Raw genomic sequence first — 115,343 nt, forward strand, 5'->3', positions numbered from 1 at the left:
TCCTTACCAACAACAGAAAGGTTGTCTACGCTAAGCGATAGGTTAGGAAAGCTGCGGAAGAGGGAGAGACTTACATCATCCGTTTCGTAGATCACCTGCGCATTTATATTCTTGGCGATCTCTTTGTCGAGGGCTTGTTTAATTTTATCTTTGAAAAGAACCGGAACCAGTGCTGCCGCGGCAAACAGCAGTGCCAGAAAGATAAAAAAGCCTATTGCTACTTTTTTCATTCGTTAGGGTAGTAGGATATTTAATGATAACAGCTTATAGAAGCTAAACTATATATTTTATAGCTAAAATCGTGCAGAATATTATTAGCTTCTTATTCGATACTCCAGTAAATATAGTTTTACGGATTTGATAAGGATGTTTAACAAGGAATTCAGGAGCCTGTACTACTGCTTTATCCTGTGCTTATGCAGTTTTTCGGCAGGGGCACAGGATGCTCACTTTACACAACAGTATGCCAACAAACTCTACCTGAATCCTGCATTTGCTGGCTTAGACCATACCTGGAGCGTATCGCTGGCACACCGGAACCAGTGGCCTGCCCTGAACGGCTCTTTTATTACAAACCAACTTACCGCCGACTATAAACTAGGAGACACAAAAAGCGCTGTCAGTTTTTTACTGCAACAGGACCGCGCCGGTATTGGAGGATTACAAAAAATACAGGCTACTGCCGGATATGCTTATCACACACGTGTAACTGACACCTGGGCCATGGCGGCCGGCTTGCAGGCAACCTTTGGGCGTTTACAGGTAAATTATGATAACCTTGTTTTCGGGGACCAACTTTCTGATAATGGGCAGGTTGCTGTCACCTCGGCAGAGGCAAACAACTTTGAGCCCAGCAGCTACCTGAGTTTTGCGGTAGGGGGCCTTATTTACTCAGGGCAGTTTTGGGCAGGTTTAAAAGTCGATCATTTAAATAAACCAAATTCCGGGTTTGAAAATGAAACAAAATTACCCTTAACTTACGTTGCTAATGCTGGTTACAAGTTCTATGCAAGATCTTATCAGGAACAGGGTCGCTTATTTGAGTTAAGCTTTACACCATCAGTAACTTATATTCATCAACAAAATTTTAAAAGGCTTGACCTGGGCTTACACACTATATACACACCTCTTACGTTAGGTATTATATATAAAGGCATACCTGCAGTTGCTGAAACCAACCAGGACCAAGTGTTGGCCGTAATAGCAGCTTTACAAATTGAGGCCTTTAAAATAGGCTTCAGCCACGATGTAGGCTTAAGCGGAATAAGCAGTCAGGCAGGCGGTGCTAACGAAATTTCTGTTGTTTTTGAACAACTTGAGATAAATAAACTGTTCAGAGGCCGAAGAGAACGGAAAATTAACAATTCCATTCCTTGTCCGGCATTCTGATTTTAGTTATAATTGCATGTTAATTTACGATACAAGAACCTTATCTAAACTGGGTACTATTTTATGAAGTTTGCAAAGTATCTAACGGTTGTGGCTATGGGGGGGCTCCTCCTGTCATCCTGTTCTAAAGGAAAACAACCAACAAGCAGAGACCCTGGAAATTACAGTTCCGCCACTGGTATAGAATATGGCGAGGACGAAAAGTCCTTTGCGGTGAATGATTATGCTGATATCCAGGGAGGACCGGGTCTTATCTTTATAGAAGGTGGACGTACTGTTTTGGGTTCTATGGAAGAAGATGTAGCTATGACGCGCGATAATATTGAGCGTACTGTTACTGTAGCTTCTTTTTATATGGATGAAACAGAGGTGGCCAACATTCACTGGTTGGAATACCTGCACTACCTGAAGCAGGATTCATTACCGGAAGTATACACTGCTGCCTTGCCAGACACTACAGTTTGGTCGCAGCAACTTTCTTTCAATGACCCTTATGTCACTTATTATCTTCGCTACCCAGGTTTCCGCTTCTTCCCGGTTGTGGGTGTAAGCTGGTTACAGGCAAATGATTATTGCGTTTGGCGTACAGCTAAGGTAAACGAAAATCTGGCTGGCCAAGCTAGCGGAGGAGGCAAGAGAGGCTTGTTCGGCCGTAGAGGTGGCAACGAATCTGCAGAATCTACAAAACCATCTATCGAGTCTGGCTATGTGCTTCCGAATTACCGTCTGCCAACTGAGGCTGAATGGGAATATGCGGCACAAGCTATGATAGGCACGCAGTACTCTGAAGATGAAAACCAAAATAACCGTCGCCTTTATCCTTGGGATGGCCACCAGGTACGTAACCCGTATGGTCGTAAGGAGATGGGTAAGTTCCTGGCTAACTTCAAGCGCGGCCGCGGTGACTACGCCGGTATTGCAGGTGCTCTGAACGATGGTGCCATGATTACTGATTACATCTACAGCTACCCGCCAAACGATTTTGGTCTGTATAACATGGCCGGCAACGTGAACGAGTGGGTACAAGATGTGTATCGTCCGCTTTCTTACGAGGATGTGGAAGACTTAAACCCATTCCGTAGAGACGGTTACCTGGATGAAGCTGAGAACTATGACTCAAGCGTAGGATTCCACTCACTTATTAACGATGAGGTTCGCGTTTATAAAGGTGGTTCCTGGAAAGATGTTGCTTATTGGTTATCTCCTGGTACACGCCGTTTCATGGCTCAGGATTCATCAACAGCAACTATCGGATTCCGTTGCGCCATGATCAACGCTGGCTCTAACAGATAAGAAGTTTAAATACCGAAATATAAAGCAAAAGCCCGGAAGTGATTCCGGGCTTTTGCTTTATATACTATCGTGGCAGGACCCGCTCATCAACTATAAGTATAAATTAAAAGTCTTATTGATTTGCCGCTTGTATCTTTTTTGAAGAAACTATATTTTAAGGCTACTCTATTAAACCTATAAACCCATGAGACCATATATCCTGGCCGAAAGCAACTGGAAACAAATAAAAGAACAGGAAGTAGCCTTAGCTATACTTCCGTGGGGAGCCACAGAAGCTCATAATTTTCATCTGCCTTATGCCACAGATGTAATAGAGGCCGATCATATAGCAGCCGAAGCTGCGAGAATTGCATGGGAGAAAGGGGCAAAGGTAATGGTACTGCCAACAATTCCATTCGGTGTTAACACAGGGCAGGCCGATATTAAACTAGACATTAATTTAAACCCCAGCACACAATTAGCTATACTCCGCGATATTGTAGAGGTGCTGCACCGCCAGAACATTCACAAACTTCTAATTGTAAACAGCCACGGTGGAAATGACTTTAAGCCGATCCTGCGCGAACTGGGGCTGCGCTTCCCGGAGATGTTGTTAGTGAGCAGCAACTGGTTTCAACTGCCTGATAAAAAAGAATACTTCGATGAAAAAGGGGATCACGCCGATGAGATGGAAACAAGCCTTTTACTTTACCTCCGACCTGAGTTGGTTTTACCTTTAGAAGAAGCAGGCGAAGGAACAGAACGGAAATCTAAAATAGCAGGTATCAGAGAAGGATGGGCCTGGTCAGAAAGGCAATGGTCTATGGTTACTGCTGATACTGGAATAGGAAATCCGAAAGCAGCGACCAAAGAAAAAGGAGAGAAATTCTTTAGAGCTGTCACCGGAAAAATGGCAGAACTTTACATCCAGCTGGTAAACGTGGATATACAGGATCGTTATGAGTAAAGGCTACTGCTTTAGCCCTAATTCTTTAAACTCCGCATCAATACGTTGATTCCAACGCTGCTGTGCCACCTGGTCAATGCCATGGCGCGTTTCATTATCATACTGATCCTGCAGGCGGTTCATTTCCCGAAATGACTCAATGTACTGGTATTGGATAATGCTGTTATAATCTGCCAAGTCAAGACTATCTGGCTGTATTTTCTGTTTAAAACGTTCTGCCACCAGTTTTACAATATCAAAGTGCCGCTGCTCGTGGTTCAGGCTATAAGCATCGCGGGCAGCACCCTTTACCCAGGAAGCGCTTTTAACAACAAATACCTTCATCAGCAGCTTCAGGTCAATCACGCCGTCTACCACTTCGCTTTGTCCTTCATAGGAAAAGCCCGGAAACACCGCAGCAGCATATTTACTGGAAGCGTTTGGCGCTCCGGTAAAATCAGCCCAGTTCAGTAAGCGCCTTGCCCCATAAAAGACAGTATCACCTGCCTCATGCGGAATATAATCCTGAAAACTAACTTTTATCGCCTTCGCAAATAATTCATTCCTGTTGGCTTCCTGGTCGATCCAGGTATTAAAATATTGTAATCCGGCTACAAGCGATTGCCTGAGCGTTGGCTCTACCACATCGTGCTGACTGGCTGGCCTGCTGTATCTTGCCCCGCCTCTGAACTCAATTAAAGGAATTTGCTCGCTTTCACGTTGCATCAAGTCGAAGGCCATATGCACTGCCACTGTACCATTCACACGACCTTTAGCTCCCGCAGATTCCTTTAATTGCACTTCTTTCAGGCGTACAACTATAGGTCGTAGTTTAGTATCCTGCTTTAAGCTTTTGTTTACATACTGCCTGATCGCCGTTAATCCGCCTCCTTGTAAATCAACGGGTAGGGTAGAAGTAGCCGGAGAGGCTGTAGTTGGCAGGGGCAAAAGATATGCTACAGCCTCTCTATTGCTTCGCTCATCTACTATTTCAGCAATATAAAATTCTTTAGGAGTAAAAGGCATTGGTTCGGTACGCAGTACCAAAGGTTCTATGTTGCCTTTTGGCTGTCCTGCCCCCCATAGTAAAATTACAACTAAAGCAAGCACTGCCCATAAAGCTAGTTTATAGCTGAAGTGAATGGCAGCGATACTATTCCTGTAATTAATCATTGATCTACTACGACTTTTCATTATGCTTTGACGCGAGAAGAGTGTCTAATATCAGCTGTAACAACAATTTGCTGTACTTCAGTTCTTTCTGATACTAACGCTTTTACCTTTGATTTTATGCGGCTGCTATGGCTACTACGCTCACTTCCTGAGCACCGGCTGCCAGTAAAGCCACCGCACATGCTTCGAGAGTAGCCCCTGTTGTCATCACATCATCTACTAAAAGAATGCGCTTGCCGTGTAACATTTGCCCCTGACTTACCTGGAACACTTCCTCTACGTTTTGCCATCTATCCAGTCGATTTTTTCGGGTTTGAGTTCCTGTATCTATTGTCCTTCTTATGGCATGTGCCTGTAGTGGAAGAGCCATACTTCCTGACAAGCCTCGGGCAAAGCATTCGGACTGGTTATACCCTCTACGCCTAAGTTTATCTTTGTGCAGGGGCACAGGCACGATCAGGTCAAAGTGCGCTGCATAATGATGATCAAACAGGAGGGAGCCATACCGCTGCCCCAGGTGTTCACCTAGTTCCTGCGCCCCCTTGTACTTTAGCTTATGTAGCAGGCGCTGTACACGGCCCTTTGGCATAAAGTGCAGGTAAGAAAAAGCGAATCGCACCGGTACCTTGCCCCAGAACCTCCTTTGAAATGGGTTCAGCTCCGTTGCCCCATGCACATGACTATCTGTGTAAGGCAGCTTTATACTGCAGTTCGTACAGATGTATTTCTCCCCGCGTGCCATTGCTCCATCACAAGCATAGCAGCTTTCCGGGAACAAAAGCGAAATCAGGTCTTCAAACATTGGCAGGGAGCACTGGTTTAAGGTATTATGGTTAATTTCTTGTAACTTTATAGTTAAACTTTTTAAAGCTAATTAACCGATAAGCACACATAACAATGAGTTTAGTAGAAGAATTCAATGACTACCGCACGCGCATGAATGAGCGCATCATGTCTTATGACAATAAAGTAATTAAGCGTTTCTTTAACCTGGACACAAATACTTACATGGACGGTGCCCTGGAGGTAAAGACCAAAGAAATGCTGGGGTTGGTTGCCTCTATGGTACTACGCTGCGACGACTGCATTAAATATCACGTTGGCAAATGCTACGAAGAAGGTGTTACCGATGAGCAGATCATGGAGATTTTCTCTATTGCAAACCTGGTGGGAGGATCCATCGTGATACCACATTTCCGCCGCGCCGTAGAATACTGGGAAGAGTTAAAAGAACGCGGAAGTGCCGAATAAACAGTAGCAACAATTAGTAAACCATACGTAGCAGCAAGTAAGATGAAGTTAGATCTTGAATCTGATAATTTAGAACATAACTGGACCCAGCTACGAGCCGCTTTAATGAAACAGTTCGGCAAGAAACCAGATATGAATGCTATCCTGTTTCTAATCGGCATTCAGGAGCTTGGTTTGGGTATCCGGGAGTTTACCAAAGAAGAAAAACAAGACCTGATGCACATTGCCACCTGCAAAGTGTTTAGCCTGTCAGGTTTTTATGAGTATACTGGCCTGGACGAAGAGGGCTGGCCCCACTATAAAGCCGTGAAATCTATTCCGTTTGCCAACCTGAGGGAGCAGGAAAATATGCTGAAATGGCATGTAATTGAGTATTTCAGACAATCTGAAGAAGCTTAGATTTTTAAGAATTCCGTATCACGTATTTTTAAGGCTGCCTATTTTTTCCTACCCGTATCCTTAGTTAGGAATAGGAGTGATGATAGGAGCAGGAGGTTGAGGACTTTATATTTCATTAGTTTGTATTTATTGTTTTAGTACCTGATACGAAATACGTGCTGCGCGCTACCAATTTCACCCATGAAAATAATTACGTATAATGTTAATGGCATTCGTGCCGCTCTTACCAAAGGTTTCGACCAGTGGTTACAGGCCGCTAACCCTGATGTGCTCTGCTTGCAGGAGATCAAAGCCGACGAATCAAAATTTGACAAAGCTATATTTGAGGATCTGGGCTACCATGTTTACATACACCCGGCAGTAAAAAAAGGCTACAGTGGTGTGGCAATTCTTTCTAAAGAGAAACCACAACATGTGGAAGTAGGTTGCGGTATGGAATGCTACGATGTAGAAGGACGCGTTTTACGTGCTGATTACGGCGATGTATCTGTCATGAGCGTATACATGCCTTCAGGATCAAGCGGAGAAGATCGTCAGAATTTCAAATTTCAATGGATGGATGATTTCTATGGCTATATAGGTGATCTTAAAAATACCTTACCAGGTTTGGTAGTAAGTGGGGATTACAACATATGCCATCAAGCTATCGACATCCACAATCCGAAGTCAAATGCGAATAGCTCTGGCTTTTTGCCCGAAGAGCGAAGCTGGATGAGCAAGTTCATAGACAGTGGCTTTATCGACTCTTTCAGGCACTTTAATACGGAGCCACATAACTATACTTGGTGGAGTTACAGAGCAGGTGCACGCAACAAAAATCTTGGTTGGCGTATTGATTATAATATGGCCACCGAAAATCTGCGAGGACGGTTAACGCGCTCTGCCATACTTACAGAGGCTAAGCACTCTGATCATTGTCCAGTTTTACTGGAAATAGATTAAAATCTATTGAGTATAGTTATACTTAGAATACTATTCCAAAGATCTTTTCGTATTATATTACAGCACGTTAAGCATCTTTAGTTAATTTACAACTATAGCAGCAATAGAAATTAAAATGTAGCATTTAGAGCATGAAACAAAACGATGCACTGGATCAGCTGCTGCATCAGCTGCAGGAGTTCAAAAAGAAATTCTACCTGAACATGTTGCTTAGGGGTAGTATTTTCGCGCTTGGACTCCTGCTTTCTATTTACATTGTTTATAGTCTGCTAGAATATCTATTCTATTTCCCGGCTTATGTTCGGGCTTTTCTGCTTTTCTCTTTTATCGCCCTTGCTGTTTATGTTTTTGTTCGCTGGATAGCCCTACCCATTTCGGCTCTTGCTAATCTAAGGAAAATACTGACCGATGAACAGGCAGCGCTGCAAGTGGGTACACATTATCCTGAGATCAGCGATAAGTTGCTTAATGCCATCCAGTTAAAGCATTTTGACAGAACAAATGCCCTTATTGCCGCTAGCATAGAGCAACGCAGCAGCCAACTACTCCACTTCAGATTTAAAGAAGCTGTTACTTATAAGGAGAACAGGCCGCTTTTGAAATATGTGGCCCTGCCTGCTGTAGTCGCGCTGCTGATCGTGCTGTTATACCCTACCATTTTTGTGCAGGGAACCGAGCGCATCATCAACTATAAAAGGTATTATGCTCCTCTTGCTCCATTTAGGTTTGCTGTTAAAAATGATAAATTAGAAACGTATAGGGGAGAAGATTTTGATTTAAAGGTTACCATTGAAGGCGAAGCCATACCTGACGAAATATTTGTTAACTATAGCGGCAGACGTCAGAAACTTAATCAAAAAGCTGATGGCAGTTATACTTATACATTCAAGCAACCTCAAAAATCAATTGACTTTGAGTTAGAAGGTTCTGGCTTTACTTCTGATACCTATCACCTGGAATTGCTTTCACGTCCTAATTTAAAGGACTTCTACCTGGAGATTGAGTACCCGGATTACCTGAAGCGAAAGCCAGAACTCATTCAGAACACCGGCAATGCCACTATACCAGAAGGCAGTACTGTTAACTGGCACTTTAAGGCAACCGATACTGAAAGCATCAAGCTTGCCTTCGAAGAACCTGCACAAGCTCTGAGTACGAGCAAGGAGGGTGAAAACTTTAACGCAAGTAAAAAATTCAGCAGGAGCCAGGCGTATAGCATAAAGCTCCAGAATGAGCACAGCGCAAACAAAGACCCTATCTCATACCAGATCACTACCATACCTGATCGCTTACCACAGATCAGTCTGGAGCAATACCAAGATACTTCCCTTTATACATTTTTAGTTCTTGGAGGCGATGTATCAGATGATTATGGCCTGACACGCCTTGCACTAAACTACCGCATCAGCAGCAACAATTCTCCTCAGGCAAAGTATAAAAGTATAGCACTGCCTCTCAATAAACAGCAGCTCAACCAAACCTATTATTACCAATGGAACACTGCTACGCTTAATTTACAACCTGGTGATAAAGTAGAATACTATGTACAGGTATGGGATAACGATGCCATAAATGGTCCTAAAAGCGCCCGTACCCGTAGTTTTCAACTCAAAGTACCTGATAAACGCGAACTTCAGAAAGAATTAAATAATAACTCCCAATCTGTAGCCAGCCAGATGAGCAAAACCCTTGAAAAGGCAACTCAGCTGCAAAAAGAGCTCTCCAGATCGGAGGAAAAGATGAAAATGAAGCGCGACCTGAACTGGCAGGATAAAAAGCAGATAGAGGACCTGATGGAGAAGAAAAAGCAGCTGGAGCAGGACATCTCTTCTATGAAGGAGCTTTTTAAGGAGCTGAACAAAAAACAGAACATGCTGAGTGAGCAGGACAAGCAGCTAGCAGAGAAAGCACAGCAACTGCAAAAACTAATGGATGAACTGCTCGACCCTGAGACGAAGAAACTCTATGAGGAATTGGATAAGCTGTTACAGCAGCAGCAACCGAACAATGAAGAGCTACAGAAACTTTTGAGCAAACTTGATAACAAGGAACGTAACCTGGAAAAGGAAATTGAGCGTGCCCTGGAGTTATTTAAACAGCTACAGTTTGAGCAAAAGTTAGATAACCTGACAGATAAACTGCAGGAAATGGCGAAAGACCAGAAGCAGCTCTCGGACAAAACCGAACAAAAGCAGGAGGACAATAACCAGTTACAAGAGCAGCAAAAGGATCTACAGCAGCAGTTTGAAGATGTGAAGGAGCAGATGAAAGAGCTGAAAGACCTGAACGATAAACTGGACAGCCCTAACTCGCTTGATGAGCAACAACAGCAGAAGGATCAGGAGGGGGTAGAGCAGGACATGCAGCAAAGCCAGGAACAGCTTCAGAAAAAGCAGAATAAGAAGGCTAGCGACTCACAGCAGAAGGCTGGACAAAAAATGGAGAAAATGGCCCAGCAGATGGAAGACATGAAAAGCTCTATGGGCATGTCCGGTATGCAGCAGAACCTGGATGACCTGCGTGATATACTCGAGAACCTTATTAAGCTTTCTTTTGATCAGGAAGGTTTGATGAAGGAGTTCCGGGAAGTAAACCAAAGTGATCCACGTTTTATAGCATTGTCACAACAACAGCTAAATTTGCGTGATAATGCCCAGGTTGTAGAAGATAGCTTGTTCTCGCTGGCTAAAAAGGTATTTCAGATTCAATCGTTCGTAACCAGAGAGGTTGCAGCCATGAACGAAAGCATGGATAATAGCATGCACGAGCTTCAGGAACGGAACATTGGTCGTGCAACTGCTCAGCAACAATTAGCCATGACCAGCATGAACAATCTGGCATTGATGCTGAATGATGCACTTAAGCAAATGCAACAGGCCATGCAGCAAATGAAAGGCGGAATGGCTGGAAAACAGAAAGGAAACAAACCAATGCCTGGCAATATGGGGAAATTGCAGCAGCAGTTGAATAAAAAAATAGAAGATTTGAAAAAAGGTGGCAAGTCAGGTAAGGCACTTTCTGAAGAATTAGCTAAATTGGCTGCTGAGCAGGAGGCTATCCGAAATGCCTTGAAAGAATTAGAGAAACAAGGTAAAAAACCTGGCGAAAATGGCAAGAATGGCCAACTGGGAAATATCAGTAAGATGATGGAACAAAGCGAGACTGATCTCGTTAATAAACGTTTGACTGAACAGACCATTATGCGCCAGCGTGAGATATTAACAAGGCTACTAGAAGCTGAGAAGTCAGTGAAAGAGCGTGAAATTGATAACAAACGGGAAGCAAAAACTGCACAGGAGATAGCACGTAAAGTTCCTCCTTCGTTTGAGAAATATTTAAGAGCAAAAGAAAAACAGACTGAGTTACTCAAGACAATACCGCCTGCCTTAACACCGTATTACAAGCAGAAGGTTAATGAGTATTTTCAGAATATTAGCAAATAACAAGCACCTATTTTACACTTAACGATTAATATGAATCAGGTAAAAATTCAGATTCCGTCGCTAATCGAGAACATCCGAGTTATTGAAAGTTTTATTGATAATTCTAAAGATGAATTCGAGTTTGAAGATGATATCTATGGTAACATCATGGTTGCTGTTACGGAGTCTGTGAACAATGCCATCCGTCACGGAAATAAGTTTGATAAGGATAAAAACGTATACCTCACCCTTCAGGTAGAACAGAATCAGTTGTCTTTCGAGATCGAAGATGAAGGTCCGGGATTCGATTATGAGAATCTGCCAGACCCAACTGCTCCTGAAAACCTTGAGAATCCTGGTGGTCGTGGCATATTCCTTATGCGTAACCTCTGCGATGAAGTTAATTTTTTAAACGAAGGCAAACGAGTACAATTAATCTTTAACATCACACCATCTCATAATGGAACATCCCATTGAGTTCTTTAGTGAAGACATAGAGTTTGAGCTAAAGAACCCGGACCTGGTTTCTGAATGGATTGAAACTGTAATCAACCAACACGGACAAGAATTAACTAATCTTACTTACATCTTCTGTTCCGACGATTACCTTCACGAGATCAACGTTGAGTATCTAGACCACGACACGCTCACAGATATCATCACCTTCAATAATGCCGACGAAGAAGGCACTGTTGAAGGTGATATTTTTATAAGCATAGATCGAATTCGTGATAATGCTCACGATCATGGCACTGCTTTTGAAGATGAACTCCATCGGGTTATCATTCATGGCGTGCTTCACCTACTTGGTTTTAAAGACAAAACCAAAGAGGAAGAGGTGCTTATGCGTAAACAAGAAGATTCTTCCTTATCTTTGCGAAAGTTTTAATTGCAAAAAGGAATTACCAACCCCCAGACGATGTTTCACGTGAAACGTCTCTAAATCCAGAAATACATGTTTCCAGAATACGATGTAATAGTAGTTGGAGCCGGTCATGCAGGTTGCGAAGCAGCGGCTGCAGCGGCTAAAATGGGCTCGAAGGTGTTATTGGCCACCATGAACATGAATACAATTGCACAAATGTCTTGCAACCCAGCAATGGGAGGTGTAGCAAAAGGACAGATTGTGCGCGAAGTAGATGCATTAGGCGGAATGAGTGGTATCATTACTGATAAAACAATGATACAGTTCCGGATGCTGAACAAGTCAAAAGGTCCTGCCATGTGGAGCCCAAGAGCTCAAAGCGATCGTATGCGTTTTGCAGAAGCCTGGAGACTGACTTTGGAAGAAACAGCGAATGTGGATTTCTGGCAAGAGATGGTAACTGGCATCGTAGTAGAGAATGGAAAGGCTTCAGGAGTACGCACTAGCCTGGGGATAACTATACGTGGAAAGGCTGTTGTTTTAACGAACGGCACCTTTTTGAATGGAATTATCCACATCGGAGAGAAGCAACTTGGTGGTGGAAGAGCAGCAGAAAAATCAGCAAAAGGTATAACAGAACAACTGATAGAGCTCGGGTTTGAAGCAGGCCGTATGAAAACCGGAACGCCACCTCGTGTGGACGGCAGAAGCCTGGACTATTCAAAAATGGAGGAGCAGTTTGGAGATGAGAAACCATCGAAGTTTTCTTATACAGATACAGAGCCCCTCGCATCGCAACGTAGCTGCTATATAACCTATACAAATCCGGAGGTACATGAGATACTGAAAACCGGATTCGAAAAATCGCCAATGTTTCAAGGCCGTATCCAGGGACTTGGACCTCGCTATTGTCCATCAATAGAGGATAAGATTAACCGGTTTGCCGACAGAGACAGACACCAGATCTTTGTAGAACCGGAAGGTTGGAACACGGTAGAAGTATACGTGAATGGATTCTCTAGTTCATTACCTGAAGATGTACAGTTAAAAGCTTTGCAAAAAATAGAAGGCTTTGAGAATGCTAAAATGTTCAGACCAGGATATGCTATAGAGTATGACTTCTTCCCACCAACACAGCTAAACCTCACACTGGAGACAAAGCTTGTTAGTAACCTTTACTTTGCCGGTCAAATAAACGGAACGACAGGATATGAGGAAGCAGCCTGTCAGGGATTAATGGCTGGTATAAATGCCCACAACAAAATCAATAACAAAGAGCCATTCGTATTAAAACGATCAGAAGCTTATATCGGAGTTCTGATTGACGACCTGGTAAACAAAGGCACTGAAGAACCTTACCGTATGTTTACTTCACGTGCTGAACATCGCATTTTACTACGCCAGGATAATGCGGATATCCGTTTAACAAGGATGGGTTATGAGCTTGGCCTAGCAGATGAAAGCCGTCTGAAAGCTGTGGATAAGAAGATAGAAGAAACAGGAGAAATCATCGCATACTTAAATAATAAGCCGATTGAGCCTGAAGATATCAACAGCATGCTGGAGGCCTTAGGATCCGCACCAATCACTGAAAAGCAACGTGCCGGGCAATTGATCAAACGACCTAACGTTGAGATAGAAAATATAGCTGCTGCTGTGCCAGCAGTAGCAGAATATCTGAGTAAGTTTAAACCAGATAGCGTAGAGCAGGCAGGTATAGCTGTAAAGTATGAGAGCTATATTGAAAAAGAATACGCCATGGCCAGCAAGATGAGCGAGTTGGAAAACTACCTGATCAAAGACAAAATCAATTATCGGAACATACCTGCCTTGTCGGCAGAGGCAAAAGAAAAACTACTGAAAGTACAGCCTGAAACAATTGGCCAGGCTTCTAGAATTAGTGGAGTAACGCCAGCCGACATTTCAGTGTTAATGGTATACCTGGGAAAATAAATGAGCTACGAAAGACTGGAACAATGCCCGATCTGTGGTAAGGAAGAGTTCAAAAATTTTTTAGTAGTTACTGATAATACTGTCTCAAAGGAAAGCTTTGTAATAGTGGAGTGTGAGAATTGTTCTTTTAAATTCACTAATCCCAGGCCTGACAATGAGAGTATAGGAAGCTATTATGAATCAGAAGACTATATCTCGCACAGCAACACAAAAACAGGGATTATCAACAGAGCGTACCATGTGGTTCGGTCAATAACCACGAAACAAAAAGTGGAGCTTATTAACAAATATGCTCCCGCAAAAGGGGCTGTACTAGACTATGGTTGTGGTACAGGAGTTTTCCTGCAGGCTTGTAAAAAAGACGGATGGCAGATACGCGGAGTGGAGCCAAGTGAAAAAGCAAGGGAGATAGCATCAAAGGAAACAGAACAACAGATCGCAGCAGATCTTACAGAACTTGAAGGTGAGAAGTTTGAAGTTATCACCATGTGGCATGTGCTGGAACATATCCATTCGTTGAATGAAACCATGAGCCAATTAGTGGACAAACTTCAGGACGATGGAACAATTGTAATAGCTGTGCCTAACGCTGACTCTCATGATGCGCAACTTTATAAAGAGAATTGGGCAGCCTATGATGTGCCCCGCCATCTTTACCATTTTACTCAGACAACAATGAAACGTTTTCTGAAAAAGCATAAGCTGATACTGGAGGAAGTGCACCCAATGAAATTCGATGCTTATTATGTAAGTATGTTAAGCGAGAAGCATAAAGAGGGTAAGACGAAAATGATCAATAGTATGATGAACGGTTTTAAATCGAATAGTTATGCAGAGAAAAATGGCAAGGATTATTCGAGCTTAATTTTTATAGCAAAGAAAAAATAGATATCAACTAAAAACAGTGTAAAAGGCAAGCGAAAGTTTGCCTCTTTTACTTTTATAAAACAGGTAAATAATGAAGTTAGGGCAGATTACATTAATCTTATCAACACTATTTGGTGTAGCAGCATGTGCCAGTATAAGCGCACCGGAAGGAGGACCTAAAGACGAAACACCTCCTAAATTGGTAAGCAGTAATCCACAAGATCAGGCGCTGAATGTAAAGTCAAAAACAATAACGCTGGTATTTGATGAAGAGGTGCAACAAAATAATCTTCAGAAAGAACTCATCATTACTCCAAACACTCAAAACAAGTATAAAGTAAAAACTGATAAGAACCAGATAAGCCTGGAGTTTGATAAACCTTTGCTTGATAATACTACCTACTCATTGAGTTTCAGAGAAGGGATCACGGATATAACTGAAAAAAATAAAGCCAAGGATCTGCGCATTTCGTTCAGCACGGGTAGCTACATTGACTCAAGCAAAGTGAGTGGAACAGTGGTGAACCTTAAAACGCAGAAGCCCGAACAAAAAGCAATAGTTGCGTTGTATCCGACAAATGATACGTTGAGCATCAGGAAAAACAGGCCCTATTATCAAACTGAAACAGATGCTTCGGGAAACTTCAAAATGACGAACATCAAAGCGGGCGAGTATAGAATTTATGCGCTGGCAGAGAAGAACAATAACTACTTCTACGATAATGAAGAAGAGAAAATAGGGTATTTAGCAGGGCCAATCAAAATTACTCCCACTACAGAACCAGTTAAACTAGAATTAACAAAGTTCGATACAAAGAAACCTATCCTGCTACGAAGAGATCAGTATACAGATAGATTTGTAGCAAACTATAATGAAGGGATAAGGTCAATAAAAGTTAAGCAACAGGCAGCCCCAAAAGACTCATTAAGCTACAAAATAGGAGTAGATGGAAAGGCAGTAGAACTGTTTAAAACTGAGAAATTCAAAGGTGGAAAAACAATAATCTCAGCTGTTGATTCCTCAGGCAATATAGCCTCTGATACGCTTGAATTAAAATTTGAAGGTAAAAGAGCACAAAGTATAAAAGGAGCAAAATTAAAAGTTGTGAACACAGCAAAAGGCACAACCGCCTATACTGTAGGAGCACCGGTAACGGTAGAACTGGAGACACCGGTTAAAGTTATCGGCAAGGAGCCTATCTCGATCAAGGCAGATTCTACTGTAATAGCTAAGATCAAATATCCTGAGGAAATTTCAGTAGACCCTACAGGTACAGAGCTGACTTTTAAAATGCCTAAAATCAGTGGCAACAGAAAACAATTGACAGTTACGTTAGATAGTACTTTGATCAAGCCAATAGAAGGAAAAAGTTTAAGTTTCACACCATTACCTTTGACACTGGAAGAAAGTGGTGGAACAGGAAATATAAACGGAAAAATAACTACAAAGTATACCTCCTTTATTATACAGTTGCTTACCCCAGAGTACAAGCTGGTGAAAGAAGTAAAGGATAAGAAGAACTTTCAGTTTAAAAATATAAGCCCGGGATCATATCTTATTCGTGTGTTAGTAGACGAGAACAATAACAAGAAATGGGATCAGGGTACTCCAGATTTAGAAAAAATACCCGAGAAGGTATACATCTATCCAAAACCAATAGATGTTAGAGCAAATTGGGATATTGAAGATATTGTTCTGGAATTCTAATTTAGAAAAACCAAACAAAAAGGGAGGCTGCTACAGTCTCCCTTTTTTATTGCCTAAACAAATCAAGCACCTCTTAAGCAGAGTGTCTGCTAGCAAAAGGAAAACTTATAAAGCAGGATCCTGCGTAATAAAATCAAAGAGATTTAATCCTTCCCTAGAACAGCCTTCAAAGGCAGCGACTCCTTTCAATATATTAGAGTGTAAAGAGTACAGAATATTACGCAAAACTGCTGGCCTTAGCACAAAATTCATTGTGTCGTAAGAGCTTTACTCAGTAACAAGAACGTGTAAAAGAACACCCAAAACAAGGTTCATAAAAATGGGAAAGGAAGTCCACAACAGAGTGGGTAAAAGTGTGGATAATCGTGGGTAAACCCGGGATAAGTTTACACAGTAGAAATGACCCGCACGAACATAACCCCGAAAAAGCAGTAAAAAGTGGAAACTGGTGTACAAGTAGTACCTATAAAAAGGCTTTTCCACGTTTGCGTAACCTGTGCATAAAGAAATACACAAAAAGCAGTAAAAAGTGGAAAACGAGTCTATTCATTTGACACACAAGTTGTAAGCAACAGGTAGGCTGTGGAAGGTTTGGTGAAAAGCTAAACACGTATAAACATGTTATAGGCATTACACAAAATCGTAAAGAGTTATCAACTTATGAACACACTAAATAATGAAAGAAGGATTATTTAAAAATTTATTTTATAAAAAGTTATTAGATGTTATAGTTTGTGGAAAGGTGGATAAGGGAACAAAAAAGAGTAAAAAAGCTGGGTGAGGAAACAAAAAAGTAAACAAAAAGAAAATCTATATCTTTAAGAGTGCTTAAAGATTAAAGTCACAGAACGAACTATGAAATTGTTGATGTCCCTTTCGCTCCCCTTCGAAGAACCCGTGTTAATATTCACTTTGGTTCTTTTAATCATATTGGTGATTCCGCTTATATTAGGGAAACTGCGCATTCCAGGAATTGTAGGATTAATATTAGCCGGTGTAATATTGGGACCGAATGGGTTTCATATACTGGCCAGAGATGCCAGTATAGTTTTGTTTGGAACAGTAGGATTACTCTACATCATGTTCCAGGCGGGACTGGAAATCGATATGATAGATTTTAAAAAGTATAAGGCTCGAAGTGTAGTTTTCGGAACCCTTACCTTTTTAATTCCAATTTCGATAGGAACAGTAGTGTTTCTGTATCTGCACGGGTATGAATTGAAACCTGCGATATTATTGGCCAGCATGTTTGCCCCACATACACTATTAGCATATCCTATAATTAGTAGATTAGGATTGAGTAAGAATGAAGCTGTAACGCTGACAATAGGAGGAACTCTGGTAACCGATACGGCAGTGCTGTTTGTTCTGGCAGTAGTGATCAACTCCACGCAAGGACAGACAGGAACCTGGTTCTGGGTATGGATGGTAACAGAGATGGCAATTTTTGTTGCAGTAGTACTGTGGATTTTCCCGAAGATTGCAAAGTACATGTTCAAGCAATTGGAAAGTGAAAAAGGGGCACAGTATATATTTGTATTAACTGTTGTATTTGCCGCAGCATTTTTATCTGAAGTTGCAGGTATGGAGGCCATAATCGGAGCTTTCCTGGCAGGACTGGCACTGAATCCGCTTATCCCACATACATCAGCGCTCATGAACAGAATAGAGTTTGTGGGCAATAGCATCTTTATTCCGTTTTTCCTGATCAGCACAGGCATGCTGGTAGACCTGACTGTACTGTTTACTGATACAAGTGCCATGTTGATAGCAGGTACGATTGTGATACTGGCACCACTGGCAAAATATGCAGCCGCTTATTTAACACAAAAGTTATTTGGGTTTAGCGTACTGCAGCGGAACCTAATATTTGGTTTGAGCAGTGCGCACGCAGCTGCGACGCTCGCAGTAGTGTTAGCAGGTTTTGAAATAGGTTTACTGGGAGAGAGTGCATTGAACGGTGCTGTAGTATTGATCCTGGTATCAAGTATGGTAAGCTCGTTTACTACAGAGAAAGTAGGGCGGAAGCTGGCAATACTGGAAAGCAGAAGAAAGCCGGACATCAGCGTAAAACCTGATAGAATTCTGGTGCCAATCAGTAACCCCAAAACGATAGAAAATCTGATTGATCTCTCTATCATGTTAAAGAATCCGGAGCATAAAAGCCCGATATATCCATTAGCAGTAGTGATTGACAATGAACACGCGGAGGAGGAGATCTTTAAAAAGAATAAAATGCTGCAAGAAGCAATTACACACGCTTCTGCCTCCGATAACGATGTTCAGCTGGTATCTAAAATAGATGTGAACATATCTAGCGGTATTCTGAGGGCTATAAAAGAATTGATGATCACAGAAGTAGTGTTGGGGTGGAATGCGAAGATCACAACCAGAGACCGCATCTTTGGAACAGTGATGGATAACCTGCTGGATAATACGGATGAAATGATCCTGGTATGTAAGATCATCCAGCCCCTGAATACGACAGAAAGAATAGTTGTACTGGTGCCGACAAATGCAGAATTAGAAAGAGGCTTTATGCGATGGATCAGGAGCATTAAGCTGCTTTCGCAACAGCTGGGTGCCCCGATAGTATTCCGAGGGCGTAAGAGGACCTTGAATAAGCTCAAACAGGCAGTGAAAGAGAACAAGCCAGCAGTGGAGGCAGAATACATGCCTTATACAAATCTGAATGAATTTGCGAACATGAAAGCAGAATTGAACAAGGATGATATGGTGATTGTGATATCAGCCCGAAAAGCAACCGTATCCTATAATAGCAACCTGGATTTTGTACCGAGAGTATTATCCAGGAACTACAAGGATAACAGCTTCATCGTAATTTACCCGGAACAGTATTCTGTTTATAAAAGTGTGCCCGTGAAAGGGGTGCCAATAGCCTATGAAAATAAAACCAAGCAAAGCCTTTAACTATGAGCTGGATTTTGAGAAAATAAATTTCAGGGAGAACCCGGCACAGTATCGTGTAGGAAAAGGAGAGCAGGGAGTACTGCTGGTAGAGCCTTACAAATCAGAAATACTGCCTTATTGGAAATTTAAAACACCTGATATAGCAAAAGAATCATCTGATAAGATTTACCAGCTCTTTCAGGAATACTTAGCACAGGAAGACTTTGTAGGGGCTGACATGGCAAGAAAGTTTTTGCAAATGGGCTACACAAGGTCAAGGCGCTATGCAAACCACCGGACTGGTAAAAAATACAAAGGACCCGTTCCCGATGATAAGAAAGGCCAAAGTGGTGCGCACGGAAGAAAGGAGCTACCAAGGGATCCGGATCCGGAGAAAGCCAGATCAGCGGAAATATTTAAAGAAAAGTGGCAACTGGCAAAGGAAAATGCCACTTATAAGGAGATGAAAGAAAATTTTATTGCCACTTACAGTTCTAAACAAACATCTGATCAGTAATTTAGAACCATAAAACAAGTTAAACACGTATCTTTGCAAAAAATCAATCACAATTAAAATGATTAATAAAGACATCAGGTTAGGTAAAGGACTTGGTAAAATAAAGTTCGGCCTAACAATGGAAGAAGTTGAAGAATTGTTGGGTGAGCCGGAAGAGGTTGAAGAATCTGATGAAGAGGATGAGTTTGAACATGAAGCCTGGAATTACTGGGAAGACGGTTACTCATTATACTTCGATAAAGAGGACAACTACAGGCTGAGCTGCATAGAAACAGCAAACCGTGAAGTTCAGCTTTGGGGTGAACGCATCTTTGAAATGAGCAAGGATCAAGTCATTCAGTTATTTGCTGATAATGATATCAAGAATCCAGAGGAGGAAGAGGCGGAAACAGGGGAGACCCGTGTCTCTTTTGAAAAGGAGATGATAGACCTTTACTTTGATGAAGATCAGCTGATAGCCGTAAACTTCGGAGTGTTCATCAATGATAACTTAGAAGTTATCTGGCCTGAGAAATAAGAATAACCTTCTTAAATATAAAAAAGTCCCGCTCCTGACAGAGCGGGACTTTTTTATTAGCCACTATGAGCCACCATATTCAAAAAATGGAAGCATAAGGAAGAGTTGAAAATGTGTAAAAGTATACCTTAAAGTCCTTTTTAAGAAAGCAGAGCCATAAAAGTGTAGTAATATTCCACAAAAAAAGGCCCAGCATATGCTAGGCCTTGAACAAATAAAAAGTAGAGAATTGCTCTTACTTAAAGAAGAAATTCATAAGCTCTTCCTGTATCACCGGATTGATAGCAACAGCTAGTATAACTGAGATAACCAAACCAATAGTAACAGATAAAATATCCTTACCAATAAGGCCAAAGGTTTTGGCAAACTTAACAGGACTGTCATGAGCACGTAGACGCATACCTAATTCACGGCCTGCCAGCAAGCCGACAAATACCCAGGTAGTACTCATTGGGATATTGTTAAGTTCTTTAAAGTAGTAAAGGATGATAGAGTAAACCAAGTCAATGATAGTTGCACTCCGAACGTCACGTACTTCTGATTTTTCATTTATTATGTGCTGGATCTTCTCGCCACGCTGGTAAAACATGAAACCAAGGCCGAGGAAAATGAAACCGGCAAATGCGGCAAATTCCCAAACACCCAGTTGACGCGGCAAGTACACAGCAACATTTGCCAGATCCTGTGCAAGCCAGGTATGCCAAAGGAAACCACTGATTACCCACTGAGCCACTACCCATGCGCCATGTGCCTCCCCTTTAATAAACTTCTTTATAATCTTGGAGAGGATAACGTAAATGATGAATGCAGCTACAAATGCAGCAACATAACCCATTAAACTCTTGCTAACCATACTTACAATGGCACCTGAGCTAACAGTAAACACGCTAAGTAGCATGAAAGTAGTAGAAACAGGAATCTTGAAGCGGGTTAAAAGGAGAAGAACGATCGGGGCAGCAAGCTGCAGGTACACAAAGCTGTCAACATTCTGGCTGAAGCCTTTAGAAGCCAAGCGTTGGAAGGTAACGTCTCCGTTGAAGACATACCAGCTGTAAAACACAGTGCCTAAGAAAATAGCACCCATAAATAACCACTGCCAGTACCATTTTTTGTCTTCGTTAGAAACAATAAAAGTACCTATGGTCTGAATACTATCGTTGGCAATAGCAGAATATCCAGCGAAGGCAAAACCTACCCACATGGCTATAGAAGCATAAGGGTAAACCAAACCAGCCAGGATAAGGGAAAAAGCGATGAAGTAAAGAAACTTCTTCTCCTTATGGATATAAATATCTACAAAGTTGTAACGCTTCCTAAATTTGTAAGGCTGGTTGGCTACAACAGGCTTTTTAGCCTTTTTTAACTTGACCATTATTAATTTATTGGGTGAGAAATTAAAAAACTGCGCAAGTTACTTCAAAAAAGAAGAAGGAGAGTAGAGGCTATGTTAAGAAATTGTTAACACGCCTCTTTAAGATGGTTAATAGCCGTTAAAACCAATTTTGTAAGCTATAAGTGGTAAATTTTAATAGCAAGAAACAAAAACAGTAAATTCACAGTGGCATAATCAATCACTAATAAGCTATCTTTGCAGCATGGCGACACAAGAAAAAACAACGCTGGAAAACGCACAGTTAAAAGATATTATCTCCCACGCAAAGGAGTATGGTTTTGTATTTTCATCTAGCGACATCTACGATGGCTTGCAGGCTGTTTATGATTATGGCCAGATGGGAGTAGAACTAAAGAACAACATTAAAACCTTGTGGTGGAAATGCATGACACAACTGAACCAGAATGTAGTTGGTTTAGATGCAGCCATCTTTATGCACCCCTCTGTTTGGAAAGCGTCAGGACACGTAGACAGCTTCAATGATCCGATGATTGATAACAAGGATTCTAAAAAGCGTTACCGTGCCGATGTTCTGATAGAAGATAAAGCTGCTCAGTACGAAGCAGAGGGTAGAGTAGAGGAAGCCGGCGCCTTACTGGCCGAGATGGGTAAACTACTGGAAGATGAAAATCTGGAAGGTGTACGTGAACTGATTATCAGCGAAGGTATTAAATGCCCGATCTCTGGAACAGCAAACTGGACAGAAGTTCGTCAGTTTAACCTGATGTTCTCTACACAGGTAGGTTCTGTTGCCGAAGATTCGCAAACAATTTACCTGCGACCCGAAACAGCGCAGGGTATTTTTGTGAACTTCCTTAATGTGCAGAAAACAGGACGCATGAAAGTTCCTTTTGGTATAGCACAGATAGGTAAAGCATTCCGAAACGAGATTGTAGCACGTCAGTTTATCTTCAGGATGCGGGAGTTTGAGCAAATGGAACTTCAGTTCTTTGTTCGACCTGGTACTGAGATGGAGTGGTACGAGCAGTGGAAGGAGACCCGTAAGAAGTGGCACCTTGCACTGGGTATTCCAACTGAAAGCCTACGTTACCACGACCACGATAAGCTTGCTCACTATGCAAATGCTGCAGTGGATATCGAATACAAATTTCCATTCGGTTTTAAAGAAGTAGAAGGTATTCATTCCCGTACAGACTTTGACCTGACACAGCACCAGGAGCTGAGCCGCAAGAAAATGCAATACTTCGATAACGATCTGAACGAAGAAGGCAAGCCTTACGGTAATTACATTCCTTACGTGATCGAAACATCAGCCGGAGCAGATCGCCTGTTCCTGATGACACTTTGCAATGCTTACACAGAAGAAGAGATCGTAGAAGGAGACAGCACCAAATCACGTACCTTCCTGAAATTCCATCCGGCATTAGCTCCTGTTAAAGCAGCTATACTTCCGTTAACAAAAAAGGATGGCTTACCCGAGAAGGCAACTGAGTTGTTTGATGCGCTAAAATACGATTTCAATATAATTTACGAAGAACGCGACAGCATCGGAAAGCGCTATACCCGTCAGGACCTGATTGGAACCCCGTTCTGTATCGCTGTTGACCACCAGACGCTGGAGGATAATACGATAACAGTACGCGACCGCGATAGCCGCGAACAGATACGTATGCCAATCAGCGAACTGCGGGATTATATAGAAAAGGCTGTTAGCTTCAAAAGTATTTTTGAGCAACTAGCATAGAGCAAAACCGGCAATCATTTAAAAAGGCAGCATGTATAACCATGCTGCCTTTTTTGTTGCCTGAACCCTACCTGGTTCCGCTGTGGAAAGTCTGGCTGATAAAATTCAATAACTTTTTCAATTCTAAATGCTTATGCTTTTTCAAAGGCAGCAAACCAGTTATGTTATGCACAAGAAACAACGCATACAATCAACAGTTGAGGTGGTATGGCTACAGTTTATAAACATTATTTTTTTGTAGCTTAAAGGATTCAAATACTTTTCGGATAATGCAGATCATTAAAATCTTACTATGCTTTATAAGCGTGCTTTTACTTAATGAGGCTAAAGCACAGGTTGATTCTATAGCAGTTAGCGAACAGGGTGTTCCCGTAGTCTTACATCGCGACACATTGTTTCAAATCTATAATTCTGTGGGCTCTTTTAGCAAGGAGGAGCGGGCATCAGCCATAAGTAAACGAGTGGCAGAATTGTCAGAAGAACGCTTCTTTAAAGCTGATTCTGTGAAAGTGATCGAGAATGTTCAATCAACGGATGTTGCTTACATGGACAGGGTGATCCTGAGTGTAACCGACATGGATGCAGCACAAGCTGATGTACCCCGAGCAGAACTGGCAGCGCTTTATGCCAGCAAGATAAGGGAGACAGTAGTAACGTCTGCTGAACAGAACAGTCTGCGATTTATCCTGATTGAGATTGGCTTAGCAGCGTTGGTGCTGATCGTTTTCTTCATCCTGATAAAATACGTGAATAAGTTATTCCAATATATTTTCGGGAAAATTGAGGAGCAGCAGGGAAAAGCCCTGAAAGGCTTAAAGGTAAAAAACTACGAAATGCTAACGCCAGAGCGGGAGGCAGCTGTTGTTCTGGCAGCGATGAAGTTTATACGGATCATCACCATTTTCATACTTATCTATATCCTGTTACCAGTTTTGTTCAGCATATTCCCCTGGACAGAAGGCTATGCAGATACATTGCTGCTCTATATCCTGAGTCCTCTACGCAAGATTGGAATGGGACTGGTGAATTATATACCTAATCTGCTTACCATCCTGGTAATAATAGTGGTAACACATTATGTTGTAAAATTCTTAAGGTTTTTAGCTGTTGAGGTTGAAGAAGGAAAACTGGAGGTACCTGGTTTTTACAAAGATTGGGCAAAACCTACTTATAACATCGTACGCTTCCTGCTGTATGCTTTTATGTTCATTGTTATCTGGCCCTATTTGCCAGGTTCTGATTCTGCAGTTTTTCAAGGAGTTTCTGTTTTCTTAGGAATTCTCTTCTCCCTGGGGTCATCGTCAGCTATTGCCAACATGGTGGCAGGTTTAGTACTTACTTATATGCGTTCATTTAAAATCGGAGATCGCATTAAGATCGGTGAAATAACCGGAGATGTAATAGAAAAAACATTGCTTGTTACGCGGGTTCGGACTACCAAGAATGAAGATATCACCATTCCGAACGCTATGATCCTAAACAGTCACACAACTAACTTTACCACTTGCAGTGAGCAAAGTGAAAAAGGATTGGTACTGCACACTACCGTTACTATTGGTTATGATGTGCCCTGGCCAAAGGTACATCAGGCCTTGATCGACGCTGCCCTGGCCACTCCTGATGTTGAAAAAACACCTGCTCCATTTGTCCTTCAAACAAGCCTGGATGATTTTTATGTAAGTTATCAACTGAATGCCTACACATTTACAGCAGGCAAGATGGCAGTGATTTATTCAAATATTCATCAGAACATTCAGGATAAATTCAATGAAGCAGGTATCGAGATTTTGTCACCACATTACCGTGCACAACGCGATGGCAACATGGTGACAATCCCTGCAGGGTACCTTCCGGAGAATTATGAAGCTCCTTCGTTCCGGTTGCAGCAAATACAGCCACAAGTGCCGCAGCCAATATAAAGGGTTTCTTTCCTGAAAAAGGCTTTACCTAAAGCAGTAACTCCATAGCGAATTGCATATAGTCCAAGCATTCATATCAATGGATTAGCTTTTTTAGTCAGGCCTTAAATCTTATTTTAGCATCAAAGTGCAAGACTTATGTTAAATTAAGATAGTTTAATATATCCGAGCTTTTGGCTTACCCCGGAAGTCTGTTTATCTGTTTATAAAAAGAACCAAAAAATGCCCCTATAAAGCTATAGGGGCATTTTAGACTAACTTGTAAACATAGAAATGGCTAAATAATAAGGTAAAAACAGGTTTAAAATTATTTGAAATAAAAACTGTGAATGAATTGTTGAGGAGAAGCAGGAACTGCGCTTAAATATGTTGAGAAAACGCTACATAACAGGCCTGGAGCATAGTAGAAGCTGTTTATGAAGCTATTTATTAACAGCTGATAACACCAATGTTTTAGTGATTAACGAAATCAAAAAGAGGCTTTACCAAACCACCTGTCAACCTGCAGGGGTACTCACGTATAGTTATTTGTAAACAAGCAAATTAGAAATGACTACGAAATCAAAAACAGATAAGAAGAACAACCTAAAAGAAAATAACCCCTGCTGGAAAGGGTACGAACCTATAGGTTTAAAGAAAAAAGATGAGGAGGAGGTACCAAACTGTGTTCCTGAGAAAAGCAGTTCCAGCACAAAAAAGAAAAGTTAGAATAGGATTAAATGATTAAAAATAGCCTCTTACCTGAGGCTATTTTTTTGTCTTTAGCTTAAATAAGGCAGTATTTGTTCGCAGTAACACCCCGTTTTACAGCAGCTTTATACTTTCTAACCTCCACGAGAAAGCAAAATTGCCTACCTTTGCCGAATTGTAGCTGATCATGTGGAATAAGATTGCCATTTTTATAATTAAAAACAGGTTAAGGCTCATCATTCTCTTAACCTTGCTTACTGCATTCATGGCTTATCAGGCCAAAGATGCCGAGATGTCTTACGATTTTGCCAATGTTGTGTCGCAGGACGATGTGGATATGCAGTATTTCCAGCGTTTCAAGAGCACATTTGGCGAAGACGGAAACATACTGGTGGTAGGCATGCAAGACAATAAAGTATATAAGCTTCAGAATTTCCGGGAGCTGAAAACTTTGTCGGAGCAGTTAAAGGGGGTAGAAGGCGTGAAGGCGGTGATCTCGTTGCCAACCCTGATCCAGGTAGTAAAAGATACAGCAGAACGCAGGTTTACTACCCAGGCTATTTTCTCTCCACTACCCGACACACAATTGTTGCTAGACAGCCTGTTACAGGTGGTGCACAACCAGGGCTTCTACGAAGGACAGATCATCAATAATAAAACTGGTGCCACCCTGCTGGCTGTAACTGTAGATCCTGCTTATCTCAATTCTGCCAGACGTGTGGAGGTGATGGATAAAGTGATGGAACGTACGGAGGCTTTCTCAAAGAAGACCGGTATTAAATTACATTATGCAGGGCTTCCGTTTGTCCGTGCCGTCATGACGACTAAAGTAGCAGCTGAAATGAAGATGTTCCTGCTGCTTGCTTTGCTGGTAACAGGGGTAACACTCTTTATTTTCTTCCGCTCTTTTTACGCAGTTGTATTTCCGTTACTGGTAATAAGCCTGGTGGTGATATGGGTGTTGGGAACACTTTCGCTGCTCGATTATAAAATATCGCTGCTTACTGGCCTTATTCCCGCCATACTTGTAGTAATAGGCATCCCTAATTCTACTTACCTGCTTACGCGTTACCATTATGATTACCGCAAGCACGGTAATAAAATGCTGGCGCTCTCTCGGGTGATCAGCAAAATTGGTGTAGTAAACCTGGTTACCAATGCTACCACAGCAATTGGTTTTATTGTATTTACTTTTACCCATGTAGCCATACTTTATGAGTTTGGTGTGGTGGCTGGCATCAATATCTTTGTCACCTTTATTGTTAGCATGGTACTGATCCCAATCGTGTTTTCGTACCTGCCGCCCCCAACGCCAAGGCAGCTTCGTCACCTGGATGCAAGGCCGCTCAATAAGTTGCTGGAGTTTATCGATTACATAGTACACCGGAAACGAAACCTGGTTTACTTCTTTACTTGTCTGGCCTTGTTCTTGTCACTTTGGGGTATCTATAAAGTGAAAACGGTGTCATACATGGTAGATGATCTGCCAGAGGAAAGCAGCGTTAATGCAGACCTTACTTTCTTTGAGCACCATTTTAATGGCGTAATGCCGCTGGAGATCATTGTAGATACGGGAATAAAGCAGGGAGTAATGCGCTTGCCTAACCTGGTAAAGCTTAACAAGCTGGAGAATTTCCTGCGCACGCAGCCAATACTTTCTGCACCTATCTCTGTGGTAGGTTTGATTAAAACAGCCACCCAGGCTTTTTATGGCGGAGATCCAAATTCTTACCGCTTACCTGATAATACAGAGCGCAATTTTATATTCAGCTACCTGGCAAAACAGGATAATGAAGCAAATCAGCATTTGCTGCGTTCTTTCGTAGACAGCACAGGTCAGCAGGCCCGTATTTCGCTTAAAGTTGCCGATGCCGGATCAAGAGAGTTAGATACTTTGATCCTTAATAAAATAAAGCCGGAGTTGCGCGAGATCTATGGCGGTGAAGGCGTATCGGTTGCAGAAAAGGGTAACACCATGACCTTTACCCGTGACGATTCAGGGAGCCAGACCACTGTAAGCCTGACTGGTACCACGCTGCTGTTCATTAAAGGCAATGAGTACCTTATCAACAACCTGCGTTCTAGTCTGGTGCTGGCGTTTGTGTTGGTAACTATTGTTATTGCAATGTTGTTTAAGTCGGTAAGGATAGTGGTTATATCGCTGATACCGAACATGATTCCTTTGCTGATAGCAGGAGGATTGATGGGCTTTTTCAACATTCCGCTAAAGCCAAGTACAGCACTTATCTTTAGCATAGCCCTCGGGATTGCCATAGACGACTCTATCCACTTTTTGGCTAAATACAGAAGCGAGTTACTGTCAAATGGCTTTGATGTCAGCAAGGCGATCACGACCAGTTTAGCGGAAGCCGGCACAAGTATGATCTATACTTCGGTGATCCTGTTCTTTGGATTTGTGATATTTGCCTTTTCTGAATTTGGCGGTACAAAGGCACTTGGTGTGCTGATGTCGGTAAGTTTGCTGATTGCATTATTCACAAACCTGATTATATTGCCAACTTTGCTGATCAGCTTTGATAGTGGTAAGTACAAGCACGATCCTTATGCCCTGATAGAGCACTACGATGAGTTTTACCTGGAGCACGAGGATGAGGAGCTTGACCTGAAGCTGCTTAAGTTAAAATTTGAAGAAGAAAATCCTGAAGAAGATAAAAAACCTGCTTACGGTGAAATACAACGAGTATAAAAATCTGAATTACGCCAAAGTCGGCGAAGAAGTACTGAAGTTCTGGAAGCAGAACAACGTTTTCGAACGTTCTGTAGCTACCCGTGAAGGCAATACGCCTTTCGTATTCTATGAAGGACCTCCATCAGCGAATGGTACCCCAGGCATTCATCACGTGATGGCCCGTGCCGTTAAGGATATTTTTTGTCGTTATAAAACGCTGAAAGGTTTCCACGTGAATCGTAAAGGTGGCTGGGATACTCATGGTTTGCCTGTAGAGCTTCAAGTAGAAAAAGAACTGGGTATCACTAAAGAGGACATTGGTAAGAAAATAACTGTAGAAGAGTATAACCAACGCTGCCGCGAGACAGTGATGCGCTTCAAGAGCCAGTGGGATAACCTGACCGAAATGATGGGGTATTGGGTAGACCTGAACAACCCATACATCACTTTCGAGAATGAATACATCGAGTCTTGCTGGGCCCTACTGAAGCGCCTGTATGATAAAGGCTACCTGTACAAAGGCTATACCATCCAACCATACTCGCCTGCGGCAGGTACGGGTTTAAGTTCGCATGAGCTTAACCAACCGGGCTGCTATAAAATGGTGAAAGATACCACCATCGTAGCTCAGTTTGCTGTTAAGCGAATCACACGCAACATGTTCCTGTTCGAACACGAGGAGGAGCATGTTTATTTCCTTGCCTGGACGACAACCCCCTGGACGCTTCCTGGTAACACAGCGCTGGCAGTAGGTAAAAACATCAAGTATGTAAAAGTTAAGACGTACAACCCATACACCTACGAGCCGATCTCTGTTATACTTGCCAAAGAACTTGTTAGCCGCTATTTCAACCCGAAAGCAGCTGAAATCGCTTTGACAGACTATAGCTCAGGCGATAAACTGATCCCATACCAGATTGTGGAGGAGTTTGATGGCCGTGACCTGGAGGGAGTGGAGTATCACCAGCTGATGCCTTACGTGACTCCTGAGAAACCTGCTTTCCGTGTGATCATAGGAGATTATGTAACCACAGAAGATGGTACCGGTATCGTGCATATCTCCCCAACTTTCGGTGCTGATGACTTTAGAGTAGCTGCTCAAAATGACATTCCGGCACTCCTTATTACTGACGAAACAGGCAAGCAGGTCCCAATTGTAGATAAACAGGGTCGTTTTGTGTCGCAGATCACGGACTTTGCAGGCTTGTACGTTAAGAACTACGCCAAGGAAGATGAGTCTTCTCCGGAGTACAGGCCAACGGATGTAAAGATCGCTATTAAGCTGAAAGAGGAAGGCAAAGCCTTTAAAGTAGAGAAATACGAGCATACCTACCCGCACTGCTGGAGAACAGATATGCCTGTGCTATACTATCCGCTGGATAGCTGGTTCATCAAAACAACAGCCGTTAAAGACAGGTTGATAGAACTTAACAAAACCATTAACTGGAAACCGGAATCAACCGGAACTGGTCGCTTCGGAAACTGGCTGGAGAACCTGGTAGACTGGAACCTGTCCCGATCACGTTACTGGGGCACGCCGCTGCCGATCTGGAGAACAGAAGACGGAGAAGAGGAGCGTTGCATCGGATCCATTGCGGAACTTTCTGAGGCCATAGAGAAAGCTGTGGAACGTGGTTTCATGGATTCGGCTGTTGAAGTAAAAGACCTGCACAGACCTTATGTGGATAATATAGTTTTGGTAAGCAACTCCGGAAAGCCAATGTACAGAGAGCCAGACCTTATCGACGTATGGTTTGACTCTGGCGCCATGCCTTATGCACAGTGGCATTACCCGTTGGAGAACAAAGAGTTGTTTGAGAAAAATTTCCCTGCCGATTTTATTGCTGAAGGTGTAGACCAGACACGCGGCTGGTTCTTTACGCTCCACGCCCTGGCAGTAATGCTCGAGGATAGCGTAGCTTACAAAAACGTGATCGCTAATGGTCTTGTGCTTGATAAGGACGGTAACAAAATGAGCAAGCGCCTTGGCAATGCTATTGATCCGTTTGAGATGATCGGAACCTACGGGCCTGATGCAGTACGTTGGTATATGATCGCTAATGCACCGCCATGGGATAACCTGAAATTTAACCCGGACGGAGTAGTAGAGACGCAGCGTCGTTTCTTTGGCACCTTACAGAACACATACTCGTTCTTCGCACTGTATGCCAATCTGGATAAGTTTACCTACCACGAAGCCGATGTGCCTATGGCGCAGCGTACGGAGTCAGACAGGTGGATCATTTCTAAGTTAAATACCTTGATAGGTAACGTAGACGCTTATTACGAGGACTACGACCCTACACGTGCAGCCCGTGCCATCCAGGATTTTGTAGTGGATGATCTGAGTAACTGGTATGTTCGCCTGAATCGTAAGCGTTTCTGGAAAGGCGAGTATAACATGGATAAGATCGCTGCTTACCAGACGCTTTATACCTGCCTTGAAACTGTGGCAAAAATGGCGGCCCCGATTGCACCGTTCTACATGGAGCAACTGTACCGCGACCTGAACGCTGTAAGTAACAAGCATAAAGAAGACTCTGTGCACCTGGCCTATTATCCGGAGGTAGAGAAATCGGATATAGACAAAGATCTGGAAGAACGAATGGAACTGGCGCAAACAGTATCCTCTCTGGTTCACTCGTTGCGCAAAAAGCAGATGATCAAAGTTCGTCAGCCATTGCAACGCATCCTCATCCCGGTGCTTAACGAGAAAATGAAGCATCAGATAGAAGCTGTTTCTGACCTGATCATGAGCGAGGTGAATGTGAAAGCTATCGAGTATATTGATGATACCTCTGGAATCCTGGTAAAGAAAATAAAGCCTAACTTCAAGAAACTGGGACAAGTGTTTGGCCCTAAGATGAAGTTGGTAGCCGCAGCCGTTCAGCAAATGGATCAGAACGACATTGCGCACCTGGAGCGCGAAGGAGGATTTGAGATTATGCTGGCCGATGATGAAACAGCCGTTCTGACCCCAGATGATGTGGAAATATCGTCGGAGGATATACCGGGCTGGCTGGTTGCCAGTGAAGGCCGGTTAACGGTAGCGTTAGATATTACCTTAACCGAGGATCTGAAGCAGGAAGGTATTGCGCGCGATCTGGTTAACCGTATCCAGAACCTCCGTAAAGACAGCAACCTGGAGGTACAAGACAAGATTCATATCATTATGCAGCGTGCGGCCCCTGAGGTAAATGATGCCGTGATGAATTATAGCGCTTATATCTGTGCCGAGACGCAGGCTCTGACCCTGGATATCGTTGAAGAACTGGAAAGTGCTGCAATCCTGGATATAGACGACTACACGGTGTTGCTCAACATTAAAACAGAAGGCGAAGCTGCCATTTAATTTAGAAGCCCCGGGAAACTAAATGGCTTTCCTGGGGCTTTTATACTTTGAAGGAGTATATTGTGGCAAGTTTAGGAACTTGTTCTTTTCTAGACTGAAGCTGTTAAATAAAGATATGAAATACTGGAAATATTACATGGCGGCACTGGCCGTAATCGTGTTGGATCAGGCTGTGAAGCTGATAGTGCACTACAACATGGAAATGGGCCTTCCCGGCGAAATTCAATTAGTTGGCGACTGGCTCAAGTTGCACTACACCCTTAACCCAGGTATGGCTTTTGGGGTAGAACTCGGCTCAGATTATGGCAAACTGATACTAACACTGTTCCGCCTGGTTGCTATGTTCGGTATAGGTTATTACTTGTATTACCTGGCAAAGCATAAAGCTCCAAAAGGCCTTATTTGGTGCATTGCGCTCATTTTGGGCGGTGCCATCGGTAACCTTATCGATAGTACTTTTTACGGTGTTTGGTTTGATAACGCCCCTTATGGTGCTACCACTCCCTGGTTTCATGGCCAGGTGATCGATATGTTTTATGTTGATATATGGGAAGGCATAATCCCGCATTGGGTCCCTCTTTTAGGCGGTAAACCTATGTCGTTATGGCCTATTTTCAATGTAGCCGATTCTGCTATTTTTATCGGAGTGCTACTGATCCTCTTCAACCAAAAGCGCTTTTTTGGTCATCATGAAGAGCCAGCACGAAAGGCTACTATCGTTGAACAACAGCAAGGGCTGTAGTATAAAAAGAAATAAAAGAAGGGAGCTGTTCCATGTGGAGCAGCTCCTTTTCTTATTTTAGTGGACTGTAAAAAACAGATCCATTCAAATCACTTACTTTTACGAAAAGCCTAAACTATTCTCTTTTGCCTGTACCTACTCCTATACTTCAAATTAAAGACTTAGAAACAGTCTTTTCAGCAAAGCATGGTTTTGTGAAGGCCGTGGACAAGGTTTCTTTAGAGGTATTCGCAGGAGAAACGGTAGCCATCGTTGGAGAGTCAGGCTCGGGCAAATCAGTAACTGCATTATCGCTGATGCGCCTTATCAACACATCTGCGGGAGTAAAAACCGGCGGTGAGGTTATTTTCCAATCCGCTCTGTTAGGGCAGGTAGACCTGATGACGCTGCCTGAAAAGCAGATGCGGTCGATACGGGGCAATGAGATTTCAATGATCTTTCAGGAGCCGGCATCCTCTTTAAACCCGGTCTTCTCTTGTGGAAAACAGGTAATGGAAGTGTTGCTAACTCACAAGCATTTTTCCAAGAAAGAGGCAAAGGAGCATGTATTGCGGCTCTTTGAAATGACTAAGCTGCGTAAACCTGAAAAAATATTCGATGCTTATCCACATGAGCTATCAGGTGGACAGAAGCAGCGCGTTATGATTGCAATGGCAATGGCCTGTAAGCCTGGTCTCTTAATTGCCGACGAGCCTACCACTGCCCTGGATGTAACTGTGCAGTCACAGATCCTGCAATTACTAAATGAGTTACGATCACAGCACAATACTGCTCTTCTGTTTATCACACATGATCTGGGAGTTGTGGCCGAGATTGCTGATCGGGTACTGGTGATGTATAAAGGGCAGATAGTGGAGCAAGGCAAGGCAACGGAGATTTTTTCAAATCCTAAGCACCCCTATACCAAAGGACTACTGGCTTGCCGGCCAACTCTTTCTACCAAAGCCCATTCTCTACTTCCCACCATATCAGATTTTATGATGGAGGATGAGTTTGGCAATGTTCATGAAAAAGAATATCATGCACCTGAGCCAACTCCGGCAGATGCTGGAATTACTCATACAGCCCCGGTTCCAGATAACAAACAGCAAGAACAGGATGTATGGCAGAAGGCACCTTTGCTTCAGGTAGAAAACCTAAAAGTTTATTTCCCGGTCAGAAAGGCTTTTTGGAGACGCCATGCTGACTATGTGCGAGCTGTAGATGATGTTAGCTTTCAAGTTCAGCCTGGTGAAACAGTAGCTTTAGTAGGAGAGTCCGGTTGTGGCAAAACAACGCTGGGCCGAGCCCTGTTAAGACTTTTAGATGCAACAGCGGGCCGTATTATTTTCAATGGCCATAACATGTCTCAGTTAAGCCCGGAAGTGCTTCGAATAAGCCGGCGTGATATCCAAATGATTTTCCAGGACCCTTATGGTTCTCTTAACCCGATGCACACGGTAGGAGAAGCAATTATGGAACCCATGCGTGTGCACAAACTCTACTCCAATAAACAGAAATGCCTTGCAAAAGCGATGGAATTGCTTGAAAAAGTGGGGCTTATGCGTGAACACTTTGAGTATTATCCACACACTATGTCGGGTGGGCAGTTGCAACGTGTTTGCATTGCGCGTGCTTTAGCCCTGCAACCTAAACTTATCATCTGCGATGAGCCGGTTTCAGCTCTGGATGTGTCGGTGCAGGCCCAGGTACTAAATTTGCTCAATAAGCTAAAGCGCGAATTCCAGATCACTTATATTTTCATCACGCACAATTTGTCTGTGGCAAAGCATATGGCTGACAGGGTTTTGGTGATGAACCATGGTATGATAGTAGAAAGTGGCGTTGCGGCTCAGATATTCGAACATCCGCAGCAGGAATATACGAAGTCACTAATAAGAGCAATTAGCAAGATAGTGCCACAGGTCGTCTGACTTTGCAGGAGAAGTATGAAAGGACGTTGGCGGAATAATGGAGAACTATTGCTTGCAGGCAAAAAAAATAGCTTTAATTCAGATATAACAGAATTAAAGCCATCAGGTAACTTGTTGAAGAGTGATTGATACTTTTGATCAGTCAGTTCTTTTGTTTCTTAAGCGGTTTCTTTTAAACCTGTACAATGTATAACTTTCATTAACATCTTTAGCAAAAAGATATAGGCAGTAAAGGAACAATGGTACTACGAAAATTGAGGCTGCAATGAACATTTTAAACTGTGTTTGTTTCTAAAAAAGGAGTTAAGATACTCGTGCGTTCAAAGCCAAAATAATAGCCAAAACTTTTATTATCCAAAAGTAGAGCAGCAAATAGGTTAATATTCAATTAAAGTTACAATATTATGTTATTTATGTATAATTATTCTTTAATTTAGATACGTACATAAGCTGTTGCAGCGTCTTTTGATGGCATAAATAGTTAGTTAATAAAGCTTAAGCGTTGTAGCACCTCGTGGCGGTTTGAATAGTGTTCCCTGTCTTGGTATTGACACACCTTTCAGGCTAAAGTTCCCCCTTTTTCCAGCTTATATAGAAAATTCTCTATAAATTACACAGGTCTTTAGCCAATCCCCCTATTCAGGCGTATAGTATAAAAACTTTTAAGGTTAAAGATTGTAAATGGATGCGGTGGCTATAGTGGCTATCCCCATATTGAAGAATATTCATGAGAAGTAAAAGCAGTAAAAAAGGCGATAGAAATAAAGATAATCGCAAAGATCGAAACAGCTCCAGCGGAAGGGGCGAAACTCCAGCTACAAGAAAAACATCATCAAGGGGCGAAGCATCTGCCAGAAGAGAGCCAACAGGCCGTAGAGGAGCACAAAAATCACTTAAGGCCACCGTATTAGAAATTTTCTCCGATAGCCCTGATTATACTTTCACCCAACGTCAAATCTGTCGGCGGATGGGTGTGGTAGATAAAAATGGCCGCGAGCAAATAGAGAATGTTTTAAACGTACTCAAATCAGAGAATAAAATACTTAAGGTAGATGAAGATAAATTTATCATAAATCTTAAAGTAGATATTATTACCGGGCGTGTAGACCTGGCAAATAGCAAGTATGGCTACATCGTTTCAGAAGAGCGTGAAGAAGATATACGCGTATTCCGGGAGCATCTGAAGTATGCCATGGATGGCGATCTGGTAAAGGTTGAGGTGCTGCCAACTGTGCGTGGTGGCCGCCAGGAAGGCGTTGTGGTTGAAGTACTGGAACGTAAGCGCACCGAGCTGGTGGGCGTGATGGAGTTATCCAAAAACTTTGGCTTTGTAGTACCGGACTTCAAGCGCTTATACTTTGATATTTTTGTTGGCGAGCGTGGCCTGAATGGAGCACAGTCCGGAGATAAAGTATTGGTCAAGATCGTTGAATGGCCGAAAGACCCTGATAAGAATCCGACAGGAGAGGTAATACGCGTTTTCGGCCCAGCTGGTGAGAACGAGGCGGAGATCCATTCGATCATGGCCGAGTTTGGCTTGCCATTTGAGTTCCCGGAAACAGTAGAAGAAGAAGCGGAGACCATTTCAGATAAAATTACAGCCGGAGAGATTGCCAAGCGCCGCGACTTCAGGGATGTTACCACTTTTACCATTGACCCTGCAGATGCCAAGGATTTTGACGATGCACTCTCTATACAGAAACTGGAGAACGGCAACTGGGAGATAGGGGTGCACATTGCCGATGTAACGCACTACGTTAGCCCACGCAGCATCCTGGAGAAAGAAGCTTACCACAGGGCCACATCTGTGTACCTGGTGGATAGGACGATCCCGATGCTACCTGAGCGCCTGTCCAATGGACTTTGCTCCCTGCGCCCTAACGAGGAGAAGCTGACATTTTCAGTAGTGTTTGAGCTGGATGATAATGGTAAACTCTACGATACCTGGTATGGCCGAACTGTTATCTATTCGGATCGCCGCTTTGCCTATGAAGAGGCTCAGGAACGAATTGAGACCGGAGAAGGTGATTTTGCCGATGAGATCAATATATTAAATCGGATTGCTAAAAAATTACAGGCCAAGCGATTTAAGAATGGTGCCATCAGTTTTGAAACGGTGGAGGTTAAATTTAAACTGGATGAGCAGGGCAGGCCACTTTCAGTGTATGTGAAAGAGCGAAAAGATGCTCATAAACTTATTGAAGAGTTTATGCTGCTGGCCAATAAAAAAGTAGCAGAATATGTGTATAACTTAGGCAAAGGCAAAAAGCACCCGACAATGGTATACCGTACACACGGCTCACCAGACCCGGATAAGCTTAGTACTTTCTCCTTGTTTGCCCGCAAGTTTGGCTACAAGGTAAATCCGGATGGTGATATTTCAGTTGAATTGAACAACCTTACCGAAGAGATAGAGGGTAAGCCTGAACAGAGCGTACTGCAAAACCTGGCTATCAGAACGATGGCAAAGGCAAAGTATAGCACTGACCCTGAAGGGCACTTCGGACTGGCCTTTGATCATTACTCTCACTTCACATCGCCTATCCGTCGTTACCCGGATATGATGGCCCACCGACTGTTACAGCATTACCTGGATGGCGGAAAATCTGCTGAGAAGGAAGAGTATGAAGAGCGTTGCCAGCATTCATCTGAAATGGAAAAGCGTGCTGCAGATGCTGAACGTGCTTCTATTAAGTATAAACAGGTAGAGTTTATGAAAGACACCATTGGCAACGAGTACAAAGGAATTGTGTCAGGTGTCACAGAATGGGGTATATTTGTGGAGATCGAGGAAAACAAGTGCGAAGGTATGGTGCGACTGTCAGATCTTAATGATGATTATTATGAACTAGACGCAAGCAACTACCGCATTATTGGTCGCCAGACAAAACGCATTATTTCGTTTGGCGATGAAGTGATCGTAGAAGTGAAGAGCGCAAACCTGAATGACCGCACCATCGATCTTGAACTGGTAAAAACCCTGAAACAACATTAAGAAGACCTGTGGATATCTCACATCTCTCTGAAAAGATTCATCATACTTTATCAACGCTGCGCTACGGCGAAAACCCACCAGAGCTATATGAGCCGATCCGGTACATTATGGCACTGGGGGGCAAGCGTATTCGCCCTTTACTGGTACTTTTAGCTGCTAAAATGTACGATGAGGATGTGGAGCACGCACTTTTGCCTGCTGCTGCAGTAGAGGTTTTCCACAACTTCACGCTGATGCATGACGACATCATGGACAAGGCTCCACTACGTCGTGGGCAACAAACGGTTCATGAAAAGTGGAATGCCAACACTGCTATTCTAAGTGGTGATGTAATGCTTGTACGTGCTTATGAGCTGCTACTCGGCATAGCGCCGGATAAGTTAGCCAAGGTAATTAGGTTATTCAGCATTACAGCCGCTGAAGTGTGTGAAGGCCAGCAACTGGACATGAACTTTGAACTGCGCGAAGAGGTAAGCATCCCGGAATACATCCAAATGATTACGCTTAAAACAGCAGTGTTGCTAGGCTTTAGCTTAGAACTGGGTGCTATACTACAAGGGGCGCCCGATGCGGATTCCGAGCACCTGAAAGCATTCGGAGATAACGTTGGTATAGCTTTCCAGCTACGCGATGACCTATTGGATGTATACGGCGACAAGGATAAGTTTGGTAAACAGGTTGGCGGTGATATACTATCCGATAAAAAAACCTTCCTGATGCTGACTGCACTGGAGCAGGCTGACAAAGAACAACTTGCTACTATTAACAACTGGCGCAATAAAACGGGCGAAAGTGTAGCTGAAGAAAAAGTAAAGGCAATTACTTCGGTGTACGATCAACTCAATATACGTCGTCAAACGGAACAGCACATCGATCTGTATTTTCAGAGAGCCCTGCATCATCTTGACGCCATCAATCTGCCGGAAGAAAGGAAATCAACTATCCGTGGGCTGGCCTTGCAGCTGATGGAGCGTGATAGTTAATTAAATTGCTAAATGGTTGCGTGATCAGGTAGCAGTTGTAAATGCTGCCAACCATTCAGTTAGTCATTAAATCAGTTATTCAAAATTAGAAAATGAGCGTTACTATCATACTTATTATCATTACCGTTGGCATTTCCCTTTATGCATTCCAAAATCAGGATCTGATGCACAAATGGATCTTTCAGCCCTATGCTGTACAGCGTGATAACTCGTGGTACCGCTTTTTAACTTCCGGCTTTCTGCACGCCGACTTTACGCACCTGTTCTTCAACATGTTTACGCTCTATTTTTTCGGCGATGTAGTTGAGCAGACGTTTGATATCATTTTCGGACCAGGTACGGGTATGTTGATCTACCTATTGATTTACGTCGGCGGGATCATAATTTCTGATATCCCAACATTTTTTAAACACCGTAACGATCCGTCATACCGCGCATTGGGTGCTTCGGGTGGTGTTGCTGCAGTCGTTTTTTCTAGCATATTATTTTACCCTACACAAGATATCTGTTTATATGCGGTGCTGTGCGTGCCAGGGTTTATACTAGGGGTGCTGTATGTGGTGTATTCCTACTTCTCAGGTAAAAAGATGGGCGATAACATCAACCATGACGCACACTTGTATGGCGCTATTTATGGGTTTTTATTAACCCTTGCACTTGTGCCACAGTCGCTTCCAAACTTCTTCTCAGAGATCAGTAACTGGCGCTTGTTCTAAAGCAGAGCTTTAACAGGGAATCAGAAAATACATCCTTTGTTATGTGGCTGTTATAAATTCACTTCCGTATAAAACGCTACAATCAAGCCTTTATACCTGTGAATTTACTTAAAACGATCACCCTTGCTAAGTTAGCCCTTATAACAGTGCTGGTGTGTGGCGTGGGCCAGGCGCACGCACATAAGGTAGTCACGGAATACCAGGAACGTAGCTCCCTGTTACAATATGTAATAGATACCCAACCTACGCTGGCAAATCTGTTAACAAAGGCAGGGTTAACACCTATACTATCTGGTAACGATACTTATACGTTACTGGCTCCTCCTGAACAAGAGCTAAAAAACCTTGAAAATGAATCACCACAGAAGATCAGGACGATCTTGTCAGGTCATATTCTCAAAGGCAGCTATAAAGAAAGTGATCTTAAAGACGGGGCCACAGTAGAAACGCTGGCTGGTACAAAAGTTACTATTTGCCGGAAGAAAGATTATACCCTGGTGGATGGTGTGCGCATAGTAGAGGCAAATAAAGTGGTAAAAAATGGCGTGGTCCATGCACTGGGAGGCATAATAAAGTCTTAAGTATAGCGGAAATTATCTGTAGTGGTCGAGGCACTGTTGTAGTTGATAACAGGGCCTCGACCTTCTTTTTTGTTCGGATACATTTTAAGTAACAGGCAAAATAGGTATAAATTAGTTTTCAAGATTCAATTTATACTTCTTATAATGTAAAGCAGCACGGGGTGGTTTGCGTAAGTAACAAGCACCTACTTATGTATAGCACTGAAGAAAATACTGACTCTGTTACGCCTATCGTGCATGTTGCTAGTACCAACTGCTACGAACTGATTTACGATTCTGCTAAAAACAGAATATACTTTACTTTAACCGGCTATTGGAAAAGCAAGAATAGTGTTCCTGCCTATTTAAGCGATTGGCAAAAAGCTTTAGCTTTAACCCGTTCCGGTTTTTCTGTGCTATCAGACTTACGTACCATGATTACGCACCCACCAAGCATCAACAACCTCCACATAGAAGTTCAGAAACTTATCGGAGAAGGTGGTGTAGTACGGGTTGCCCGCCTCGATCCAATCGATTTGATCGCAAAGCTCCAGGTAGAACAGATATATGGCCAGAGCTCCCTTCCCTTGCTTACTTTCGCCACTCCGGATGATGCAGAAGAATGGTTGAATAAAGCTTAATCATTCTAACTAGTAGATAACCAAGTCGGTAGCATAGCCTTTATGCCTTAAATTCGTATGCAAGCATAAAACTATATTTGCATATCAAGAGTATCTGCTAGCTAATAGCTATGACTGTTGTTTTTGCAGCCTGATATAGCCAAAGTCCTAAAGCTAAATCCCTATTACTGTACCTATGACATATGAAATTGCCATAGTTCTGGGAATAATTATGCTGGCTGTGGTCCTGTTCGTTACAGAGCGCTTGTCCATAGACACAGTAGCCATTCTGATAATGGTGTTGTTTATGATGACCGGCATTCTGACGCCCTCCGAGGGTTTTGCTGGCTTCAGTAATCCTGCTACCATTACAGTGGCCGCTATGTTTGCCATCAGTTCGGCTATTTTTAAGTCAGGTGCTTTGAGCAGTGTGGGGGTGGTGCTTACCCGCATTGGTCGAAAAAACTACCTGCTGTGCCTGCTGTCCCTGATGCTGATCTCCGGTGCACTTTCCTCTTTTATAAACGATACAGCAGTTGTGGCGCTTTTAATGCCCGTAGTGATACAGGTAAGCCAGGATATAAAGATAAGTCCGTCCAAGCTGCTAATTCCGCTCTCTTTTGGTGCTTTGATGGGAGGGGTATGTACGCTTATCGGAACATCTACCAATATTTTAGTAAGTGGGATTGCAGAGGCACAGGGAGAGGAGCCTTTGCAGATGTTTGAGTTTACCAAAGCCGGCATCTGGTTCCTGTTGCTGGGTATTGTGTATATGTTTCTGATTGGCCGGCACCTGCTCCCTAACCGCGGTCTAGCCGAAGACCTTTCCGAAAGCTTTAACATGGGAGATTATATCACAGAGATCGTCCTGCTTCCTGATTCTCCTTCGGTAGGCCTCCCACTTTATAAGTCAGGTTTGGTACAGAACCTGGATGTAGAGGTAATGCAAGTAACGCGTAACAAAGACCGGATTCAGGTTTTCCCGTCACTCATCTTGTATGCCGATGATGTTTTGAAAGTGCGCTGCAGTGTAAACAAACTGAAACTGCTGAAAGAAGAAAGAGGCATAGAACTTAAGTCAGAGCGAAAGTTCAGAGACAGGGACCTTCGCATAAACGACAGTAAGTTGTATGAGGCCATCGTAACCCCAAACTCTTACCTGGAGGGGAAATCAATTAAAGACCTTGACTTCCGGTCGTACAATTATGGAGCATCGGTCTTAGCAATTCGGCACAGAAATGAAATATTGCACGAAAAACTGGCTCACGTAAAACTTTCTGCTGGTGATGTGCTGCTTATAGCCGCCGACAAGTACCAGGCAGATAAGCTTAAACAAAACGAAGACATCCTGATCATATCACAAACAGAGCGAAGCCCATACAACTATAGTAAGATCATTCCTGTGTTTTTGATAAGTGTGGCAGTAATAATGTCTGCTGCTTTTGGTATTATACCTATTGTGTTAAGTGCTATGACGGGCGTAGTGCTGCTCATACTTTTTAAGTGTATTAGTGTAAGCGAGGTTTATAAGGCAATAGACTGGAAAGTGATTTTTATGCTAGCCGGCGTGCTATCAATGGGTGCTGCCCTGGAAAAAACAGGTGCAGCTAAGTTACTGGCAGACTACCTGATTTATGGTGTTGGAGAATATGGGCCGCATGCGCTGTTATCGGTGTTCTTCTTTATCACCTTCATGACCACTAACTTTATGTCGAACAACGCTACTGCGGCACTTCTGGCACCTATCGCAATAGTAACAGCCAAAGAGTTAGGGGTAAGTGTTAAGCCTTTTCTGATGGCTGTAGCCTACGCGGCATCGCTCAGCTTTATGACCCCTATGGGCTATCAGACTAACACCATGATCTATGGTCCTGGTAACTACCGCTTTTCCGATTACTTAAAAGTAGGAACGCCGCTTAATATTTTACTCTGGATATTGGCCTCTCTTATACTGCCAATGTTTTTCCCATTCTGATAAAGATGTTCCACGTGAATACTTCTGATTAGCTGCTGAGCTGAATTGAGTTGAATAATAGAAAAGGCGTTACTGTAGCAATTACTGGCAAGAAAAATGTTGCTCTACCCAATACAGGAGGGATTTGTGAGAATGTAAACTTTAACAATAAGCTTTATAGTCATTCAAAAGCTAGTCCTTCCAAATTAGTCTACAAATAACCCTGCGCCTGCAGCAGGAACAGCTCAGCATACTTCCCGTTTTTAGCAAGTAACTCTTCATGAGAGCCAAGTTCTTTTAGCTGGCCCTGCTCCAGGAAGAGAATTCTGTCTGCCATCCGTACCGTAGAAAAACGATGAGAGATAAGTACAGCGGTACGTCCTTCAATGAGCTCTGAGAAACGAAGAAACACTTCATGCTCGGCACGTGCATCCAGGGCAGAGGTAGGTTCATCCAGGATAAGAAGCTGCGCATCGCGCATGTAAGCACGCGCTAAAGCCACCTTCTGCCATTCACCGCCCGATAGGTCCACGCCATTGTTAAAGCGTTTACCCAGCACCTGGTCATATTTATCAGGAAGGCGCTGGATCACGAGGTCGGCAAGACTTTTTTGAGCAGAACCCTGAATACGCTCTTTGTCACTGATATTGCTGATCTGGCCAATAGCGATGTTATCAGAAGCTGTCATCTGGAAACGGACATAATCCTGGAAGATGATCCCCACCTGGTGGCGAAGGTCATCCAGGTTATAGTCTCGCAAGTCAATGCCATCAAGCAAAATTCTGCCTTCTGTTGGCTCATAAAGCCTGGCCAACAGCTTAACCAATGTTGTTTTACCGGCACCGTTTTCACCCACCAAAGCCAGTTTTTCCCCGGCCTTCAGGTGGAAAGACAAGTTTCTGACTGCCCACCTTTCGCTGTTATGATACTTGAATCCAACGTTTTCGAATGTAAAGCCATACTTAATTGGTCGGGGTATACTCAGCGGGTTTACCGGCGGCGTGATTTGCGGCTTCAGTTCCAGGAAGTCGAACAGGTCCTGCAGGTACAAGGCACTCTCTGCGATCTGTGAGAAACGTGTCATGATACCTTGCAGGAGACCGCGCATGCTGTTAAAAGATCCCGCTAAAAAGGTAAGGGTACCCACTGTTATAATGCCTGCCACTGTCTGGAACAGAATGAAAACATAAGCCCCATAATATGCCAGCGCCCCCAAAGAGGAAAGAATGCTTCCCCACACAGCTCTTTTCAGGGTGATGCTCTTGTTCAGGTTGTAATATTTATCAGATAGTTCTTTAAAGCGGCCAGACAGGAAGCCAGAAAGGTTGAAGGTTTTCACCTCCTTCGCTGTTTCGTCGGAGGCTCCTATGTAGCGCAAATAGTCCAGTTCGCGGCGCTCCGGGGTCCAGGAGCGGGAGAGGGAGTAACTGCGTTCGTTAAAATAGGTTTCTCCCAGAAATGACGGAATCACTGCTATCAACAGTATAAGTATGAGCCACGGGTTAAAAGTAATCAGACCCACTGCCAGGAAACCGATGGTGACAATATCCTGTAATTGCGAGAGGACCTGCGACATCAGCACTACCCGTGTAACAGTTTGTCGCCTTGCCCGCTCCAGTTTGTCATAAAAGGTGGCATCCTCAAACTGGGCAAGGTCTAGCGTAGCAGCATGCTCAATCAAAGTTATGGAAGTCCGGTTAGAGAACAGGTCCCCGAGCAGGCTATCCAGCAGTGTAATGCCGCGGTTGATAATATCTGATAATATGGCCAGCCCCAGTTCCAGCGCCACCAGTATCCAGAGGTAAGATAAATTGCGTGCTCCCGTTACATCAATCTGCAGGATCACTTCATCTATGATCAGTTTGCCAATGTACAGCATTGCCAGCGGCAGAGATGCCTTCACCAGGCGCAACAGTATATTGCCGATGGTCATGCCTTTGCTGGTTTCCCAGATAAGCCTGAAGAATTTAGGGAGGTTTTTAAGTGCCCCCATCTGTTCCCGGAAGCTTTTCTTCTCACTGTTTGTTTTAGCTGCCACTCGCTCTCCTTTTCTTTCTTTACTCATACTACTTATTTTACGCTGCTGCTTTTGGCCTTGCTATACCTATACCAGCCAGAATCCATTATGTTTTGTGCTTTAGCATGTACTAATGCCAATTTTTGAATATATGATAACATTAATTATACTATATTTAAAAGGAATTTCACCTGTTGGATATATGAAGCACTTTTACAAAGAAAACAACTTTAAATCGCTGGCTGTTACATTTCTGTTTTTACTGGCGGTAGTCTGGCAGCAGACAGCACTTGCCGCACCCCGCAATGTAACTGTTAAACCTGAGCCAACCTGGATCAAAAAGCTGCCGCAGCGCACGCAAACCAAAATTAGCCCGGATGATGTTAACGGTGGTTACCATTACCTGCTAATGAACATGCAGATAGAGGTAGCGAAACAGGAAACTTACTACCGTAACGTATACAAGCTCACCACAGAAGAGGGTGTGCAGAACTACTCGGAGATCAGGCTCAGCTTTGACCCGAACCATGAACAGCTGCAGTTGCACAAAATAGTTGTGTGGCGCAATGGCAAACCCATAAACAAGCTCGACCTGAACAAGGTAAAAGTTATCCAGCGCGAACAGGGTATGGACAGGGGGATTTATGATGAAAGCCTTACAGCTGTACTGGTATTGGAGGATATACGTGTCGGTGACATACTGGAGTATGCCTGTACGATAAAAGGAGGAAACCCAGTTTTCAGGGGTAAGTTCTTTAACTCTTTCAACCTGCAAAACTACGACCCCATGGATGAACTGCTGGTGCGTATCGAAGTGCCTCAGAACCGCAAACTTAACTACAAGCTTTACCGCACAAACAAGGAGCCTAAAGTTGCAAAGGAAGAGGGAAATACTACCTATACCTGGCACCTGCAAAACCTGCCCGGTACTGTGGTAGATGATGAGACTCCATCTTGGTTTGACCCTTACCCTGGCGTATACATGTCTGAGTTTAACACATGGCAGGAAGTTGCCCAGTGGGCGCTTCCGTTGTACCAGGGGTTTGATAAGCCTGCTAAAGCACTTCAGGCTAAGATCGATAGTATTAAAAGTACAGTTGGGAGTGATGAACAGCGCCTCGAGGCCGCGCTTCGGTTTGTGCAGGATGAGGTACGCTACCTGGGCTATGAAGCAGGTATAGGCGGGTTTAAGCCACGAGCGCCTTCAGAGGTCTTCAACAGTCGTTTCGGCGATTGCAAAGACAAGGCTTTGTTGCTGTGCACAATGCTGCGGCAAATGGACATTACCGCTTACCCTGCGCTTGTTAACTCCAGTACCCAGGCGCATGTGCAGGACGTGCTTCCGTCGCCTTCAGCGTTTAACCACTGTATTGTGCAGGTGGAGTTGCTTGGTGGTAAAACGTATTGGTACGATGCCACTATAAGCAAACAACGAGGCGACTTTAAGAATATTTACCTGCCGGAATATGGAAAGGCCCTCGTAATAGCTCCAGCAACTAAAAAACTTACCACAGTCGTTTCTCCCACTTCAGATAGGCCACATGTGCAGTCGCATGAGATCTACTACATTGACGCCATAGATAAGGCTGTTACTCTTGAGGTGCGCACGGAATATACTGGTTCAGAGGCTGATTATCAGCGCAGCTACTTTTCCACTACCAGTATGAATGATATTGATAAAGGCTATCTTAACTTTTATGCTAACCAGTACCCGGAAATTGAGAAAGCACAGAACATCAGAACCGAAGATCAGGAGATAAACAATACCTTCATAGTAATTGAAAAATATACTATCCCGAACTTCTGGATTGCCCAGGACGATAATGAGAAGGTAGTAGAGGCCTGGTTCTCGCCGCTGCTGCTGCGCAGCTATATCCGGCAGCCACAAACAATTAAGCGTACCATGCCACTGGCACTAAGTCATCCGCTTTATGTTGAGCAGAAGATAACAGTGCTGCTTCCGGAATCTTGGCCAATAGCTGATGAGGAAAAAGAGGTAGAGGATAATGCTTTCTATTTCCGGAAAACAGTAGCATATGGTCCTGCAGGCAAAGAACTGACGCTACACTATTCTTATCAATCGCGGCAGGACCATGTAACGGCTGCGGCCACGGCAGGATACCTGCGCAAGCAGAAAGACCTGCTGGATGAGTTAGGTTATGGTATAACGTATAATAAAGCCTTCATCAGCGGCGGGGAAAAAGAATTCAGCTGGGGAATGTTACTAGTTGTTGTGCTGCTGTTCGCCGGCTTTTCCGCGGGGGCTTACAAGCTGTATTTCTGGGATCCACTGCCAGCGCAGGGGTATCAACTGCTAAACGGAGAACGTATCAGTGGCTGGCTGGTGCTTCCGTTGATCGGTTTAATATTTACCCCGATCCGGGTGCTGAATTTCCTGTCTACAAATGAGTATTTTAATCAGCAAGTGTGGGCCGAACTATTAAATACCTCCTCAAATGTTTACTCGCCGGCACTGGTGAGTGTTTCTTTGGGCGAGTTAACAGCAAATGTTGCTTTCCTGGTATTCAGTCTGCTTTTCATTTACCTGTTCATCAAACGGCGTACCAGTGTGCCGAAGCTGATGATGATCTATTATGGCGTTAACTTATGCTATGTGCTGCTTGATAATTTACTGGTACACATGCTTGATCTGCCAGGAGTAGCAACGGATGAGAGCGTAAGAAACATTATAAGTGCGCTTGCCGGTGCAGGCATCTGGATTCCATATTTTAAGACTTCTACAAAAGTAAAGGCTACTTTCGTGGTGCAACTTAACCCGGACCCGACAGAAGACGATGCACAGCAGGTGGAAGAAGAGGTGATGGAACATACTCTGGTAACCGGGGAGTAAGTGTTACATCGGCGACGGTAAGCAAACAAAGCATGTTCTATATCTTGCCAGCTAATTTTTTTACTGGATAAACAATAGCTGGTATCTGAATCAGGCAAATAGGAGTAAAGCTAATTTATGACGAGATATTTACTGTATTTCCTTACAGGCTTTGCCCACGCAGTTGTTATTCTGTTTTACAGAGGGTATTTAGGCGCGGCAACAACAACTTATGCTACAGTAGCGCTTGTTGGTGCCATGGTTTTATTTGGATTGGTATCCTGGTTAAAGCTGTTCTTGGAGAAGGTAGGTGCAGTAGTGGCAGTGCTGTGCTTATTGGCGCTACTGCCCTGGACGGTAGAGGCCGGACAACAGGCTTTGGAGCAGGATGCTTTCTTAAGTGGCGTGCTGCTTATTACACATGCTGCCCTGGCATTTCTGGTGCTTGCTTCCTTTATTACAAGTATGCGCTATATTTTCAGCAGGCGCTCCTGGGCGGCAGGTACCTCCAGGCCTGGTCTGGCAGGGAAGATCATTGTGGCACTTATACCCATTGCTATTCTGATTGCCTGGCTCCTTATCATGAACAAGGTATAATTACCTATATAGCAGAAGAGCCTGGTTAAAAACCAGGCTCTTCTGCTATATGTCTAACTTAAAATTGGAGAGGTATACCCCTCTATATTAATGAGAAAAGCCCTGCCAGAATATGACGGGGCTTTCTCTCACCTTAAACAAACTAAACTAATCTAAACTTTAACTAACCTTATCTTTAGTAATAATACTTCTTATCCAGGGGCCCGATCTGTAGTTCTAAACACTTTTAGAGCCATATGCAGGCACTGACCTAAAGGGGGAGAAAAAATTTTTTTGAAAAATATTTTCCTTCGGGTTTGCAGGTATAAAAGCTTATGTATATATTAGCTTTCCGCAATTCCGTTCCTCTTAAATCGGGTGCAAAATTAGTGTTTTGTTTTCTTCTTGCAAACAAAGTCACATTATTTTTTTTGATATTTTGGAGGGATGCGTCTTTTTAAAGTATAACCACCTGATTTTCAGTTGTTATTAAGGCGAAACTTATTTGAATATTTTTTCAAAATAACAATTTCACCCTACCTGAATCGATGGTTTTAATGGAATAATGTTGCAACACCATATGTTATGGCCGAGGATTATGGCTGTAATAAAAAAAGCTGCACCGGTTGAGGAGTAACCCCAGCCGGTGCAGCTTTTTTTTACAGAATATTTTCTGCGGGTCAGATCATTGCAACTGTCTTATTATCGATCTGCACCCCATATGTTTTCTTGTAATGCACCTTGCGCTCCAGGGCGGCAATAACCGGCTCTGAAAAGTCAACGCCTTCCAGTTCACTTGCTGTTGGCAATGCACCCGGACTAAACACATTGATCTCCATCAGCTTGTCGCCTACAATATCAAGCCCTACCAAGAACATTCCATCCTGAATAAGCTTTGGCTTTACCAGTTCTACCAGGTCCAGCATGCGTTTATCCACCTTAGCGGCAACGGCAGAACCTCCTGCGTGTATGTTGCTGCGGATATCATCCGGGCTGTTTACGCGGCGTATAGCGCAGTATTTTCCTTTATGCTGCAGTGCTTCACCGTTCATCACAAACAGGCGTACATCGCCTTCAGTGGCCTCCGGCAGGTACTCCTGCGCAATCACATAACCATCGCGGCTAATAGCCTCCACAATCTGGTTCAGGTTTGTGGCATCTTTCTTCTTTACCATAAATACACCCGAGCCTCCAGAGCCCTGTAGCGGTTTCAGGATGATGTTATTCTTCTGCTCGTTAAAAAATTCCTTTATCTCCTCTTTGTCACGGGTAATGAGGGTGCGGGGTCTCACAGCTTCCGGGAAATGCTGAAAATACATTTTGTTAACAGCATCGGAAAGAGAGGTAGGGTCGTTCAGCACGATCACACCATGGCGCATGGCCAGTTGGCCGAAGATTATACCTGCATTCTGTGCCCAGGCACGCCCTTCCGGTTCTGAGGAGGGGTCATTGCGCAGCATCAGCACGTCAAGTTCACGGGCAGTTACGCGCACCTTTTTCGCTTTTTCACTGTGGATATAATCAATGTAAGTAGCCGGAGACTTAAACTTGTGATTTGGGTCTGCATGCACCGCAGTGGCGCCCATATACCCATCAGGGTAATATGCCAGGTCGCCTACGCCCATCAGGTAAACTGTGTGGCCGGCATTATGAAGCCGCTGAGCTAAAAAGATGGTTGTATATTGTGCTTTTTCAGTTTCTATGTTATTTACTACAAATCCTACTGTCATGTGGGTGTGTTTCTATGTTGGTTGATGTGGTTGGAAGATCACAGTAAGTTAAATACTGAAATACCGGCTTTAAGTTGTTTCAACTTAGGTCGGATAGCCGGATCTAATAAATAGCGCGGTTTAATTGGTACAGGCCTTAGCACATTGCGATAAATCAGCTCCTGTACAATAGGAATGTAGTCCTGCCTTATCTTGCCGATCAGTAGTGGCTCCAGGTCGTTCCCTTCTTTCAGATATTCGAGCAGGTGCACAAGGCCCCGCAGGTACACCGCATCTTTGGTCAAACCACCCCCGCGGTGCACGCGCATAGTTACATCCCAAGCCACCTCATCATCAAAATGATGCTCCTCTTTCAGGCGCCGGAAGTTGTCTGTGAAGCTGCACCCTTTGGTGAGGTGATATACTGTAACTACCCGGGCTGCCAGGATGCGCATCCTGTCCTGATCAAGGCCTCCTACCAGCCACTCACTTAGCACGGCAAGGCCCTCCTGCAGTTCTTCGTAACCGGGGCTGCCGACATAAAGCTGCTGCAGCGGCTGTGCCCTGCCATTAAAGTAGGTAAGGATATGCGTGCCCACCTCATGCTGTATAAGCGCCTCGGCCCGATGCCGGGGTATACGGGCATCGGAGCCCACGTTCAACCTGCCCTTCGATACGATCAAGCCAATAATATCATCCCGAACATCAACGCCAGAATCCACACCCGGGAATTGTTCCTTCAGGAAAGAGATTTCCTTTTCGGCCAGTGCCTTAAATTCTTCTACTGGTATAATGTCGGTGTTTTTATCGCGTGTAGGTTCCGGGATGGCTGCCAGAATGCCCTCTGCTACTTTCAGCAGCTGATCATCTACGCCGCCATACAACTGCATGCTGCTGTACAAAAAGGCAGGAGTACTGCGGTCTGCCAGCATGGTGAGCATCTTGTCCAGCTCATGCCGCTTATCCCGGAACAGGTAGGACAGGGTCGGGTCATCCACTTTCTCAACCGGGATATTGTAAAGTTTACGCTTTAGCTGATCGGCATCCACAGGCATGAGGCGGTAATGGAAAGTTGGCGTTTTGCTAAACCTGCTTTTCTGAAACTCTTCCCACGCCTCCTTGTTGTTAACGGGGGTTACCAGTAGCAGGAAACGAAACTGGTCGCTGATACTGGTCAGCTGTTTATCAATACGCCATACTACCCGGTTTACTGCCTGCCGGCCCAGCGCCTGAAAATGCACAGGCTGGTGCGTTGTCTGAACCTGTACAAAGTCAAAAACAGCTTTTTTTATAGCATCGGAAATTTTCTCCCGCAAAGTGCGAAGTAGTAGCGGGTATACTTTACCCGTGTCAGTATTCTTGTAAACAGGTTTTAGTTGTAAGCCCAGGGTTAGGATACCGTGTTTCTTAAGTTCCTCCACAGGCATCAGGCAGTATGGCTCCTGTAGCAGCGGCTCGTTGGAAGCAACTTCTACGGTTGTCCGGACACCACTCAGTTTTATACTTTCCAACTCTTTTGTCAGGACTTTTAAGGTAGCGGGTAACTGCTTTTCCGGGCCCAGAATTTTGAACAGTGGTGCGTCAGGTTCAGGGGCGGCCATCAGTTCTATCAGCATAAATGCCCCAAATTTATCAGCCATTGCTTTAGCTATTTCCTGCACCAGGTTGCGTAGCTCCTCTGTCTGCTCCTGATCAGCGATAATGTAAGCGGCATTGGCTTTTACAAAATCTGCCGTAGCGTGGTCTGGCTCGCCCTCTGGATGGCGGAACAGTACAAGGAAAGGCAAGGGGCGGTCAATGTACACCAATCCACCATCGGGCAGACGGCGGTGCACCTGCTTTCCCCGCTTCAGGCTGCGTACAATTTTTCTGGTAAAGTTATCGGTTATACTTTCGATCATGGTCCTGTGTCTACACCTGGCACACGTGTGCAAGCGCCTCCAGCACAGGGCGGGTAGTTTGCTCCAGTGCTTTCCTTATTTCCTGTATTTGCTGGTCGTCAGGCTCACCGGTCCATTCGTCCATAAAGAATTTTTTAAACTCGATGCTCATAACGCATGCGCTGTCTCCGAATGTGTCATGTATCCAACGCATAAAGTACCCCCCTTCAAATTTCACATTCTCCCTAACATCCAGGTGGCGACCCATGTAGTTGTAAGACTGCAGGGAATGCATGAAGGCATCCACTACAGGGCCCCACTTTTTGCGGTTCATATTGCCTGTACCGATGTTTACCTCCGGGTTCTGCTCCGGGTCTGCCGGTAGTCCGGTAGCTCCTTCACGTTTGTGATTGTAAGTATGCAGGTCATAAACTACAAAGCAGCCGTGCTGTTCTTTTACCTCCGTTAGCATCTGCTTTACATCGGCATAAAACTTATCGTACCGCGACATCGATTCCTTTGCCAGTTCGTCAGGAAGTTCGTCTTCCCAAACATGAAGGCCCCAGGCATCTTCTGGCAGGCGATAGATCGCTTTATCAGGAGAGCGGTTCAGATCCATTTCAAAGCGGGAGTTATGACCTATGATCTGGTTATCCGCAATAACTACCCACTGGTCTGTATAAGGGTCTTCCTCGCGCAGCCGCTCTTCGGCGGCAAGTGCAAAAAGGTTGCTGATGTTGTGGCGCACGTTGTGTCCGCTATGGATAGCCGTTGCCACTAAAGGGCTTTCGCCACGCTTAATAGTATAGCAGGCTGTATCTACTTTAGTATGTGTCATAGCTTAAGGTTTGTACAGAATGTACCCTTTTCAGCCTCTGAAGGTTTTATTCGGGCACCCTGGCAACATTAGGTTTTGAGCTTGACAGCCCCTTAGTTACTTTTGCTAGACTTAAAGCGCCCCAATGGATAAAAATTATACTGCACAAGCTCAGGAACTTACTACAGATGCCCTGCTAACTGTACTACAGGAATACCGCGAATATGAAGCAGAGGCCGTGCTGGCAGCAATACAGGAGTTGGAACACCGGGGTGTAGAGGTACCTGGCAAATATCACTTGTTACAGGAGTTAGAGCAGCCGCAGCCGGTTAAAGAAACGCAGGCAGAGAACGCAAAAAGCTTCCTGATGCTCTTCGTGCCACAGCCGTATTATACGGTTACTCCTATCCTGCTAAACCTGAACCTGCTAGTATTTTTAGGAGGACTTGTACTGGGCCTGGATTTCATGAATCCTGATGCAAATCGCCTGGTAGATATAGGTGCTAACTTTGGTCCGTATACCCTTACCGGTGAGTGGTGGCGCTTGTTTACGAGTATGTTTTTGCATGGAGGGGTGGTTCACTTGCTGTTTAATATGGTGGCGCTTGTGCAGATCGGGATGCAGTTAGAGGCACTGATCGGGCGCGTACAATTTGCGGTTGCCTATTTACTTTGTGGCCTTGCCGGCAGTATTACCAGCCTTTGGTGGATCAGCCCGGAAATATCCGTGTCTGTTGGGGCCTCTGGCGCTATTTTCGGCATGTTTGGCTTGCTGCTTGTGGTCATGCTCCTGGAAAGGGAACTAGCCTGGAAAGATAAGAAAGCCATACTTACGAATATGGCTGTAGTGATTGGTATAAACCTGGCCTACGGCATGCGTGGCGGAATCGATAATGCGGCACACGTAGGAGGGCTGTTGTCAGGTATGGCCTATGGTGCAGTTCTGCTGCTTAGATCAGACCGTTACATTACTCAAAATTACAACCTGAAGGGCACTGCCGTAACAGTTGGACTAGGTTTGGGAGCACTTGTTGTTTTCTTCAACCTGATTCCGTTCACAGGCATGACACGCTATACTTTCGCCCTGGATGAGATCGGTAAAAAAGAGGAGTTGGCCATGCAGGCGGTATATGAGCTGGATAAAGCAGGCGATCATCCTGATACAGCTAAATTATTGCCCATGGTAGAAGGGGGAATAGAGTTGTGGGAAGAATGCGAAGTGCTTTTGGAAAACATTGACGATGCCCCGAAAGAAGAACAAGCAAGGTTTACGGCTATGCTGGATTACGTCCGCCTTCGCAAACTATCGTATCAGATGTTACGGGATGACCTGAAAGCTGGCCGCCCCCTGATGCACGCAAAGCAGCGGCAAATGCTATACGCTATTAACCACTATGCACAACAGCTGCAGGAAGATGACTTTTCAGAAGCGGAGACACAGTATACTGATGCTGGAGAACAAGGGCTGGACGAAAGCATGATCACCGGCAGCGACGGCGCTCCACTGGACTCAACGGATATGGCATCAGTAACCGATCCTTTATACGTATTAGATGGTAAAGTGCTTGGAGTGGCATCACAGGGAGATGATTTACCGGAAATGCAGCAGTTGTCACAGGATAAAATTAAGAGCATTGTTTTGCTTAAAGCTACTGAGGCGGAAGAGACTTTCGGTAAAAAAGCAGCTGGAGGTGCAATTGTTATCACTACAAAAAAGGAGTAAAGTATAACAACTGTAAATATACTTGAGAGAATGTCAGCTACAGATTCAACCGTTATTTGTCCGCATTGCGGAGCAAGGGTGCCAGCCGGGGAGCAACGATGCCCTGTTTGCGGAAAGCCTTTGCCACAGGGCAAAAGAGCGTGGCTCAGGAATTTGAATGCAGCTGAAATTTTCCTGCTTATTTTAGGTAGTATAATGCTTTTGATAGGTCTTGTGGCTGTCTAGCTGTTACGTTCGTAGCAGGAGTAGCAGTACTAACCCTCCATGACAAACTAAAGCTGGATAAGCATAGTCCGGATATACACTGGAAAAGATAGATCAAACAAAGTTAGTACTGGTGAAGGCCTTATTCCATCCTGTTTTTTTGCTGTGTCTGTTTGTCTTCGGGCTAAATCAGCTACTGGAACATGCGCAGGTATTTATTAAGCCCCTGCACACTCACCTCGACGACTTACTGTGCCTCCCCATTATACTAACCATCATACTGGCTGCAGAGCGGGCTTACTTTCAAAACCCTTACTTCAGGCTACCCTGGCACTACACTCTTCTGGCGCTTCTATCATTCACTGTAGTATTTGAGGTTATTCTGCCCGCCTTTTCCGATCGATATACAGCCGATGCCCTGGATATAATAGCGTATTCGTTAGGAGCAGTTATTTTTAATTCCACCATCAATCAGCCTTATAAGCTTGCTGAAAAGCAGTAGCTTATACACATGCAGTTTGGGCAATAACCACTGTTGCCCCTGTTAAGAAAATACTTTTTTTACGTCAATATGCAACCTTTTCATTTGTGCTGCATCTTTAGTTCGGAAGCTGCATAAGAAACTTCTTAAGGCTTATAAACAAGTTTAAAAACCAAACTAAACTGATACTATGAAGATCATGAAATTTTACGCTACCTCACTTGCAGTACTGGTAATCTCCCTTTTACTGGTTGACTTACCCTTGATGGCGCAGCACTTGCGCGGCAACGGCAATTTTCAGACGCAAACCAGAAATGTCTCCGGCTTTAAAGGAATAGATGTTAGCGGAGGATTTACTGTAGAGATCACCCAGGGCAATACCGAAAGTGTTAGAATAGAAGCAGAGGAAAATCTTTTGGATAATATCAAAACACAAGTCAGAGACGGTGTACTCCACATATACAATGATCATGGTGTTACTACCTCTAAAGGCATGAAAGCTTACATTACAATCAAGGAACTGAATAAAGTAGACATAAGCGGTGGTGTTAAAGTATTAGGCCGGTCAACTTTTAAAACAAATACCATGAACCTTGATATGAGTGGTGGCTCTAAAGTAACACTGGCTATAGATGCAAGGCAGGTAAGGGCCGATATGAGTGGTGCCAGCAAAGTGGAATTGTCAGGTAAAGCTGATGAGTTGACCATGGAAATGTCAGGCGCTTCTAATGTGGATGCTTCGGAGCTGGAAGCGAAGAATGTAAAAGTTGGGGCTAGTGGTGCCAGCAAAGTGAAAGTATACGCAAAGGAGTCGCTCTCGATAGCCGCTTCCGGAGCTTCTGCTGTGTATTACAAAGGTACCCCAAGCATTACATCAGAAACATCTGCAGCAGCAAGAATTTCAAGATTATAAAGAGAATACAACCTTTATCCCGGAAAAGCAGCCTTACTTTAAGGCTGCTTTTTTTACATTACCTGTCAAATACCTTTTGATGGCTTCCTCCGTAGTGTTTAGTACACGTAACAGAACATTAAATTGTACAAACTATGAGTGAAGCTAAGAAAACAACAAACCACAAAGAGATCAAAGACTGGGCTGAAAAGCAGGGAGCTGTGCCAGCCATTATTAAAGGCACAGAGAACGATGGTAGCGGGGAGGGGCTTCTGAGGATGCATTTTCCAGATCAGAGCAGCAATAACAGCGAATTTGAAAAAATAAGCTGGGAGGAGTTCTTTAAAGAATTTGACAAGAACAACCTGGCACTGCTGCATGAGCCGGATGGCAAGTTCAGTAAGTTGGTCAGCAGAGATTAAAACAAAGCGGGCCGTTGCTAACTAGCAACGGCCCGCTTTGTTTCTGGTACTACAATTCCTTAACGCACCGGCGCAGGTAGCACTGGTAAACTAGCATGGCCTTCAGCGTCTACTGACTGTACTGCAAAGAAATAATTATCCTTGGAGTATGGCAGGGTAACGCTTGTATCCTTCACCATAAACTTCTTCTCCCAGGTGGGGCTGCTTGTCTCGCGCATCAGCACATAATATCCGGCTGGCTTCTGGCCTTTGCTTGGCGCGGCCCACTTCAGGTCTGTTTTGTTGGTCAGGTTAGAAGTAATAACACCTACTTTTTCGGGTGCGGCAGGAGCCCATGCCAGGCTTGCCATCGAGGCAAGATTCACCCCGGTATTCTTTTTCAGGTATTCAAAGTCCATATATTCCGGAAGGTCCCCGTACTGCACATTGTTTTCTTTGCGGACATCCTGGTGCTGGTGGTCAAAATCTTCGTTCATTTCACTCATGCGCACCGCTGTAAATCCAAGCTTGTTGAAGGGAGTGTGGTCGCCACCGCGCAGGAAACGGTCTGTACGATTAACTAAAACCACATCCAGCTGATCAACATACTTTTCGCCTACCATTTCCATGTAGCGGGCAAGGTTACGGCTCGGGCTGTCGTTTTCAGCGCCTAAGGTTTTGCGCAGGCGCGCCTGCTCTTCTGTCTCATTAGCCGGGATGCCTTCGCTAAAGATCCTTACACGGGAGTTGTCATGAATTCCAGTTTCTGCGGAATATGAGTTGCCCACAATATCATTGTTCTGCATGGCCACCAGGTTCCATCCCTCTTTTTGGGCACGATCTGCCAGGTGAGAAGATCCGTACAGGCCTTGTTCTTCACCCTGGAAAGCAACAAAGATCAAGGTAGCCGGAAATTTATGCGGGGCCATCACACGGGCCATTTCCATTACCATTGCAACGCCAGAGGCATCGTCGTTTGCGCCAGGCGCTTTGCTTTTTGCATCCATTACATCGGTAGCGCGCGAGTCCAGGTGGCCGCCTACTATAAACACGCGGTCATCGTTCGGATCGGTACCTTTCAGAATAGCCATTACGTTTGCCATTTCCACATCGGCAGGAATACGACGTCCGTCAGCTTTTACCACGAACTTATCCATTTCTACCTTCATGCGGCCGTCTGAGGCCTGTGCATACTTCTCGAACTCTGATTTTACCCATTCGCGGGCAGCACCAATTCCTTCTTTTTTACTGGTGGTGGTGCTCAGGGTATGGCGCGTGCCGAAGCTTACCATTTTGCGAACCAGTTCTTCCAGGTTTTTGGCGGAAACTTGATCAACCATTTGTTTGATATCATCGTCCTGTCGCACAACTTCCTGTGCTATACTTGCGGTTGGTAAAATAAAATTTGATCCTGCCAGCATGGCTATAGCCAGCAGTCGGGTGAGGTTTGATTTTAAGGTCATGCTTGGTTAGTAAAAGTATGATAGTACTATAAAGATAAGTAAGAATCGGCAAAAACCATTCCTTGTTTTAAGCTTTGCAAGGTGAACCTAAAGCAGATAATGAGGTGCTTACAGATAAAGAAAAGCTTAAAATGCCAGTTTACAACGCTCATCATGCAGCAGGTACAGCTCTTCTTCTACGCTTAGTATACTTTTGGTGTTGAAGAACTCCATTTGATAGCGGCGTGAGAATTCTTTGCGCTTGATAGCCTCCAGAAAGCGGCGGGCATCTTCCCGGGATTCAAGTAACAGGCCGGGCACCTGCGTAGGTTGCTCTTCTTCATTTTTAGCTACCATCGTGAAGTAGGAGGTGTTGGTATGTTTCACAATCCCTGTTTTCACGTTTTCGGCCTCTACCTTTATGCCCACCATCAGGGAGGTATTGCCTACATAATTTACAGATGCCTTCAAAGAAACCAGTTCACCTACCTCTACGGCCTGTAAAAAATTTACACCATCCACAGATACTGTAACGCAGTAATTACCGGCGTGCTTGGCTGCACAGGCATAGGCCACCTTGTCCATCAAAGAAAGTAATATGCCTCCATGTATTTTGCCCCCAAAGTTGGCATAGCTCGGTATCATGAGCTCAGTTAATGTTGTCTGGGAATATGAAACAGGGCGAAACGATGGTATTTTCATGATGTTAAAAAGCTTTTGAAAGTAATGTTCGGCTATACTTTAAAGGGTGGGAACTTGTTTTTTTATAAAAAGACGACATCCTTTACTACTTCGCTGCCAGCCTCAATGTTCAGGAGTTCTATTACTTTGCTTTTCGACATGTTAAGTTCATGTTTCAGCGGGGCAGAAGTGAGGCGAACAAATAATTTCCCTTCTTTAAAATACAACTGTTGTGTTTTCATGGCAATTGGCTTACCCATGATCTTCTCCCAGTTCTGCACCAGTTGCACCTCGCCAAGCTTCCCATCATGCCTGTACGCTTTCATCAGTGCTTTCAGGCTCTCTCCAATCGGCTGAATATCGGCCTTTCGTCTGTCAATCTCTTCTTTCTTTTTGTAGTAGCGCACGGGAGTAGGTTTAATTTAAAATGAGTGGGTAATCGAATTAGGCCTCTAGGACACTAAAAGCCTAGCTGCTGTTGCTTTCAAAGGTACTATGTGCCGTTTAAGTATAGCCCAAACAATAGCATTATCCATACTGTCATAAGCGTGAATCAATCTGTTTCGGAAGCCTACAATTTGTCGTGCATTTTCAAGAACCGGCTCTGCATTTAATTTATCAATATGATTTACAGCTTCGCCAATTATACTTAGTTGCCGCTCTACAGCACTTTGTGTTTTAAGGTCGAGGGTATAAGCTTCAAAAGTGGGAGTATCAGCAACAAATAATTCTATTTTATCAATTGCTGCAAGTATATCAGATAAGTACTTTTTCTCCTGATCCGTCATAAATAAGTACTTTGGTATCGTCTATTGACTTCCGTAGAAAGGGGTTCTTTATCGATGACTCAGTAAGTAAGTCTACTTTGCGTTGAAAGAATGTCTCCAACTTATCCCATAACGACATTAATTTTTCACCTCGGTTAATTGGGTCTGGTTCGTCAATCTCAATTAACAGGTCAATATCGCTTGTGTCCTCACGAAACCGACTTGAAACAGAAGATCCAAAAGCATAGATATACTTAACCTGATGGCTGCTGCAAAGCTCCCTGAAATACTCTAACTGGTTTCTTATTTCTTCACGTAAGGCCATAGTCCAAATATAGAGAGATTTTAACTTATACGTAAGTGTAGCTACGGCTGCCTGAAGTATAATTTTTACAGAGAAGACTTCTTGATAATCAGTAGTTACCCAATTAACTTCACGGTCCCGTCCTTAACATCAAATCTACGGATACTTTCTGAGAGACCTTCGAGTATTTTATCAGTTCTTTCCAGATGCGTATCTGTTAAAAAGATCTGTCCGAAAGTATGGGCGGCTACCATTTGCATGAGCTTGGTGATGCGCTTTTCGTCGAGGCGGTCAAAAATATCGTCGAGCAGGAGCAGGGGCTTGTGTTGATGGCGCTCGGCCATTATCTCAAAGTGGGCCAGCTTCAGGGCAATCACATAACTTTTCTGCTGCCCCTGTGAGCCAAAGCTTTTTACAGAATTCCCATCCATCAGGAAAACGAAATCGTCCTTATGCGGCCCGACTGTTGTCCGTTGCAGTGCCAGGTCCTTTCGCTCGGCCTGGTGCAGCAGCTGGCCAAAGTCAGATCCGGTTAACTGGCTTTTATACGTAAGGGTAACTTCCTCGCTGCTATCAGAAAGGTGGTGATAATGCTTTTGAAAAACAGGCACAAACTCCTGCAGAAACTTCTCACGTTCCTGCGTAAGCTGTTCGGCAAAGGGGATTAACTGCTCGTTAAGGATGTGTAAGTAATCTTTGTCAAAATAATGGCGCTCGGCAAACTGCTTTAAAAGCGAGTTGCGTTGCTTCAGGATGTAGTTATACTGAATGAGCTGTTCGAGGTATGGGTGTGTGAGCTGCGAAATCAGGCTGTCGAAGTATTTGCGACGTTCCTCGCTACCCTCCCGGATCAGATCAGTATCGTAGGGCGAGATAAGCACCACCGGAAACTGACCGATGTGATCGCTTATCTTTTCATAAAGTACTTTGTTGTGTGTTACCGTCTTCTTTTGGCCCTGCTTCATGCTTACCTGCACCGTGTGCTTGGTATTCGCTACATTAAAGCGCCCCTTTACCATAAAAAAATCCTCACCCTGCTTTATACTTTGCACTTCAGTGCCCGGAAAAGCGCTCTTTGTCATGGAGAGGTAGTGGATGGCGTCGAGCAAATTTGTTTTGCCGCTGCCGTTATCACCGATAAAGCAGTTTATATGCTCCGTGAAAGCCAGTGAGGCCTCTTCGTAATTTTTGAAAAAGAGTAAACTTAGATTTTCGAGGAGCATTTTTTCTACTTTGAATTCTTTTTCCTTAATTTCGCAAGCTAAACCCGTTATGGGCCTGATAGCCCGCTGTTTCAGGTGCTTTTCCGCCTGAGCATGCAACGGATAAAAACCAGATTAGATATTTACCCATGGCTGATACGAAAGAAAAGGCAAAAGCGAAGTCGGCGAAAGCAAAGGTACAGGCTGAACCAAAGTTTTCAAAGGAAACATACATGGAGTGGTTTGAGTCGATGAAACTCATGCGCCGCTTCGAGGAAAAAGCTGGTCAATTATACGGTCAGCAGAAGATCAAGGGATTCTGCCACTTATACATCGGCCAGGAGGCCTGTGTGGCTGGTGCAGTTTCTGCGCTTACCAAAGATGATAAATGGATCACGGCTTACCGCGACCATGCACATCCGCTGGCATTAGGCACAGACCCAGGCGCCGTGATGGCAGAGCTTTTTGCAAAAGCTACTGGTTGCTCTAAGGGCAAGGGTGGTTCGATGCACATCTTCGATAAAGAAGTTAACTTTATTGGCGGTCATGGTATTGTAGGGGGCCAGGTGCCACTTGGTGCCGGTATCGCCTTTGCTGAAAAATATAATCAGACAGGTAACCTGTGTATTTGCTACATGGGTGATGGTGCTGTTCGCCAGGGAGCCTTCCACGAGGCCCTGAACATGGCCATGACCTGGAAGCTTCCGGTGATCTTTGTTATTGAGAACAATGGTTACGCAATGGGTACATCTGTTCGCAGAACATCTAACGTGCAGGAGCTTTACACCTTAGGTGAAAGCTATGACATCCCATCTGAGCCGGTAGATGCCATGGAGGTGGAGAAAGTACATGAGGCAGTAGCAAGAGCTGCTGAGCGTGCACGCGCCGGCGAAGGACCTACATTGCTGGAGTTCAGAACCTACCGCTACAAAGGGCACTCTATGTCTGACCCTGCTAAGTACAGAACCAAAGAAGAACTGGAAGATTATAAAGGCCGCGACTCTATAGAGGCTGTAAAAGCTACTATTCTGAAAAACGAGTGGGCTACAGAAGAGGAACTGGAGCAGATAGATGAGAAAGTGAAGCAGCGAGTGGCAGAAGCCGTGCAGTTTGCCGAGGATTCTCCTTATCCTGAGGCTACAGAGCTTTACACGGATATCTACGTGGAGTCGGACTATCCATACATAATGGACTAAATCATTTAAAAAATTAAGAATCAGGAATTAAAAATTAGGAATAGGTTGTTGTCCTGTTAATAAGATTGGTGCAATTCATTTTTAATTTTTACTTTTGAATTTATAATTCAAATTAAATCAATGGCAAAGGAAACAGTTAAGAAGCACAGCGAGTTTGAGGAGCTGGTAGAAAATCCGGATGCGTTGGCAGATCGCCTGTCGCAGTCAGAGGATTTTGTGAAGAAAAACAAATCGAAGCTTCTCGGTGTGTTTGCAGCTATCGCAGCAATTGTTGTGGCTGGCTTCTTATACTACAACTACCGTTCTTCTCAGAACCAGGAGGCACAAAATGCCATGTTCCAGGCGGTTTATTATTTTGAGGCTGACTCCCTGAACAAAGCGCTGAACGGTGACGGACAGTACCTGGGTATGCTGGATATAGCAGATAAATACGATGGTACGGATGCTGGTAACCTGGCTGATTTCTATGCTGGCGTTGCTTTGTTAAAGCAGGGGCAGTTTGCAGAGGCTGCCAACCACCTGGAGGATTTTGAATCTGATGATTACCTTTTGCAAGCACGTGCCTATAGCCTTACCGGCGATGCACTGCTGGAGCAAGGTAAAAATAAAGAAGCTGCTGACATGTATATGAAAGCGGCCGATTACAATGCGAACCCATACTTCTCACCACAGTACCTGATGAAGGCGGGCATCGCTTACGAAGCAGATAATAACTTTGCAGCTGCAGCTGAAGCTTACAACAAGATCATCACTGATTTCGTGGCTTCTAATGAAGTAACAGATGCAAAGAAGTATAAAGCGCGTGCCGAGATGCTGGCAGGTGGCAAAAACTAAGACACAAACAGGCTCTGCCTTATCAAATAAAGCGCTTTTGTCTAACTGGCAGAAGCGCTTTATGCATTTTAAGGGCTTAACTTTATTTATATACAGTTACAATATTAGCATAAAGCATTAATGGCTACATCACTGAAAAACCTGAATGATTATAAAAAGGACTCTTTCAAAGACATGTCTGAAAAGACGTTTGGCATTGCAGTGGCCGAGTGGCATGATGACATTACAAGCGTTTTGTGCAAGGGGGCGGTAGATACCCTGCTGGAGCATGGGGCAAAAAAAGAGAACATTTATATCAATGCAGTTCCAGGTAGTTTTGAGTTAACCCTTGGGGCACAATACTTAGCCATGCAAGAAGAAATTGATGCTGTTATATGCATTGGCGTAGTAATTAAAGGCGACACGAAGCATGACGACTATATTAACCATGCAGTAGCCAACGGCCTTACAAATGTAGCGCTCAAGTTTAATAAGCCTGTAGCCTTTGGGCTGGTTACTACCAACAACATGGAGCAGGCATTAGAAAGAGCAGGAGGAAAGCACGGGAATAAAGGAGTGGAGGCTGCAGCAGCGGTTATAGGTATGCTTAGCTTCTGAGAATAAAATTCTGCACAATTGTTGCTTACAATCAAGTTGACCGTAAATAAGGTATAAACAAGAGGAAATATAAATTTAAAGTTTATATTAATTTTGTATATGGCATAGCTTATTAAAATGATAAGTCTTATTTTTGCACGAATTTTACCGAATAGACTTATTAACAGCAGCTTGCAGGTTTAATTAATAGTTATATAGTATTGTTTAAACTTTAAAGCTTTTTAGGCTGTTATGGCCGTATAAGCTGTAGTTGAAAATAAAGCCCTTAAGTAGGTTAACGAAATACAGTTCTAAAATAGTAGAATGAACACAAACGAAGAAAGACAGCGCTACTCGCGTGAAGATTTAGCAGAGTTTGAAGGTATTATTCAGGAAAAACTGACAAACGCCCGTAAAGAAGTAACCTTTATCAAGGAGACTTTGAGTCGTCGGAATGATTCTGGTACTGATAACACAGCATCTCCTACAAAAGTACTGGAGGATGGTGCTGACACAGCAGAAAAGGAAAGCCTGAACCAGTTGGCTTCCCGCCAGATGAAGTTTATCCAGCAGTTAGAAAATGCTCTTATCCGTATTAAAAACGGCACTTATGGCGTTTGCATTGTTACGGGTAAACTGATACCTAAAGAAAGATTGCGTGCCGTACCTCACACACAGCATTCTATTGAAGCTAAATTACAGCGTAACGACTAGTACAATTACCACTTGAATATTCTGCAAAATCATATTCAGGCATTAGTTTTCTGTGCCCAATCGCCAATCAGCATCGAAGAGATTCAGCGTTGCCTTCAGGAGTCGCTGAGAATGGAAGAGGTACTGGTGAGCGATGTGCTGGAAGCTATTGAAGGTGTAAACGAGCAATTGGCCGAAGGAAACTTCGCCTTCCAGATCTATGCGATAGGGGGCGGATACCAGTTTCTTACCAAGCCGGAGTTCCAGGACACCGTTAGTACGTACCTGAAGCAGAAATCAAAGAAAAAATTGTCAGCGTCTTCTCTGGAGACGCTGGCAATTATCGCCTATAAACAGCCGATAACACGTACCCAGGTAGAGCAGATACGGGGCGTGGGCTGCGATTATGCCATTCATAAACTCCTGGAAAAAGAGCTTATTGAGATCAAAGGTAAGGCTGATACCATTGGCCGGCCCGTTTTGTACGGCACGTCACCTAAGTTTATGGACTACTTCGGCATTAATCACATCAAAGACCTTCCGCAACTGAAAGACTTCGTAACCGAAGAAAATATGATCGGCGAATCTGCTGATTAATGTATTCAAAACACCCTTTATTGAACCATAATAGGTTTAATTCAATTATTACTGCACATACATAAGGTACAGTAGCGATACTGCATCACTAAATAAATTAAAATGGCAAGAGAAAACGAAAGACCTGCCCGCGATAACGCTGGTAGAGAAAATGCTGGAAGAAATTCTTCTGACAGACCCAATAAAGACCGCGAAGGCAAGAAGATCTTTAACAGAAGAGATAAAGAGGACAGGTCAGAAAACAGGGGAGAGCGCCGCTCTTTTAACTCTGACAGAAGAGACAGCGATAGAAGAAACGACCGCAGTGGTGGCGAACGCCGCTCATACGGTGATAGAAAAGAAGGAGGCGAGCGCCGTACTTTTGGCGGAGACAGACGTGAAGGAGGAGAAAGAAGATCTTTTGGTTCCGACCGTCCTGAAAGAAGAGATGACCGCCGTGGTGGTGAAAGAAAAGAAGGTGGCGAACGTCGCAGCTTTGACGGAGACCGTTCCAAACGTTACGACAGAGAAGGCGGGGAGAGACGCCCATCTGAAGGAGATCGTTCGAAGCGTTATGACCGTGAAGGTGGTGAAAAACGCACGTTCAACAAAGACAGACGCGAGGGAGGAGAAAGACGCACTTTCAATTCAGACCGACCGGAGAGAAGAGAAGGAGGAGAGCGCCGCTCTTTTGGAAATGATCGTCCTCGCCGTGAAGACGGAGAAAGAAGATCGTTTGGCAATGACAGACGCGAAGGAGGAGAAAGAAGATCTTTTGGTTCCGACCGTCCTGAAAGAAGAGAAGGTGGCGAACGCCGCAGCTTCAACTCTGACAGACCACGCCGCGAAGAAGGAGATAAGAGAGCGTATGTCAATGATAGAGGTGAAGGCGGAGAGAGACGTTCTTTTAACCAGGACCGGCCTAAACGTGAGGAAGGTGAACGCCGTGCTTTTGACGGTGGTAAAAAGCCTTACCGAGAGAACAGACAGGAGAGGTTAGGAAAGCAGGCTCCGAGCCGCGGACGCTTCAGCGACCGCAAAAAAGAAGGTGACGACGTACAGGAAGCTCCTACTTATAACCTGAGCCGCTACAAAGATAATCCCCGTATCAAAAAGTCTGAGCGGGAAAAAGAAGATGATGGCATAATTCGCCTGAACCGTTATATTGCTAATTCAGGTGTTTGCTCACGTCGTGAGGCCGATGTACTTATCGAGTCTGGCGAGATAAAAGTAAACGGCGAAGTAGTAACTGAAATGGGGTACAAGGTGCAGCCTACTGACAATGTGCAGTATGGTAAAAAGATGCTGAACCGTGAGAAAATGGTTTATGTACTCCTGAACAAGCCAAAGGACTTTATTACAACCACTGACGACCCAGAAGGACGCAAAACAGTGATGAGCCTGGTAGAAAATGCTTCTAAAGAGCGTATTTTCCCGGTAGGCCGTCTGGATCGTAACACTACCGGATTGCTTCTTTTCACCAACGACGGGGAATTAGCCCAAAAGTTGACGCACCCATCGAACGCGATCAAGAAAATTTACCAGGTTGAGCTCGATAAGCCTATCACGAAAGCTGATTTCCAGAAGATCGCGGAAGGCATAGAACTCGAGGACGGTAAAGTAGAAGTGGATGATATCGCTATACTTGGAGAGTCTAACCAGTTCTTAGGTGTTGAGATCCACGTTGGACGTAACCGTATTGTTCGCCGTATTTTTGAACACTTGGGGTATGAGGTGGTAACACTGGACCGTGTACAGTATGCGAGCCTTACCAAGAAAGACGTTCCACGCGGAAACTGGCGTTTCTTAACAGAAAAAGAAGTAATCAGGCTGAAATACTTTATGTAAGGTATGCGAAGCGTCGCCATCGACATAGGAAACACCGGTACAAAGTATGGCATCTTTGAAGGAGATGCCCTGGTGAAGCAGGCATATTTTGATGGGCAGGAGCAATTGCCGCAGGAACTGCTAAACCAAACATTTGACCATGCGATAGTTGCTTCGGTGGCTGGCGATCCGCAAAGTATAAAATCAAGGCTGTCTGTGTCCGGAAGCGTAATAGAGCTTTCGGCACAGACAGCCTTGCCTGTTTTTAATAATTACAAAACGCCCCAAACGCTGGGTGTGGATAGGATTGCAGGGGTAGCAGGGGCAAATTATTTTTTCCCGCACCGGAACTGCCTGGTGTTTGATGCCGGCACCTGTATCACCCATGATTTTATTGACAGCAGCGGTGTGTACCATGGTGGTGGCATAGCTCCGGGGCTTCAGATGAAATTTAATGCCTTGCATACTTTTACAAAGCGCCTGCCGTTAGTACAGCGGAAAGATTTTGATTCCCCGTTAACCGGGCAGACAACAGAAGAGTCAATTCTTAGCGGCGTGTTGACAGGCACAGTGGCAGAGTTAAACGGCTTTATTCATGCCTATTCCGAAAAAGCAGCTGATCTGGTGGTTATACTTTGCGGAGGAGACGCAGGATTTTTTGAAAGTAAATTAAAAGGACGCATCTTTGTAATTCCTGAACTGGTTCTGTTCGGGCTTCACAGAATATTAGCACATAATGTATAAAAGACTCCGAGTACTGATAGGCCTTGCCATTTTATGTATTGCACATGCCGCACAGGCACAAAATATTGGCAACACACCGTACTCCCGCTATGGCTTAGGTGAATACAATTATAACCTGGGCAACGTGCGTAATGCAGGTATGGCAGGGGTAGGCATCAGCGCTGGTAACAGCTACCAGGCCAATACGGCAAACCCGGCATTGCTGTATTATAACAGCATCACTATTTTTGATATGGGCCTGGCCGGTGAGGTGAAATCTGTTAAAAATGCCTCTGAGAAGCAAACGGATAGCAATGCGAGCCTTTATAATTTAACGCTGGTGGTGCCGGTGTCAAAGCGATGGAGTGCCGCAGTTGGTCTGAGGCCATATTCAACGGTTAACTATGAAGCCCGCGCCGCTACAACATTAGAGAGCAACCCGCGTGCAACTATAGAAAACCGCTACACTGGTGAGGGTGGATTATCAGAAATATACTTCAGCCATGGTGTTAAAATTGCTGACGGACTAACAATAGGAGGTAGTGCCTCTTATGTGTTTGGTGCTATCACTAAAGAAGCTGCTTCCTTGGTTCGTGACGACTCTTTGGCAAATATCAGCCAGGAGCGTGTAGTATACAGCGAACGGACCCGCTACGAGAATTTTCTTTTCAGAGCAGGTGCTAATTATAGAAAGAAACTGAACGAGCAACTATTCTTAAGTGCCGGTGCCGTTTATGGTTTGGAGGCCAACTTTGATGCAAAGCGTAAAGCTTCGTATGAACGCAGGACCTTGTCAGATAATGTGATAGATGAAAACATCCTGCCAGACAGCTCTACTTCAAGTGTAAGTGTACCGGCAAGCCTTCGTGCTGGCATTACGATTGATAATGGCAAAAACTTTACATTGGCTGCAGACCTTTATACCCAGCAGTGGTCAGATTTTAAAGGTTTTGATGGTAGAAGCGATTTAGCAAACAGCTACAAGATAGCAGTAGGGGGTGAGCTAACCCCTGACGCAAACTCGATTGACAATTACTTTAAGCGCATAACGTACCGTGCAGGTGTTTACTACGGCAACTCCCCTTACATTGTAAACGGAGAGCAGATAAAAGATAAAGGTGTAACGGCTGGCTTTACAATGCCACTGGGCCGTTCAACGATCTATGACATGTATCAACTGAATGCTGCATTAGGGTACGGAAACCGTGGCACAACTGACAATGGTCTTATCGCTGAGAACTATTTCCAGTTCAGCGTTGGTTTCACTGTTAACAGCAGGTGGTTTATCAAGCGTAGAATTGAGTAACAGGACACACGTACAGTCAAAAATATTTAAAAAGGCCGTTCTTGGAGCGGCCTTTTTTATGGTATAAGCGCTGATAAGAATACAGTGGACGTACAGATATATAATTTTTGTTAATTTCACATAACAAAACAAGAAACCAATAATGCGAAAAGCATGGATAATAGGGTTAATAGCCTTGATTGCAGGTTTTGGGTTTAGCTGTGGAGACGATCTGCAGGACCCGGACAAAGAGCAGAAGTATAAAGGCCCGCTTATCGAAAACCACGATGTGGTAACCTTGTACAGTGACTCAGCCAGGCTGTTGATTAAGCTTCAGGCACCAGTACAGCAGGAGTTTGAAAATGGCGACGGGGTTTTCCCGAAGGGTATCTATGTGGAGTTTTATGAAAAGCCGGGACAGATGACCTCTACCCTTAAAGCCAACTACGCCAGGCAGGAAAGAAATAAAGACATTTACCAGGCCAAGGGCAATGTGGTGGTAAACAACCTGGTGAAACATGAAAAGCTGGAAACAGAAGAACTTTTCTGGGATAAGAATAAAGCTGAAATTTATACAGATAAGTTTGTAAAGATAACCACTGCCGAGGAAGTGTTGATGGGGCAGGGGCTACGGGCTAACCAGGATTTTTCAAGGTATAGAATATTAAAGCCAACCGGCATCATTGATCTGAAAGAAGAATGAACCCCAAACTGTTGAACTCAATTTTACTGGCACTGGCGTTCGTCACGATGGTTATTGGTGTACATAGGAGCATTGTTGAGGCTGATGTCGCCGGCAACTACTGGATCTTCATGATCGGCCTGATCCTGTTCGTGCTTTACCGGCACCGAAAGAAGAAAGACAGTGCAGAGAAATAAACTTTAACATGATAGACCCCAGTCAGATCATATTGCTTTTTGTAGCGTTGCTGTTATCAGCCTTTTTCTCAGGTGTGGAGATGGCTTTTGTGGCGGCCAACAAAATTCAGATAGAACTGAGTGAAAAAAATGGCGTGCTTTCCGGAAGAATACTTTGGCATTTGCTGCAGCGCCCGGCACGCCTGCTAGGCACCACCCTTATCGGCAATACGCTGGCGCTGGTACTATATGGTTTTGCCATTGCGGGAGTCCTCAACGAATTGCTGCAGCTTTATCTGCCCGAGCAGCTTCAGCTCAACATCCTTATACTCTTGCTGCAGATTATCATAGCTTCGGTGGTTGTGCTGCTAACCGCAGAGTTTTTGCCGCGCAGCCTGTTTGCGATCAACCCCAACCGCATGCTACAGGTGCTGGCGGTGCCCATTCTGATTTTCTATTACCTGCTTTACCCGGTAGTGTACATGATAGTGGGCTTGAGTAAGTGGATGGCAGAGAAAGTGCTGAAAATTGAGTTTTCGGAGGAGAATCCCGTTTTTGGCTTTACAGACCTCAATGCCTACATCAAAAATCATCTTTACCACCCTGAGCAGGAAAACGCCCCGGAAGTGGACCCGCAAATATTTCATAACGCGCTGGAGTTTAAAACCGTGAAGGTGCGGGAGTGCATGGTGCCCCGGACCGAAATTGAGGCCGTTGAGGTAGGAGATCCAATTGAAGAGTTACGCGGGAAGTTCGTGCAAACCGGCCACTCCAAGATCTTAGTATACGACGACACCATAGACAATATTGTAGGCTACTGCCACCAGTTGGATATGTTTAAGCAGCCTGAAAGCATAGCAGAAATACTTTCACCGGTTAGTCTTGTTCCGGAAAGTATGCTGGCCAGTGAGTTATTCGTGAAGTTTGTATCAGAGCATCGGAGCGTGGCGGTGGTAGTGGATGAATTTGGTGGTACATCTGGCATAGTTACTGTGGAGGATGTAATTGAGGAAATTTTTGGTGAGATCGAGGATGAGTTTGACGTGAATGAGGCGTTGCTGGAGCAGGTGATGGCAGATAAAGGCATTTACCTCCTGAGTGCCCGACACGAGATTGACTACCTGAATGATAAGTATGAATTAGATCTGCCTGAAGGTGATTATGAAACGCTTGGTGGACTTATTTTTTCAGTTTTCGGAGAAATTCCAACTCCCGGTGACGAGGTAGAAGTGCCTCCTTTTCACATCACAGTCCTTTCTATGGACGATAACCGCATCAATGCTGTTAAGCTGGTTAAAAAAACAGAGAATCAAGCAGATGCAGAATTATAAACAGGAGCGCACAAAATTTTGAATTTTAGCGCGATTAACCTTATTTTGCACAATCCTTTTATAAGTTAAATAAAGAATGGCATTAATTAACAAGATTAGAGAGAAGTCTGGTTGGGCTGTAGGCGCCATTGCCCTGGGGCTCGGTATATTTGTTGTCGGCGGTGACCTTTTGGGTCCTAACTCAAGACTTTTGGGTAACGATGCGAATGTTATTGGCGAAATAGCCGGCGAGGAGATTGCGTACGATGAGTTTGATGCATCGTTCCAGCAGATAAAAGCTAACTACGAGAACCAGGTAGGCCGTACGGCTACAGAGGGTGAGTTGGCCATGCTGCGTGAGCAGGCTTGGAACCAGCTAATCTTTAAGATTGCCTTACAGAAAGAATACGAGCGTTTGGGCATAGCCGTATCAGAAGACGAATTAGTTGATATGGTACAGGGCAATAATATTCACCCGGCTGTAAAGCAGGCGTTTGTTAACCCTCAAACAGGAGAGTTTGATCGTAATCAGGTGGTGCAGTACCTGCAGAACCTTGACCAGATGGGGCCTGAAGCACGTCCGATGTGGGCTAACTTCCAGCAGGGCATCGTGGCTGATCGCATTCAGTCTAAGTATGCGAACCTGCTTTCTAAGTCAGTTTACATTACCTCAGTGGAGGCAAAGCATTACTATAATGCGATGAACTCAGCAGCCAGTATTAAGGCCCTTTTTGTGCCTTATGCCACAATTGCTGATTCTACTGTAGAGGTAACGGATGCTCAGCTGAAGGACTACTTAGAGCGAAATAAAGACCTTTACAAGGTAGAGGATGGTCGTTCTATTGAGTATGTAACCATTCCGGTAAGTGCTTCTAAAGAAGATAGTACTTATTATAAAGAAGAGATCGGTACACTGGCACAGCAGTTTGCATCGGCTACAAACGATTCGGCCTTTGTTTATGCAAACTCGGATGCTCCTTTCAATGGTAACTACCAGAACCCTGGCGAACTACCTGAGGAGTTGCGCAAGCAGCTTCCGCTACAGGAAGGAAAGGTATATGGTCCTTATACAACACAGGGAACAATGGCCCTTTATAAAGTGATGGATGCCAGACAAGGAGATGTAAGTGCCGTAAGAGCAAGCCATATCCTTATCAGGCCGGAAAATGACACACCAGAGGCTAAGGCAGCTGCTAAAGCAAAAGCACAGGATGTGTTGAACCAGATTAAAGGTGGCGCTGACTTCGCTCAGATGGCTACACAGTATGGTTCAGATGGTACAGCTTCTGTAGGAGGCGACCTGGGTTGGTTCCCTGAAGGACAGATGGTGGCCCCATTTGATAAAGCAGTGTTCAATGCATCTGGCACGGGCTTACTGCCAAATCTGGTTGAAACAGATTATGGCTATCATATTGTAAAGGTTACGGAGCCTAAAACAAATCAGCAGTACCAGATTGCTGCAGTTCAAAGAGCTGTTGAGCCAAGTGAATCAACACGGGATGCTGCTTATGCCGTGGCGGATGAACTGTCAGGAACCAGCGGAAGCACTACAGAATTCAATGAAAATATAGCCAAGAATAAATCTTTGGTTAAAGAAGAAGCTGTAAACATAGGTAAAAACAATATCCTTGTAAACAACTTGAACAATGCTCGTGAGCTGGTTGGTTGGGCTTATTCAAAAGATACGGAAGTAGGTGATGTTTCACCTGTTTTTGAAATTGAAGATCAGTTTGTGGTTGCCACTCTAACAGGAAAGCGTGAAAAAGGCTATGCGAAAGTGGAGGACATCAAAGATGAACTTACTGCCGCTGTCCGTAATGAGGTGAAGGCCCAGCAGGTTATTGAGAAGCTAAAAGGGCAGAAGGGATCAATTGATCAGATCGCTGCCAGCTATGGTCCGAATGCTATCGTAAAAACAGCTGATAACGTTACTCTTGCTTCTGCAGCCGTACCAGGCCTGGGAGTTGAGCCAGTTGCTATCGGTAAGGCTTTCGGCATGAAGCCGGGTACAACCTCTGCTCCATTCGAAGGACAGAACGGTGTGCTGATAGTTGAGCTGTTAAGCTTGAACAAAGCTCCTGAAATCAATGATTTCTCTAACGTGAAAGAGCAGATACGTGCTACTAAAGCTGGTAATGTTGAAAGCAAGGCGTTTGAGGCGATCAAGGAGAAAGCCGATATCAAAGACAACCGCGTAAGATTTTTTTAATCATCCCCGCGTAATAAACGACAAAAGAGCCGCTCCTGACAGAGCGGCTCTTTTGTCGTTTATGCGTATATTCATTTTAGAGAGGCATGGTCATATCAACTGTTACCCTAATCCCGTTTTAGAAATAAGATGCTAAAAAAACTGACTCATACTTTACTGCTGTGGCTGCTGTTATCTGTTGCAGCACCTTATGCCATGGCACAAACCCAGGAGCTTGAACTGGCGCGTGAATATTATAACCAGGGAGACTATACCAAGGCAGAGAAGATGTATGAGAAACTGATTAATGAGCCAAGGCTTTTTCAGGTGGTTTACCCGGATTACCTTAAAATATTGTTAGCCCAGCGTAACTATAAAGAAGCTGAGAAACTCGTAAAGAAAACAATAAAACGCAATCAGGACATCCCCACGTATGAGGTAGACCTGGGGAAAGTATACTTAGCTGCAGGAGATAAGTCTGCGGCAGAGAAGCAGTTCGATAAGCTTTTAGAGCAGATGAAGCCTGCAGAAGTTATTGCAGTTGCCAATGCTTTTGTTCAAAACGAGTTATTTGACTACGCAGAGAAAGCCTATTTAAAAGGCCGTACGCTTGCCGGGAACCAGTTAGAATATAACCGCCCATTAATTGCCCTCTATACTTACCGGCAGAAGACGGAAAGCCTTATTCCGGAAGTGCTTAACTTGTTGCAGGTGGATGAGAATGAGCTGGGATATGTCCAGAACATGTTACAGAACAGCCTTCGTGAAGAAGCGGCACTTGATGCACTGGAGAAGGAGCTTATTCTTCGGGTGCAGCAAAACCCGGATAAGTTGGCCTATAATGAGTTGCTGATCTGGCTATACATACAGCGCCGCGATTTTTATGGTGCGCTGATGCAGGCCCGCGCAGTTGATAAGCGCACGCGTAGCGGGGGAACACGTGTGATGGAACTTGGTACGATCAGCCTCAGAAACGACGACTATCAGGGGGCCATTGAAGCTTTTGAGTACATAGTTAAAGAGTATCCGGAAGGCCCATACTACCTGCTTGCCCGCCAGAAACTGATACATGCCCGTGAGGCACAGGTGCAGAATACCTTCCCAGTAAATAAAGACAACATCAGGGCGCTTATAGCAGATTATGAAGCACTTTTAACCGAGGTTGGAAGATCAGCACAGACAGTTGAAGTACTGCAGCACATGGCAGGCTTATACGCTTTTTACCTGGATGATAAAGAAAAAGCCATAGAGCTACTGCAGGAGGCTATCAATATGCCCCGTGCAAATGCTAATTTAATAGCAGAAAGTAAACTTACCCTGGGAGACATATATTTACTGAAAGGAGAACCCTGGGAAAGTACGCTGCTATACTCCCAGGTAGAAAAATCTCATAAAGACACGCCCATAGGATACGATGCTAAATTGCGCAATGCCAGGCTTAACTACTACAAAGGCGATTTCGAACTGGCACAGGCCCACTTGGATATACTAAAACTGGCCACCAGCCGGGAAATAGCAAATGATGCCATGGACCTTAGTCTGCTCATCACAGATAACACCGGCCTGGATAGTTCCACTGCAGCTATGGAAGAATATGCTGCTATAGAACTGCTGGTATTTCAGAATAAAATGGAGGAAGCTGTGACAGCTCTGGATGCGTTGCTAAAGAAATACCCCGGGCACAGCCTTACCGACGAAATATACTTCCAGAAGGCAAACATCTACGAGCGGATGGGCAAGTTTAAAGCGGCCGTTGATAACTTACAGAAAATAGTAGACAATCCGCAGTACGACATTTTAAGCGACGACGCTTTGTACCGGATGGCCTACATTTATGAAGAAAACTTAAAGGATAAGGAAAAGGCGCAGCAGTTGTATAATGACTTACTGGTGAAGCATAAAGGCAGTATTTATGTAGCGGAAGCCAGGAAGCGTTTCCGTAAACTGCGTGGAGATGTTGTAAACTAAAAGCCCTTTAGTCGCCGAAGAAGATAACTAGTATAAGTATAAAAACAAGAAAGAAGCCGTACATGATAATGTCCAGCGAATAGTTTTTATACTTTTCAAAAATTTCTCTGAATCGTTTCACGATCTGCTCTGTTCTACTTCTACTGCAAAGATACTGTTACTGCAAAGATACTGTTTTTATTTTTAGCTACCTTTGCAGCAAGTTTACCCGAAGTAAAGCAGAAGTTATGGATAAAAGGTGGGTTTATGTAAAAGAGGCACCAACTGAGGTGGTAGAAAGGCTTGCACAGAGCCTTAAAATAAGCCCTACTCTTGCCGGCATCCTTTGCCAACGCGGTCTTTGCACTTTCGAGGATACCAAAAACTATTTCCGTCCTTCTTTTGAGCATCTGCACGATCCGTTCTTAATGAAGAATATGGATAAGGCAGTGGACCGGATAAACGAAGCATTACACCGGGGTGAAAAAATACTGGTGTATGGTGACTATGATGTAGATGGCACTACCTCTGTAGCCCTGATGTATGGTTTCCTGCGTAATTACACCCACCAAATAGATTTCTACATTCCGGACAGGTACAAAGAAGGGTATGGCGTATCGCAGCAAGGTATTGACTGGGCTGCCGAAAATGGTTTTAGCCTGATCATTTGCCTGGACTGCGGCATAAAATCAGCAGACAAAGTAGCTTATGCCTCCAGCAAAGGCATTGACTTCATTATTTGTGATCACCACTTACCAGATGAGGACATTCCGCAGGCAGTGGCTGTGCTGGATCCGAAGCAAATAGACTGTGCTTACCCCTACAAAGAACTGTCGGGCTGCGGAGTGGGTTTTAAGCTGATTCAGGCATTTTGCTATCAGAACGATATTGATCAGGGAGAAGCATACAAGTTGCTCGACCTGCTGGTAGTTAGCATAGCCTCTGACATTGTTCCGATCACAGGGGAAAACCGTATTCTGGCTTATTTTGGGCTTGAACATCTGAACGGGCCGCAACCAATGCGTCCTGGCTTGGATGCTCTGAAAGAACTGGCGGCAATTACCGGCGACATGGATATTACCAGCATCGTGTTTGGTTTTGCGCCACGCATAAATGCGGCAGGGCGTATGGGTGATGCCAAAAACTCAGTTCGGATGCTGCTCGCCAAAACCAAGGAAGAAGCCTTTAAAATGGCAGACATCATAAATGAGTCTAATAAAGCCCGACGCGACAAAGACAGCAACATTACCAAAGAGGCGCTTCAGATGATAGAGGAGGACGATTTTTTGCGTAGTGCAAATTCCACCGTACTCTTTAAAGACAACTGGCATAAAGGTGTAATTGGCATCGTTGCTTCTCGGTGCATAGAGAAATACTACCGGCCTACTATTATCCTGACACAATCAAACGGCAAAGCATCGGGGTCGGCACGCTCAGTGCATGGCTTTAACGTGCATAGTGCCATCGAGAGTTGTTCCGATTTGCTGGAGCAGTTTGGGGGGCATATGTATGCAGCTGGCCTGACACTCCCTGTAGAGAATATCCCGGCCTTCAGAGCACGTTTCGAAGAAGTAGTGGCTAACACCATTACCGAAGAGCAGAAGATACCACAAATAGAGATAGACTCTAAAATTGAGCTGAAACAGATCACCCGTAATTTTTATAATATTCTACGCCAGATGGAGCCATTTGGCCCAGGCAATCTAAAGCCAGTGTTTGAATCGGAGTGCGTGTACGATACGGGCAGCGTGCGTATTGTTGGTGACTCACACCTGAAGCTGAATTTAACCCAGGATGGTTTTCACAGAATAGATGCCATTGGTTTCGGGCTAAGCGACTACTACAAAGCTATTTCAAAGGGGATCCCGTTTGATGTGTGCTACACCATAGAAGAGAACATTTACCGGGGCATCATTACCTTACAGCTCCGGATAAAAGACATCAGATTAAAATAAGAAAGGCTCCTAAAGGGAGCCTTTCTTATTAATGGGTTTATATTTTATTAAGGTCTGGGGTACATGTGCTTTAACTGCTGCAAAGGGCTTTCGAGGGGGTTGCTCGATACAGGCAGGCAAAGCTGCGCCAGCGTTTCGAAGTCGCCGGCAAAAAAGTTGACATCCACTGCGGAGTTTATACCACTGATATTGCCACGGTCTGTATATTGCCAGAACATCCAGCTGTCTGTATGATGTACTTCTGGTTCAACAGGGCTGTAGCGTGCAATCCAGAAATGATAATCCGGGAAGTGGCCCAGCAGGTAACGTCGGTAATAATTTTGGCTGGTATAAATAATTGGTTTTACACCATAGTGTGCCGAAACAGCTTCCAACCAGGTTTTAACGCTTTTCCGAAGCTGCTCCGCAGATACTTTTGGATCTGATACTTCAATATCGAGTACAGGGGGCAGGTCTCCGGGCTCCATGTTTACGGTGCTTATGAAGAGGTCTATCTGCCCCTGAACAGGTGCTTCCGGCTTAAAGAAGTGGTATGCACCACGCTTTATTCCATGTCTTTTTGACTCCTCCCAGTTACGTTCAAAGAAGGGGTCTAACCTATAGTCACCCTGTGTCGCTTTAACAAAGGCAAACTTCACGTCAGCCTCCCTCACCAGCGACCAGTCTACTTCTTTCTGCCACCGCGAAACATCAATCCCTTTGATAGCCTCACTGTTATTATTAAGTGCAACTTTTGGTTCGTTGTTTACAAGTGGTGTTGTGGTGGGCGTACCGGTTTTAAAGCCAGTATAACCGGCAATTAGCAAGAAACCGGTTACTGCAAGCTTTTGGCCAGCGGAAATAAGTAGAGTAAAAGGCATAAAGTTGATAGAAGTTATAAGCGTGGTATCAAATTATATACTTATAATGATTTACACAACTCTTCATGATAAGGTTTATACAGATTGTTAGTAAATTTTTAATAGTGGAATTCTAATATAATCTTCTGAAGTCCAGATGCTGACCCAAAAAATATGTACGTTGCAGGATGAGGGCTTTATGTGTAATTTAGCAGCAATGATACTGAGAGCAGAACACCTGATCAAAAAATATAGATCGCGCACCGTTGTAGACGATGTAAGCGTAGAGGTTAACCAAGGAGAGATAGTTGGTTTGTTAGGGCCAAACGGTGCCGGTAAAACCACTTCTTTTTATATGATTGTTGGGCTGGTAAAGCCAAACACCGGTAAAATTTTCTTGGATAGAGAAGATATCACCAGCCTGCCGATGTATAAGCGGGCGAAGAAAGGAGTGGGGTATCTGGCGCAGGAACCATCGGTTTTTAGACAACTTACCGTCGAAGAGAATATTCTGTCGGTGCTTGAAATGACCAATATGCCTAAGCAGGCACAGCGCGAGAAGGTAGAGGAGCTGCTGGAAGAGTTCTCGCTTACGCATGTGCGTAAGAACAAAGGCATTGTACTGTCAGGGGGGGAACGCCGCCGGACTGAAATTGCCCGTGCCCTGGCTGTTGACCCAAAATTTGTTTTGCTGGATGAACCCTTTGCCGGCGTAGACCCAATTGCGGTAGAAGAGATCCAAAGTATAGTTGCCAAGTTGAAAAGCAAGAATATTGGCATTCTGATCACAGATCACAACGTAAACGAAACACTTTCTATCACAGACCGTGCTTACCTGCTTTTTGAGGGCAAGATACTCAAGGCTGGTACTGCCGAAGAACTGGCAGCCGATGAGCAAGTGCGCCGCGTTTATTTGGGTAAGCACTTCGAATTAAAGCGGAAAATATAAAATCAACTTGTTATATTACAGGTCGAAGCACTTCACAGTTCCGTACAAGGTGCACGTTTAATCGTTAAGCTATCCAAATTGGAAATAATTAACTCGATAGTGACGTGGGTAATGAAAAAACGGATCCATGACATTGATCTGTTTCGGAAGTACCCGCATGAGGTGCAGGAGGAGCTTTTCCACAGCCTGATCAGCAAAGCCAAGGGCACAGAGTGGGGCAGGAAATATGGTTATGTTGATGGATTGTCTGTGCGTGAGTTTCAGGAGCGTGTGCCAATCAGTACTTATGAAAATCTCTACCCATACATAGAGCGGGTAATGAAGGGAGAGCAGAACCTGCTCTGGCCAAGTAAGATTGATTGGTTTGCTAAATCTTCCGGCACTACCAACGCCCGCAGCAAATTTATTCCTGTAAGCCCTGAGTCTTTAGAAGACTGCCACTACAAGGGTGGTAAAGACATGCTTTCCATTTACGTCAACCTCTATCCTGAAACAAAATTGTTTACCGGTAAGGGACTATCGATAGGAGGGAGCCATCAACCCAGTGAGTTAAACCCAAAGGTTTCCTGTGGAGATGTTTCGGCGGTAATTATACAGAACCTTCCTATTTGGGCTGAAGCCATTCGGACTCCACCGCTTAAAATCGCATTGATGGATAAGTGGGAGGAGAAGATCGAAAAGATGGTAGAGGTGACGGTACAGGAAAATGTAACCAGCCTGAGCGGGGTTCCTACCTGGACCTATGTACTGCTGAAGCGCATACTGGAGGTAACAGGTAAAAACAACATCCTGGAAGTATGGCCCAATCTTGAGCTGTTCACCCATGGAGCTGTCGCCTTTGGCCCTTATCGTAAACTCTTCCGAGAGATCATCCCATCAGATAAGATGAATTACCTGGAGGTATACAATGCTTCTGAGGGCTTCTTTGGCATACAGGATCAGCGTGGAACCGAAGATGAAATGCTGCTTATGCTGGATTATGGGGTTTACTATGAGTTTATTCCCATGGACCAGTTTGATGAGGAGCAGCCAAAGACATTAACCTTAGATCAGGTAGAGCTAGGCAAGAACTATGCATTGGTAATTTCGACGAACGCGGGTTTATGGCGTTACAAAATAGGCGATACCGTCCGTTTTACCAGCCTAAGGCCTTATCGAATTAAAATTTCCGGCCGCACAAAGCACTTTATCAATGCCTTTGGCGAAGAAGTGATCGTGGAAAATGCCGAAGCAGCAATTACAAAAGCATGCCAGGCTACAGATGCCGTTATAACTAATTTTACGGCCGCGCCTGTGTACATGGAAAGTGAAAAGCGCGGCGGACATGAGTGGTTGATAGAATTTGAAAAAAAGCCAGGTAATTTACAACAGTTTATACAAGTGCTCGATGATTCGCTTCGGGAGATAAATTCTGATTACGATGCTAAGCGGCAGAATGATATAGCCCTGAAAGAGCCGGTAGTGCATGCGGTGCCACAAGGCACCTTTATGAACTGGCTGCGCGACAAAGGTAAATTAGGCGGCCAGAACAAGATACCGCGGTTAAGTAATACACGCGAATACCTGGAGGAGATAATGGCAGTAAATGGCTTATAGGAAACAGCAGGGCCGGCATGTATACACGTGCCGGCCCTGCTCTTTAAACTTATCGTTATTCTAAGAAGTGTAGCGACCTCTACTCCATAAAGCTGCTGAACATGCCACCTTCTTTATTGGCGTTCTCACCACGCGGCATAAGTGCTTCTATCAGCTTCTTTACCGGCATTGACTGCAACCAAACTCTACCGGTGCCGCGAAGGGTAGCCAGAAAGATACCTTCCCCGCCAAATATCATCGACTTTAAACCTCCGGCACGCTGAATGCTGAAATCAATACCTTCTTCAAAGGCAACCACGCAACCAGTGTCTACGCGCAGTGTCTCGTTGTTCAGTTGCTTTTCTACTACTGTGCCACCGGCGTGTATAAAAGCCTTGCCGTCGCCTTGCATGCGCTGAAGTATAAAGCCCTCGCCCCCAAAGAAACCAGAGCCAAGGCGCTGGTTAAAGTGTATGCTTAGCTTGGTGCCTAAGGCAGCAGCCAGGAAAGCATCTTTCTGTGCGATCAAAGAATTATTCCGCGTGGTGCTGAGGTCGATTGGGAGAATAGACCCCGGATAAGGAGCAGAGAAAGCAACACGGCTCTTGCCATGTCCTCTGTGCGTGAAGTGCGTCATGAACAGCGATTCACCCGTTATAAGGCGGCTGCCTGCTGAAACCAGTTTTCCAAAAAAGCCCTGCCCCGGATTAGAGCCATCACCCATTTTTGCCTGGAAATCGATGCCCTCTTCCATGTAAACCATAGCGCCGGCTTCGGCAATTACTGTCTCGTTCGGGTCGAGCTCTATCTCCAGTACCTGTATGTCGTTGCCAAAAATTTTGTAATCTATCTCGTGTGAGTTTCCCATAGTTTTAATTGAGGTTAGTGTCAGTAGTAAGATAGCTAAAATCTTAAGAAAAAATAAAGCGTGAATTCACTAGAGGCATTGCTGAACAGCTCTTAATCCTCTTCATCCTCCTCATCGTCTTTGCTTTTCTTGCGGCGTGCCTTAGGCAGTTTTTCTTCTTCCTCTTCATCCGATGCTCCGCTGGTGTTTCTAACGAAATCCTCATCCGTTTCCTCTACTTCTTCGCCTTCTTCTATATGATATTCCTCTTCTTCACGTTTTGCTTTTTCGGCAGCGTCACGCTTCATAAGTTTCTTATCGTCCACGTTCTTGTTCAGAAACTCATTGATCCTGTCGATGCTATAGTTAGAGATGATCTCACCATGTTCATTCACCTTTATTTCAAAGCCTTCCAGGTCTTTATGTACGCGCGACTTTTTCTTGCTGCTTTTGCTCTCTTTTTTATTCTTAGCCATGATTTTCGTGTTAATACCTTCTGATGTATAAGCACTTGAGGCTAAATTGTTGCAGATTGAGCTGAAAGAGGGCAAAATAAAAAGGCTAACCGTACTGGCTAGCCTTTTTATACTTTAACCTGATGCTATGCTTATGCAGTAGTATACTGGCTTAATTTCTCAATGGCGGTTTCGATGCGCGAAGCTGTCTCCTCCTGTCCGATCACTTCAATAATGTGCATCAGATCCGGGCCAGCCTCTGCACCGGTCACGGCTAAGCGTAGAGCCTGCATTACCTGGCCAAGCTTCATGCCATGGCGCTCCAGGATAGCAACTAACAGATCTTTAACTGTATCAGCATTGAAGTTCTGCAGCGAGGACAACTCATTTTTGAAATCCTCAAAAACAGCAACCGACTGGCTGTTCCACTTCTTGGAAGCAACTTTCTCGCTATATTCAGTTGGGGCAACAAAGAAATACTCGGCTTCTTTCCAGAAATCCTGCGGAAAGCTTACGCGCTCCTTCATCAATCCGGCAATTTTCTCTGCTTTCTCCTGTGTGGTGGTAATGTTATGCTCCTCCAGTGCTTTGATCAGGTAACCTGCTAACTCGCTGTCGGGCTTGGCGCGCAGGTACTGCTCGTTAAACCAACGTGCTTTCTGAATATCAAAACGGGTACCTGACTTACCAATACGCTCTACAGTAAACTCCTGGATCAGCTCATCCATCGAGAACATCTCCTGCTGCGTACCTGGGTTCCAGCCCAAAAAGGCAAGGAAGTTAGTAAAAGCTTCCGGTAAGTAGCCGCTTTCACGGTAACCTGAAGATACCTCACCCGTGTTTGGGTCTACCCAACGAAGCGGGAACACCGGGAAACCTAACTTATCACCATCACGCTTGCTTAATTTACCATTGCCATCCGGCTTTAACAGCAGTGGCAGGTGTGCAAACTCAGGCATGGTATCTTCCCAACCTAAGTAGCGGTATAGCAGCACGTGTAGCGGCGCTGATGGCAACCACTCCTCCCCACGGATCACGTGTGTGATCTCCATCAGGTGGTCATCTACAATATTTGCCAGGTGGTATGTTGGCATGCCATCGGATTTCATCAACACTTTATCATCTATGGCAGAAGAGTGTACCATTACCCATCCACGGATCATATCTTTGAGACGAACTTCCTCTTTGCGTGGCACTTTTAAACGGATAACGTAAGGGTCACCGGAATCAAGGCGCTTCTTTACCTCGTCTTCTGGCAGCGTTAACGAGTTTTTCATCGTCATCCGTGTAATGGAGTTGTACTGCGGTGTGGCTACCTTGGCAGCCTTCAAGCGCTCACGCATCTCCTCCAGCTCTTCAGCAGTGTCGAAGGCGTAGTAGGCATGGCCACTCTCGATCAGTTGCAGGGCATACTGCATATACATCGGTTTGCGCTCCGACTGGCGGTATGGGGCATAAGGGCCACCTTTCCATGGGCTTTCGTCCAGCTCAATGCCAGCCCACTCCAGCGACTCGCGTATATAGTCCTCAGCACCTGGCACAAAACGGTTCTGGTCTGTGTCTTCGATGCGTAATATCATTTTGCCACCTGTTTTACGGGCAAGCAAGAAATTGTAAAGGGCAGTGCGCACACCACCAATATGGAGAGGCCCTGTCGGGCTCGGTGCAAAGCGTACTCTAACTTCTCTTTCCATGTATAGTTCTCGTAGTCAAATCTTTCAATTCAGGCACAAAGGTACAAAATTAACTATCTATTCGGTAACACTAATAGCAAGCATCTGTTTATACCAGAGCAGGTGCTTAGTGCTACAACGGAACTCAGTCAAAATAAACATAATCAGAGAATTGCGTATCTGCTAAGTAAACAAATCAAAGCCAGCTGATATATGGTACGAAAACGCTTGTGGATGACCTGGGGACTGCTGAAAGAAGCTTACCTGGAGTTTATAGATAACAACTCCTTTCAGAAGGGAGCTGCACTGGCGTATTACACTATTTTTTCGCTGCCTCCTATGCTCATCATTATCATAAGTGCGGCGGGCTACTTTTTTGGGGAACAGGCAGTGTCCGGGGAGATATACTTTTACATCAAAGAGCTGATCGGCTCAGAGGGAGCATACTCTGTGCAGAAAATGGTGGAGAACGTAAATGAGTTTGGAGATTTTAATATTGCGGCTCTTGTTGGTGTTATAGCCTTATTTATTGCTGCCACGGGTGTTTTCATTTCACTGCAAAACTCCCTGAACGAGATTTGGTATGTTAAGCCAGTACCGAAACGCGGCTATCTTAAGCTTGTACTGGACAGGGCGTTGTCTTTCGGCATGATCCTGATAATTGCCATCATCCTGCTTGTTTCTTTAATGGCTGACACTATCCTGGTTGCTATCGGAGATTTTCTCACAGCGCGGTTTTCCGGGTGGGTAATATACGTGTTGCATGCCACAAATTTCCTTTTTGCTTTTGTACTGATGTCTTTCCTGTTTGCCTGTGTGTATAAATTTCTGCCCGATGCCAAGATAAAATGGCGGGATGTGGGGGTGGGTGCCTTTGTTACGTCGCTGTTGTTTGTGCTTTTCAGAGGGTTGATAGGCTTCTATCTTGGCAAGAATGATGTGGGTTCTGTATATGGTGCGGCGGGATCTATCATTGTTATACTTACCTGGGTTTTCTTTACCTCACAGATCATCTTTTTCGGTGCTGTGTTCACGTTTGTGTACTCCCGCAAGTATGGCTTCAATATCTATCCTGCCGACTATGCCGTGCGTGTGATACGGCAGGAGGTAGAGGTAGGTAATTCAGCCGTTAACGCCGAGCCAGGCAAGCATGAGAAAGAAGTGTATGGTGAGTTGGAAGAGGAGGAAGAGCCGACAATTACTGATGAGGGCGAAAAGCATGGGGGAGCGAATATTTAAAGTTTAACAGTGATACTTGCAGCCGCCCTTGCAGCGTGTTTTCACCAGCAAGCATAATAGCCGCTGAAGTGTAACTGTTGGTGAGAACACCAACAATGGCAGAAAGGGGAACTGGCAGTGGAATTTACCTTTTATTGTACGAATTAACTCATGCTAGAAGGATGTCATAAATAGCATGCTTATTTATACTCTGTACGCTGATAGCTGGTAGCTTGCAGCCACAGGCTATCTGCCCCACAGTATTCTAGTTACAGCAAAGGTGGATACAGCTGGCAATGGCTTAAGAGCAGTACGCTAATGCCTGATAGTGCGTGGGTTACAGTTAAGGTCAAAGATGAAGAAGGAGGGAATGCTCCTATGCCTTTGACCATAGTTTATGGTTGCCAAAAAATGCAAACACAGCAAAAGCAGGCCAGCTTTAAGGTTAGGCGATTAGATAACAAGCACCAGTTAAAAGTAGCTGCTCTAGGCTACTTAACAGTAGAAACCATGCCTTTTGATTTTAGTAAGGGTGATTCTGTTGTCGTTGACTTTGTATTAGGGGAAGATGACAGGCCACTCGTAAACTGTGAGGGCATACATTAGAACGAGAAAATCAAAAAGCCTCCTGAATGGGAGGCTTTTTTGTTAAAAAACTACTTAGTCGCGATGCAGGAAATCTCCACATTTACATCCTTTGGCAGGCGGCTCACCTCCACGGTTTCGCGGGCAGGAGGATTGCTTGTAAAATAGCTGCCGTAGGTCTCGTTGATCTTGCCAAAGTTGTTCAGGTCTTTTACGAAGATGGTGCACTTTAACACGTTGCTGAAGTCCATGCCGGCTTCTGAAAGTATAGCCTGCAGGTTCTGCATTACTTTGTGCGTTTCGTTCTCGATGCTGTCGTTCACCAGGTTTCCGCTGTCGGCATCCAACGCGATCTGCCCCGATACGTAAAGAGTGCCGTTAGCTAGGGTTGCCTGGCTGTAAGGCCCGATAGGGGCAGGTGCTTTAGAAGAGTTGATGATGGTATGTGCCATAGTAGATTCTTTTAAATGTGTATATTTACCATCAAAAGTACAGAAATATGCATATAGTTGTTTTGTCTGGCCCCGAAATGGCCGCCGAATTCCAGCAGAAGTTTCCGGAAGGGAAAGAAGGTATAACCTATACTTTTTTGCACAGCCACAGCCTGCTGGACGAGCAACTGAACCCCTCTGATGTGGTGTTTGATTTTTTGCTGCATGAGCAGCCGGAGCGGTTAAGCCTTTATGCACCGGAGCAGGTCGTGTTCTGTAATGCTGCCACTGTGCAGCTCGCTTCGCTGGTTCATCAGAATGATCTGGAGGAGCCATGCACCTTAATTGGGTTCAATGGCCTGCCTACGCTCTTTAACAGACCCGTGCTGGAAGTTAGCCTTTTGCATAGTGGCTGTGAGGCTAAATTGAAAGAAGTATGTGATGCCCTTGGTACAGATTATTTAGTTGTTGATGATAGGGTAGGTATGGTAACGCCACGCATGATCTGTATGATCATAAATGAGGCATTTTATACTTTGCAGGAAAAGACTGCCAGCGTAGAGGATATAGACCAGGGCATGAAGCTTGGAACCAACTACCCTAAAGGTCCTTTTGAGTGGGCACGCCAGTTAGGCATTGAAAATGTATATAAGGTACTGCAGGCAGTATATGAGGACACGAAAGAAGAAAGGTACAAAGTATGTCCACTGCTGAAGACGAAGTATTTAAAAGGAGAGGCTGTTTAATACCAGCAGCTTAGTATGTAAAAACGAGAGCGAAAACGCTGACGAAATAAATTTTTAATCAAAAAGAAAAAGGGAGCCTTTCAGCTCCCTTTTTCTTTTTGCTATTTTTTTAATATTACTCTACAGTAACAGACTTAGCCAAATTACGAGGCTGATCTACGTTACAACCGCGCATTACCGCAATGTGGTAAGAAAGCAGTTGAAGCGGGATAACAGACAGAAGCGGCATCAGGTGCTCACTTGTTTCCGGTATCTCAATCACGTAATCCGCCATTGATGGGATAGTAGTATCACCTTCCGTTACGATAGCGATAACTTTACCTTTACGTGCCTTTACTTCCTGTACGTTAGATACGATCTTTTCATACGAGCTGTCTTTAGTAGCAATTACTACTACTGGCATCTGCTCGTCAATCAAAGCGATCGGGCCATGTTTCATTTCAGCAGCAGGGTATCCTTCCGCGTGAATGTAAGAGATCTCCTTTAACTTAAGTGCGCCTTCCAAAGCAACCGGGAAATTATAGCCGCGGCCCAGGTAAAGGAAGTTTGTCGCATTTTTAAATACCTCAGAGATCTCAACGATCTGATCATTCAACAGCAGAGCTTTCTCCACTTTTGCCGGAATGTTTTCCAGTTCAGCTATCATCTGGCGCAGTTTAGTGGTTTCGAGTGCACCACGCTTGCTGCCGATGATCATGGCAATAATAGTAAGTACGGTTACCTGAGCTGTGAATGCCTTAGTACTTGCTACACCGATCTCTGGTCCGGCATGGGTATATGCACCGGCATCAGTAGCACGGGCAATTGAAGAGCCAACTACGTTACAGATACCAAAGATCGTAGCACCCTTAGATTTAGCCAACTCAATGGCAGCCAGTGTATCTGCTGTTTCACCAGACTGTGAAATAGCAATTACAATATCTTTCTCGGTAATGATCGGGTTGCGGTAACGGAATTCAGAGGCATATTCAACCTCAACAGGTACGCGGGCAAGATCCTCGATCAGGTATTCGGCCACCAGGCCTGCGTGCCAGGATGTACCGCAGGCTACAATAATGATACGCTCTGCGTTGGCAAACTTATTCTCATACTCACGTACCCCACCCATCATCAGGTGGCCGCTTTCTGCTATCATACGGCCACGCATGCTGTCCAGGATAGAGCGGGGCTGCTCGTATATCTCCTTCAGCATGAAGTGCTCATAACCTCCTTTTTCAATAGACTCAAGAGCCATCTCAAGGCGGTGTACGTATGGTGTCTGTTTTACATCTTCCTTAGAGCGAATTTCCAGCTCGCCGTTATTAATAACAGCCAGTTCGAAATCGTTCAGGTAAATCACATCATTTGTATATTCAATAATCGGAGTAGCGTCAGATGCAAGGAAATATTCTCCTTTGCCAACACCTACAACTAAAGGACTACCTTTACGTGCAGCTATCAGTTGGTTAGGGCTGTCCTGAGAAAGCACAACGATGGCGTAAGCTCCTACAACCTCATGCATTGCCAGGCGTACTGCCTCCGGCAAAGTGCAGTTGTTGTTCACCCTGATGTCTTCGATCAGGTTAATAAATACCTCTGAGTCAGTATCTGAATCAAAAGTATGGCCTTTTTCTATCAGGAGCTTCTTTAAAGAAGCATAGTTCTCGATGATACCATTGTGAATAATGGCTATATTTTTAGAAGTAGAGTAGTGCGGGTGCGCATTTATATCGTTAGGCTCACCATGTGTAGCCCAACGTGTATGGCCCATACCAATGTTACTATGTGTGTCTTTTTCTGAAATAAAGGCTTCCAGTTCCGCAACCTTGCCTTTTTTCTTGTAAACACTCAAACCTCCATTCATTAGAGCGATACCGGCACTATCGTAACCTCTGTACTCTAACCTTTTAAGTCCTTTGATAATGATTGGGCAGGCTTCTCTATGGCCTACATATGCTACAATTCCACACATATTTTATACTTATAAAAAACAATAGGTACCCGCAAAGGTACCTATTTATCTTAAAAACTTTAAATATCTAGTTAAGTTTTGAGTAGTATACTACCAGCTTCACTTTGTTGCTTGGCGTATTGCTGATGATGGCTCTGTATGGCCTCACTTCCTGAGAAATCTGGGCTGAACCATTTTGGTTTGCCGTAACAGTGGCCGGAGCCAGCAGCAATCCATCATTAGGCTTCTTATCCAGAAGCATCGCCTGGAAATAATTTGTGATATCCAGTGTATACCTGTTTCTGCTTGGGTCATACATCAGAGGAGCCGGGAAAGCAGTGCTCTCTAAAACACCAACGCGGTTCTGTTGTACTGCGAGCGGGCTGCCAGTTACACCTCTAAGTATGCGATTGGTATTGTTCGTCTGGTAAAGCACCAATTGCGGCGGTGTTGGCAGGAACGAAGACGAAGCCGCCTTGACCGGTATAATTAATTCTGCCCTGTTAATGATCACGTTCTGATTAGCCTCCTTAAATTTCTGGAGATATGGGAACGTTAACTTGGTCAGGAGCTGTGTATTGTTCTGTATATAGCTTTCCCCTCCGGTCTGGCTGGCTGGCAAAAACTCAGTATTCTGATCCAACTCAGCAATGGCCGTACCTGTTCGGTCAGCTTCAAATTTTGTGAAGTAGCTTACTGCACTTGACTGGGCAAACCTGAAGATATGCTTTTTCTTCTCAGTACCATTTTTGTAGTGCAGTACAAGTTTTGTGCTGTCAGCAATTAAGTTAAGTGCCAGAATACTAGCCGGGTCTCCATCTGGTACAATAGCTAAGCCTTTCAGAAACTTCTCGAAGTTTTCCTGTGTGGCAAGTGGTGTACCACCAGACTGGGCCACTAACTCATTTGCAAGACTCTTGTCAAAACGAATCTTTATAAGCTTTTCTGCAGCCGTTGAATCTTCAAAAGACTTCTTTTTTTCCAATATCTTAGGCACCAAGGTAACAGATCCTAAAGGTGTTGTTCCCCGGGCTAAAGAAGAGTTAGTGAAGTAAGATGATTTTTCATCAAAATTCTCTGTTAAGCGATACACCTTAAAGGAAACAGGCTTGTTCTTGTCTCCGAAGATTCTGCTATAATCAAGGGTAAGAACCAACGAGTCAGCAACAGGGTTTTCACCAAACGTTAAGGCAGCCCCACCAAGGCTAACTTCTGTAAAAGTAGTAGCCTTTAAAGTGCCGAACACAGGGTCAGCTAATTTGCCTGCCTGAGTCGGAGGTAGTTTAAACGACAGGATTGAGTCGGTTAAAAGTACCGTGCCGGTATTAATAGTGATGGTATCTGTAAAATCGGTGCCTATTTGGTTCTCATCCTGCAGATCGATCCCGATTTCAGTAGGGTCTTCACAAGATGCAAGGGTGGCGATGGAAAAGAAGAATAATAAAAATCTTCTAACGGCTAAGTTCATTATACAGGTTATAGTAAGAGTCTAACAGGGTGTCGTCGGCGCTAACAGTATTGATGCTATTTGTTTGCATATACTCGTTGAAAAGCGCATCGATATTCTCGCTAAAGTTTTCGTTCGTTTTAATAACAGAATCAGCATACTCCATACCGATCTTGATAAAGCTGTCTAAGTCTGCTGACTTTAGGTTTTCCAGCATACTGTCTTCAATGTCCAGCATTTTAACTTTCTCCAGCAGGTTGCCGTCAAACTTATGCTTATAGTTATGGTTGTACACTGTAAACATCGACTTGGAGTCCTTAAAAATAGGATCCTTTTTGTAGGTAGTTTTCAGGTACATAGGTATTAAACCTGTCATCCAGTCGTTGCAATGTACAATGTCTGGTGCCCAACCAAGCTTTTTAACAGTTTCCAGCACGCCCTTGCAAAAGAAGATAGCACGCTCATCGTTATCCTGATGGAATTTATTGTTCTTGTCAACGAAAACGGATTTTCTGTGAAAATAGTCTTCGTTGTCAATAAAATAAACCTGTAATTTAGCATTAGGGATAGAAGCCACCTTAATTACCAGCGGTTTCTCATCTTCACCCACCGCAATGTTAATACCCGACAGGCGAACCACCTCATGCAAACGATTCTTACGCTCGTTTATCAGGCCGAACCGCGGAACAAAGATACGGATCTCCATTCCCCGTTCTTGCATACCTTGTGGCAATGTTTGTAAAAACTCTGCTACTTTAGTGGTTTGTAAGAAAGGATTGATCTCGGTGGCGGCGTATAAGATTCGCAATTTAGACATGATATGTAGTTAAAATTAATAAGCAACAGTAATGGGACGTGCAAAATTAGTATTTTTTATTCTAATTTTCAATTTTATGCGTTATAACTTACATTTGCCGGCTTACTGCAGGTACTACTTAAAGCAAGCCATTAAATGGAAGTAATAAAGCAGGTTAGCACCATCCGTGAAAAGGTGCAGGCACTACGATGTGATGGCAAGCGCATTGGCTTTGTGCCCACAATGGGTGCTTTGCACGAGGGGCACCTGCAACTGCTGCGCGCTTCTGCCAGCGAGAATGACGTAACGATCTGCAGTATATTTGTTAACCCCACACAATTCAACAATCCAGACGATTATAAACTGTATCCCCGCACGATAGAGCAGGATATCGAGCTGCTGAAAACAGTAGGCTGCGACTATCTTTTTGCCCCGGTTGCGGAGGATGTATATCAACAACAGCCGCTTCTTCAATTTAGTTTCGGCTCACTGGAGACTGTAATGGAGGGTGCGCACCGGCCCGGCCACTTTAACGGGGTGGCTATTGTGGTAAGCAAGTTATTCCACTTTGTGCAGCCGCACCGCGCTTATTTCGGGCAAAAAGACCTGCAGCAGGTTACCATCGTAAAACAACTGGTGCAGGGGCTAAGCTTTGACCTGGAGGTGGTGAGCTATCCAACCATCCGGGAGGAGAGCGGCTTAGCTATGTCGTCCAGGAACAAGCGCCTGACAGACAAACAGCGCCAACTTGCAGCAGGGTTGTACCGAGCGTTGCAATTAGCCAAAAGCCACTTGACTATTAAGCCGGTAAGCACCATTAAAGAAGAAGTTAGTGCCTATTTAAATACCCTTGATCAGGTAGAACTGGAGTACTTTGAGGTGGCTGATGTAAATACCCTTCAACCGGTAGATGATTTGACTGGGGTGCAGGAGGTGGCACTTTGCCTGGCGGCCAATGTAGGACCGGTACGTTTAATAGACAATATTCTGGTGAATTTATAGCCGATGTAATTTGTTGCCCCAACGCAGGCAATACCTAAGAGGCTTTGGTAGCTAATCTGCTGGCAATTGTCTAACTTTGCGCTTTATTACAAGACAAACCATGTATATTGAGGTTTTAAAATCCAAAATCCACCGTTGCAAGGTAACACAGGCTGAGCTACACTATGTAGGCAGCATCACGATTGACGAAGATCTGATGGATGCCGCCAACGTTGTGGAGAATGAAAAAGTACAGATCGTTAATATCAACAACGGCGAACGCTTCGAAACTTATGTGATAAAAGGAGAGCGTGGTACTGGTACTGTTTGCCTGAATGGTCCGGCAGCTAGAAAGGTACAGGTAGGCGATATCGTGATCGTTATTTCATACTGCAGTATCAAGTTCGAAGACGCCAAAAGCCATACTCCTACACTGGTGTTTCCGGATCAGCATAATCGCCTGGTCTAATTCTCCTGCATGAAAAAACTGCTTTCGGTTCTGAAATACGCGTTCCTGTTAGGCATATCAGCATTTTTAATGTGGTATGCTCTGAAAGAACTTGATTTTCAGAGAATGTGGGCAGAGCTTAGAAATGCAAACTACATCTGGGTAGGCATTTCGTTAGTGATGGGGGTGGCGGCATATGTAAGCCGGGCTTATCGCTGGCACATGCAGATAAAGCCAACCGGCTATAACCCTTCTCTCATAAATACCTATCGCGCTATGATGGTTGGCTACCTGGCCAACCTGGTGTTGCCGCGTATGGGCGAAGTGGTGCGGTGCACTATATTGAAGCGTACAGACAAGGTGCCTGTGAACACTGGCTTTGGCACCGTGGTAGCAGAGCGCTTCATTGATATGCTCATGCTTTTGCTGGCAGTGGGCCTGACCTTTCTGGTTGAGTTTGACCGCATCCGCGACTTTTTTCTGGGCCTTTTCTCTACAAAGTATGCCAGCCTGGAGTATACCTTAAGCTCACTTTACTGGGTACTGTGGGTATTTATCGGTGCAGCGGGATTTGCTGTACTTCTAATACTTAAATACCTTAAAAGGCTACAGCAGCACACCTATTTTAAAAAAGCTGTAAGTTTTTTTAAAGGAATGCTGGAAGGAGCTTTGAGTGTTACTAAACTGGAGAACCAAACTGTTTTCTGGGGTCACACCGTCTTTGTGTGGCTGATGTACTACTGCATGAGTGTAGTCGTGCTGTTGGCACTTCCGGCCACGAGCAACCTTGGCTGGGGCGCCGGTTTGTCAATACTGGTTGTTGGTACACTGGGTATGGCAGCGCCTGTTCAGGGTGGTGTAGGGGTATATCATTTATTGGTACAGTCTACGTTACTACTATACGGAGTGCCTAAAGAGGCAGGAATGGCCTATGCGCTGTTGGTGCATACCTCGCAAACACTTTTAGTGGTTTTAATGGGGGTGCTCAGCTTTGCGGCTAGCATGCTGCAACAGTCCCGTTCTTTTGCCGCACAGCGGACACACCTGAATTCCTCAAAGCATGAACTCAAGTAATAAAATAATGGCCCTGCCGCAGCTGCAGGAGCAGCTTGGCAAATGGCGGAGCCAGGGGCAAAAGATAGTATTTACCAACGGGTGCTTCGACCTGCTGCACCTTGGGCATGTGGATTACCTGGAAAAAGCACGACAACTTGGCGATAAGCTGGTGCTCGGACTCAATACGGATGCGTCTATAAGTCGTATAAAGGGGCCGAGCCGCCCCCTGCAGGACGAATTGTCACGCGCACGCGTTATGGCATCCCTTTTGTTTGTTGATGCAGTAGTGCTCTTCGATAACGATACACCGCTGGAGCTGATCAAAGCCGTGCAGCCGGATATACTGGTGAAAGGTGATGATTACAACGTGGAGCAGATCGTGGGGCACGAGGTGGTAATGGCAAGTGGCGGAGAAGTGAAAACAGTACCGCTGGTAAAAGGTTATTCTACTACCAACATTGTTAGAAAGATTGAAGAAACTCAAAAACATTAATTAAGCATAAATAAAGCCATGATAGGAATATATGTTATAGGTATAGCCTTTATGCTGATAAGTATGGCCGTTAGTGCCCGCTTAAAAAGCAAATTTAAAGAATACTCCCAAACGCCCCTCAGTTCAGGGCTTAGTGGCCGCGAAATAGCAGAGATGATGCTGCGCGATAACGGGATTACAGATGTAAAGGTAATGTCTGTAGCCGGTCGTTTGACAGACCATTATAACCCTGCAGATAAAACGGTAAACCTGAGCGAATACGTGTACGAAGCAAGGAGCGCAGCCGCTGCTGCCGTAGCTGCTCACGAATGCGGTCACGCAGTACAACATGCCAAGGCCTATGCCTTCCTTAAGTTCCGTTCTGCTATGGTGCCGGCATTAAGCATCGCTTCCCGTTACATGCAGTGGATCATCCTGATTGGTATCCTGATGATACAGACGACGCCTGTTCCGCTCGCGATCGGTGTGGCGCTGTTTGGCCTTACAACGCTTTTTAGCTTTATAACGCTGCCAGTAGAATTTGATGCCAGCAAGCGAGCCCTTGCCTGGATCGATCAGCGCGGTATTGTAACGAAGCAAGAACACGGGATGGCAAAAGATGCGCTAAAATGGGCAGCCTTAACGTATGTGGTAGCTGCACTTGGCTCATTAGCTACCCTGTTATACTATGTGTCCTTGTTGATGGGCCGCCGGGATTAATGTGTCTTCTAAAAGTATAATTATAAACGCTACCTGCCTACCTGTGCAGGTAGCGTTTTGTTTTTAAAAGGTGCGATGTTGTACATGTTGGGTAAGAATACAATTTTATACTTGTATTAATATTCGGCAGGCATAACAATTATTAGAGAGATAGGTTGATTTAATACAAGTCTATTTCCTAATTTTGTATGATAATTTATTGTTTCAAATCATTCTTTATATAAAATAAGCATGAACTTTCAATTAACAGAAGAACATTTGGCAGTACAAGCTGCCGCACGAGAATTTGCACAGACGGAGCTGTTGCCAGGTGTTATTGAGCGTGATGAGCATCAGAAGTTCCCGGCTGAGCAAATCAAGAAAATGGGTGAGCTAGGGTTTATGGGAATGATGGTTGACCCAAAATACGGCGGCGGCGGCATGGATGCTGTGTCCTATGTGCTGGCAATGGAGGAGATATCTAAAATTGATGCTTCGGCTTCTGTTGTTATGTCTGTAAACAACTCGCTGGTTTGCTGGGGTCTTGAGACTTTCGGAACAGAAGAGCAAAAGCAGAAATACCTTACCAGGCTTGCTACAGGTGAGATTATTGGTGCATTCTGTTTATCTGAACCTGAGGCTGGCTCCGATGCCACTTCACAGCGTACAACTGCTGAGGACAAAGGAGACTACTACCTGCTGAACGGTACAAAGAACTGGATCACGAACGGCAGCACCGCTTCTGTATACCTGGTAATTGCCCAAACCGATGTGGAAAAAGGACACCGCGGCATCAATGCTTTGATCGTAGAACGTGATATGGAAGGCTTTGCCATAGGACCTAAAGAGAATAAATTAGGTATTCGTGGTTCAGATACGCACTCTTTAATGTTTACTGATGTTAAAGTACCAAAGGAGAACCGTATCGGAGACGATGGCTTTGGCTTTAAGTTTGCCATGGCGACGTTGGCCGGCGGACGAATCGGTATCGCTTCTCAGGCACTTGGTATTGCTTCTGGTGCGTATGAGCTAGCGGTGAAGTATGCTAAAGAGCGTAAGGCGTTTGGTGTGGAGATCGCAAAGCACCAGGCTATCCAGTTTAAGCTGGCTGATATGGCTACGAACATAGAAGCAGCGCGCCTTTTATGCCTTCAGGCTGCATATGACAAAGATACACATGCAGATTATGGCAAATCAGGAGCTATGGCTAAGCTTTTTGCATCAAAAGTGGCGATGGAAACAACAGTGGAAGCTGTTCAGGTTCATGGTGGTTACGGTTTCGTAAAAGAGTACCATGTAGAGCGTTTAATGCGCGATGCAAAAATTACACAAATTTACGAGGGTACTTCTGAGATACAGAAAATAGTAATTTCAAGAGAACTACTAAAGTAAAATTACCTTTAAAACCTTGTTTCCATGTTGTTTAAGCTAAGAATAGTCTTTTCTGAATTAAAATTTATTTTTTAAATTGTTTTGAATTTTATAAAGATAAATCTTAGCTTTAGGCCATAATTAAAGGGTTTATAGTATAAAAGTTAGTTGGTAACACACATGGAAGATTACAATAAGATTATTGAATCGCTTGGGGTGCGGTTCATTAAGGCGAAGAATCTGGTGTTGCAGCAGCCGTTTTCGGTTCGCAACTCCTACGATGTAGGCAATAACTTGATCCTGCTTCATAAAGGTAGCATCTTCTTTGGGGACGAAGAGCAAATGGTTGAAGAAGGTGAGTTGTTGTTTATCCCTGGCGGACGTAGTACAAAAGTAACGTATGGTCCGGCCGGAGCAGGAAAGACTATCTCTAACGATGATCTGATCACGAACAAAGAGAAGTTTTTCAAGAGCAATAATGATCTGGATCTGATCGGTGATGCAGAAGAGAGCCACAGCTTTGTGAGCTTCGAGGCAAAAGTTTTTGACTCGGTTAACTTCTTCGCTTCGCTTGATCTGCCCGCTTTCCTTATCTCTAACAATAACAAGTTAGCCAATCTGGTTATCAAAGTTGTGGAGGAGAGCATGCAGGAACTGCCGGGTAAGGAGCGACTGATCAATATCTACACTGAGAACATTGTTGTAGAGATCGTTCGCCACATCCTGAGAAACAGAATGTTTGTGGAGCAGTTAGCGACAAACAGCACATACTTTAAAGATCCTCGCCTTATCGACCTGTTCAACTACATCAAGGAGAACTTAGGTGGCGATCTATCTAATAAAGTGCTTTCTAACGTTGCCAACGTGTCTGAAGACTACGTAGGTCAGTACTTCAAGATGCTGACGGGTATCAACCCGCAGGATTACATTGAGTACCAGCGTATGGAGCGTGCCGTGTTCTTGCTGCGCACTACGAAAAAGAGTATCCGCGAGATCGGTAAAGAAGTTGGTTACAAAGACACCGCATACTTCTGCCGTCGCTTTAAGATGATGTTTGGTATACCAGCAGGCAAGATGCGTCGCCGCGAGTCAGCGATGAATATCTAAGCTAAAGTTACGTTATACGAAGCAACAAGATTAGAAACCTCGGCTAAAAAGCCGGGGTTTTTTTCTATGTGGTTACCTACCACAAGCACATCCGCACCGGCGTCTAGAGCTGCACCGGCTTTCTCTGCCGTATCAATTCCACCTCCTACAATAATGGGTGTGTCTACAGCATTACGCACAGCTCGGATCATATCTGCCGAAATAGGATGCATGGCTCCACTGCCTCCATCCATGTAAATGTAGCGCAGGCCCAACATCTCGCCGGCCATGGCAGTGCAGGCAGCTATAGCTGGCTTATCATAAGGAATAGGCGTAGTACCACTCATATAAGAAGCCGTGGTCTGGCGGCCAGTATCAATCAGCATATAGCCTGTTGGGTAAATGCTGAGCTGGCTTTGTTTAAGTATAGGTGCTGATACCACGTGTTGCCCGATCAGGAATTCCGGATTGCGGCCTGAGATCAGGGAAAGTAGCAGAATGCCATCAGCTTGCTTGTCAATATGCTGGCTATTGCTTGGGAACAGGATAACAGGTATTTGACTGTTATCCTTGATAAGTTTAATTATTGCTGCCTGGTTATCAGAGGTGATCAGGCTACCGCCAACAAAAAAGAAATCAACCTGGTGTGCTTCGCTTAGAGCTAATAAATTCAGGCAAGAAGCCTCTGTGAGGTTATCCGGGTCTAGCAGAACCGCAAAGTGCTTTCTGCCTGAAATATGTTTTTTCTTGTGAAGGGTGTTAAACGGCATCTTCTTTTGGTACAATGTACTCTGTTGTCTCTATGATATCGACCTCTACAGGCGCTGCTGCAATATCGTTATTTTCAGAGACAGTATTAAGATGTTCTTCAACCTTTTTGGTTACGTACATCATTAACAGAGCCACAACCTGCGATGAAAGCACTTTGGCTACATCAGATTTCAAAAAGCTTTTTTTCTCTTTAGATGAACTTTTAGTATGGCTGGCATGGGGCATGCGTTCAGAAGAGATAGTATAATCGTCCTCCTGCTCGTGTACCATAGAATTATATTCTGCCATTTGCGCCGTAACGGGTATGGCATGATAGGACGTTTTTTTATCCTTTTTTTCCTTTACTTTTTTGCTCTTTTTTTTTTCTCCGCCACTAAACATACGTTTCACAAGATAGCCGGCAAGTAAAACGCCCCCCGCTACGGCTACCTTTTTTCCTATTTCCTGGCTTTGTGTTTTTATGTGATCCACATCGCCCATCAGAGCATTTTTATACTCCTCTTTTTGTCGCTCCAGAAATTCCCGCTCATTATCGAACAAGGGATTGGTTAGTTCGCTCATATATTTTTTTCTCGTTTATCTGATTTATAAATGGTGTTGTCAAATGCTTTGTCTGCAACGTCTTCAAAAACCTTTTTGTCAAGCCCTATTAACAAAACTACAAGTATAATTATGTAAAAGAGGGCCACAATGCCAAATCCCCAGAACGAGCTGTCGAGCAGTTCGTTTAGCAGGAGGCCTAAAAAGATACTCAAAAATATTACACACAGAAAGGCAATGATGCCAAGTAGCACCACATGGATCAAATTAACAAAGGTGGCCTTTAGCTTTTCTTGTATTTCTAATCGTATGATATCAATACGGGTATCAATATACCCCATCAGGTTTTCGATTAGATTATTACTCTTTTCGCGAGTGCCGTTGTCTTGGATTGCCATAGTGTTATTTCGCTTTTTTTAATGCTTTTTCTATATACGGGGGAACTTGTAAATATTTACGCTAAACATAGCGGGATAAAAGTATAGTACGTATTTTGATGTGTAATGACGGTTTTTAGTTAATTTTAGAAATAATATTGTTCAAATCTTTACCTGCTTGGAGCTTAATCTATATAGCATTTTAGGCATTAGCCCAACAGCCACCTTACAGGAGGTGAAGGTAGCTTATAAAAAACTTGCGCTCAAATATCATCCCGACAGAAACCCGGGTGATACGCGTGCCGAGGAAATGTTTAAGCTAGTGAATACAGCCTATCAGACCTTGTCTAATCCGGGTAAACGAGCGCGATATGACCTGCGGTTGCAGTACCAGCGCGAACGGCAGCGTGTACTGCACCAGCAACAGGCGTATCAAACAGATCCACGGTTTTTCCAGACCAGAGAGCCAGCAGGCGTTGCAGAAAGACATTACCGCCCCATCAGGCGCGAAGAGAAAAGCTTTTCCCGAAAAGACTGGGTTATCACGATGTCCTTTATAGCCGGTCTGCTTACTTTCAGTTTGTTACTAAAAGTAGTAATGGACCACGTTACAGGCGAAGATAAGTACAAAACCGCTTTAACATATATCGAAGATGGCAAGTATAGCAGCGCACATAGGCTACTGTCTGATGCCATTCAGTTTATGCCCGATAACGCGGCGGCTTACGAGGCCCGGGCCCGCATAGAGTTGGATGTGTATGAAAATTACCCGGCAGCGCTCAGCGATTTGAACAAAGTTGTGGCACTGCGTGAGCGACCATCTGCGCAGGTGTATCTGATGCGTGGAAGAAGCTACCAGCAGCTGGCAAAATATCAGAAGTCTGAGAAAGACCTGACGCACGCACTCGAGCTAAACCCCAAGCTTTGGCATGCATATTTATCCAGGGGAGAAGTGCGCTTGTTCTTTCTTAAAAATTATAGAGAGGCGATTGAAGACCTTACCATTTTTCTGAAGAATGAGAAGGAGGGAAGCGAAGACTGGATAACCGCCCTTACATACCGTGGCTTCGGTTACTATAAATTAAAGGACTTTGTGGCGGCGGAGCAGGATTATAAAACAGCGCTTGACCTGGATAACCAAAATGGCAGAGTGCTCTACTTGTTAGGGCGCACCGAAATAGAGCAGCAAATGTCTGACTCTGCATGCTATCACTTCTACCAGGCCTATCAATTGGGTTATTCTGCTGCTTTGTTTGAGCTAAAAAATAATTGTGAGGAGTAACAGGGAAACTACACCAAGGCGAGTGACAGTATTTTGCAGTATATACTTATAACTTACTTGATCTAAACAATCAGCGCCTCATTCTACTTTTTATATAGTACTACTTATCTGCCAGCTTAAGCGTAGCTGCAGAAGGAAACTGCAATTACTGTTGATGTTGTATAGGAGCTTGCTAAAAGGCTATAAAACAAGAAACCCTCACCGGTTAAGGAGAGGGTTTTGCTGGTGGTGATGATTGGAATCGAACCAACGACACAAGGATTTTCAGTCCTTTGCTCTACCAACTGAGCTACATCACCAGGGCACTTTTCAGTCGATTTCCCCCTATGCGAGACAACAGATGAGACAGTAACTTTAAACTCTACTGTCTTATGTACACAGACCCGCAAATCTACAATCCTGCTGATTTAACGCAGCGAGCCTTCATCAGTTTCTACTATAATGGTAAGCGCTATCGATTCTATAACGGGAAGGCCCTAGGTATTTCCTGCTTCCCCAACACTTCCAAAACCTTGTCAGAGAGAGGACGCCTGATGAAACTGCTTCTTAGGGCGTATACCCGTGCCTTGTTAAAAGGATGGTCTCCTGGCACCAACCAGACTGATGCTCACTCAAGTCACAGGCGGCATACAGTTATAGAGCTACTGGAGATGGTGGTGAAGGAAGTGGGTGCGAGCGCCTACAGCAAGACCTACAAACGCGACATCGCGAGTGTGACAGAGAAACTGTCCCTTTTTCTGAAGAACGAGAACAGGGGGGGGCTGTTTCCAAATGAACTAAGGTCGGCTGATATAGAGCGTTTCCTGCAGCGGTTCGCCTCGTCTGGCACCTACTATCAGAACAAACGAAGAACGCTGGCAGGAGTGTTCTCAAAGCTCGTGAAACAGGGGTATTGTAAACTCAACCCAGTAACAGCCACCTCCACACGTAAGGCGAAAGCTGTGCTTCACCAGGCGTATACTCCAGATCAGTTGTCGAAGGTCCTGCCTTACCTGAAGGAGCACTATCCTAATCTGTTTCTTTGCGCCTTGTTGATGTATGGCGTGCTCCTGCGCCCGCATCAGGAAATCAGGTTGTTGAAACGAAGGCACTTCAATGGTACCATAACTCAGTTCATACTGGAAGGCGATGAGAATAAGAGCGGCAAATTAAGGAGTCTTCCAATTCCTGAATACGTGAGGGAAGAGCTAATGGCAAGGGGAGTTGATAAGCTTAAACATGACGAGTACATCTTCACACAGTCTGCCTATCCCTTTAATGAGTCGTACTTTAACACGATGTGGTCGAGGGCGAAGAAGAAGATGTTGGAGCTTGGGATGATAAACCCTACCCAGACATTATATAGCTTTCGTCATGCTGCCTCTGTCAATGTGTTCGAGCGAACGCAGAGCTTAAAGTTACTCCAACAGCTATTGGGGCACTCTAACCTCAATACCAGCCTAACCTATCTAAGAAGCATTGGGCAAGTCCAGATAGATAGCTCAGTGATGCCAGAACTTTAAAGTAAGAAAGAGCCCCTGTTTCTATTTGCTATAAGCCGCTTTATTGTACAGTATGCACTAGTGAGAAACGACGATGCGAATGGGTAAAGTGTTACGCTCCATCTACTATCCTTCTCCATCGATGCATAAAATCTACGGTTTGTATAGCAATGTAACCAACCTTGGAGTTAAAGTTATAACTAGTAGCTATCAATGCCTTTTTGCCCCTCCATGTAATGAATATGTCTTGCCCTTGCCTTTTATTCTCTTGTGGTTCTCCATAGAGTATATACATTATTCCCGCAGCAGCTTCATACGATGCATAGTTGTTAAACGCTATGTATATAGCACAGAGTTTGTTTTGCTCGAATGCATATTCTATATAGTCAACAGGGTAATTGTTTATGTATAGATTCTCATCTTTCTTCTGGTAGAACTTTAAGTACTTGTTCTCTCTGCTTAGGAGTAGATAGGGTAGCTTCTCTAAAGGTGTATTAAGTTTGATATTCCTGAATCCAAAATCAACATCAAGGGCTGCGATAGAGCCTTCTGTTTGTGCTTTTGCCTGAGGGCTTAAACTCAATAGAAATAGAGTTAAGATTAGAGATAACTTCAGCATAAATGTTCTGCGAATCATAATTAAAAGCTCTGGGTATATCCTGTTACAAACCCGCCTGTTTTAGTGTTATTATCATATCTTATCCCATAGGATATATCTCCAACTTCCCAAGCAGCAGCATGTATACCTCCTTCTGAGGCTGTACGGTAGGGCTTTCCTAACAGCTCATTCAATAGTTCGTAACCAGCCATAAAGGTCGATGAATTATCAAAGTCCATAATAATGGCAGACAGTTTATTGTTCTCAAATCCATACTTTATAAAATTAACCGGTTTCTTATTTAGGTATTTGTTGTCCCCAGGTAAGGTATAGTATGTCATTGAACCCTCAGCTCCCAAATACTTCATTCCTGGAAGGTCTTGAAGCCTGTCCCCGATCTTTATGTATAAATTATTGGCTTTGAAGGCAATAACACCAGGCTTGCTCTGCGCTATTGCATTTACTGCAATGAATAGTACTGTTATCAGCAATAGAGCTCTTAGTCTCATAGATTCTATAATTAAAAGTTTGTATTTGAAATGTACATCCAAAGAAATATATAATTATATACAAATTCAACTATATGGTGTAATAATATGAGGTGTAATATTTAATTGCTATTAGAATCAACTTTCGCTCATGAACAGCGAAGACGAATTGTTAAAAGCAATAGGTAAAAGGCTTAAAGAAATCAGGATTCAAAAGGGTTACTCAAGCTATGAGGCATTTGCCCTTGACCATGACTTGGGAAGAATGCAGTACTGGAGGTTGGAGCGAGGCGTAAATATGACAATGAAGTCTCTTATTCGTGTGCTGGAGATTCACCAAATGACGTTACAGGAGTTCTTTTCAGAGGGTTTCTAAGTGACTGATAAACTCCAGCTATCAGCTAGAGTAAATCAAGGATAGAGCTGTAGTAATATTTAAAGGCAATGTAGCAGTAATGCATTAATAATTAGTTATTTATGATTAAAATAAATGATATAAAACTTGAAAGTGTGGTCAAAAAACATTAAATTTGAAGGCCTTTAGGGCGAAAATAATAGCCGCCCCCTCCATCCAAAAGGGAGTGTAATTTAAACTGTGTCATTTCCATATTTTCATTTATTGGCCCTGTTGGTGTACTGGTGTGAATCCTTACAGCAACAGGGCCAAACTTTTAAAGTGCGTCTCACTTCAAGTCCAGCTGCATTCTGTCCCCAAACCAGATAGAGAGTTGCTGGGCCGTCTGGCTCCAGTTGCTTAGCGGCATGACCCATTTTTTGCTGATGTTCTGGTGAGACAGGTAAATCAGTTTTAGCAAAGCCATATCCGTTGAGAAAGCTCCTTTGGTCTTGGTCACCTTCCTGACCTGGCGGTGAAAGCCTTCAATCGTGTTTGTGGTATAGATCAGCCTTCTGATCGGCTCGGTGTACTTAAAGTACGTGCTCAGTTTGTCCCAGTTTCGCTGCCAGCTCTCGAGCACCTTGGGGTACTTTTTACCCCACTTCTCCTCCAACTCCAATAGCCGCAGCTCGGCCAATTCCTTTGTTTCTGCCCGGTACACGGGCTTTAAGTCTCTGATGAATTCTTTCTGGTCCTTAGAGCCCACATACTTGATGCTGTTGCGGATCTGGTGCACGATACAGCTCTGCACCTCGGTCTGGGGGAAAACACTTGTGATGGCCTCGGCAAAGCCCTTGAGGTTGTCAATGCAGGCGATGAGCATATCTTCCACGCCCCGCTGCTGCAGATCGGTAAGTACCGAGAGCCAGAAAGTAGCCCCTTCGCTTTCGGATACATACACGCCCAGCAGCTCTTTGTGGCCGTGGCGGTCAATGCCCAGAATATTGTAGACAGCTTTAGAGATGGTGCGCCCTTCCTGTCTGACCTTGTAGTGCATGGCGTCTAGCCAGACAATGCAGTAGAGCCCATCCAATGGCCGGGCCTGCCATTCCTTGACCTGGGGCACGATCTTCTCGGTGAGGGCGGCTAAGGTGTCGTGGGAGATGTCCATGTCATACATCTCCTTCAGATGCGAAGAGATGTCCCGAAGGCTCATGCCCAAACCGTACATACTCAAAATGCGGGGCTCCAGGTTCTCGGCCAGCACCGTCTCCCGTTTGCGGATGATCTGCGGCTCAAAGCTTGCCGAGCGATCGCGGGATGATTCTACTTCAATCATTCCATCTGAGGTGCGAACTTGCTTTGATACTTTGCCGTTGCGGCGGTTGCCTTGCTGGCGCTGCTCAGCGTCCAAGTGCAGGTCCATCTCCGCGTCCAAAGCGGCTTCTAAGAAATGTTTTAACAGAGGGCCTAAGGCGCCGTCTTTGCCAAAGGTGGGTTTGCCGCTCCTAAACTCTTCCAGGAACTGGCGCTTGATCTTTTCCAGATCCAGCTCGTTTTTTTCTTCCATGTCAACTGTGTTAAAGGTAATACTCCTAATCCTTTGACACAGTTTATTTTACAGTCTCATCCAAAATTTAATACAATACTCATCTCCCAATTCCCCTAACATTGTTCTTTTAAACCTATCTCCCAATTCCCCTAACATTGTTCTTTTAAACCTACAGTAGGTTCTTGTTAGACCCTATGTTTCTCACCTTCTGATCTCCTTGTCTGTTCTCTTAACACCTTCCGCAAGGTTCTTTGAGGTGATCCCTTCTTATCTCTGAGTAGCTTAATATCTGTTCAATAAAGATAACTGCCCACTATTCTGTATTAGGTGCCTGGCTGTATAATTGGGTTAAAGTGAAAAGTTGCATTTCTTAAACCCAATGAAGAAAGTGGTTTATGCATAAAAAGAACGATTACGGCTAATGATGCAGTTTTGACCATAAAAGAATTTATTAGCGTTTCACAGGTTTGCGGAGTCTCCATACCACGACACCCCATCTTCTTACGTCCATCTCTGCTGTCAATTCAATGGCTTTGAAAGCTGGATTGGCAGGACAAAGCGTACCTTTGTCCCTGATCTTCCTGAAGGTCTTAACGGTGCATTCCCATCCAGAAAACACACAGTAGGTATTCCATCAATGAGTTTAAGGGACTTGTCTATCACCAATATATCCCCTTCGTGTATGTTTGCGTCCTGCATGGAACTGCCCTTTACGCGCATCATAAAGGTGGAGGTGGGGTTTTGAACTAAATATTTGCTCAAATTAATCCTGTCTTCTAGGTAATCATCTGCAGGCGATTGAAACCCAGCAGAAATGTAGGAGGCGTACAGGGGAGCTCAAGATGGTCATTGCAATCTAACAGCTCCAGGACGCAATAGGAAATGACTTTGGCTTAATACATAACAGTGTCTCTTATGTTGTCAAACAAATATGCATGGCAAATACGAGTAATATTATGATAGGCGCTAATAACTTAGCCTTGTTTATAGAAAGCTTTTCAACGCTCTGAAGGCATTTTAGTAAAACCCGTAAAATCTAAGTTGGAAAGTATTGGGAGAATGGTCAAGTAAAGCTGCTGTTATTCATGTGTTTAAGGTATTGGGAGGTTAATTAGTAGGCAAACTTTATGTACAGTTTAGCAAAATGAGATAAATTGCCAATCAGAGAACATCTCAAACAAGTTACAGAATTATCGCATCTATATGTCTGAGTTTATCACCACGAAGGGAATCGCGTACCACATTGAGGAATTAGTAAAGAGGGCAGATAAGGAGATAACTTTAGTAACACCGTATTTAAAGATTGCTCCCCTTCTACTTGAGAGGATTATGGAACATGATCGCAAGGGCTGCTTCACAACTATAATCTATGGCAAGGATGAGCTTAGGGCTGATCAGAAGCTTGCATTAAGTAGGCTAAATAATCTTAACTTATACTTTGCTAAGAACTTGCATGCAAAGTGTTACTACAACGAAAAACAGTTGTTGATCACCTCCATGAACCTTTATGAGTTCTCTGAAAACAACAATAGGGAATTTGGCATCGTGGTAGATGCCAAAAAAGAAAGATACCTGTACCAGGAGGTCGTGAAAGAAGTAGAGTCCATTAAAGCATCTGCTGAGCTACAGCAACAGAATTATAAGCCAAAGGAGGAAATAAGCCAACAGACAGCCTATAACAAATATGAGTATAAAGAGTTGATGGAAGAAGTGTACAAGGTCTTAAAGAAGAAATACCCATTCTCAGGAATCAGTTGGGATGGTGATGCGCTAGTTGCTGAGAACTTCTTAGACCTAAACATAGATCTTACCAACAGGTATGGTTTTGCTACAATCACGTTGCACAATGATGACTACGATGTTAATCGCAGGTATAAACAAGAGCATTTTGATAAACTATACCAAGAGCTTCCAAGCTATAGGATATATTGGTCAAGCCCATACGATATAATTAGCCTCTACCACCAGAAGAATATTGAATTCATGGATATTCAGGATGATGTGCGCTATTGCATATATGGAATAGAGACTTTGGTAAATACCCTGCGTAAGCTGCAGGTAGTCTCAAAGTCAAATTAGGGAGTGTAATTTAAACTGTGTCATTTCCATATTTTCATTTATTGGCCCTGTTGGTGTACTGGTGTGAATCCTTACAGCAACAGGGCCAAACTTTTAAAGTGCGTCTCACTTCAAGTCCAGCTGCATTCTGTCCCCAAACCAGATAGAGAGTTGCTGGGCCGTCTGGCTCCAGTTGCTTAGCGGCATGACCCATTTTTTGCTGATGTTCTGGTGAGACAGGTAAATCAGTTTTAGCAAAGCCATATCCGTTGAGAAAGCTCCTTTGGTCTTGGTCACCTTCCTGACCTGGCGGTGAAAGCCTTCAATCGTGTTTGTGGTATAGATCAGCCTTCTGATCGGCTCGGTGTACTTAAAGTACGTGCTCAGTTTGTCCCAGTTTCGCTGCCAGCTCTCGAGCACCTTGGGGTACTTTTTACCCCACTTCTCCTCCAACTCCAATAGCCGCAGCTCGGCCAATTCCTTTGTTTCTGCCCGGTACACGGGCTTTAAGTCTCTGATGAATTCTTTCTGGTCCTTAGAGCCCACATACTTGATGCTGTTGCGGATCTGGTGCACGATACAGCTCTGCACCTCGGTCTGGGGGAAAACACTTGTGATGGCCTCGGCAAAGCCCTTGAGGTTGTCAATGCAGGCGATGAGCATATCTTCCACGCCCCGCTGCTGCAGATCGGTAAGTACCGAGAGCCAGAAAGTAGCCCCTTCGCTTTCGGATACATACACGCCCAGCAGCTCTTTGTGGCCGTGGCGGTCAATGCCCAGAATATTGTAGACAGCTTTAGAGATGGTGCGCCCTTCCTGTCTGACCTTGTAGTGCATGGCGTCTAGCCAGACAATGCAGTAGAGCCCATCCAATGGCCGGGCCTGCCATTCCTTGACCTGGGGCACGATCTTCTCGGTGAGGGCGGCTAAGGTGTCGTGGGAGATGTCCATGTCATACATCTCCTTCAGATGCGAAGAGATGTCCCGAAGGCTCATGCCCAAACCGTACATACTCAAAATGCGGGGCTCCAGGTTCTCGGCCAGCACCGTCTCCCGTTTGCGGATGATCTGCGGCTCAAAGCTTGCCGAGCGATCGCGGGATGATTCTACTTCAATCATTCCATCTGAGGTGCGAACTTGCTTTGATACTTTGCCGTTGCGGCGGTTGCCTTGCTGGCGCTGCTCAGCGTCCAAGTGCAGGTCCATCTCCGCGTCCAAAGCGGCTTCTAAGAAATGTTTTAACAGAGGGCCTAAGGCGCCGTCTTTGCCAAAGGTGGGTTTGCCGCTCCTAAACTCTTCCAGGAACTGGCGCTTGATCTTTTCCAGATCCAGCTCGTTTTTTTCTTCCATGTCAACTGTGTTAAAGGTAATACTCCTAATCCTTTGACACAGTTTATTTTACAGTCTCTCAAATTATGCATAAAAGCAGTAACTTGTCTTTATTTACAGGGGAATGGTTTCATCTGGTACATTGTCATCTAACTTCAACTAGAGGTCGTTCGTATCTTTCACCGCCACAACGAAAACAGGCACCTCCTTGGACATGATTATACTCAGGAAAGCTACCTACCCCATTACACCTAAAGCAAGGCTCCATGCCTTCTGCTAAGCTTACCTCATCCTCTTCAAAAACAAGTACCTCGTGCTCTTGGTGAAATTCCCAATGGCACCAATTGCAGAGCGTTACCAGACAGTCATCTGTGTAGTCCCATGGCAACCTGTTGCGAATGTAGCATAGATGGTGTACCTGCATGTGATAATGTTTATCAGCAACAATGAAGTCAAAAACTGGTTCATCTAGCTTCCAGTAGTGAGATTTCCCATCTTTCCCTATTACCCAATCCCCTGTATTATGATGAGGCCAGAAGTGCCAAGTCTCCTGACGCTCTTCGTCGAACTCACTAAATGTCTCGCCCTTACCACATTTGGTGCAACAATGGTGGTCGCGCCGAATAACCTCAAGTCTTTTTTCCTGCCATTCACGCGTTGATAACAGCATTAGATAAGTGATTTTCTGGTTGCCATCCGCTTCCAAACGAAGTTCTGCGAAAGTCATGGGTTTATCATTCATTGGTTAATTTGCTCAGTTTATAATGAGTTTATCACTTCAGGTACAATGTTTAGTGGTGAGTTTACTAAAGGAGAAACTTTATATACTTTTATGTCTTCTGCTTGATAAGGTTTAAGCAAAATAAGTAAATCCTCCTGTTTTTAATGCTCATCCTACCACCGTTCCTCAGCTATCAGGCGATAGTATCACAGGCATACGATTGTGGAATGTTTCACCACATACTTTGCTTCTGTTGTGATAATGGATAGGGATGCAGTATTTATTCTGTACTTATATCCAGACACTCGTCCCATAAACCTGCTGACGAGACAGATTTGCTATCCAATATCTCGATAAAGATTCAATATGAGCTAGAAAGGCAAGTACCTAAGAAACTAGATGTTAGTATTCTTTAAACTCATTTAAAGGCTAATATCGTATGTTAACATAGTTGTTCCCTGAGAAACAGTTACCCTGGTAGTTGCACTAGTAATACTACCAGTAGAATAATCTCTCTGAAAAGATAGAGTGCCCCCAGAATAAATATAACCAGAGTTATTATAGCCTGAGTGAATACTACCTCCATCCCCAAAGTCAATTGCCACAACTCTGTTGTACTGCACTTTAACATTTAGGGTATAGGTACTCCTTGTATAGGTACTGGAGTTGTAGTATTTAACGGTAGCTTCATACCACCCATCTTGTATGTTGGATGTTTTGCTGCTCTTAATTGGATCAGACACGGTGTTAGCATAGCTGACAGTAGTTATAAAGAACAGAATGCTTAATGCTAGTAAGAATTGTTTCATGGCTTGATTTTAAAATACTTCGCAAAGTATATAAAAAATACAATATATTTAATAAATATTATATTATCTTTAAAAAATTAAGGAAAGAAGCTGAGATCCTTAACAACAAGCGGCAGTTGCTGAAAAGCCTATAGAGTAAGCAAAATGAAACATTTTAGAAGTTATGAAACAATCATTACTTGCATTTTTTTTCCTATTTATCGCTATGCAATGTTTTTCTCAAGAAGCTAAATTTGACACTATTACTAAGCTCAATGGAGAAACTATAGAAGTTTTAGTTAGCTCAGTTGGCGAAAAAGAAATCTCATTTGTTTACCCAAATGAAACAGTTAATAATGTAATAAATAAGAATCAGGTAAAGGAAATCAAGTTTGCGAGTGGAAGAGTACAGAAATTCTCAGAAAAGATTGTTATCAATGGTGAGCAAGATTGGGAAAAAGTAATAGTTACAACATTAGAGAGTGATATCGCAGGCTTAGTTAGAAAAGGTGAAGTTAGAGCTAAAGCTTCAGGCGGATCGACTTTCTCCAATCAAGCGAATATTGACGAAAAGGCAACTATGAAATTGAAGAAGGAAGCAGCAGCAATGGGTGCTCATATAATCCTTCTCCAATCTCAAAAGACTGAGACAGGGGGATACTCTGGAGCAGGAGGTATGGGTACAGTACCAAAAAGCTTGAAGCAAGGTGTTGCTTATTCTTACCAATAGCATAGTTAATATAAAAATAGGCACCATCTAATTACTTAGGTGGTGCTTTTTATTTGTTATTCAGTAGTGGCATGTGCATTAAAAACAAGAATAAGCAGCTTTGGGATAGTAGCCAATAAAAGCATACTATCCCTTTCTATCTAGCTGCAGCCAATAGAAAATGCTACGTTCTTTCAGTGGTTTTTTAGTTAAGGAGAGAAACCATCTCACAGAACAATGCCTAAGAAATTCAGCATAACTCCTATCTCAGCTACTTTATCCCTGTCGCTACGAACTGTGTAGGAGGTTTATAGCTGAAATGACTGTGCGGGTAAAGTTTACCCTGAATGAAGAACAGAATGACTCCTGAGTGCCAGCTCAAGATTCTGTCAACCCTTAGCCTCTCACCTTCACTAATCTTGCGAATATCCCTGGTGCATGTAACCTCAAAAGGACAGTAAACTCTCTGGAGCTTATACTTTGATAGGAATAGGCAACTGTCAGAGAATTTGCTTGGCTCTGAACTCAGAAGAAACTTGGAAATCATTGCATGAGTAGTAAAAGGGATAAAAAGAAAAAGGGTAGCCAATTAAGACTACCCTTAGTTGTTTAGGCTGCAGGTTTCATTTGGAATACCTCCTGCTCCATGGTCCTTTCTACTGGGTCATAGTAGTAGGTGTAGGCGAGGGAGATGATCTCGTCTGTGCCAGGAATATGAAAGTCATAAGGATCACATTCCAGTTTCTCAATCTGCCCAGGCAGCGTCTTACCTATGAGCGTAGCGCAGATAGCGTCATTGAAAGTAGAGGCGATGCTACAGGTTTTAGCGGTGGCGTAGAACCTGCCAGACTCCTTCGACTGGATCAGTTCGATCTCCCCCTGCAGGAGTAGCACATTGAACTCTTCTTCTGCAGAGTTCTTTCTTTTGGCATAGCCAGTAATTGTTACCATGTGTTTAAAGATTTATGGTTATACATCATAGGCCCGTACATCGAACCCTGCTCCCTAGGGGGGGTACTTTCAGAAGGAGGCTATAGCTTTCAAAGGGGCAGAAAAAAAATAAAAAAAATTGTAGAAGGGTGAGCCTTAAACTCACTGAACTTGATTGTATAGGTACTCTATTAGGTTTAAGCCTACTCTTGACGCAGGAAGTAGTGTGGATGTGAAAGAGGTATGAATAGGTAAAAAAGGAAGTGACATTTCTTAAACTCAATCCAGAAAGCTATATAATTGTTATGTCTATAGTTCTTCTGAAGGCTAGAAAGTGGAGATATAAGCTGATTAGATAGTCTGTATTTTTGTCGGGCTCATTTTGAATCTCAACAGCTCTTACAAAATAGTAGGTGTGGTAACAGATACTATAGGGTAGGTAGGGTAGGGTGTTTGGGATAAATTCTATTTGTTGTAAACAATGGGAGTGTAATTTAAACTGTGTCATTTCCATATTTTCATTTATTGGCCCTGTTGGTGTACTGGTGTGAATCCTTACAGCAACAGGGCCAAACTTTTAAAGTGCGTCTCACTTCAAGTCCAGCTGCATTCTGTCCCCAAACCAGATAGAGAGTTGCTGGGCCGTCTGGCTCCAGTTGCTTAGCGGCATGACCCATTTTTTGCTGATGTTCTGGTGAGACAGGTAAATCAGTTTTAGCAAAGCCATATCCGTTGAGAAAGCTCCTTTGGTCTTGGTCACCTTCCTGACCTGGCGGTGAAAGCCTTCAATCGTGTTTGTGGTATAGATCAGCCTTCTGATCGGCTCGGTGTACTTAAAGTACGTGCTCAGTTTGTCCCAGTTTCGCTGCCAGCTCTCGAGCACCTTGGGGTACTTTTTACCCCACTTCTCCTCCAACTCCAATAGCCGCAGCTCGGCCAATTCCTTTGTTTCTGCCCGGTACACGGGCTTTAAGTCTCTGATGAATTCTTTCTGGTCCTTAGAGCCCACATACTTGATGCTGTTGCGGATCTGGTGCACGATACAGCTCTGCACCTCGGTCTGGGGGAAAACACTTGTGATGGCCTCGGCAAAGCCCTTGAGGTTGTCAATGCAGGCGATGAGCATATCTTCCACGCCCCGCTGCTGCAGATCGGTAAGTACCGAGAGCCAGAAAGTAGCCCCTTCGCTTTCGGATACATACACGCCCAGCAGCTCTTTGTGGCCGTGGCGGTCAATGCCCAGAATATTGTAGACAGCTTTAGAGATGGTGCGCCCTTCCTGTCTGACCTTGTAGTGCATGGCGTCTAGCCAGACAATGCAGTAGAGCCCATCCAATGGCCGGGCCTGCCATTCCTTGACCTGGGGCACGATCTTCTCGGTGAGGGCGGCTAAGGTGTCGTGGGAGATGTCCATGTCATACATCTCCTTCAGATGCGAAGAGATGTCCCGAAGGCTCATGCCCAAACCGTACATACTCAAAATGCGGGGCTCCAGGTTCTCGGCCAGCACCGTCTCCCGTTTGCGGATGATCTGCGGCTCAAAGCTTGCCGAGCGATCGCGGGATGATTCTACTTCAATCATTCCATCTGAGGTGCGAACTTGCTTTGATACTTTGCCGTTGCGGCGGTTGCCTTGCTGGCGCTGCTCAGCGTCCAAGTGCAGGTCCATCTCCGCGTCCAAAGCGGCTTCTAAGAAATGTTTTAACAGAGGGCCTAAGGCGCCGTCTTTGCCAAAGGTGGGTTTGCCGCTCCTAAACTCTTCCAGGAACTGGCGCTTGATCTTTTCCAGATCCAGCTCGTTTTTTTCTTCCATGTCAACTGTGTTAAAGGTAATACTCCTAATCCTTTGACACAGTTTATTTTACAGTCTCTAAACAATAGGATTCTGCAGGCTCTCTTTCCTTTTAAACACTTAGAAATACGATAATATGTGTTTGTCTATGGTGTAGCTTGAAATGAAAGGAGCTCACCTTTCGATGAGCTCCTTTGTGGTAAGCTGTATACTTTTTCTACTTTTGGTCAATCTTGCCTACCCTGCCTACCCTTATGCAACATTATCAAATGAAGGCTCCTTATTATCAGTAGGTTTACCAATGTGTCGAATACAGTATTTAAGAAGCCCCCCTTTTTTTAATGTTTTGAACCCATTCTTCCTCATTGCCTTGCCTAAGCGCTGAGTTGTTGCATTGCTTAAAGTAAATCCTTGCGCAATATTACTTAACTGACGTGCTACTTCAGTTGCACTGTAGAAGAGACAGCCTTCTTCGCCCTCCTTAGCGGGCTGAAAGTGCTGAAGCAGCATGTCTTCTTCCACTGTGGTTCTCTGAAACCTACTATTGTTTACCTCCAGTTCTTTTATATCATCTTCGTTCAGCCAATATTTGAACCCGCTCTGGTACAATGCAAGCGCTTGAGAGTAAACCCAATCCATGTCTACTTTATGTTTATAGTCTATTCCCAAAGCTTCAAAGACAAGAAACCGGCGCGAACCAGTCGAGTCGTTTAGGAACTGTGCATCATTTATCGAGCCAGCGAATGAAGCTCTTCGTGGGAGGTCTTCATTATATCTGCCATAGGGTCTGCGAATCTTGATGTGTGGTTTGGTGATGAGTTCTTTGAATGCTCCTACCTCAGTGTTGCTCATACTCTCTAACTCGTCAAGGTCTATTATCATGCAGGTGGATAGGTTGATGAGTGTGTCCTTATTGAAAGGATTTACTGGACCTGAGTAATAGTAATCTTTTAGCTGTGGCGGTACGAGTTTCTGTATCCAACTTGATTTTCCTATGCCTTGTTTTCCAGTGAAGATTATCGCTGTATGGTTTACAACTTTAGGGTCCAGAAGTGAGCCAACTATAGCAACAAGCCAAGACTTTAGTAAGCGATGGAATAGCTCATCATTATTTGTCTTTACTGTGCTAGCTAATTGAGCAATATAGTCTGTCTTAGAGTTCCATTTAGGTAAGGATTCGAAATACTCCTTAAAAGGGTCATGCAATTCGCTGAATTCAGAAGCTAGTAACCCTCTTAAATAAGTGATGCTGCATTTTACGCCCTTATCCTCAAGCCACTTGTCTTTCTGAATTTCTCTCCACAAGCTATTCTCATCTCTTTCAGTTAGAGGTCTGAAATTGTCCTGCTCATCCTTAAGAATCTCCAACTGTCCTTTCACAGTGTTATAGCGGAAGTAATAGTTTCTTTTCAGGAAACGCTCGATAAGTTCAATATCGTTAGTACTTCCATTATCAAGGTTTAGGTACTTGTCTAATCTACCGTCTAATGAGGACTTAAACAGTGCGTTGAATATATCTGATTGATTTTCCATTATTTTCATTGATAAATTGCCTTTGACCATTGGTGCCTAGGGTTCGGCTACTTCCTAAGACCAGTAGAGTGTGTCAGCCAAACGTGCGCTTTAACCCTAGCTCTGATGCCTGTAGCTTTTAGATGCATGTTTGATGCTTTACAGGTCATCGAGCAGAAGGATTAGGCTATACCTGTTGCGCTTACTGCCACCTTGTTTATTATTTCGCAAGTGCTGCCTTGAGAGTATCACAAAGGTGCTCCTTCATCTCTTGCAATCGCTTTTCAAATTCAACTTTAAAAGGTATCTGCTACAGTAAGATTGACAGACAGCATCTCTTTTCTATGTTTAAATGCTTTCAGGTTGCCTTTACATTGTTAAACAGATGGCTATATGGTACCCTAGGAAACCATCTGGGAAGGATAAAGGCAGCATTTGTTAATGGAGTTCTTCGAGTCACCATTTGCTTTTTCTGCCCTGATTGCGTTACAAGTTTAGAGGGTTTATCAATCAGAAGGAAGGGGCTACAATAGGCTGTAGTTTAGTTGTAGTTTTTTGTGTTGCTCAGGAGTAGGCATACAGGTCCAGAGAGCTCATTTTGAGATGAGTACGCGCTATAGTTTTTTAGATGATAGAACCTTGTAGTTTTATACACTATCAAGTAGGCTATCTATTACTATTGTAGAAACAGGTGATTTTGTTACTTGTAAGCTGCGCTTGTCGTATTTAGCTCCATTTGTTCTTATAAAGCTGTTAGTAGCCATGTCCCAATAATTGTCTTTACTAGCATTTAGCAGGAGCTTACGTTTATATAGCTGTGTTATTAAGTAGCAGAGCTGGTTTTTAGGCCCTGTCCACGCCACAGGACGATTGATGTTCCTGCCACTGAATACTTTCATTAAGTCTTTTCGCACCGGGTCATTTTCTTCATGTGGTTTATCAAATTGACTTCTCCCAATCCATCCTGTACTTAAGAGGGCATCAATAAACTTTCCTGTTTTCTTTGCATCAGTATAAAAATACCTAAATGTAAAGACTACCTGGTTGTTCGCTGTAACTTTAGAGAAAGACGACTCGCTTTTTTTAAGATCTATTAGAGGGCTTAGTTTAGTCTTGACTTGTGTATATAGGTCATCAAGGTATGACCTAATAATAGGGTATGTGTTTAAGGAGGGAAGGTTTGACCACTCGCTAAGTGCAACTTTGGTTGTATTCACTATATATTCAGCAAAGAGTATCCTCTCAGAGTGGATTTTAATACTGAATAGCTGTTTATCTATTGCTCTTATATACTCACTAATTAAGTTTTTCAAATCTTTTTGTAGTTGAAGCTCAACTGTGAGTGTTGTTTCTTTTATTATAGGGTCGTTAACACTAAGATAGGGTTCTCTACCATTTCTGTTATTTGTGACTACGGTGATATTTTGAGGGGCACACCACAAGCTTAATTCTTCTATTCCTTCTTCTGAGAGCAGCCAATTTATCTTTGAAATCATATTTATCTTCAGTTTATTTAAAATTAGTAATTATGTTATTGTATTTTGAATAAATATAATAAACTTTAACACAACAAAATCGTTGTGTTACCATGAAGGTTAATTAAAAGGCAGACATACATGATTCCACCGTTTACAGCTGATGGTTTATTACCACCTGGGATACATTGGGCAACTTGGATAGAAATACAAGAGAGGTTTGGGTATACATCCTATAGAAGTAATTTATTGTTTGGGATGATGATAGGGATAGAATCTTTAAAAAAATCTGGGTGTACAGAACTATACATTGATGGCAGCTTTTGCACAGACAAGCTTGTACCTGGCGATTTTGATGCATGTTATGAAGATGCAAATATTGACTGGGCACTGCTACAAAAAATAGATCCCACTATGCTAGAGTTTAGTAATGGAAGAGCTGCTCAAAAGTTAAAGTACTATGGTGAGTTCTTTCCTTATAGCGCAATAGCAGATAGAACTACAGGTAAAATGTTCCTTGAGTTCTTTCAAGTTCAGAAATATACAAATATTGCTAAAGGTATTGTTGGACTGAAACTATAATTATATGATCAAGAACGAACAGCAATACAGACTTACCAAGGCACAAGCTGCAAAGTTTACAGAATCAATTGATGAGTTATTGTCAGGAATTGAAGGGAAAAACATGCACCCTATACAATTTAAAGCTTATCAAGATGCTTTACAAAGCCAACTTGATGAGA

104 protein-coding genes, 1 tRNA gene and 1 pseudogene (2 of these 106 only partly in view) are annotated in these 115,343 nt (G+C 44.1%); 68 read left to right on the top strand and 38 right to left on the bottom strand.

From position 1 onward, the window contains the following. Positions 1 to 230 carry the 5' end (the start) of an AsmA family protein gene (locus tag ACSX1A_RS16960; RefSeq protein ID WP_439880832.1) on the bottom strand. It extends 2,794 nt beyond the left edge of the window, so the window shows 230 of its 3,024 coding nt (coding positions 1-230); its start codon is at positions 228 to 230; its stop codon lies beyond the left edge, outside the window. A gap of 136 nt (positions 231 to 366) precedes the next feature. Between ACSX1A_RS16960 and ACSX1A_RS16965 the strand changes: the two genes are divergently transcribed. The 3 genes from ACSX1A_RS16965 to ACSX1A_RS16975 all read left to right on the top strand — a co-directional run bounded on the left by ACSX1A_RS16965 (position 367) and on the right by ACSX1A_RS16975 (position 3,628). After that, a complete protein-coding gene (locus ACSX1A_RS16965) occupies positions 367 to 1,389 on the top strand; it encodes a PorP/SprF family type IX secretion system membrane protein (RefSeq protein WP_439880833.1) in 1,023 nt (340 codons plus the stop codon). 63 nt (positions 1,390 to 1,452) lie between these two features. Further along, complete coding sequence (gldJ, locus tag ACSX1A_RS16970; protein WP_439880834.1) at positions 1,453 to 2,682, top strand: gliding motility lipoprotein GldJ; 1,230 nt, start codon at positions 1,453 to 1,455, stop codon at positions 2,680 to 2,682. A 184-nt stretch (positions 2,683 to 2,866) separates the two neighbouring features. Continuing rightward, the gene (locus ACSX1A_RS16975; RefSeq protein WP_439880835.1) at positions 2,867 to 3,628 is read left to right on the top strand and encodes a creatininase family protein; all 762 of its coding nucleotides are present in this window, start codon (positions 2,867 to 2,869) and stop codon (positions 3,626 to 3,628) included. Positions 3,629 to 3,631: 3 nt separating this feature from the next. On the opposite strand, the gene ACSX1A_RS16980 is transcribed toward ACSX1A_RS16975, so the two are convergent. Both ACSX1A_RS16980 and ACSX1A_RS16985 read right to left on the bottom strand, forming a co-directional pair. After that, the gene (locus ACSX1A_RS16980; protein WP_439880836.1) at positions 3,632 to 4,801 is read right to left on the bottom strand and encodes a hypothetical protein; all 1,170 of its coding nucleotides are present in this window, start codon (positions 4,799 to 4,801) and stop codon (positions 3,632 to 3,634) included. Positions 4,802 to 4,895: 94 nt separating this feature from the next. Continuing rightward, the gene (locus ACSX1A_RS16985) at positions 4,896 to 5,582 is read right to left on the bottom strand and encodes a ComF family protein (RefSeq protein ID WP_439880837.1); all 687 of its coding nucleotides are present in this window, start codon (positions 5,580 to 5,582) and stop codon (positions 4,896 to 4,898) included. A gap of 95 nt (positions 5,583 to 5,677) precedes the next feature. On the opposite strand from ACSX1A_RS16985, the gene ACSX1A_RS16990 reads away from it, so the two are divergent. The 12 genes from ACSX1A_RS16990 (at position 5,678) to ACSX1A_RS17045 (ending at position 20,131) form a co-directional block, all read left to right on the top strand. Further along, positions 5,678 to 6,031 (top strand): carboxymuconolactone decarboxylase family protein, encoded by a 354-nt coding sequence (locus tag ACSX1A_RS16990; RefSeq protein WP_439880838.1) that lies wholly within the window; start codon positions 5,678 to 5,680, stop codon positions 6,029 to 6,031. 42 nt (positions 6,032 to 6,073) lie between these two features. Continuing rightward, positions 6,074 to 6,430, top strand: coding sequence for a hypothetical protein (locus ACSX1A_RS16995; RefSeq protein WP_439880839.1), 357 nt, complete (start codon positions 6,074 to 6,076; stop codon positions 6,428 to 6,430). Positions 6,431 to 6,610: 180 nt separating this feature from the next. Further along, complete coding sequence (locus ACSX1A_RS17000) at positions 6,611 to 7,372, top strand: exodeoxyribonuclease III (RefSeq protein ID WP_439880840.1); 762 nt, start codon at positions 6,611 to 6,613, stop codon at positions 7,370 to 7,372. A 131-nt stretch (positions 7,373 to 7,503) separates the two neighbouring features. Continuing rightward, positions 7,504 to 10,815: a DUF4175 family protein gene (locus ACSX1A_RS17005; protein ID WP_439880841.1), complete on the top strand. Its 3,312-nt coding sequence runs from the start codon at positions 7,504 to 7,506 to the stop codon at positions 10,813 to 10,815. A gap of 30 nt (positions 10,816 to 10,845) precedes the next feature. Beyond that, positions 10,846 to 11,271 carry an ATP-binding protein gene (locus ACSX1A_RS17010; protein WP_439880842.1) on the top strand — a complete coding sequence of 142 codons (426 nt, stop codon included), beginning with the start codon at positions 10,846 to 10,848 and terminating at the stop codon, positions 11,269 to 11,271. Beyond that, the gene (ybeY, locus tag ACSX1A_RS17015) at positions 11,255 to 11,683 is read left to right on the top strand and encodes an rRNA maturation RNase YbeY (RefSeq protein WP_439880843.1); all 429 of its coding nucleotides are present in this window, start codon (positions 11,255 to 11,257) and stop codon (positions 11,681 to 11,683) included. The genes ACSX1A_RS17010 and ybeY overlap by 17 nt, the downstream gene beginning before the upstream one ends. A gap of 66 nt (positions 11,684 to 11,749) precedes the next feature. Further along, positions 11,750 to 13,612 carry a tRNA uridine-5-carboxymethylaminomethyl(34) synthesis enzyme MnmG gene (gene mnmG / locus ACSX1A_RS17020; RefSeq protein WP_439880844.1) on the top strand — a complete coding sequence of 621 codons (1,863 nt, stop codon included), beginning with the start codon at positions 11,750 to 11,752 and terminating at the stop codon, positions 13,610 to 13,612. Then, positions 13,613 to 14,500, top strand: coding sequence for a class I SAM-dependent methyltransferase (locus ACSX1A_RS17025; RefSeq protein WP_439880845.1), 888 nt, complete (start codon positions 13,613 to 13,615; stop codon positions 14,498 to 14,500). Between the two features lie 70 nt (positions 14,501 to 14,570). Continuing rightward, complete coding sequence (locus ACSX1A_RS17030; RefSeq protein ID WP_439880846.1) at positions 14,571 to 16,187, top strand: Ig-like domain-containing domain; 1,617 nt, start codon at positions 14,571 to 14,573, stop codon at positions 16,185 to 16,187. A gap of 855 nt (positions 16,188 to 17,042) precedes the next feature. Next, entirely contained in the window at positions 17,043 to 19,118 is a 2,076-nt protein-coding gene (locus tag ACSX1A_RS17035) for a cation:proton antiporter (protein WP_439880847.1), read from the top strand. Then, positions 19,090 to 19,614, top strand: a complete 525-nt coding sequence (locus tag ACSX1A_RS17040) for a DUF4385 domain-containing protein (protein ID WP_439880848.1) — start codon at positions 19,090 to 19,092, stop codon at positions 19,612 to 19,614. The genes ACSX1A_RS17035 and ACSX1A_RS17040 overlap by 29 nt, the downstream gene beginning before the upstream one ends. A gap of 58 nt (positions 19,615 to 19,672) precedes the next feature. Next, positions 19,673 to 20,131 carry a hypothetical protein gene (locus tag ACSX1A_RS17045; RefSeq protein WP_439880849.1) on the top strand — a complete coding sequence of 153 codons (459 nt, stop codon included), beginning with the start codon at positions 19,673 to 19,675 and terminating at the stop codon, positions 20,129 to 20,131. Positions 20,132 to 20,366: 235 nt separating this feature from the next. Here ACSX1A_RS17045 and ACSX1A_RS17050 read toward each other — a convergent pair whose 3' ends face one another. Beyond that, positions 20,367 to 21,503 carry a hypothetical protein gene (locus ACSX1A_RS17050; protein WP_439880850.1) on the bottom strand — a complete coding sequence of 379 codons (1,137 nt, stop codon included), beginning with the start codon at positions 21,501 to 21,503 and terminating at the stop codon, positions 20,367 to 20,369. A gap of 223 nt (positions 21,504 to 21,726) precedes the next feature. Here ACSX1A_RS17050 and ACSX1A_RS17055 point away from each other — a divergent pair, with 223 nt between their 5' ends. The 13 genes from ACSX1A_RS17055 (at position 21,727) to ACSX1A_RS17115 (ending at position 42,383) form a co-directional block, all read left to right on the top strand. Beyond that, positions 21,727 to 23,229, top strand: coding sequence for a glycine--tRNA ligase (locus ACSX1A_RS17055; protein WP_439880851.1), 1,503 nt, complete (start codon positions 21,727 to 21,729; stop codon positions 23,227 to 23,229). Positions 23,230 to 23,534: 305 nt separating this feature from the next. Next, a complete protein-coding gene (locus tag ACSX1A_RS17060) occupies positions 23,535 to 25,148 on the top strand; it encodes a mechanosensitive ion channel family protein (protein ID WP_439880852.1) in 1,614 nt (537 codons plus the stop codon). A gap of 549 nt (positions 25,149 to 25,697) precedes the next feature. Beyond that, a complete protein-coding gene (locus tag ACSX1A_RS17065) occupies positions 25,698 to 25,856 on the top strand; it encodes a hypothetical protein (protein WP_439880853.1) in 159 nt (52 codons plus the stop codon). A 169-nt stretch (positions 25,857 to 26,025) separates the two neighbouring features. Continuing rightward, positions 26,026 to 28,545, top strand: coding sequence for an efflux RND transporter permease subunit (locus tag ACSX1A_RS17070; protein ID WP_439880854.1), 2,520 nt, complete (start codon positions 26,026 to 26,028; stop codon positions 28,543 to 28,545). Further along, complete coding sequence (gene ileS / locus ACSX1A_RS17075; protein WP_439883565.1) at positions 28,526 to 31,879, top strand: isoleucine--tRNA ligase; 3,354 nt, start codon at positions 28,526 to 28,528, stop codon at positions 31,877 to 31,879. Before ACSX1A_RS17070 ends, ileS begins: the two co-directional genes overlap by 20 nt. A 115-nt stretch (positions 31,880 to 31,994) precedes the next feature. After that, positions 31,995 to 32,621: a lipoprotein signal peptidase gene (locus ACSX1A_RS17080; RefSeq protein ID WP_439880855.1), complete on the top strand. Its 627-nt coding sequence runs from the start codon at positions 31,995 to 31,997 to the stop codon at positions 32,619 to 32,621. Positions 32,622 to 32,746: 125 nt separating this feature from the next. Beyond that, positions 32,747 to 34,534 (top strand): ABC transporter ATP-binding protein, encoded by a 1,788-nt coding sequence (locus ACSX1A_RS17085; protein ID WP_439880856.1) that lies wholly within the window; start codon positions 32,747 to 32,749, stop codon positions 34,532 to 34,534. A gap of 727 nt (positions 34,535 to 35,261) precedes the next feature. Continuing rightward, positions 35,262 to 37,529, top strand: coding sequence for a ribonuclease R (gene rnr, locus ACSX1A_RS17090; RefSeq protein ID WP_439880857.1), 2,268 nt, complete (start codon positions 35,262 to 35,264; stop codon positions 37,527 to 37,529). A gap of 8 nt (positions 37,530 to 37,537) precedes the next feature. Continuing rightward, positions 37,538 to 38,512 (top strand): polyprenyl synthetase family protein, encoded by a 975-nt coding sequence (locus ACSX1A_RS17095; protein WP_439880858.1) that lies wholly within the window; start codon positions 37,538 to 37,540, stop codon positions 38,510 to 38,512. 92 nt (positions 38,513 to 38,604) lie between these two features. Next, positions 38,605 to 39,228, top strand: a complete 624-nt coding sequence (locus tag ACSX1A_RS17100; protein ID WP_439880859.1) for a rhomboid family intramembrane serine protease — start codon at positions 38,605 to 38,607, stop codon at positions 39,226 to 39,228. A gap of 98 nt (positions 39,229 to 39,326) precedes the next feature. Further along, a complete protein-coding gene (locus ACSX1A_RS17105; RefSeq protein ID WP_439880860.1) occupies positions 39,327 to 39,809 on the top strand; it encodes a fasciclin domain-containing protein in 483 nt (160 codons plus the stop codon). A gap of 191 nt (positions 39,810 to 40,000) precedes the next feature. Further along, on the top strand, positions 40,001 to 40,429 hold the full coding sequence (locus tag ACSX1A_RS17110) for a hypothetical protein (RefSeq protein WP_439880861.1): 429 nt from the start codon (positions 40,001 to 40,003) through the stop codon (positions 40,427 to 40,429). A 175-nt stretch (positions 40,430 to 40,604) separates the two neighbouring features. Then, the gene (locus ACSX1A_RS17115; RefSeq protein ID WP_439880862.1) at positions 40,605 to 42,383 is read left to right on the top strand and encodes an SLC13 family permease; all 1,779 of its coding nucleotides are present in this window, start codon (positions 40,605 to 40,607) and stop codon (positions 42,381 to 42,383) included. 190 nt (positions 42,384 to 42,573) lie between these two features. Here ACSX1A_RS17115 and ACSX1A_RS17120 read toward each other — a convergent pair whose 3' ends face one another. Continuing rightward, complete coding sequence (locus tag ACSX1A_RS17120) at positions 42,574 to 44,427, bottom strand: ABC transporter ATP-binding protein (protein ID WP_439880863.1); 1,854 nt, start codon at positions 44,425 to 44,427, stop codon at positions 42,574 to 42,576. A gap of 154 nt (positions 44,428 to 44,581) precedes the next feature. On the opposite strand from ACSX1A_RS17120, the gene ACSX1A_RS17125 reads away from it, so the two are divergent. Both ACSX1A_RS17125 and ACSX1A_RS17130 read left to right on the top strand, forming a co-directional pair. Further along, positions 44,582 to 47,230: a DUF3857 domain-containing protein gene (locus tag ACSX1A_RS17125; RefSeq protein ID WP_439880864.1), complete on the top strand. Its 2,649-nt coding sequence runs from the start codon at positions 44,582 to 44,584 to the stop codon at positions 47,228 to 47,230. A 117-nt stretch (positions 47,231 to 47,347) separates the two neighbouring features. Further along, the gene (locus ACSX1A_RS17130) at positions 47,348 to 47,806 is read left to right on the top strand and encodes a hypothetical protein (RefSeq protein ID WP_439880865.1); all 459 of its coding nucleotides are present in this window, start codon (positions 47,348 to 47,350) and stop codon (positions 47,804 to 47,806) included. Between the two features lie 659 nt (positions 47,807 to 48,465). Here ACSX1A_RS17130 and ACSX1A_RS17135 read toward each other — a convergent pair. From ACSX1A_RS17135 to ACSX1A_RS17145, 3 genes are read right to left on the bottom strand one after another with little or no spacing between them, the layout of a single operon-like run. Next, on the bottom strand, positions 48,466 to 49,515 hold the full coding sequence (locus ACSX1A_RS17135; protein WP_439880866.1) for a glutathione synthetase: 1,050 nt from the start codon (positions 49,513 to 49,515) through the stop codon (positions 48,466 to 48,468). A 38-nt stretch (positions 49,516 to 49,553) separates the two neighbouring features. After that, the gene (locus ACSX1A_RS17140) at positions 49,554 to 51,395 is read right to left on the bottom strand and encodes a tyrosine/phenylalanine carboxypeptidase domain-containing protein (protein ID WP_439880867.1); all 1,842 of its coding nucleotides are present in this window, start codon (positions 51,393 to 51,395) and stop codon (positions 49,554 to 49,556) included. 10 nt (positions 51,396 to 51,405) lie between these two features. Next, entirely contained in the window at positions 51,406 to 52,212 is an 807-nt protein-coding gene (locus tag ACSX1A_RS17145) for an N-formylglutamate amidohydrolase (protein WP_439880868.1), read from the bottom strand. A 124-nt stretch (positions 52,213 to 52,336) separates the two neighbouring features. On the opposite strand from ACSX1A_RS17145, the gene ACSX1A_RS17150 reads away from it, so the two are divergent. The 5 genes from ACSX1A_RS17150 (at position 52,337) to ACSX1A_RS17170 (ending at position 55,913) form a co-directional block, all read left to right on the top strand. Beyond that, positions 52,337 to 53,914 (top strand): rhomboid family intramembrane serine protease, encoded by a 1,578-nt coding sequence (locus ACSX1A_RS17150; protein WP_439880869.1) that lies wholly within the window; start codon positions 52,337 to 52,339, stop codon positions 53,912 to 53,914. 30 nt (positions 53,915 to 53,944) lie between these two features. Beyond that, complete coding sequence (locus ACSX1A_RS17155) at positions 53,945 to 54,139, top strand: zinc-ribbon domain-containing protein (RefSeq protein ID WP_439880870.1); 195 nt, start codon at positions 53,945 to 53,947, stop codon at positions 54,137 to 54,139. Positions 54,140 to 54,251: 112 nt separating this feature from the next. After that, the gene (locus ACSX1A_RS17160) at positions 54,252 to 54,620 is read left to right on the top strand and encodes a magnesium citrate secondary transporter (RefSeq protein ID WP_439880871.1); all 369 of its coding nucleotides are present in this window, start codon (positions 54,252 to 54,254) and stop codon (positions 54,618 to 54,620) included. A gap of 169 nt (positions 54,621 to 54,789) precedes the next feature. Next, entirely contained in the window at positions 54,790 to 55,512 is a 723-nt protein-coding gene (locus ACSX1A_RS17165) for a head GIN domain-containing protein (RefSeq protein WP_439880872.1), read from the top strand. 134 nt (positions 55,513 to 55,646) lie between these two features. Beyond that, positions 55,647 to 55,913, top strand: coding sequence for a hypothetical protein (locus ACSX1A_RS17170; RefSeq protein ID WP_439880873.1), 267 nt, complete (start codon positions 55,647 to 55,649; stop codon positions 55,911 to 55,913). A gap of 59 nt (positions 55,914 to 55,972) precedes the next feature. Here ACSX1A_RS17170 and ACSX1A_RS17175 read toward each other — a convergent pair whose 3' ends face one another. The 6 genes from ACSX1A_RS17175 to recF all read right to left on the bottom strand — a co-directional run bounded on the left by ACSX1A_RS17175 (position 55,973) and on the right by recF (position 60,309). Further along, positions 55,973 to 57,355 carry a M28 family metallopeptidase gene (locus tag ACSX1A_RS17175; RefSeq protein WP_439880874.1) on the bottom strand — a complete coding sequence of 461 codons (1,383 nt, stop codon included), beginning with the start codon at positions 57,353 to 57,355 and terminating at the stop codon, positions 55,973 to 55,975. Positions 57,356 to 57,481: 126 nt separating this feature from the next. Further along, a complete protein-coding gene (locus ACSX1A_RS17180; RefSeq protein ID WP_439880875.1) occupies positions 57,482 to 58,036 on the bottom strand; it encodes an acyl-CoA thioesterase in 555 nt (184 codons plus the stop codon). A gap of 62 nt (positions 58,037 to 58,098) precedes the next feature. Beyond that, positions 58,099 to 58,422 (bottom strand): DUF721 domain-containing protein, encoded by a 324-nt coding sequence (locus ACSX1A_RS17185; protein WP_439880876.1) that lies wholly within the window; start codon positions 58,420 to 58,422, stop codon positions 58,099 to 58,101. Between the two features lie 45 nt (positions 58,423 to 58,467). Next, positions 58,468 to 58,803 (bottom strand): HepT-like ribonuclease domain-containing protein, encoded by a 336-nt coding sequence (locus tag ACSX1A_RS17190; protein ID WP_439880877.1) that lies wholly within the window; start codon positions 58,801 to 58,803, stop codon positions 58,468 to 58,470. Beyond that, complete coding sequence (locus ACSX1A_RS17195; RefSeq protein ID WP_439880878.1) at positions 58,772 to 59,107, bottom strand: nucleotidyltransferase family protein; 336 nt, start codon at positions 59,105 to 59,107, stop codon at positions 58,772 to 58,774. The genes ACSX1A_RS17190 and ACSX1A_RS17195 overlap by 32 nt, the downstream gene beginning before the upstream one ends. 95 nt (positions 59,108 to 59,202) lie before the next feature. Beyond that, the gene (recF, locus tag ACSX1A_RS17200) at positions 59,203 to 60,309 is read right to left on the bottom strand and encodes a DNA replication/repair protein RecF (protein WP_439880879.1); all 1,107 of its coding nucleotides are present in this window, start codon (positions 60,307 to 60,309) and stop codon (positions 59,203 to 59,205) included. A 128-nt stretch (positions 60,310 to 60,437) separates the two neighbouring features. On the opposite strand from recF, the gene pdhA reads away from it, so the two are divergent. The 14 genes from pdhA (at position 60,438) to recJ (ending at position 76,256) form a co-directional block, all read left to right on the top strand. Continuing rightward, positions 60,438 to 61,484 carry a pyruvate dehydrogenase (acetyl-transferring) E1 component subunit alpha gene (gene pdhA / locus ACSX1A_RS17205; RefSeq protein ID WP_439880880.1) on the top strand — a complete coding sequence of 349 codons (1,047 nt, stop codon included), beginning with the start codon at positions 60,438 to 60,440 and terminating at the stop codon, positions 61,482 to 61,484. Between the two features lie 120 nt (positions 61,485 to 61,604). Further along, positions 61,605 to 62,318, top strand: coding sequence for a tetratricopeptide repeat protein (locus tag ACSX1A_RS17210; protein WP_439880881.1), 714 nt, complete (start codon positions 61,605 to 61,607; stop codon positions 62,316 to 62,318). A gap of 120 nt (positions 62,319 to 62,438) precedes the next feature. Beyond that, positions 62,439 to 62,915 (top strand): 6,7-dimethyl-8-ribityllumazine synthase, encoded by a 477-nt coding sequence (ribH, locus tag ACSX1A_RS17215; protein ID WP_439880882.1) that lies wholly within the window; start codon positions 62,439 to 62,441, stop codon positions 62,913 to 62,915. 303 nt (positions 62,916 to 63,218) lie between these two features. Further along, positions 63,219 to 63,608 carry a TraR/DksA family transcriptional regulator gene (locus ACSX1A_RS17220; RefSeq protein ID WP_439880883.1) on the top strand — a complete coding sequence of 130 codons (390 nt, stop codon included), beginning with the start codon at positions 63,219 to 63,221 and terminating at the stop codon, positions 63,606 to 63,608. A 12-nt stretch (positions 63,609 to 63,620) separates the two neighbouring features. Next, positions 63,621 to 64,184 (top strand): SMC-Scp complex subunit ScpB, encoded by a 564-nt coding sequence (gene scpB / locus ACSX1A_RS17225; RefSeq protein WP_439880884.1) that lies wholly within the window; start codon positions 63,621 to 63,623, stop codon positions 64,182 to 64,184. Positions 64,185 to 64,286: 102 nt separating this feature from the next. Continuing rightward, positions 64,287 to 66,011 (top strand): pseudouridine synthase, encoded by a 1,725-nt coding sequence (locus ACSX1A_RS17230; RefSeq protein ID WP_439880885.1) that lies wholly within the window; start codon positions 64,287 to 64,289, stop codon positions 66,009 to 66,011. 3 nt (positions 66,012 to 66,014) lie between these two features. After that, positions 66,015 to 66,734 (top strand): type III pantothenate kinase, encoded by a 720-nt coding sequence (locus tag ACSX1A_RS17235; protein WP_439880886.1) that lies wholly within the window; start codon positions 66,015 to 66,017, stop codon positions 66,732 to 66,734. Continuing rightward, the gene (locus ACSX1A_RS17240) at positions 66,727 to 68,019 is read left to right on the top strand and encodes an OmpP1/FadL family transporter (protein WP_439880887.1); all 1,293 of its coding nucleotides are present in this window, start codon (positions 66,727 to 66,729) and stop codon (positions 68,017 to 68,019) included. The genes ACSX1A_RS17235 and ACSX1A_RS17240 overlap by 8 nt, the downstream gene beginning before the upstream one ends. 142 nt (positions 68,020 to 68,161) lie before the next feature. After that, positions 68,162 to 68,701 (top strand): LPS export ABC transporter periplasmic protein LptC, encoded by a 540-nt coding sequence (gene lptC / locus ACSX1A_RS17245; RefSeq protein ID WP_439880888.1) that lies wholly within the window; start codon positions 68,162 to 68,164, stop codon positions 68,699 to 68,701. 11 nt (positions 68,702 to 68,712) lie between these two features. Continuing rightward, complete coding sequence (locus tag ACSX1A_RS17250) at positions 68,713 to 68,877, top strand: hypothetical protein (protein ID WP_439880889.1); 165 nt, start codon at positions 68,713 to 68,715, stop codon at positions 68,875 to 68,877. An 8-nt stretch (positions 68,878 to 68,885) separates the two neighbouring features. Continuing rightward, positions 68,886 to 70,187 (top strand): hemolysin family protein, encoded by a 1,302-nt coding sequence (locus tag ACSX1A_RS17255; protein ID WP_439880890.1) that lies wholly within the window; start codon positions 68,886 to 68,888, stop codon positions 70,185 to 70,187. Positions 70,188 to 70,263: 76 nt separating this feature from the next. Continuing rightward, complete coding sequence (locus ACSX1A_RS17260; RefSeq protein WP_439880891.1) at positions 70,264 to 72,375, top strand: SurA N-terminal domain-containing protein; 2,112 nt, start codon at positions 70,264 to 70,266, stop codon at positions 72,373 to 72,375. Between the two features lie 129 nt (positions 72,376 to 72,504). Further along, on the top strand, positions 72,505 to 74,322 hold the full coding sequence (locus ACSX1A_RS17265) for a tetratricopeptide repeat protein (protein WP_439880892.1): 1,818 nt from the start codon (positions 72,505 to 72,507) through the stop codon (positions 74,320 to 74,322). Between the two features lie 227 nt (positions 74,323 to 74,549). Further along, positions 74,550 to 76,256, top strand: coding sequence for a single-stranded-DNA-specific exonuclease RecJ (recJ, locus tag ACSX1A_RS17270; protein WP_439880893.1), 1,707 nt, complete (start codon positions 74,550 to 74,552; stop codon positions 76,254 to 76,256). 47 nt (positions 76,257 to 76,303) lie between these two features. On the opposite strand, the gene ACSX1A_RS17275 is transcribed toward recJ, so the two are convergent. Then, positions 76,304 to 77,116 carry a glycoside hydrolase family 25 protein gene (locus ACSX1A_RS17275; protein ID WP_439880894.1) on the bottom strand — a complete coding sequence of 271 codons (813 nt, stop codon included), beginning with the start codon at positions 77,114 to 77,116 and terminating at the stop codon, positions 76,304 to 76,306. Positions 77,117 to 77,312: 196 nt separating this feature from the next. Between ACSX1A_RS17275 and lptB the strand changes: the two genes are divergently transcribed. Both lptB and ACSX1A_RS17285 read left to right on the top strand, forming a co-directional pair. Continuing rightward, the gene (gene lptB / locus ACSX1A_RS17280) at positions 77,313 to 78,044 is read left to right on the top strand and encodes an LPS export ABC transporter ATP-binding protein (protein ID WP_439880895.1); all 732 of its coding nucleotides are present in this window, start codon (positions 77,313 to 77,315) and stop codon (positions 78,042 to 78,044) included. Positions 78,045 to 78,155: 111 nt separating this feature from the next. Then, positions 78,156 to 79,640, top strand: a complete 1,485-nt coding sequence (locus tag ACSX1A_RS17285) for a GH3 auxin-responsive promoter family protein (protein WP_439880896.1) — start codon at positions 78,156 to 78,158, stop codon at positions 79,638 to 79,640. A 79-nt stretch (positions 79,641 to 79,719) separates the two neighbouring features. On the opposite strand, the gene ACSX1A_RS17290 is transcribed toward ACSX1A_RS17285, so the two are convergent. From ACSX1A_RS17290 to gltX, 3 genes are all read right to left on the bottom strand, one after another. Then, positions 79,720 to 80,487 carry a TIGR00266 family protein gene (locus ACSX1A_RS17290; RefSeq protein ID WP_439880897.1) on the bottom strand — a complete coding sequence of 256 codons (768 nt, stop codon included), beginning with the start codon at positions 80,485 to 80,487 and terminating at the stop codon, positions 79,720 to 79,722. Positions 80,488 to 80,579: 92 nt separating this feature from the next. Continuing rightward, the gene (locus ACSX1A_RS17295; protein ID WP_439880898.1) at positions 80,580 to 80,942 is read right to left on the bottom strand and encodes a hypothetical protein; all 363 of its coding nucleotides are present in this window, start codon (positions 80,940 to 80,942) and stop codon (positions 80,580 to 80,582) included. 131 nt (positions 80,943 to 81,073) lie between these two features. Then, on the bottom strand, positions 81,074 to 82,615 hold the full coding sequence (gene gltX / locus ACSX1A_RS17300; protein ID WP_439880899.1) for a glutamate--tRNA ligase: 1,542 nt from the start codon (positions 82,613 to 82,615) through the stop codon (positions 81,074 to 81,076). Between the two features lie 192 nt (positions 82,616 to 82,807). On the opposite strand from gltX, the gene ACSX1A_RS17305 reads away from it, so the two are divergent. Further along, complete coding sequence (locus ACSX1A_RS17305) at positions 82,808 to 83,833, top strand: YihY/virulence factor BrkB family protein (protein ID WP_439880900.1); 1,026 nt, start codon at positions 82,808 to 82,810, stop codon at positions 83,831 to 83,833. 297 nt (positions 83,834 to 84,130) lie between these two features. Beyond that, a complete protein-coding gene (locus tag ACSX1A_RS17310; RefSeq protein WP_439880901.1) occupies positions 84,131 to 84,418 on the top strand; it encodes a hypothetical protein in 288 nt (95 codons plus the stop codon). A gap of 50 nt (positions 84,419 to 84,468) precedes the next feature. Here the strand turns inward: ACSX1A_RS17310 and ACSX1A_RS17315 are convergent, their stop codons facing one another. Next, a complete protein-coding gene (locus ACSX1A_RS17315) occupies positions 84,469 to 84,849 on the bottom strand; it encodes a RidA family protein (RefSeq protein ID WP_439880902.1) in 381 nt (126 codons plus the stop codon). 47 nt (positions 84,850 to 84,896) lie between these two features. On the opposite strand from ACSX1A_RS17315, the gene ACSX1A_RS17320 reads away from it, so the two are divergent. Then, positions 84,897 to 85,574: a 3-hydroxyacyl-CoA dehydrogenase family protein gene (locus tag ACSX1A_RS17320; protein WP_439880903.1), complete on the top strand. Its 678-nt coding sequence runs from the start codon at positions 84,897 to 84,899 to the stop codon at positions 85,572 to 85,574. A 115-nt stretch (positions 85,575 to 85,689) separates the two neighbouring features. Here the strand turns inward: ACSX1A_RS17320 and glmS are convergent, their stop codons facing one another. The 3 genes from glmS to ACSX1A_RS17335 all read right to left on the bottom strand — a co-directional run bounded on the left by glmS (position 85,690) and on the right by ACSX1A_RS17335 (position 89,768). Then, positions 85,690 to 87,525 carry a glutamine--fructose-6-phosphate transaminase (isomerizing) gene (gene glmS / locus ACSX1A_RS17325; RefSeq protein WP_439880904.1) on the bottom strand — a complete coding sequence of 612 codons (1,836 nt, stop codon included), beginning with the start codon at positions 87,523 to 87,525 and terminating at the stop codon, positions 85,690 to 85,692. A gap of 67 nt (positions 87,526 to 87,592) precedes the next feature. After that, on the bottom strand, positions 87,593 to 88,972 hold the full coding sequence (locus ACSX1A_RS17330) for a DUF4270 family protein (protein ID WP_439880905.1): 1,380 nt from the start codon (positions 88,970 to 88,972) through the stop codon (positions 87,593 to 87,595). Next, positions 88,956 to 89,768 carry a glycogen/starch synthase gene (locus ACSX1A_RS17335; RefSeq protein WP_439880906.1) on the bottom strand — a complete coding sequence of 271 codons (813 nt, stop codon included), beginning with the start codon at positions 89,766 to 89,768 and terminating at the stop codon, positions 88,956 to 88,958. Before ACSX1A_RS17335 ends, ACSX1A_RS17330 begins: the two co-directional genes overlap by 17 nt. A 135-nt stretch (positions 89,769 to 89,903) precedes the next feature. Here ACSX1A_RS17335 and panC point away from each other — a divergent pair, with 135 nt between their 5' ends. From panC to ACSX1A_RS17370, 7 genes are all read left to right on the top strand, one after another. Then, positions 89,904 to 90,749: a pantoate--beta-alanine ligase gene (gene panC / locus ACSX1A_RS17340; protein ID WP_439880907.1), complete on the top strand. Its 846-nt coding sequence runs from the start codon at positions 89,904 to 89,906 to the stop codon at positions 90,747 to 90,749. A gap of 100 nt (positions 90,750 to 90,849) precedes the next feature. Further along, complete coding sequence (gene panD, locus ACSX1A_RS17345) at positions 90,850 to 91,197, top strand: aspartate 1-decarboxylase (RefSeq protein WP_340408865.1); 348 nt, start codon at positions 90,850 to 90,852, stop codon at positions 91,195 to 91,197. A gap of 9 nt (positions 91,198 to 91,206) precedes the next feature. Beyond that, positions 91,207 to 92,250 (top strand): lysylphosphatidylglycerol synthase transmembrane domain-containing protein, encoded by a 1,044-nt coding sequence (locus ACSX1A_RS17350; protein WP_439880908.1) that lies wholly within the window; start codon positions 91,207 to 91,209, stop codon positions 92,248 to 92,250. Beyond that, the gene (gene rfaE2 / locus ACSX1A_RS17355) at positions 92,237 to 92,725 is read left to right on the top strand and encodes a D-glycero-beta-D-manno-heptose 1-phosphate adenylyltransferase (RefSeq protein WP_439880909.1); all 489 of its coding nucleotides are present in this window, start codon (positions 92,237 to 92,239) and stop codon (positions 92,723 to 92,725) included. The genes ACSX1A_RS17350 and rfaE2 overlap by 14 nt, the downstream gene beginning before the upstream one ends. A gap of 18 nt (positions 92,726 to 92,743) precedes the next feature. Beyond that, complete coding sequence (locus ACSX1A_RS17360; RefSeq protein ID WP_439880910.1) at positions 92,744 to 93,424, top strand: zinc metallopeptidase; 681 nt, start codon at positions 92,744 to 92,746, stop codon at positions 93,422 to 93,424. 231 nt (positions 93,425 to 93,655) lie between these two features. Continuing rightward, on the top strand, positions 93,656 to 94,795 hold the full coding sequence (locus ACSX1A_RS17365; RefSeq protein ID WP_439880911.1) for an acyl-CoA dehydrogenase: 1,140 nt from the start codon (positions 93,656 to 93,658) through the stop codon (positions 94,793 to 94,795). A gap of 159 nt (positions 94,796 to 94,954) precedes the next feature. Further along, on the top strand, positions 94,955 to 95,881 hold the full coding sequence (locus tag ACSX1A_RS17370; protein WP_439880912.1) for a helix-turn-helix domain-containing protein: 927 nt from the start codon (positions 94,955 to 94,957) through the stop codon (positions 95,879 to 95,881). Here the strand turns inward: ACSX1A_RS17370 and ACSX1A_RS17375 are convergent. Genes ACSX1A_RS17375 through ACSX1A_RS17385 form a run of 3 tightly spaced genes read right to left on the bottom strand, consistent with a single transcriptional unit; the run spans position 95,878 to position 97,569 of the window. After that, complete coding sequence (locus tag ACSX1A_RS17375; RefSeq protein WP_439880913.1) at positions 95,878 to 96,630, bottom strand: geranylgeranylglyceryl/heptaprenylglyceryl phosphate synthase; 753 nt, start codon at positions 96,628 to 96,630, stop codon at positions 95,878 to 95,880. The two genes, ACSX1A_RS17370 and ACSX1A_RS17375, sit on opposite strands and share 4 nt — an antisense overlap. Continuing rightward, complete coding sequence (locus ACSX1A_RS17380) at positions 96,620 to 97,192, bottom strand: hypothetical protein (protein WP_439880914.1); 573 nt, start codon at positions 97,190 to 97,192, stop codon at positions 96,620 to 96,622. The genes ACSX1A_RS17375 and ACSX1A_RS17380 overlap by 11 nt, the downstream gene beginning before the upstream one ends. After that, on the bottom strand, positions 97,189 to 97,569 hold the full coding sequence (locus tag ACSX1A_RS17385) for a phage holin family protein (protein WP_439880915.1): 381 nt from the start codon (positions 97,567 to 97,569) through the stop codon (positions 97,189 to 97,191). The genes ACSX1A_RS17380 and ACSX1A_RS17385 overlap by 4 nt, the downstream gene beginning before the upstream one ends. 157 nt (positions 97,570 to 97,726) lie before the next feature. On the opposite strand from ACSX1A_RS17385, the gene ACSX1A_RS17390 reads away from it, so the two are divergent. After that, the gene (locus ACSX1A_RS17390) at positions 97,727 to 98,830 is read left to right on the top strand and encodes a J domain-containing protein (RefSeq protein WP_439880916.1); all 1,104 of its coding nucleotides are present in this window, start codon (positions 97,727 to 97,729) and stop codon (positions 98,828 to 98,830) included. Between the two features lie 223 nt (positions 98,831 to 99,053). On the opposite strand, the gene ACSX1A_RS17395 is transcribed toward ACSX1A_RS17390, so the two are convergent. Further along, positions 99,054 to 99,129, bottom strand: a tRNA-Phe gene (locus ACSX1A_RS17395). 72 nt (positions 99,130 to 99,201) lie between these two features. Here ACSX1A_RS17395 and ACSX1A_RS17400 point away from each other — a divergent pair. Then, a complete protein-coding gene (locus ACSX1A_RS17400; RefSeq protein ID WP_439880917.1) occupies positions 99,202 to 100,332 on the top strand; it encodes a tyrosine-type recombinase/integrase in 1,131 nt (376 codons plus the stop codon). A gap of 91 nt (positions 100,333 to 100,423) precedes the next feature. Here the strand turns inward: ACSX1A_RS17400 and ACSX1A_RS17405 are convergent, their stop codons facing one another. Both ACSX1A_RS17405 and ACSX1A_RS17410 read right to left on the bottom strand, forming a co-directional pair. Next, on the bottom strand, positions 100,424 to 100,948 hold the full coding sequence (locus tag ACSX1A_RS17405) for a hypothetical protein (RefSeq protein ID WP_439880918.1): 525 nt from the start codon (positions 100,946 to 100,948) through the stop codon (positions 100,424 to 100,426). 2 nt (positions 100,949 to 100,950) lie between these two features. Next, the gene (locus ACSX1A_RS17410) at positions 100,951 to 101,418 is read right to left on the bottom strand and encodes a hypothetical protein (protein ID WP_439880919.1); all 468 of its coding nucleotides are present in this window, start codon (positions 101,416 to 101,418) and stop codon (positions 100,951 to 100,953) included. Between the two features lie 130 nt (positions 101,419 to 101,548). Between ACSX1A_RS17410 and ACSX1A_RS17415 the strand changes: the two genes are divergently transcribed. Continuing rightward, positions 101,549 to 101,773 carry an XRE family transcriptional regulator gene (locus tag ACSX1A_RS17415; protein WP_439880920.1) on the top strand — a complete coding sequence of 75 codons (225 nt, stop codon included), beginning with the start codon at positions 101,549 to 101,551 and terminating at the stop codon, positions 101,771 to 101,773. A gap of 307 nt (positions 101,774 to 102,080) precedes the next feature. Here the strand turns inward: ACSX1A_RS17415 and ACSX1A_RS17420 are convergent, their stop codons facing one another. The 3 genes and pseudogenes from ACSX1A_RS17420 to ACSX1A_RS17430 form a co-directional block, all read right to left on the bottom strand. Next, positions 102,081 to 103,304: an IS256 family transposase gene (locus ACSX1A_RS17420; RefSeq protein ID WP_439879586.1), complete on the bottom strand. Its 1,224-nt coding sequence runs from the start codon at positions 103,302 to 103,304 to the stop codon at positions 102,081 to 102,083. A 433-nt stretch (positions 103,305 to 103,737) separates the two neighbouring features. Next, positions 103,738 to 103,905, bottom strand: a complete 168-nt coding sequence (locus tag ACSX1A_RS17425; RefSeq protein WP_439880921.1) for a LexA family protein — start codon at positions 103,903 to 103,905, stop codon at positions 103,738 to 103,740. 32 nt (positions 103,906 to 103,937) lie between these two features. After that, positions 103,938 to 104,117: pseudogene (locus ACSX1A_RS17430) on the bottom strand (LexA family protein); the annotation flags it as partial. Between the two features lie 372 nt (positions 104,118 to 104,489). On the opposite strand from ACSX1A_RS17430, the gene ACSX1A_RS17435 reads away from it, so the two are divergent. Then, the gene (locus tag ACSX1A_RS17435) at positions 104,490 to 105,365 is read left to right on the top strand and encodes a phospholipase D family protein (protein WP_439880922.1); all 876 of its coding nucleotides are present in this window, start codon (positions 104,490 to 104,492) and stop codon (positions 105,363 to 105,365) included. A gap of 105 nt (positions 105,366 to 105,470) precedes the next feature. On the opposite strand, the gene ACSX1A_RS17440 is transcribed toward ACSX1A_RS17435, so the two are convergent. The 3 genes from ACSX1A_RS17440 to ACSX1A_RS17450 all read right to left on the bottom strand — a co-directional run bounded on the left by ACSX1A_RS17440 (position 105,471) and on the right by ACSX1A_RS17450 (position 108,203). Then, positions 105,471 to 106,694 carry an IS256 family transposase gene (locus ACSX1A_RS17440; RefSeq protein WP_439879586.1) on the bottom strand — a complete coding sequence of 408 codons (1,224 nt, stop codon included), beginning with the start codon at positions 106,692 to 106,694 and terminating at the stop codon, positions 105,471 to 105,473. A gap of 124 nt (positions 106,695 to 106,818) precedes the next feature. After that, on the bottom strand, positions 106,819 to 107,415 hold the full coding sequence (locus ACSX1A_RS17445) for a hypothetical protein (RefSeq protein WP_439880923.1): 597 nt from the start codon (positions 107,413 to 107,415) through the stop codon (positions 106,819 to 106,821). A gap of 401 nt (positions 107,416 to 107,816) precedes the next feature. Continuing rightward, on the bottom strand, positions 107,817 to 108,203 hold the full coding sequence (locus ACSX1A_RS17450; protein ID WP_439880924.1) for a hypothetical protein: 387 nt from the start codon (positions 108,201 to 108,203) through the stop codon (positions 107,817 to 107,819). Between the two features lie 163 nt (positions 108,204 to 108,366). On the opposite strand from ACSX1A_RS17450, the gene ACSX1A_RS17455 reads away from it, so the two are divergent. After that, a complete protein-coding gene (locus ACSX1A_RS17455) occupies positions 108,367 to 108,912 on the top strand; it encodes a hypothetical protein (RefSeq protein WP_439880925.1) in 546 nt (181 codons plus the stop codon). A gap of 588 nt (positions 108,913 to 109,500) precedes the next feature. Here ACSX1A_RS17455 and ACSX1A_RS17460 read toward each other — a convergent pair. From ACSX1A_RS17460 to ACSX1A_RS17475, 4 genes are all read right to left on the bottom strand, one after another. Next, positions 109,501 to 109,842 carry a hypothetical protein gene (locus ACSX1A_RS17460; RefSeq protein ID WP_439880926.1) on the bottom strand — a complete coding sequence of 114 codons (342 nt, stop codon included), beginning with the start codon at positions 109,840 to 109,842 and terminating at the stop codon, positions 109,501 to 109,503. Between the two features lie 568 nt (positions 109,843 to 110,410). Beyond that, positions 110,411 to 111,634: an IS256 family transposase gene (locus tag ACSX1A_RS17465; RefSeq protein ID WP_439879586.1), complete on the bottom strand. Its 1,224-nt coding sequence runs from the start codon at positions 111,632 to 111,634 to the stop codon at positions 110,411 to 110,413. Between the two features lie 231 nt (positions 111,635 to 111,865). Then, positions 111,866 to 113,155, bottom strand: a complete 1,290-nt coding sequence (locus ACSX1A_RS17470; protein ID WP_439880927.1) for a VapE domain-containing protein — start codon at positions 113,153 to 113,155, stop codon at positions 111,866 to 111,868. Between the two features lie 617 nt (positions 113,156 to 113,772). Continuing rightward, positions 113,773 to 114,621, bottom strand: coding sequence for a hypothetical protein (locus ACSX1A_RS17475; RefSeq protein WP_439880928.1), 849 nt, complete (start codon positions 114,619 to 114,621; stop codon positions 113,773 to 113,775). A 120-nt stretch (positions 114,622 to 114,741) separates the two neighbouring features. On the opposite strand from ACSX1A_RS17475, the gene ACSX1A_RS17480 reads away from it, so the two are divergent. Together ACSX1A_RS17480 and ACSX1A_RS17485 are read left to right on the top strand one after the other, a co-directional pair. Next, positions 114,742 to 115,182 (top strand): DUF6932 family protein, encoded by a 441-nt coding sequence (locus ACSX1A_RS17480; protein ID WP_439880929.1) that lies wholly within the window; start codon positions 114,742 to 114,744, stop codon positions 115,180 to 115,182. Between the two features lie 4 nt (positions 115,183 to 115,186). Beyond that, positions 115,187 to 115,343, top strand: partial view of a helix-turn-helix transcriptional regulator gene (locus ACSX1A_RS17485; RefSeq protein ID WP_439880930.1) — the 5' end (the start) only. Its footprint extends 1,295 nt past the window's final position; the window shows 157 of its 1,452 coding nt (coding positions 1-157); the start codon lies at positions 115,187 to 115,189; its stop codon lies beyond the right edge, outside the window.

Source organism: Pontibacter sp. MBLB2868 (assembly GCF_051904785.1).
Taxonomy (GTDB): Bacteria; Bacteroidota; Bacteroidia; order Cytophagales; family Hymenobacteraceae; genus Pontibacter.

Bases quoted from the DNA above. Each gene is read 5' to 3' on its own strand.
- ACSX1A_RS17120 (WP_439880863.1), bottom strand. From the start codon at position 44,427: ATGAGTAAAGAAAGAAAAGGAGAGCGAGTGGCAGCTAAAACAAACAGT.
- ACSX1A_RS17465 (WP_439879586.1), bottom strand. From the start codon at position 111,634: ATGGAAGAAAAAAACGAGCTGGATCTGGAAAAGATCAAGCGCCAGTTC.
- ACSX1A_RS16980 (WP_439880836.1), bottom strand. From the start codon at position 4,801: ATGAAAAGTCGTAGTAGATCAATGATTAATTACAGGAATAGTATCGCT.
- ACSX1A_RS17455 (WP_439880925.1), top strand. From the start codon at position 108,367: ATGAAACAATCATTACTTGCATTTTTTTTCCTATTTATCGCTATGCAA.
- ACSX1A_RS17335 (WP_439880906.1), bottom strand. From the start codon at position 89,768: ATGTCTAAATTGCGAATCTTATACGCCGCCACCGAGATCAATCCTTTC.
- pdhA (WP_439880880.1), top strand. From the start codon at position 60,438: ATGGCTGATACGAAAGAAAAGGCAAAAGCGAAGTCGGCGAAAGCAAAG.
- ACSX1A_RS17145 (WP_439880868.1), bottom strand. From the start codon at position 52,212: ATGACACATACTAAAGTAGATACAGCCTGCTATACTATTAAGCGTGGC.
- ACSX1A_RS17165 (WP_439880872.1), top strand. From the start codon at position 54,790: ATGAAGATCATGAAATTTTACGCTACCTCACTTGCAGTACTGGTAATC.
- ACSX1A_RS17110 (WP_439880861.1), top strand. From the start codon at position 40,001: ATGTATAGCACTGAAGAAAATACTGACTCTGTTACGCCTATCGTGCAT.
- ACSX1A_RS16995 (WP_439880839.1), top strand. From the start codon at position 6,074: ATGAAGTTAGATCTTGAATCTGATAATTTAGAACATAACTGGACCCAG.
- ACSX1A_RS17475 (WP_439880928.1), bottom strand. From the start codon at position 114,621: ATGATTTCAAAGATAAATTGGCTGCTCTCAGAAGAAGGAATAGAAGAA.
- recF (WP_439880879.1), bottom strand. From the start codon at position 60,309: ATGCTCCTCGAAAATCTAAGTTTACTCTTTTTCAAAAATTACGAAGAG.
- ACSX1A_RS17170 (WP_439880873.1), top strand. From the start codon at position 55,647: ATGAGTGAAGCTAAGAAAACAACAAACCACAAAGAGATCAAAGACTGG.
- ACSX1A_RS17050 (WP_439880850.1), bottom strand. From the start codon at position 21,503: ATGGTCAAGTTAAAAAAGGCTAAAAAGCCTGTTGTAGCCAACCAGCCT.
- ACSX1A_RS17445 (WP_439880923.1), bottom strand. From the start codon at position 107,415: ATGAATGATAAACCCATGACTTTCGCAGAACTTCGTTTGGAAGCGGAT.
- gltX (WP_439880899.1), bottom strand. From the start codon at position 82,615: ATGGAAAGAGAAGTTAGAGTACGCTTTGCACCGAGCCCGACAGGGCCT.
- ACSX1A_RS17275 (WP_439880894.1), bottom strand. From the start codon at position 77,116: ATGCCTTTTACTCTACTTATTTCCGCTGGCCAAAAGCTTGCAGTAACC.
- gldJ (WP_439880834.1), top strand. From the start codon at position 1,453: ATGAAGTTTGCAAAGTATCTAACGGTTGTGGCTATGGGGGGGCTCCTC.
- ACSX1A_RS17410 (WP_439880919.1), bottom strand. From the start codon at position 101,418: ATGAGACTAAGAGCTCTATTGCTGATAACAGTACTATTCATTGCAGTA.
- ACSX1A_RS17440 (WP_439879586.1), bottom strand. From the start codon at position 106,694: ATGGAAGAAAAAAACGAGCTGGATCTGGAAAAGATCAAGCGCCAGTTC.
- ACSX1A_RS17115 (WP_439880862.1), top strand. From the start codon at position 40,605: ATGACATATGAAATTGCCATAGTTCTGGGAATAATTATGCTGGCTGTG.
- ACSX1A_RS17070 (WP_439880854.1), top strand. From the start codon at position 26,026: ATGTGGAATAAGATTGCCATTTTTATAATTAAAAACAGGTTAAGGCTC.
- ACSX1A_RS17385 (WP_439880915.1), bottom strand. From the start codon at position 97,569: ATGGCAATCCAAGACAACGGCACTCGCGAAAAGAGTAATAATCTAATC.
- ACSX1A_RS16985 (WP_439880837.1), bottom strand. From the start codon at position 5,582: ATGTTTGAAGACCTGATTTCGCTTTTGTTCCCGGAAAGCTGCTATGCT.
- ybeY (WP_439880843.1), top strand. From the start codon at position 11,255: ATGGAACATCCCATTGAGTTCTTTAGTGAAGACATAGAGTTTGAGCTA.
- ACSX1A_RS17435 (WP_439880922.1), top strand. From the start codon at position 104,490: ATGTCTGAGTTTATCACCACGAAGGGAATCGCGTACCACATTGAGGAA.
- ACSX1A_RS17045 (WP_439880849.1), top strand. From the start codon at position 19,673: ATGATTAATAAAGACATCAGGTTAGGTAAAGGACTTGGTAAAATAAAG.
- ACSX1A_RS17330 (WP_439880905.1), bottom strand. From the start codon at position 88,972: ATGAACTTAGCCGTTAGAAGATTTTTATTATTCTTCTTTTCCATCGCC.
- ACSX1A_RS17470 (WP_439880927.1), bottom strand. From the start codon at position 113,155: ATGAAAATAATGGAAAATCAATCAGATATATTCAACGCACTGTTTAAG.
- ACSX1A_RS17005 (WP_439880841.1), top strand. From the start codon at position 7,504: ATGAAACAAAACGATGCACTGGATCAGCTGCTGCATCAGCTGCAGGAG.
- ACSX1A_RS17350 (WP_439880908.1), top strand. From the start codon at position 91,207: ATGAAAAAACTGCTTTCGGTTCTGAAATACGCGTTCCTGTTAGGCATA.
- ACSX1A_RS17450 (WP_439880924.1), bottom strand. From the start codon at position 108,203: ATGAAACAATTCTTACTAGCATTAAGCATTCTGTTCTTTATAACTACT.
- ACSX1A_RS17460 (WP_439880926.1), bottom strand. From the start codon at position 109,842: ATGGTAACAATTACTGGCTATGCCAAAAGAAAGAACTCTGCAGAAGAA.
- ACSX1A_RS17480 (WP_439880929.1), top strand. From the start codon at position 114,742: ATGATTCCACCGTTTACAGCTGATGGTTTATTACCACCTGGGATACAT.
- ACSX1A_RS17310 (WP_439880901.1), top strand. From the start codon at position 84,131: ATGCCTGATAGTGCGTGGGTTACAGTTAAGGTCAAAGATGAAGAAGGA.
- ACSX1A_RS17365 (WP_439880911.1), top strand. From the start codon at position 93,656: ATGAACTTTCAATTAACAGAAGAACATTTGGCAGTACAAGCTGCCGCA.
- ACSX1A_RS17040 (WP_439880848.1), top strand. From the start codon at position 19,090: ATGAAAATAAAACCAAGCAAAGCCTTTAACTATGAGCTGGATTTTGAG.
- ACSX1A_RS17125 (WP_439880864.1), top strand. From the start codon at position 44,582: ATGAAGCACTTTTACAAAGAAAACAACTTTAAATCGCTGGCTGTTACA.
- ACSX1A_RS17010 (WP_439880842.1), top strand. From the start codon at position 10,846: ATGAATCAGGTAAAAATTCAGATTCCGTCGCTAATCGAGAACATCCGA.
- ACSX1A_RS16975 (WP_439880835.1), top strand. From the start codon at position 2,867: ATGAGACCATATATCCTGGCCGAAAGCAACTGGAAACAAATAAAAGAA.
- ACSX1A_RS17195 (WP_439880878.1), bottom strand. From the start codon at position 59,107: ATGGCCTTACGTGAAGAAATAAGAAACCAGTTAGAGTATTTCAGGGAG.
- ACSX1A_RS17135 (WP_439880866.1), bottom strand. From the start codon at position 49,515: ATGACAGTAGGATTTGTAGTAAATAACATAGAAACTGAAAAAGCACAA.
- ACSX1A_RS17305 (WP_439880900.1), top strand. From the start codon at position 82,808: ATGGTACGAAAACGCTTGTGGATGACCTGGGGACTGCTGAAAGAAGCT.
- lptC (WP_439880888.1), top strand. From the start codon at position 68,162: ATGCGAAAAGCATGGATAATAGGGTTAATAGCCTTGATTGCAGGTTTT.
- ACSX1A_RS17155 (WP_439880870.1), top strand. From the start codon at position 53,945: ATGTCAGCTACAGATTCAACCGTTATTTGTCCGCATTGCGGAGCAAGG.
- glmS (WP_439880904.1), bottom strand. From the start codon at position 87,525: ATGTGTGGAATTGTAGCATATGTAGGCCATAGAGAAGCCTGCCCAATC.
- ACSX1A_RS17150 (WP_439880869.1), top strand. From the start codon at position 52,337: ATGGATAAAAATTATACTGCACAAGCTCAGGAACTTACTACAGATGCC.
- mnmG (WP_439880844.1), top strand. From the start codon at position 11,750: ATGTTTCCAGAATACGATGTAATAGTAGTTGGAGCCGGTCATGCAGGT.
- lptB (WP_439880895.1), top strand. From the start codon at position 77,313: ATGATACTGAGAGCAGAACACCTGATCAAAAAATATAGATCGCGCACC.
- rnr (WP_439880857.1), top strand. From the start codon at position 35,262: ATGAGAAGTAAAAGCAGTAAAAAAGGCGATAGAAATAAAGATAATCGC.
- ACSX1A_RS17290 (WP_439880897.1), bottom strand. From the start codon at position 80,487: ATGGGAAACTCACACGAGATAGATTACAAAATTTTTGGCAACGACATA.
- ACSX1A_RS17055 (WP_439880851.1), top strand. From the start codon at position 21,727: ATGGCGACACAAGAAAAAACAACGCTGGAAAACGCACAGTTAAAAGAT.
- ACSX1A_RS17220 (WP_439880883.1), top strand. From the start codon at position 63,219: ATGAACACAAACGAAGAAAGACAGCGCTACTCGCGTGAAGATTTAGCA.
- ACSX1A_RS16965 (WP_439880833.1), top strand. From the start codon at position 367: ATGTTTAACAAGGAATTCAGGAGCCTGTACTACTGCTTTATCCTGTGC.
- ACSX1A_RS17420 (WP_439879586.1), bottom strand. From the start codon at position 103,304: ATGGAAGAAAAAAACGAGCTGGATCTGGAAAAGATCAAGCGCCAGTTC.
- ACSX1A_RS17405 (WP_439880918.1), bottom strand. From the start codon at position 100,948: ATGATTCGCAGAACATTTATGCTGAAGTTATCTCTAATCTTAACTCTA.
- ACSX1A_RS17240 (WP_439880887.1), top strand. From the start codon at position 66,727: ATGTATAAAAGACTCCGAGTACTGATAGGCCTTGCCATTTTATGTATT.
- ACSX1A_RS17255 (WP_439880890.1), top strand. From the start codon at position 68,886: ATGATAGACCCCAGTCAGATCATATTGCTTTTTGTAGCGTTGCTGTTA.
- ACSX1A_RS17180 (WP_439880875.1), bottom strand. From the start codon at position 58,036: ATGAAAATACCATCGTTTCGCCCTGTTTCATATTCCCAGACAACATTA.
- ACSX1A_RS17235 (WP_439880886.1), top strand. From the start codon at position 66,015: ATGCGAAGCGTCGCCATCGACATAGGAAACACCGGTACAAAGTATGGC.
- ACSX1A_RS17260 (WP_439880891.1), top strand. From the start codon at position 70,264: ATGGCATTAATTAACAAGATTAGAGAGAAGTCTGGTTGGGCTGTAGGC.
- ACSX1A_RS17035 (WP_439880847.1), top strand. From the start codon at position 17,043: ATGAAATTGTTGATGTCCCTTTCGCTCCCCTTCGAAGAACCCGTGTTA.
- ACSX1A_RS17320 (WP_439880903.1), top strand. From the start codon at position 84,897: ATGCATATAGTTGTTTTGTCTGGCCCCGAAATGGCCGCCGAATTCCAG.
- ribH (WP_439880882.1), top strand. From the start codon at position 62,439: ATGGCTACATCACTGAAAAACCTGAATGATTATAAAAAGGACTCTTTC.
- ACSX1A_RS17140 (WP_439880867.1), bottom strand. From the start codon at position 51,395: ATGATCGAAAGTATAACCGATAACTTTACCAGAAAAATTGTACGCAGC.
- ACSX1A_RS17030 (WP_439880846.1), top strand. From the start codon at position 14,571: ATGAAGTTAGGGCAGATTACATTAATCTTATCAACACTATTTGGTGTA.
- ACSX1A_RS17130 (WP_439880865.1), top strand. From the start codon at position 47,348: ATGACGAGATATTTACTGTATTTCCTTACAGGCTTTGCCCACGCAGTT.
- ACSX1A_RS17080 (WP_439880855.1), top strand. From the start codon at position 31,995: ATGAAATACTGGAAATATTACATGGCGGCACTGGCCGTAATCGTGTTG.
- ACSX1A_RS17375 (WP_439880913.1), bottom strand. From the start codon at position 96,630: ATGCCGTTTAACACCCTTCACAAGAAAAAACATATTTCAGGCAGAAAG.
- ACSX1A_RS17190 (WP_439880877.1), bottom strand. From the start codon at position 58,803: ATGACGGATCAGGAGAAAAAGTACTTATCTGATATACTTGCAGCAATT.
- ACSX1A_RS16990 (WP_439880838.1), top strand. From the start codon at position 5,678: ATGAGTTTAGTAGAAGAATTCAATGACTACCGCACGCGCATGAATGAG.
- ACSX1A_RS17065 (WP_439880853.1), top strand. From the start codon at position 25,698: ATGACTACGAAATCAAAAACAGATAAGAAGAACAACCTAAAAGAAAAT.
- ACSX1A_RS17230 (WP_439880885.1), top strand. From the start codon at position 64,287: ATGGCAAGAGAAAACGAAAGACCTGCCCGCGATAACGCTGGTAGAGAA.
- ACSX1A_RS17315 (WP_439880902.1), bottom strand. From the start codon at position 84,849: ATGGCACATACCATCATCAACTCTTCTAAAGCACCTGCCCCTATCGGG.
- ACSX1A_RS17000 (WP_439880840.1), top strand. From the start codon at position 6,611: ATGAAAATAATTACGTATAATGTTAATGGCATTCGTGCCGCTCTTACC.
- ACSX1A_RS17360 (WP_439880910.1), top strand. From the start codon at position 92,744: ATGATAGGAATATATGTTATAGGTATAGCCTTTATGCTGATAAGTATG.
- ACSX1A_RS17210 (WP_439880881.1), top strand. From the start codon at position 61,605: ATGGCAAAGGAAACAGTTAAGAAGCACAGCGAGTTTGAGGAGCTGGTA.
- ACSX1A_RS17400 (WP_439880917.1), top strand. From the start codon at position 99,202: ATGTACACAGACCCGCAAATCTACAATCCTGCTGATTTAACGCAGCGA.
- ACSX1A_RS17295 (WP_439880898.1), bottom strand. From the start codon at position 80,942: ATGGCTAAGAATAAAAAAGAGAGCAAAAGCAGCAAGAAAAAGTCGCGC.
- ACSX1A_RS17415 (WP_439880920.1), top strand. From the start codon at position 101,549: ATGAACAGCGAAGACGAATTGTTAAAAGCAATAGGTAAAAGGCTTAAA.
- ACSX1A_RS17285 (WP_439880896.1), top strand. From the start codon at position 78,156: ATGAAAAAACGGATCCATGACATTGATCTGTTTCGGAAGTACCCGCAT.
- recJ (WP_439880893.1), top strand. From the start codon at position 74,550: ATGGATAAAAGGTGGGTTTATGTAAAAGAGGCACCAACTGAGGTGGTA.
- ACSX1A_RS17380 (WP_439880914.1), bottom strand. From the start codon at position 97,192: ATGAGCGAACTAACCAATCCCTTGTTCGATAATGAGCGGGAATTTCTG.
- ACSX1A_RS17370 (WP_439880912.1), top strand. From the start codon at position 94,955: ATGGAAGATTACAATAAGATTATTGAATCGCTTGGGGTGCGGTTCATT.
- panC (WP_439880907.1), top strand. From the start codon at position 89,904: ATGGAAGTAATAAAGCAGGTTAGCACCATCCGTGAAAAGGTGCAGGCA.
- ACSX1A_RS17100 (WP_439880859.1), top strand. From the start codon at position 38,605: ATGAGCGTTACTATCATACTTATTATCATTACCGTTGGCATTTCCCTT.
- ACSX1A_RS17175 (WP_439880874.1), bottom strand. From the start codon at position 57,355: ATGACCTTAAAATCAAACCTCACCCGACTGCTGGCTATAGCCATGCTG.
- ACSX1A_RS17025 (WP_439880845.1), top strand. From the start codon at position 13,613: ATGAGCTACGAAAGACTGGAACAATGCCCGATCTGTGGTAAGGAAGAG.
- rfaE2 (WP_439880909.1), top strand. From the start codon at position 92,237: ATGAACTCAAGTAATAAAATAATGGCCCTGCCGCAGCTGCAGGAGCAG.
- ACSX1A_RS17265 (WP_439880892.1), top strand. From the start codon at position 72,505: ATGCTAAAAAAACTGACTCATACTTTACTGCTGTGGCTGCTGTTATCT.
- panD (WP_340408865.1), top strand. From the start codon at position 90,850: ATGTATATTGAGGTTTTAAAATCCAAAATCCACCGTTGCAAGGTAACA.